91 protein-coding genes, 1 tRNA gene, 1 other RNA gene, 5 pseudogenes and 1 riboswitch (2 of these 99 cut by a window edge) are annotated in these 115,343 nt (G+C 64.9%); of the genes and pseudogenes, 39 read left to right on the forward strand and 59 right to left on the reverse strand.

All coding sequences use genetic code 11. The features are described from left to right. The 10 genes from FCN77_RS17030 to argS form a co-directional block, all read right to left on the reverse strand. A protein-coding gene (locus tag FCN77_RS17030) for a WecB/TagA/CpsF family glycosyltransferase (protein WP_137323215.1) crosses the window boundary here: on the reverse strand, positions 1-371 show its 5' end (the start). Its footprint begins 388 nt before the window's first position; only the first 371 of its 759 coding nucleotides appear in the window; its start codon is at positions 369-371; its stop codon lies beyond the left edge, outside the window. Continuing rightward, a complete protein-coding gene (locus FCN77_RS17035; RefSeq protein ID WP_137323216.1) occupies positions 368-1,204 on the reverse strand; it encodes an L-threonylcarbamoyladenylate synthase in 837 nt (278 codons plus the stop codon). Before FCN77_RS17035 ends, FCN77_RS17030 begins: the two co-directional genes overlap by 4 nt. 83 nt (positions 1,205-1,287) lie before the next feature. After that, on the reverse strand, positions 1,288-2,175 hold the full coding sequence (gene prmC, locus FCN77_RS17040) for a peptide chain release factor N(5)-glutamine methyltransferase (protein WP_137323217.1): 888 nt from the start codon (positions 2,173-2,175) through the stop codon (positions 1,288-1,290). Between the two features lie 18 nt (positions 2,176-2,193). Further along, positions 2,194-3,267 (reverse strand): peptide chain release factor 1, encoded by a 1,074-nt coding sequence (gene prfA, locus FCN77_RS17045; protein WP_137323218.1) that lies wholly within the window; start codon positions 3,265-3,267, stop codon positions 2,194-2,196. A 245-nt stretch (positions 3,268-3,512) separates the two neighbouring features. After that, the gene (gene rho, locus FCN77_RS17050) at positions 3,513-5,684 is read right to left on the reverse strand and encodes a transcription termination factor Rho (protein ID WP_137323219.1); all 2,172 of its coding nucleotides are present in this window, start codon (positions 5,682-5,684) and stop codon (positions 3,513-3,515) included. Between the two features lie 349 nt (positions 5,685-6,033). After that, positions 6,034-7,020, reverse strand: coding sequence for a homoserine kinase (thrB, locus tag FCN77_RS17055; protein ID WP_254678602.1), 987 nt, complete (start codon positions 7,018-7,020; stop codon positions 6,034-6,036). Positions 7,021-7,022: 2 nt separating this feature from the next. Further along, complete coding sequence (thrC, locus tag FCN77_RS17060) at positions 7,023-8,129, reverse strand: threonine synthase (protein WP_137323220.1); 1,107 nt, start codon at positions 8,127-8,129, stop codon at positions 7,023-7,025. Next, a complete protein-coding gene (locus tag FCN77_RS17065) occupies positions 8,130-9,446 on the reverse strand; it encodes a homoserine dehydrogenase (RefSeq protein ID WP_137323221.1) in 1,317 nt (438 codons plus the stop codon). After that, positions 9,447-10,931 (reverse strand): diaminopimelate decarboxylase, encoded by a 1,485-nt coding sequence (gene lysA / locus FCN77_RS17070; protein WP_137323222.1) that lies wholly within the window; start codon positions 10,929-10,931, stop codon positions 9,447-9,449. It abuts the gene before it with no gap. 5 nt (positions 10,932-10,936) lie between these two features. Continuing rightward, on the reverse strand, positions 10,937-12,601 hold the full coding sequence (gene argS, locus FCN77_RS17075; protein ID WP_137323223.1) for an arginine--tRNA ligase: 1,665 nt from the start codon (positions 12,599-12,601) through the stop codon (positions 10,937-10,939). Between the two features lie 235 nt (positions 12,602-12,836). On the opposite strand from argS, the gene FCN77_RS17080 reads away from it, so the two are divergent. The 6 genes and pseudogenes from FCN77_RS17080 to FCN77_RS17105 all read left to right on the forward strand — a co-directional run bounded on the left by FCN77_RS17080 (position 12,837) and on the right by FCN77_RS17105 (position 17,437). Beyond that, positions 12,837-13,313, forward strand: coding sequence for a hypothetical protein (locus FCN77_RS17080; RefSeq protein ID WP_137323224.1), 477 nt, complete (start codon positions 12,837-12,839; stop codon positions 13,311-13,313). Between the two features lie 51 nt (positions 13,314-13,364). Continuing rightward, entirely contained in the window at positions 13,365-14,237 is an 873-nt protein-coding gene (locus tag FCN77_RS17085; RefSeq protein ID WP_137323225.1) for an FAD:protein FMN transferase, read from the forward strand. Further along, positions 14,234-15,754, forward strand: coding sequence for an FAD-dependent oxidoreductase (locus tag FCN77_RS17090; protein ID WP_137323226.1), 1,521 nt, complete (start codon positions 14,234-14,236; stop codon positions 15,752-15,754). The genes FCN77_RS17085 and FCN77_RS17090 overlap by 4 nt, the downstream gene beginning before the upstream one ends. Before the next feature lie 89 nt (positions 15,755-15,843). Continuing rightward, positions 15,844-15,916, forward strand: a tRNA-Arg gene (locus FCN77_RS17095). Positions 15,917-16,029: 113 nt separating this feature from the next. After that, positions 16,030-17,072 (forward strand): annotated as a pseudogene (locus FCN77_RS17100) (M4 family metallopeptidase). 62 nt (positions 17,073-17,134) lie between these two features. After that, on the forward strand, positions 17,135-17,437 hold the full coding sequence (locus tag FCN77_RS17105) for a protealysin inhibitor emfourin (RefSeq protein ID WP_137323227.1): 303 nt from the start codon (positions 17,135-17,137) through the stop codon (positions 17,435-17,437). Between the two features lie 115 nt (positions 17,438-17,552). On the opposite strand, the gene FCN77_RS17110 is transcribed toward FCN77_RS17105, so the two are convergent. Next, a complete protein-coding gene (locus tag FCN77_RS17110) occupies positions 17,553-18,521 on the reverse strand; it encodes a helix-turn-helix domain-containing protein (RefSeq protein ID WP_137323228.1) in 969 nt (322 codons plus the stop codon). Between the two features lie 81 nt (positions 18,522-18,602). On the opposite strand from FCN77_RS17110, the gene FCN77_RS26040 reads away from it, so the two are divergent. The 3 genes from FCN77_RS26040 to hrpA all read left to right on the forward strand — a co-directional run bounded on the left by FCN77_RS26040 (position 18,603) and on the right by hrpA (position 23,958). After that, complete coding sequence (locus tag FCN77_RS26040) at positions 18,603-18,770, forward strand: hypothetical protein (protein WP_175417295.1); 168 nt, start codon at positions 18,603-18,605, stop codon at positions 18,768-18,770. Positions 18,771-18,904: 134 nt separating this feature from the next. Continuing rightward, positions 18,905-19,912 carry a YafY family protein gene (locus tag FCN77_RS17115; RefSeq protein ID WP_137323229.1) on the forward strand — a complete coding sequence of 336 codons (1,008 nt, stop codon included), beginning with the start codon at positions 18,905-18,907 and terminating at the stop codon, positions 19,910-19,912. A 35-nt stretch (positions 19,913-19,947) separates the two neighbouring features. Next, positions 19,948-23,958, forward strand: coding sequence for an ATP-dependent RNA helicase HrpA (hrpA, locus tag FCN77_RS17120; RefSeq protein ID WP_137323230.1), 4,011 nt, complete (start codon positions 19,948-19,950; stop codon positions 23,956-23,958). Between the two features lie 69 nt (positions 23,959-24,027). Here the strand turns inward: hrpA and FCN77_RS17125 are convergent, their stop codons facing one another. The 3 genes and pseudogenes from FCN77_RS17125 to FCN77_RS17135 all read right to left on the reverse strand — a co-directional run bounded on the left by FCN77_RS17125 (position 24,028) and on the right by FCN77_RS17135 (position 26,540). Further along, positions 24,028-24,456 (reverse strand): HIT family protein, encoded by a 429-nt coding sequence (locus FCN77_RS17125; protein WP_137323231.1) that lies wholly within the window; start codon positions 24,454-24,456, stop codon positions 24,028-24,030. Beyond that, positions 24,453-25,638, reverse strand: a pseudogene (locus FCN77_RS17130) (NAD(P)-dependent alcohol dehydrogenase). The gene FCN77_RS17125 and the pseudogene FCN77_RS17130 overlap by 4 nt, the downstream one beginning before the upstream one ends. A 65-nt stretch (positions 25,639-25,703) precedes the next feature. Next, positions 25,704-26,540, reverse strand: a complete 837-nt coding sequence (locus FCN77_RS17135) for a sulfurtransferase (RefSeq protein ID WP_137323233.1) — start codon at positions 26,538-26,540, stop codon at positions 25,704-25,706. 84 nt (positions 26,541-26,624) lie between these two features. Between FCN77_RS17135 and FCN77_RS17140 the strand changes: the two are divergent. Next, positions 26,625-27,718 (forward strand): annotated as a pseudogene (locus FCN77_RS17140) (PLP-dependent cysteine synthase family protein). Here the strand turns inward: FCN77_RS17140 and FCN77_RS17145 are convergent. Continuing rightward, positions 27,715-28,371, reverse strand: a complete 657-nt coding sequence (locus FCN77_RS17145; protein WP_137323234.1) for an MBL fold metallo-hydrolase — start codon at positions 28,369-28,371, stop codon at positions 27,715-27,717. The pseudogene FCN77_RS17140 and the gene FCN77_RS17145 overlap by 4 nt on opposite strands. A 111-nt stretch (positions 28,372-28,482) precedes the next feature. Here FCN77_RS17145 and FCN77_RS17150 point away from each other — a divergent pair, with 111 nt between their 5' ends. Next, entirely contained in the window at positions 28,483-28,944 is a 462-nt protein-coding gene (locus FCN77_RS17150; RefSeq protein ID WP_137324830.1) for a Fur family transcriptional regulator, read from the forward strand. Between the two features lie 57 nt (positions 28,945-29,001). On the opposite strand, the gene FCN77_RS17155 is transcribed toward FCN77_RS17150, so the two are convergent. From FCN77_RS17155 to FCN77_RS17180, 6 genes are all read right to left on the reverse strand, one after another. Next, positions 29,002-29,889 (reverse strand): metal ABC transporter permease, encoded by an 888-nt coding sequence (locus FCN77_RS17155; protein WP_137323235.1) that lies wholly within the window; start codon positions 29,887-29,889, stop codon positions 29,002-29,004. Beyond that, positions 29,890-30,693, reverse strand: a complete 804-nt coding sequence (locus FCN77_RS17160; protein WP_137324831.1) for a metal ABC transporter ATP-binding protein — start codon at positions 30,691-30,693, stop codon at positions 29,890-29,892. A gap of 95 nt (positions 30,694-30,788) precedes the next feature. Then, a complete protein-coding gene (locus tag FCN77_RS17165; RefSeq protein WP_137323236.1) occupies positions 30,789-31,763 on the reverse strand; it encodes a metal ABC transporter solute-binding protein, Zn/Mn family in 975 nt (324 codons plus the stop codon). A gap of 131 nt (positions 31,764-31,894) precedes the next feature. Beyond that, positions 31,895-32,965, reverse strand: a complete 1,071-nt coding sequence (locus FCN77_RS17170) for a hemolysin family protein (protein WP_137323237.1) — start codon at positions 32,963-32,965, stop codon at positions 31,895-31,897. Beyond that, positions 32,962-34,299, reverse strand: a complete 1,338-nt coding sequence (locus FCN77_RS17175; RefSeq protein ID WP_137323238.1) for a hemolysin family protein — start codon at positions 34,297-34,299, stop codon at positions 32,962-32,964. The genes FCN77_RS17170 and FCN77_RS17175 overlap by 4 nt, the downstream gene beginning before the upstream one ends. Positions 34,300-34,665: 366 nt before the next feature. Beyond that, a complete protein-coding gene (locus FCN77_RS17180; protein WP_137323239.1) occupies positions 34,666-36,147 on the reverse strand; it encodes a GuaB1 family IMP dehydrogenase-related protein in 1,482 nt (493 codons plus the stop codon). Positions 36,148-36,417: 270 nt separating this feature from the next. Between FCN77_RS17180 and FCN77_RS17185 the strand changes: the two genes are divergently transcribed. The 5 genes from FCN77_RS17185 (at position 36,418) to FCN77_RS17205 (ending at position 43,962) form a co-directional block, all read left to right on the forward strand. After that, positions 36,418-40,254 carry a multifunctional oxoglutarate decarboxylase/oxoglutarate dehydrogenase thiamine pyrophosphate-binding subunit/dihydrolipoyllysine-residue succinyltransferase subunit gene (locus tag FCN77_RS17185; protein WP_137323240.1) on the forward strand — a complete coding sequence of 1,279 codons (3,837 nt, stop codon included), beginning with the start codon at positions 36,418-36,420 and terminating at the stop codon, positions 40,252-40,254. A gap of 161 nt (positions 40,255-40,415) precedes the next feature. Continuing rightward, entirely contained in the window at positions 40,416-41,015 is a 600-nt protein-coding gene (locus FCN77_RS17190) for a GDSL-type esterase/lipase family protein (RefSeq protein WP_137323241.1), read from the forward strand. A 100-nt stretch (positions 41,016-41,115) separates the two neighbouring features. Next, positions 41,116-42,432, forward strand: a complete 1,317-nt coding sequence (locus tag FCN77_RS17195; protein ID WP_137323242.1) for a serine hydrolase — start codon at positions 41,116-41,118, stop codon at positions 42,430-42,432. Positions 42,433-42,510: 78 nt separating this feature from the next. Further along, positions 42,511-43,338 (forward strand): DUF4097 family beta strand repeat-containing protein, encoded by an 828-nt coding sequence (locus FCN77_RS17200; RefSeq protein ID WP_137323243.1) that lies wholly within the window; start codon positions 42,511-42,513, stop codon positions 43,336-43,338. Next, positions 43,339-43,962 (forward strand): PadR family transcriptional regulator, encoded by a 624-nt coding sequence (locus FCN77_RS17205; protein WP_137323244.1) that lies wholly within the window; start codon positions 43,339-43,341, stop codon positions 43,960-43,962. It abuts the gene before it with no gap. A 284-nt stretch (positions 43,963-44,246) separates the two neighbouring features. Here the strand turns inward: FCN77_RS17205 and rsrA are convergent, their stop codons facing one another. Next, complete coding sequence (gene rsrA, locus FCN77_RS17215; protein ID WP_028270137.1) at positions 44,247-44,507, reverse strand: mycothiol system anti-sigma-R factor; 261 nt, start codon at positions 44,505-44,507, stop codon at positions 44,247-44,249. Further along, on the reverse strand, positions 44,504-45,277 hold the full coding sequence (locus FCN77_RS17220) for a sigma-70 family RNA polymerase sigma factor (protein ID WP_254678603.1): 774 nt from the start codon (positions 45,275-45,277) through the stop codon (positions 44,504-44,506). Before FCN77_RS17220 ends, rsrA begins: the two co-directional genes overlap by 4 nt. Positions 45,278-45,668: 391 nt before the next feature. Here FCN77_RS17220 and FCN77_RS17225 point away from each other — a divergent pair, with 391 nt between their 5' ends. The 9 genes from FCN77_RS17225 (at position 45,669) to FCN77_RS27410 (ending at position 54,056) form a co-directional block, all read left to right on the forward strand. Further along, on the forward strand, positions 45,669-46,217 hold the full coding sequence (locus FCN77_RS17225) for a DoxX family protein (protein WP_137323246.1): 549 nt from the start codon (positions 45,669-45,671) through the stop codon (positions 46,215-46,217). A gap of 6 nt (positions 46,218-46,223) precedes the next feature. Further along, positions 46,224-47,756, forward strand: a complete 1,533-nt coding sequence (gene aroA / locus FCN77_RS17230; RefSeq protein ID WP_254678604.1) for a 3-phosphoshikimate 1-carboxyvinyltransferase — start codon at positions 46,224-46,226, stop codon at positions 47,754-47,756. Further along, positions 47,746-48,861 carry a ribosome small subunit-dependent GTPase A gene (locus tag FCN77_RS17235; RefSeq protein ID WP_137323247.1) on the forward strand — a complete coding sequence of 372 codons (1,116 nt, stop codon included), beginning with the start codon at positions 47,746-47,748 and terminating at the stop codon, positions 48,859-48,861. The genes aroA and FCN77_RS17235 overlap by 11 nt, the downstream gene beginning before the upstream one ends. A 90-nt stretch (positions 48,862-48,951) precedes the next feature. Continuing rightward, on the forward strand, positions 48,952-49,788 hold the full coding sequence (gene hisN / locus FCN77_RS17240) for a histidinol-phosphatase (protein ID WP_137323248.1): 837 nt from the start codon (positions 48,952-48,954) through the stop codon (positions 49,786-49,788). Positions 49,789-49,970: 182 nt separating this feature from the next. Beyond that, positions 49,971-50,084: riboswitch (SAM riboswitch) on the forward strand. A gap of 34 nt (positions 50,085-50,118) precedes the next feature. Beyond that, positions 50,119-51,546 (forward strand): aminotransferase class V-fold PLP-dependent enzyme, encoded by a 1,428-nt coding sequence (locus FCN77_RS17245; RefSeq protein ID WP_137323249.1) that lies wholly within the window; start codon positions 50,119-50,121, stop codon positions 51,544-51,546. 112 nt (positions 51,547-51,658) lie between these two features. Then, the gene (locus FCN77_RS17250) at positions 51,659-52,432 is read left to right on the forward strand and encodes a methyltransferase domain-containing protein (RefSeq protein ID WP_137323250.1); all 774 of its coding nucleotides are present in this window, start codon (positions 51,659-51,661) and stop codon (positions 52,430-52,432) included. Between the two features lie 31 nt (positions 52,433-52,463). After that, positions 52,464-53,177 (forward strand): metal-dependent transcriptional regulator, encoded by a 714-nt coding sequence (locus tag FCN77_RS17255; protein WP_137323251.1) that lies wholly within the window; start codon positions 52,464-52,466, stop codon positions 53,175-53,177. Between the two features lie 228 nt (positions 53,178-53,405). Further along, entirely contained in the window at positions 53,406-53,777 is a 372-nt protein-coding gene (locus FCN77_RS17260) for a hypothetical protein (RefSeq protein ID WP_137323252.1), read from the forward strand. A 144-nt stretch (positions 53,778-53,921) separates the two neighbouring features. Continuing rightward, positions 53,922-54,056, forward strand: a complete 135-nt coding sequence (locus tag FCN77_RS27410; RefSeq protein WP_268760395.1) for a hypothetical protein — start codon at positions 53,922-53,924, stop codon at positions 54,054-54,056. A gap of 117 nt (positions 54,057-54,173) precedes the next feature. On the opposite strand, the gene ssrA is transcribed toward FCN77_RS27410, so the two are convergent. The 13 genes from ssrA to FCN77_RS17325 form a co-directional block, all read right to left on the reverse strand. Beyond that, positions 54,174-54,542, reverse strand: a transfer-messenger RNA (tmRNA) gene (ssrA, locus tag FCN77_RS17265). Positions 54,543-54,703: 161 nt separating this feature from the next. Further along, positions 54,704-55,174 carry an SsrA-binding protein SmpB gene (smpB, locus tag FCN77_RS17270; RefSeq protein WP_137323253.1) on the reverse strand — a complete coding sequence of 157 codons (471 nt, stop codon included), beginning with the start codon at positions 55,172-55,174 and terminating at the stop codon, positions 54,704-54,706. A 115-nt stretch (positions 55,175-55,289) separates the two neighbouring features. Further along, positions 55,290-56,678 (reverse strand): M23 family metallopeptidase, encoded by a 1,389-nt coding sequence (locus tag FCN77_RS17275; protein ID WP_137323254.1) that lies wholly within the window; start codon positions 56,676-56,678, stop codon positions 55,290-55,292. 27 nt (positions 56,679-56,705) lie between these two features. Further along, positions 56,706-57,620: a permease-like cell division protein FtsX gene (gene ftsX / locus FCN77_RS17280; RefSeq protein ID WP_137323255.1), complete on the reverse strand. Its 915-nt coding sequence runs from the start codon at positions 57,618-57,620 to the stop codon at positions 56,706-56,708. Next, positions 57,617-58,414, reverse strand: coding sequence for a cell division ATP-binding protein FtsE (gene ftsE, locus FCN77_RS17285; RefSeq protein WP_137323256.1), 798 nt, complete (start codon positions 58,412-58,414; stop codon positions 57,617-57,619). The genes ftsX and ftsE overlap by 4 nt, the downstream gene beginning before the upstream one ends. 186 nt (positions 58,415-58,600) lie before the next feature. Beyond that, positions 58,601-59,716, reverse strand: a complete 1,116-nt coding sequence (gene prfB, locus FCN77_RS17290; protein WP_137323257.1) for a peptide chain release factor 2 — start codon at positions 59,714-59,716, stop codon at positions 58,601-58,603. Positions 59,717-59,813: 97 nt separating this feature from the next. After that, complete coding sequence (locus FCN77_RS17295) at positions 59,814-60,260, reverse strand: pilus assembly protein TadG-related protein (protein WP_254678605.1); 447 nt, start codon at positions 60,258-60,260, stop codon at positions 59,814-59,816. 11 nt (positions 60,261-60,271) lie between these two features. Further along, a complete protein-coding gene (locus tag FCN77_RS17300) occupies positions 60,272-60,757 on the reverse strand; it encodes a hypothetical protein (RefSeq protein ID WP_254678606.1) in 486 nt (161 codons plus the stop codon). A 37-nt stretch (positions 60,758-60,794) separates the two neighbouring features. Beyond that, positions 60,795-61,211, reverse strand: a complete 417-nt coding sequence (locus tag FCN77_RS17305; RefSeq protein WP_254678607.1) for a TadE family protein — start codon at positions 61,209-61,211, stop codon at positions 60,795-60,797. Between the two features lie 33 nt (positions 61,212-61,244). Further along, a complete protein-coding gene (locus FCN77_RS17310) occupies positions 61,245-61,499 on the reverse strand; it encodes a hypothetical protein (protein WP_137323260.1) in 255 nt (84 codons plus the stop codon). 64 nt (positions 61,500-61,563) lie between these two features. Beyond that, on the reverse strand, positions 61,564-62,505 hold the full coding sequence (locus FCN77_RS17315) for a type II secretion system F family protein (protein WP_137323261.1): 942 nt from the start codon (positions 62,503-62,505) through the stop codon (positions 61,564-61,566). Further along, the gene (locus tag FCN77_RS17320) at positions 62,502-63,356 is read right to left on the reverse strand and encodes a type II secretion system F family protein (RefSeq protein ID WP_137323262.1); all 855 of its coding nucleotides are present in this window, start codon (positions 63,354-63,356) and stop codon (positions 62,502-62,504) included. Before FCN77_RS17320 ends, FCN77_RS17315 begins: the two co-directional genes overlap by 4 nt. Further along, a complete protein-coding gene (locus tag FCN77_RS17325) occupies positions 63,356-64,579 on the reverse strand; it encodes a CpaF family protein (protein ID WP_137323263.1) in 1,224 nt (407 codons plus the stop codon). Before FCN77_RS17325 ends, FCN77_RS17320 begins: the two co-directional genes overlap by 1 nt. 294 nt (positions 64,580-64,873) lie before the next feature. On the opposite strand from FCN77_RS17325, the gene FCN77_RS17330 reads away from it, so the two are divergent. After that, positions 64,874-67,405: a lysozyme gene (locus tag FCN77_RS17330; RefSeq protein ID WP_137323264.1), complete on the forward strand. Its 2,532-nt coding sequence runs from the start codon at positions 64,874-64,876 to the stop codon at positions 67,403-67,405. A 248-nt stretch (positions 67,406-67,653) separates the two neighbouring features. Here the strand turns inward: FCN77_RS17330 and FCN77_RS17335 are convergent, their stop codons facing one another. The 6 genes from FCN77_RS17335 to FCN77_RS17360 all read right to left on the reverse strand — a co-directional run bounded on the left by FCN77_RS17335 (position 67,654) and on the right by FCN77_RS17360 (position 74,384). Then, entirely contained in the window at positions 67,654-68,919 is a 1,266-nt protein-coding gene (locus FCN77_RS17335) for a lipopolysaccharide biosynthesis protein (protein ID WP_137323265.1), read from the reverse strand. After that, complete coding sequence (locus FCN77_RS17340) at positions 68,916-70,037, reverse strand: glycosyltransferase family 4 protein (RefSeq protein WP_137323266.1); 1,122 nt, start codon at positions 70,035-70,037, stop codon at positions 68,916-68,918. Before FCN77_RS17340 ends, FCN77_RS17335 begins: the two co-directional genes overlap by 4 nt. A 19-nt stretch (positions 70,038-70,056) precedes the next feature. Beyond that, positions 70,057-71,088 (reverse strand): glycosyltransferase, encoded by a 1,032-nt coding sequence (locus FCN77_RS17345; protein WP_137323267.1) that lies wholly within the window; start codon positions 71,086-71,088, stop codon positions 70,057-70,059. A gap of 13 nt (positions 71,089-71,101) precedes the next feature. Further along, positions 71,102-72,526: a bifunctional dTDP-4-dehydrorhamnose 3,5-epimerase family protein/NAD(P)-dependent oxidoreductase gene (locus FCN77_RS17350; protein WP_137323268.1), complete on the reverse strand. Its 1,425-nt coding sequence runs from the start codon at positions 72,524-72,526 to the stop codon at positions 71,102-71,104. 3 nt (positions 72,527-72,529) lie between these two features. Then, complete coding sequence (gene rfbB, locus FCN77_RS17355) at positions 72,530-73,528, reverse strand: dTDP-glucose 4,6-dehydratase (protein WP_137323269.1); 999 nt, start codon at positions 73,526-73,528, stop codon at positions 72,530-72,532. Between the two features lie 85 nt (positions 73,529-73,613). Then, a complete protein-coding gene (locus FCN77_RS17360; protein ID WP_137323270.1) occupies positions 73,614-74,384 on the reverse strand; it encodes a glycosyltransferase in 771 nt (256 codons plus the stop codon). 204 nt (positions 74,385-74,588) lie between these two features. On the opposite strand from FCN77_RS17360, the gene FCN77_RS17365 reads away from it, so the two are divergent. The 6 genes from FCN77_RS17365 (at position 74,589) to FCN77_RS17390 (ending at position 80,871) form a co-directional block, all read left to right on the forward strand. Further along, a complete protein-coding gene (locus tag FCN77_RS17365) occupies positions 74,589-75,338 on the forward strand; it encodes a glycosyltransferase family 2 protein (RefSeq protein WP_043437974.1) in 750 nt (249 codons plus the stop codon). Between the two features lie 4 nt (positions 75,339-75,342). Continuing rightward, positions 75,343-75,786, forward strand: a complete 444-nt coding sequence (locus FCN77_RS17370; protein WP_137323271.1) for a DUF2304 domain-containing protein — start codon at positions 75,343-75,345, stop codon at positions 75,784-75,786. Between the two features lie 3 nt (positions 75,787-75,789). Continuing rightward, complete coding sequence (locus tag FCN77_RS17375; RefSeq protein WP_137323272.1) at positions 75,790-76,677, forward strand: glycosyltransferase; 888 nt, start codon at positions 75,790-75,792, stop codon at positions 76,675-76,677. 25 nt (positions 76,678-76,702) lie between these two features. Next, positions 76,703-77,797 (forward strand): NAD(P)-dependent oxidoreductase, encoded by a 1,095-nt coding sequence (locus FCN77_RS17380; RefSeq protein ID WP_137323273.1) that lies wholly within the window; start codon positions 76,703-76,705, stop codon positions 77,795-77,797. A 12-nt stretch (positions 77,798-77,809) separates the two neighbouring features. Continuing rightward, positions 77,810-78,709, forward strand: coding sequence for a glycosyltransferase (locus FCN77_RS17385; RefSeq protein ID WP_137323274.1), 900 nt, complete (start codon positions 77,810-77,812; stop codon positions 78,707-78,709). A 251-nt stretch (positions 78,710-78,960) separates the two neighbouring features. Next, the gene (locus FCN77_RS17390) at positions 78,961-80,871 is read left to right on the forward strand and encodes a hypothetical protein (protein ID WP_137323275.1); all 1,911 of its coding nucleotides are present in this window, start codon (positions 78,961-78,963) and stop codon (positions 80,869-80,871) included. Positions 80,872-80,877: 6 nt separating this feature from the next. Here FCN77_RS17390 and FCN77_RS17395 read toward each other — a convergent pair whose 3' ends face one another. Continuing rightward, positions 80,878-81,960 (reverse strand): acyltransferase, encoded by a 1,083-nt coding sequence (locus FCN77_RS17395; protein ID WP_175417298.1) that lies wholly within the window; start codon positions 81,958-81,960, stop codon positions 80,878-80,880. Positions 81,961-82,042: 82 nt separating this feature from the next. Between FCN77_RS17395 and rfbA the strand changes: the two genes are divergently transcribed. Both rfbA and FCN77_RS17405 read left to right on the forward strand, forming a co-directional pair. Next, the gene (rfbA, locus tag FCN77_RS17400; protein WP_137323277.1) at positions 82,043-82,906 is read left to right on the forward strand and encodes a glucose-1-phosphate thymidylyltransferase RfbA; all 864 of its coding nucleotides are present in this window, start codon (positions 82,043-82,045) and stop codon (positions 82,904-82,906) included. 56 nt (positions 82,907-82,962) lie between these two features. Continuing rightward, entirely contained in the window at positions 82,963-84,960 is a 1,998-nt protein-coding gene (locus FCN77_RS17405) for a DUF6541 family protein (protein WP_137323278.1), read from the forward strand. Between the two features lie 4 nt (positions 84,961-84,964). Here FCN77_RS17405 and FCN77_RS17410 read toward each other — a convergent pair whose 3' ends face one another. The 5 genes from FCN77_RS17410 to glf form a co-directional block, all read right to left on the reverse strand. After that, complete coding sequence (locus FCN77_RS17410) at positions 84,965-87,025, reverse strand: acyltransferase family protein (RefSeq protein WP_254678608.1); 2,061 nt, start codon at positions 87,023-87,025, stop codon at positions 84,965-84,967. 78 nt (positions 87,026-87,103) lie between these two features. Next, positions 87,104-87,829, reverse strand: coding sequence for an ABC transporter ATP-binding protein (locus FCN77_RS17415; RefSeq protein ID WP_137323280.1), 726 nt, complete (start codon positions 87,827-87,829; stop codon positions 87,104-87,106). Beyond that, the gene (locus FCN77_RS17420) at positions 87,830-88,711 is read right to left on the reverse strand and encodes an ABC transporter permease (RefSeq protein ID WP_137323281.1); all 882 of its coding nucleotides are present in this window, start codon (positions 88,709-88,711) and stop codon (positions 87,830-87,832) included. It abuts the gene before it with no gap. Next, entirely contained in the window at positions 88,708-90,723 is a 2,016-nt protein-coding gene (locus tag FCN77_RS17425) for a glycosyltransferase (protein WP_137323282.1), read from the reverse strand. Before FCN77_RS17425 ends, FCN77_RS17420 begins: the two co-directional genes overlap by 4 nt. Continuing rightward, positions 90,720-91,907: a UDP-galactopyranose mutase gene (glf, locus tag FCN77_RS17430; protein WP_137323283.1), complete on the reverse strand. Its 1,188-nt coding sequence runs from the start codon at positions 91,905-91,907 to the stop codon at positions 90,720-90,722. The genes FCN77_RS17425 and glf overlap by 4 nt, the downstream gene beginning before the upstream one ends. Before the next feature lie 198 nt (positions 91,908-92,105). Between glf and FCN77_RS17435 the strand changes: the two genes are divergently transcribed. Further along, positions 92,106-96,155 (forward strand): FtsK/SpoIIIE domain-containing protein, encoded by a 4,050-nt coding sequence (locus FCN77_RS17435; RefSeq protein WP_137323284.1) that lies wholly within the window; start codon positions 92,106-92,108, stop codon positions 96,153-96,155. Between the two features lie 7 nt (positions 96,156-96,162). Here the strand turns inward: FCN77_RS17435 and FCN77_RS17440 are convergent, their stop codons facing one another. Beyond that, positions 96,163-96,561 carry a hypothetical protein gene (locus FCN77_RS17440; RefSeq protein ID WP_175417450.1) on the reverse strand — a complete coding sequence of 133 codons (399 nt, stop codon included), beginning with the start codon at positions 96,559-96,561 and terminating at the stop codon, positions 96,163-96,165. A gap of 351 nt (positions 96,562-96,912) precedes the next feature. Here FCN77_RS17440 and FCN77_RS17445 point away from each other — a divergent pair, with 351 nt between their 5' ends. Further along, on the forward strand, positions 96,913-97,161 hold the full coding sequence (locus FCN77_RS17445) for a WhiB family transcriptional regulator (protein WP_003804966.1): 249 nt from the start codon (positions 96,913-96,915) through the stop codon (positions 97,159-97,161). A 96-nt stretch (positions 97,162-97,257) separates the two neighbouring features. Here the strand turns inward: FCN77_RS17445 and FCN77_RS17450 are convergent, their stop codons facing one another. The 4 genes and pseudogenes from FCN77_RS17450 to FCN77_RS17465 all read right to left on the reverse strand — a co-directional run bounded on the left by FCN77_RS17450 (position 97,258) and on the right by FCN77_RS17465 (position 105,621). Then, on the reverse strand, positions 97,258-98,727 hold the full coding sequence (locus tag FCN77_RS17450; protein ID WP_137323285.1) for a sensor histidine kinase: 1,470 nt from the start codon (positions 98,725-98,727) through the stop codon (positions 97,258-97,260). Between the two features lie 32 nt (positions 98,728-98,759). Further along, positions 98,760-103,612: pseudogene (locus tag FCN77_RS17455) on the reverse strand (NAD-glutamate dehydrogenase). Between the two features lie 57 nt (positions 103,613-103,669). After that, entirely contained in the window at positions 103,670-104,980 is a 1,311-nt protein-coding gene (locus FCN77_RS17460; RefSeq protein ID WP_137323286.1) for a chromosome partitioning protein, read from the reverse strand. After that, positions 104,977-105,621, reverse strand: a complete 645-nt coding sequence (locus FCN77_RS17465; protein WP_137323287.1) for a hypothetical protein — start codon at positions 105,619-105,621, stop codon at positions 104,977-104,979. The genes FCN77_RS17460 and FCN77_RS17465 overlap by 4 nt, the downstream gene beginning before the upstream one ends. Positions 105,622-105,777: 156 nt before the next feature. On the opposite strand from FCN77_RS17465, the gene FCN77_RS17470 reads away from it, so the two are divergent. Continuing rightward, positions 105,778-105,993: a helix-turn-helix domain-containing protein gene (locus FCN77_RS17470; protein WP_137323288.1), complete on the forward strand. Its 216-nt coding sequence runs from the start codon at positions 105,778-105,780 to the stop codon at positions 105,991-105,993. A gap of 3 nt (positions 105,994-105,996) precedes the next feature. On the opposite strand, the gene FCN77_RS17475 is transcribed toward FCN77_RS17470, so the two are convergent. Then, complete coding sequence (locus FCN77_RS17475; RefSeq protein WP_368074286.1) at positions 105,997-106,605, reverse strand: hypothetical protein; 609 nt, start codon at positions 106,603-106,605, stop codon at positions 105,997-105,999. Positions 106,606-106,761: 156 nt separating this feature from the next. On the opposite strand from FCN77_RS17475, the gene FCN77_RS17480 reads away from it, so the two are divergent. Both FCN77_RS17480 and FCN77_RS27035 read left to right on the forward strand, forming a co-directional pair. Beyond that, positions 106,762-107,568: a LysM peptidoglycan-binding domain-containing protein gene (locus FCN77_RS17480; protein WP_137323290.1), complete on the forward strand. Its 807-nt coding sequence runs from the start codon at positions 106,762-106,764 to the stop codon at positions 107,566-107,568. A 53-nt stretch (positions 107,569-107,621) separates the two neighbouring features. Further along, on the forward strand, positions 107,622-108,131 hold the full coding sequence (locus tag FCN77_RS27035; protein WP_254678609.1) for an Rv3235 family protein: 510 nt from the start codon (positions 107,622-107,624) through the stop codon (positions 108,129-108,131). A gap of 137 nt (positions 108,132-108,268) precedes the next feature. Here the strand turns inward: FCN77_RS27035 and secA are convergent, their stop codons facing one another. The 5 genes and pseudogenes from secA to FCN77_RS17510 all read right to left on the reverse strand — a co-directional run. Continuing rightward, positions 108,269-111,007 (reverse strand): preprotein translocase subunit SecA, encoded by a 2,739-nt coding sequence (gene secA / locus FCN77_RS17490; protein WP_137323291.1) that lies wholly within the window; start codon positions 111,005-111,007, stop codon positions 108,269-108,271. Between the two features lie 70 nt (positions 111,008-111,077). After that, a complete protein-coding gene (locus FCN77_RS17495) occupies positions 111,078-112,325 on the reverse strand; it encodes a winged helix-turn-helix domain-containing protein (protein ID WP_137323292.1) in 1,248 nt (415 codons plus the stop codon). A gap of 33 nt (positions 112,326-112,358) precedes the next feature. Next, positions 112,359-113,084, reverse strand: a complete 726-nt coding sequence (gene raiA, locus FCN77_RS17500; RefSeq protein ID WP_137323293.1) for a ribosome-associated translation inhibitor RaiA — start codon at positions 113,082-113,084, stop codon at positions 112,359-112,361. Positions 113,085-113,261: 177 nt separating this feature from the next. After that, positions 113,262-114,182: a ComF family protein gene (locus tag FCN77_RS17505; RefSeq protein ID WP_137323294.1), complete on the reverse strand. Its 921-nt coding sequence runs from the start codon at positions 114,180-114,182 to the stop codon at positions 113,262-113,264. A gap of 93 nt (positions 114,183-114,275) precedes the next feature. Continuing rightward, positions 114,276-115,343, reverse strand: a pseudogene (locus FCN77_RS17510) (LpqB family beta-propeller domain-containing protein); it runs 653 nt beyond the window's last position.

Below are 115,343 nucleotides of genomic sequence, written 5' to 3' on the forward strand. Positions count from 1 at the left end.
ACGGCCTTTGCGTTGGCCTCTGCCCCAGCGCCGATGACGGCGATCCGGTCGAGACCATCCACGCTGCCCAGGGCCGGGATCCAGTCTGTGGAACCCAGCCGGTAGTCCATCACCGGCGCGTCGGCGTCGCCCGACCGTCCCCACAGCCACAGGACCGGAGCTCCGTCGAGGAGCACAACGTCGCTGTTTTCGTAGAGGGCGCGGAATTCCGGGTCCGAGTGGAACAGCGTCACACTGTGCAGGTTGTGGCCCACCACGGTGCGGGTCACGCCCTCAGACACGAAGCGGTTGAGGGCCACGGTCAGTTCGGGGACAGTCAGAGGCGTTGCGTCGACGCCGAGTACCGGGACGTGCTGCCGCGTGAGGATCATTCGACGCCGGGTCCGGTCGGGCGCGCTTCGGCAGCAGTTGCCGGCTCAGCCTCGGTTGCCGGCTCCGTTTCGGGCTGCGGTTCAGCTTCGGTTGCCGGTTCCCCTTCGGGTGCTGTCTCGGCTTCGGACATCGGTTCACTGGCCGGTTCAGCCTCCGCGGCGTCGGCCGCGTTGCCGTCCACGTCCAGCAGGCCCGGAACAACCTCACGGAGCCGTTCAACGGAAATGGCGCCCTGCCGGACAACCCGCAGCGGAAGCGTTGTGGCGTCCACAATCGTCGACGGGAGCGCTTCGGCCCCTTCGGCCGGCCGGAGGCCGCCTTCGAGATAGACCTCCACCGATTCTGCAAGTTGGTCCTGCGCGTCGGCGGCGGTCCGGGCGGCGGCCTGGCCGGTCCGGTTCGCGGAGGACACCGCCAAGGGCCCGGTGAGGGTCAGCAGGTCCTGGGCGACGTCGTCGGCCGGCATCCGCAACGCGACGGTGCCCTTGGTTTCACCCAGGTCCCAGTCCAGGGACGGCTGGGCGTGGAAGATCATGGTGAGGGCGCCCGGCCAGAACGCCTCGGCCAGCTTGCGGGCCCCTGCCGGCACGTCCGTTGCCAGTCCGTCCAGGGCGTTGAGCCGCGGGATCAGGACGGGCGGGGGCATCTTCCGGCTGCGTCCCTTCGAGACGAGCAGCATGGTGACGGCCTGCGGCGAGAACGCGTCCGCGGCGATTCCGTACACCGTGTCCGTCGGGAACACCACGCATTTGTTTTGCCGGATGGCCCGCTGGGCATGCTCCAGCCCTTCGGCCCGCTGGTCGGCTGCCGTGCAGTCATAGGTTGTGGTCACTGGCCTATTCTTTCATCAGTTCGTGCACTGCGCTTCTTGCACGGCGCTTCTTGCGCTGAGCTTCATGCAAAGCACAGCGCCGTCTATCGGTCCGACGGTGCGGCGAGGACGGCGCTGGTGGCACGCTCCTTGCCGTTGAGGTCCAGGTGCGTCGTGACCTCGGACCAGCGGACGGAACTCTTCAGCATGGCGGCGATCCAGGTGGCCTGGACTTCGGCGTGTTCCATCACGAAGTAGCCGCCCGGAACCAGCAGCCGGGCAGCTGAGGCAGCTGCCGCCGTGGGGAGTTCCATCCCGTCCGCTCCCCCGCCGTAGAGCGCCTCGGGCGGGTCGTGCAGCGCCACTTCGGGTTCGTTCGGGATGGCTTCCGCTGGAATGTACGGCGGGTTGGAGACGACGACGTCGAACGTCCCGTTGTGCTCCGGCAGGGCGTCGCGCAGGTCCCCCCGGACCAGCTTTACTCCCAGGGGCGCCAGGTTCCGCGCCGCCCAGGCATGGGCGAACTCGCTGAATTCCACGGCATGGACCTCGGCGCCGGGGACCTCGTGCGCGATGGAGCCCGCAATGGCTCCGGAGCCGGTGCCAAGGTCCACAACCTTCGCATGGTGCACGCCGGTCAGCCGTTCCCGGTTGTTCAGCCAGTCAATGACCAGCTGGACCACCGACTCGGTCTCTGGCCGGGGAATGAACACCCCGGGCCCTACCGCAAGCTGCAGGTAACGGAAATGGGCCACGCCGGTGATGTGCTGCAGCGGAACGCGCCTCGCCCGCTCGGCCACAAGGTCCGCATAGCCGTCGGGTTCCGGCGAATCGCCCAGGAGCATGGCCCGCAGGCGGCCCAGCCCGACGCCCAGCAAGTGATCCGCCAGCAGCTCGGCGTCCACCCGCGGGCTGGGAACGCCTGCCTCCGCCAGCAGCTCTGTTGCTTCGCGGACGGCCTCCGCCAGGCTCAATCCTGTTCCGAGTGTCATCAATCGACCCGCCGTGGCCTACTCGCCGATGGCGTCCAGGCGCGCCTGTTCGTCCATCTCGATGGCCGACTGGATGACGGGCTCGAGATCACCGTTCATGACCTGGTCCAGGTTGTAGGCCTTGTAACCGGTGCGGTGGTCCGCGATCCGGTTTTCGGGGTAGTTGTAGGTGCGGATGCGCTCGGAACGGTCCATGGTGCGGATCTGCGACTTGCGCTGGGCCGAGTTCTCGGCGTCGATCTGCTCCTGCTGGTGCGCGAGGATGCGGGCGCGCAACACGCGCATGCCGGCTTCACGGTTCTGCAGCTGTGACTTCTCGTTCTGCATTGCCACCACAATTCCGGTGGGAAGGTGGGTGATCCGGACCGCGGAGTCAGTTGTGTTGACGGACTGTCCGCCGGGTCCCGAGGACCGGTAGACGTCGATCTTGAGATCGTTCTGGTTGATCTCGAGTTCCTCGGGCTCGTCCACTTCGGGAAGCACCAGCACACCGGCAGCCGAGGTGTGGATCCGGCCCTGGGATTCAGTCACGGGGACGCGCTGCACACGGTGCACGCCGCCTTCGAACTTCAGCCGTGCGTAAACGCCCTCGGCCGGATCGTTCGAATTGCCCTTGACGGCCATCTGGACGTCCTTGTACCCGCCAAGGTCCGATTCGGTGGCGGAAATGAGTTCGGTCTTCCAACCGCGGGACTCCGCGTACCGGGTGTACATGCGCAGCAGGTCGCCGGCGAACAGGGCAGCCTCATCGCCGCCTTCACCGCCCTTGACCTCCAGGATCACGTTGCGGGCATCGTCCGGGTCGCGAGGGATCAGCAGGCGGCGAAGATTCGCGGCTGCCTTCTCCAGTCCGGCCTCCAGCTCAGGGACCTCCGCAGCAAACTCGGGATCCTCCCCCGCCATTTCCTTGGCTGCAGCCAGGTCATCGCGGATGCTTTCCCAGCGGTGGTAGGCCTCCACAATGCCGTTCAGCTGCGCAGACCGCCGCCCCAGCTTCCGGGCCAGCCGCTGGTCAGCGTAGACAGCAGGATCCCCAAGCTGGGCCTGGATAGAGTCGTGCTCATCCAACAGGCCCTGTACGGACTCAAACATTTTCAAAACCTCTTTCGACTCTCTCAAGTCTAGTAACGCGACAGCGAAGGTGGGCAAACAGTGAAGCCGTTCGGTTTTCTGCCGCCCGGGAGTGGCATCGGGCCTGCCGGAGCCGGGAGGCCTGCGATCGAAGATCGCAAGCCTCCCGGCGTAGGGGCGGGGCGGCAAAAACCGAACGGCGAAGGCGGGGGCGGAATCCCGCACGGCTAACCGCGCGAGATTCCGGCACCCCGCCTTGTGTTCAGCTACTTGTCGTTATCGGACTTCGCACCAAGCGTCGTCTTCTGGACCTGCATGAGGAACTCGACGTTGCTCTGCGTCTCCCGGATCTTGTTGGTCAGCAGCTCAAGGCTCTGCTGCGTTTCGAGTCCGGAAAGGACGCGGCGCAGCTTCCACATGATCTTGACTTCCTCGGGGGAAAGCAGGTTCTCTTCGCGGCGGGTACCGGAGGCGTTGACGTCCACGGCCGGGAAAATGCGCTTGTCCGCCAGCTGGCGGGACAGGCGGAGCTCCATGTTGCCGGTGCCCTTGAACTCTTCGAAGATGACCTCGTCCATCTTGGACCCGGTCTCCACGAGGGCCGTTGCCAGGATGGTCAGCGAGCCGCCGTTTTCGATGTTGCGGGCTGCACCGAAGAAGCGCTTCGGCGGGTACAGCGCGGCGGAGTCCACACCACCGGACAGGATACGGCCGGAGGCCGGTGCTGCCAGGTTGTACGCGCGGCCCAGGCGGGTCATCGAGTCGAGGAGAACCACAACGTCCATGCCCATTTCCACGAGGCGCTTGGCGCGTTCGATGGAAAGCTCGGCCACGGTGGTGTGGTCGTCGGCGGGACGGTCGAAGGTGGAGGCAATGACCTCGCCCTTGACGGTGCGCTGCATGTCCGTGACTTCTTCGGGGCGTTCGTCAACGAGCACCATCATGAGGTGGACCTCAGGATTGTTGGTGGTTATGGCGTTGGCGATGGACTGCAGGATGAGCGTCTTGCCGGCCTTGGGCGGCGAAACGATCAGGCCACGCTGGCCCTTGCCGATCGGGGCAACCAGGTCGATGACACGGGGGCCGATTTTCTTCGGGTCCGTCTCAAGGCGCAGGCGCTCGGACGGGTACAGCGGCACGAGCTTCGCGAACTCGACACGGTCCTTGAGTTCTTCCGGCGTCTTGCCGTTCACCGAGGTGACACGCACCAGGGCGTTGAACTTCTGGCGGGCGGACTGCTGGCTGCGGTCCTCGCCGTCACGCGGGGCGCGGATGGCGCCGACGACGGCGTCGCCCTTGCGCAGGTTGTACTTCTTGACCTGTGCGAGGGATACGTAGACATCGTTCGGGCCCGGCAAGTAACCGGAGGTGCGGATGAAAGCGTAGTTTTCCAGGACGTCCAGGATACCTGCAACGGGCAGCAGGACGTCGTCCTCGGTGACCTCGACGTCGTCGACGTCCGGTCCCTGGGCGCGTCCGCGGCGGCGGTCGTTGCGGTCGCGGAAGCGATCGTTGCGCGAGTTGTCGCGGGTGTCCTGACCACCGGAGCGGTCGTTGCGGTCACGGCGGTTGCGGCGGTTGCGGCGGCTTCCGCCGTCTGCATCTTCACTGTCGCGGGTGTTGTCGCGGGTGTCCTCGCGGCGGGTGTCGCGGGTACCGGTGGTGTCTCCGCCATCGCGGCCGCCACGGGTGCGGGTGGTCTGGCGTTCGTTGCGCTGGCCGGCTTCGGCAGCAGCTTCGCCCTGCTCTCCACCACGCTGCTCGGTGCGCTGCTCGCCGCGCTGTTCCGTGCGCTGCTCGCCGCGCTGTTCACGCTGCTCGCCACGCTGTTCGGCGGGGGCCTCAGCCTGGGCTTCACCTTCGGTCGCCGGGGCGGAAACCTGTGCCGCCGCTTCGCCGCGGCGGCGGTTGCGGGTGCGGGGCTGGCGGCGCTCGGCGCCTTCAGCCGGGGCGGCTTCAGCCACCGCCGGCTGGCCTGTTTCGGGAGCCGACGGGGCGGAGGGTGCTTCGCTGGGGGCGGCTTCCGGGGCAGGTGCCTCGGTGGCCGCGGCGGTCACAACACCGTCGCTGCCGGCGCGGCGGCTGCGGCCACGGCGGGCACGGGTGCCTTCCTGGGCAGGAGCCTCGGCGGCTTCAGCCGCAGGTGCGGCCGCAGCCGGCGCGGTTGCCCGTGCCGAGATGTTTTCGCCGGCCTTGTCAGCGCCCTTGGCCGGGGCCTTGGTTGCCGGGGTGCCCGCACGATGAGCGGAAATGGCGGTCACGAGATCACCTTTGCGCATGCGGGATCCGCCGGAGATACCCAGCTGGCTGGCAAGTGCCTGCAGCTGGGCGAGCTTAAGGCCTGCAAGGCCGCTGCTCTTGGCGGGTGCTGCCGAAGACAACTCGGTAGCAGAAGATGATATGTCCACAGCTGGCGACAGCTCAGTGGTTTCGGTCACGAAGGATCCTTCCCCTCGACGGCGTCCAGACTGGGAGCTGGACGCGATGATTTGATCTGGGCTGCAGTTCAGATCTGCAGCCGGATTTCGGCCTTGCCGGATGGAATTCGGCCAGCAGGGCCGGATACTGATACACCTCGTACATTCCAACAAAGAGACCGGAATGGCTGACTGACGGTTCAGGGGTGCAGAGCGATTCTGCAGAATCCTGCGACAGACCAAGCAGGCGGCACCGGAGACTATTGCGCAGTTGAATGTCAGAGCAGCAGAAGATCAGACAGGCGCCTTGGCCAACATCGGGTTCTCTTGACTGCGGGTTTGGAACTTTTTTGACTGACTGCCTACGGGATTACCGCCGGTGCACTCCCACTTTAGCACCTTCGACGTCCACCGCCAGCTTCATCACACGCCACCCGACGTCCGGCGTGTTGGCTTCGGTGTAGCTGCCGATGAAGTCCACCACGGTGGCTGCCTCATCTTCCCCGTTGGCCAGCACCAGAACAGTTGGGCCAGCGCCGGACACAACGGCTGCGTACCCCGCCCGCCGCAGGGCCCGGATCAGTTCCGCGCTGGGCCGCATCGCCTCTGCGCGGTAGCTCTGGTGAAGGTACTCTTCGGTGCCCGGCAGGAGGAATTCCGGCTTGCTGGTCAGCGCATGGATGAGCAGTGCCGCCCGGCCGGAGTTCATCGCCGCGGCGTGGTGGCCGATCGACGCCGGCAGCAGTGCGCGCGCAGCCTCGGTGGAAAGCTCATAGTCCGGCACGGCCACCACGGGAATGACGGATTCCGCCACAGTGGCACACGTGCTGCTGTACTGGTCACTGTCCTGCCATGACAGCGCCAGCCCGCCGAAAATGGCCGGTGCGACGTTGTCCGGATGCCCTTCCATCTCGCTCGTGAGCTGCAGGATCCAGTCCTTGCCGCGGCGGGACTGCTCAGGAACCAGCGCGTTCGCCGCGGTGACCGCTGCGACGACGGCAGACGCCGAGGAACCCAGGCCGCGGCCGTGCGGGTTGACGTTGTCAGCAGTGATCCTGAGGCCGTCATGACGGTATCCCAGGCGATGCAGTGCCTCGGTGATGGCCTTGACCACAAGGTGGCTCGCGTCGCGGGGCAGCGTTTCCGCACCTTCGCCGCTGAGTTCGAACTCAAGCTGGCCGCCGGCCAACGTTTCCACCGTAAGTGTGTCGTGCAGCGACAGGGCCAGTCCCAGGCTGTCGTACCCGGGGCCCAGGTTGGCGCTGGTGGCCGGTACCTGTACGGTCACCAGCTGCCCGGCCGGGACTGCCGGCGTGTCGGCGGCAGACTCGGCCGGGACTGTCAGGGTGGTTTCCAAGGCTACTTTTCTTCCAGACCAAGCGCGGCAGCCACGGTGACCACATCGTTGGACACCTTGACCGGCTGCACGTCGCTGCCGTCCTCGGTGCGCAGGGCCCATTGCGGGTCCTTCAGGCCGTGTCCCGTCACCGTGATCACGATGGTCTTGCCGGCGGGAACCTCCCCGGCGGCGTGCTTCTTGATCAGGCCGGCAACGCCTGCGGCGGAACCCGGTTCGACGAAGACGCCTTCCTTGGCGGACAACCAGCGGTGTGCTGCCAGGATCTCGTCGTCCGTGACGGCGTCGATGAATCCGCCGGACTCGTCACGGGCGGCGATGGCACCGTCCCAGGAGGCCGGGTTCCCGATCCGGATTGCCGTGGCGATGGTGTCCGGTTCGGTGATGGGGTGGCCTGCGACAAACGGTGCAGCGCCGGCGGCCTGGAAGCCCCACATCTGCGGGGTCCTGGTGGACACGGCGGGCAGCGTCCCGGCAGTTTGGGACTCGAACGGCGCCGAGTACTCTTTGTAGCCCTTCCAGTACGCGGTGATGTTACCGGCGTTCCCCACCGGGAGGACGTGGATGTCGGGGGCGTCGCCGAGCGCATCCACGATTTCGAAGGCACCGGTCTTCTGGCCCTGGATACGGGCCGGGTTGACCGAGTTCACCAGGAAGACCGGGTAGGACTCGCCGAGCTTGCGGGCGATGTCCAGGCAGTTGTCGAAGTTTCCGTCGACCTGCAGGAGGGTGGCGCCGTGGGCGATCGCCTGACTGAGCTTGCCCATGGAGATCTTGCCTTCGGGCACCAGGACGGCGCACTTAAGGCCCGCTGCCGTGGCGTAGGCCGCCGCGGACGCGGACGTGTTGCCGGTGGAGGCACACACCACGGCCTTGGCGCCGGAGGCAACCGCGGCCGTCATGGCCATGGTCATGCCGCGGTCCTTGAAGGATCCCGTGGGGTTCATGCCTTCGACCTTGAGATACACGGTGGAGCCTGTCAGCTCGGAGAGCTTCTGCGCGTGGACCAGCGGGGTGCCGCCCTCACCGAGGGTGATGACCTTCGTGGTTTCCGTTACGGGCAAACGATCAGCGTATTCGCGGATGACACCGCGCCATTGGTGAGCCACTTAGACTCCTTCTACCCGCAGTACGGATGTAACGGAATTGATGACGTCCAGGCCCTTCACGGCCCGGACGGTTGCTGCCAGTGCAGCTTCGGTTGCGCGGTGGGTGACGATCCGCAGTTCGGCCGATTCAACGTTGGAATCGGCATCACGGTGGATGGTCTGGCGCATGATCTCGATGGACACGCCATGCTCCGCGAACAGCTGTGCGATCTTTGCCAGGACGCCGGGCTGGTCGGCAACGTCCAGGCCGATGTAATAGCTCGTGTTGACGGCGTCGATGGGCAGGGCGGGAACCTGGCCGTTGGTGGTCTCGGTCTGCGCCGGTCCGCCCAGGACAATCCGGCGGGCGGCTGAGACGAGGTCGCCCAGCACGGCCGAGGCCGTCGGAGTGCCGCCGGCTCCCTGGCCGTAGAACATCAGCTCGCCGGCGTTCTCGGCTTCAACGAAGACAGCGTTGAACGCGCCGTGCACGGCAGCCAGCGGGTGCTCGCGCGGCAGCAGGGTGGGGTGCACGCGGACCGAAACGCCCTCGCTTCCATCGGCAGCCGTAAGTTTCTCGGCGATGGCCAGCAGCTTGATGACGAACCCGGCGTCCTTGGCCGCGGCGATGTCTGCGGCGCTGACTCCCGTGATGCCTTCGCAGTGGACGTTCTCGAGGTCGAACCGGGTATGGAAGGACAGCGAGGCGAGGATGGTCGCCTTGGCGGCAGCGTCAAGGCCGCCGACGTCGGCTGTAGGGTCCGCTTCGGCGTAGCCGAGGCGCTGTGCCTCCGCGAGGGCATCGGCGAACTGCGCGCCGGTGGTGTCCATCTGGTCCAGGATGAAGTTGGTGGTGCCGTTCACGATACCCAGCACGCGGGTGATGCGGTCGCCGGACAGGCTGTCGCGGATGGGGCGCAGGATGGGGATGGCGCCGGCCACGGCTGCTTCGTAGGACAGCTGGACGCCCGCCTTGTCCGCCGCTTCGTAGAGGGTGGGGCCGTCCTGGGCCAGCAGGGCTTTGTTCCCGGTGACCACGCTGGCGCCGTTCTGGATGGCGGTGAGGATCAGGGAACGGGCAGGCTCGATGCCGCCCATCAGCTCGATGACGAGGTCGGCATCCTTGACCAGCGTGTCAGCGTCGGTGGTGAACAGCTCGCGGGGCAGCTCAACGTCACGGGGCGCGTCGATGGTGCGCACGGCGATTCCGGTCAGCTCCAAACGGGCGCCCGTGCGGGCCGCCAGCGCTTCGGCGTCGTCAATGAGAATCCGCGCCACCTGGGCCCCAACGTTGCCACAGCCCAGCAGGGCTACTTTCAGGGTTCGCAATTCAGTCATTCAGACTCCCATGTCGCGGTTCAGCAGATCTTGTTCGGTTTCCCCGCGGACAATCAGCCGGGCTGATCCGTCGCGAACAGCGACAACGCCCGGCCGGGCCAGATAGTTGTAGTTGCTTGACAGGGCCCAGCAGTAGGCGCCGGTCCCCGGTACAGCGAGCAGATCACCGGCTGCCACGTCCTCGGGCAGATATACATCTCTAACAACTATGTCGCCGCTCTCGCAATGTTTGCCCACTACGCGGGACAGCTGCGGAGCCGCCCCGGAGGTGCGCGACGCCAGAATGGCCGAATAATCCGCGTCGTAGAGCACCGGGCGGGCGTTGTCGCTCATGCCGCCGTCCACCGACACATAGCGGCGCGGGTGCGTAACGTTTTTGGCCGCACTTTCAGCTTCGGTGCCGGCTTCGACGGCCGGTGCGTCCACGCGCACGGTCTTGAGGGTGCCCACTTCGTAGAGGGTAAAGGTGGTGCTGCCCACGATGGCGCGTCCCGGCTCAATCGAGATCCGGGGAGAAGTGATGCCCAGTTCGGCGCAGGTGGAACGCACGACGGCGGCCATCGCCTGGGCGATTTCGGCGGGGGGCCGCGGGGTGTCCGCCGGCGTGTAGGCGATGCCGTACCCCCCGCCGAGGTCCAGCTCAGGCAGGACGATGGAGTACTTTTCCTGCATGGCGGCCAGGAAGTTGAGCAGTTTCACCGCGGCCAGCGCGAAACCGTCCGGTTCGAAGATCTGCGAGCCGATGTGGCAGTGCAGGCCGAGGAGTTCGATGCTGTCATAGCTCGTGGCGGCGGCCACGGCCTCCTCTGCCGCGGACAGGCCGGCCTGGTCCGTGGAATCCCCGGCCATGGAAAGGCCGAACTTCTGGTCCTCGTGGGCGGTGGCAATGAACTCGTGCGTGTGCGCGTGCACTCCGGGGGTGAGCCGCAGCATCACCTTGGCGGTTTCGCCGCGGGCTGAGGCGATCTTGGCGACGCGCTCCAGCTCGGCGAGGCTGTCCACCACGATCCGGCCCAGCTTCATGTCCAGGGCACGGTGGATCTCGGCGTCGGACTTGTTGTTGCCGTGCAGGGCGACGTCGGCTCCCGGGATGCCGGCGCGGCCCGCGACGGCGAGTTCCCCGCCCGAGGCTGTGTCCAGCCGCAGGCCTTCTTCCTCCACCCACCGGACGACGGCGGTGCACAGGAACGACTTTCCGGCGTAGTAGACGTCCACTCCCCCGCAGATGTCGGCGAAGGCATCGTTGAAGGCGTCGCTGAAGGCACGGGCGCGGGCGCGGAAGTCGTTCTCGCTCATCACGAAGAGCGGCGTGCCGAACTGGCGCCGGAGCTCGCTGACGGGGATGCCATCAATGGCAAGTTCGCCAGCGTCGTTCCGGGCAACGCCGGCGGCCCACATGGGTTCGTGGAGCGCGTTGAGGTCTGCCGGGACGGCAAGCCATTCGGGGGCCAGCGGGGATGCGGTGTTCAAGGGGTTTGCGGTCATTGCGGTCACATCCGTTCCGGCGCCGAAACGCCCAGCAGTTCCAGTCCGTTGGCCAGCACCTGGCTTGTGGCGTCGTTGAGCCACAGCCGCGTGCGGTTGACGTCCGTGATGGGTTCATCGCCCTGCGGCGCCACACGGCAGGCGTCGTACCAGCGGTGGTAAGCGCCGGCGATGACCTCGAGGTGGCGGGCCACGCGGTGCGGTTCACGCAGCTCGGCGGCTTTGGCCACGATGGACGGGTAGCTGCCCAGGTAGGACAGCAGTTCGTTCTCGGTGGCGTGGTCCAGCAGCGAGGCGTCGAAAACGTCTTTCCCATCAGCACGGCGTTCCACTCCGGCCGCCACGGCGTTGCGGGCTGCGCCGCGGGACCGTGCGTGGGCGTACTGGACGTAGAACACCGGGTTCTCGTTGCTGTGCTTCTTGAGGAGCTCGGGATCCAGGGTGAGCGGAGAGTCGGCTGGGAAACGCGCCAGCGAGTAGCGCACGGCGTCCTTGCCCAGCCAGGAGATGAGGTCCTTGAGCTCGATGATGTTGCCGGCCCGCTTGGACAACTTGGCGCCGTTCACTGATACGAGCTGGCCGATCAGGACCTCGATGTTGGCTTCGGGGTCGTCCCCTGCGGCAGCGGCAATGGCCTTCAGCCGGTGGATGTAGCCGTGGTGGTCCGCTCCCAGCAGGTAGATCTTCTGGTCGAAGCCGCGGTCCTTTTTGGAGAGGTAGTACGCCGCATCAGCGGCGAAGTACGTGGGCTCGCCGTTCGCGCGGATCATCACGCGGTCCTTGTCGTCGCCGAAGTCAGTGGTGCGCAGCCAGACTGCCCCGCCGTCGTCGAACACGTGGCCCTGTTCGCGGAGGCGGGCCACGGCGCTTTCGATCGCGCCGGCGTCGTGCAGTTCCTGCTCCGAGAAGTAGACATCGAAGGCAACGCCGAAGTCGGCCAGGGTGTCCTTGATGTCCTTCAACTGGGCCTTGTACGCCGCGCTGCGGATCACCGGCAGCGCCGCCACATCGGTGAGTTCGCGGATGTCCGGGTGCTCGGTGAGGACATGGTGGCCCAGGTCCGAAATGTACTGGCCCGGGTAGCCGCCTTCCGGCACGCCGCGGCCGTGCAGCCGGGACAGCACGGAACGGGCGAAGACGTTCATCTGCGACCCGGCGTCGTTGATGTAGTACTCGGCCGTGACCTCTGCGCCGGACGCCCTGAGCACACGGGCAATCGAGTCACCCAGGGCGGCCCAGCGGGTGTGGCCGATGTGCAGCGGACCGGTGGGGTTGGCGGAAACAAATTCCATGTTGACCACGTGCCCGGCGAGCGCCGAATTGGTGCCGTACTCCGGGCCGGCTTCGACAATGATCTTGGCGAGCGCGCCGGCGGCAGCGGCGTCGACCGTGATGTTCAGGAAGCCGGGGCCGGCGATGTCCACGGCTGAAACACCCTCGATGTTCTTCAGCCTGGCGCTAAGGATGGTGGCGAATTCCCGCGGATTGATTCCCGCCGGCTTGGCGAGCTGCAGGGCGATGTTGGTTGCCCAGTCGCCGTGGTCCCTGTTCCTGGGCCGCTCCACGCGCACCTCGTCCGGCACGGCTGATGCCGAAAGGGCAATTTCACCGGCGTCGACGGCGTCTTTCAGGCAGGCGGATATGGCGAGGGAGAGTTCTTCGGGAGTCACCCTTCTAGCCTACCGGTGGCCCGCGAAGGCGGCGGAATCGGGGCGCAGCCGTGACGCTGTGAGGGCGCGCAGGAATAAGAGGCCTCACAGAATTGAGTCGGGTTCGTCACAGGCTGAACCGTTACGCTGAATCCAACGTTGTCAATCCTGTAACAGTCTGACGGCACCCGCCCCGGCGGCACCGCGGCCGCGTTGGCACGCCCGTCAGCCCGACCCATACGAAACGAGTCCCTGAATGAGCTTCCCGGTACGCAAAAGCGTTTTCGTCGGCATCGCCGGCCTGTCCCTGATCGGAACCGTGGCGGGCTGCGCGCCCTCTGCGCAGGCACCGGCCGCCCAGTCCAACGGGGCATCAACGGCACCGGCGACCAGCAGCGGCGCCCCGATTGCCGGAACGGGCTCTTCGTCGGCCGCGTCCGGGTACAAGGACGGCACGTACAGCGCGGACGGGAACTATGTCTCCCCCAACGGGACGGAGACCGTGGGCGTGGAGCTGACCCTTTCCGGCGGAACCGTGTCCGATGTCAGCATCACCCAGCATCCGTCCAACCCCAACACGCGGAAGTTCCAGGGCGAGTTCGCCGGCGGCATCAGGGCGCAGATCGTCGGCAGGAAGCTGGATGAACTGAATGTTTCCAAAGTGGCCGGCTCATCGCTCACCAGCGGCGGCTTCAACGGGGCCGTGGAGAAGATCAAGGCTGAAGCCAAGTAGGCACGGCGCAAGCCCGCCTATCCACCGTTCACCGCAAGAAAAGGGGGCCACGTGCCGTACCCGGGCTGGGCAGCGTTCAGTTTCGAGGGCATCGGAACCCGGTGGGAGATATCGACTCCCGGCGCCCTGGACGACGGCCAGCGCCGCCGTCTGCTGGCCGTGGTGGAGGACTACGACGCCGCGTGGTCCCGCTTCCGCCCTGACTCGATGGTGGCGGAGGTGGCCAGGGAGCCGGGCCGGTACAGCATGCCGGACGGTGCAGGCGCGCTGGGCCGCCTGTACCGGAGCCTTTACGGGCTGAGTGAAGGGGCAATGACCCCGCTCATCGGCGGCAGCCTGGAACAGCTGGGGTACGGTGCGGACTATTCGCTCCGGCCCCGCGGAACCCCGTTGCCGGCCCCGCGGTGGGACGACGTGCTGGACTGGCAGGACAACGTGCTGACCACCACCGCTGCCGTGGTGCTGGACGTCGGCGCAGCCGGCAAGGGGCAGCTGGCCGACCTGCTCGGCGAAGAACTCCGGTCCCAGGGAGTCGTTGAACACTTCATCGACGCCAGCGGGGACCTGCTGAACTCGGGGCCGTTTCCGGTGGCCGTGGGGCTGGAGCATCCGTACGACCCCGCGCGGGCCATCGGCACCATCAGCCTGGGCGCGGGCGCGATCTGCGCCTCCGCCGCCAACCGGCGGGCGTGGGGCGACGGCCTCCATCACGTGCTGGACGGCACCACGGGGGCCCCGGTCACGACCGTGGTTGCCACGTGGGCGCTGGCCGACACGGCCATGAGGGCCGATGCGCTGGCCACGGCCTTGTTCTTCGCTTCCGGCGAGGCGCTTCAGCAGGAGTTCGAGTTTTCCTGGCTTACGGTTTTCTCGGACGGAAGTGCCGCCCACTCAGCAGGTTTCAAAGGAGTGCTGTTCGAATGAGTTCCCTGATCCAGCGTCTGGACACGTCCTTGAACCGCTTCACCATGTACCGGCTGGTGCTGTGGGTGCTTGCCGCGCTGGCCCTGTACAGCATGCTGCTCAACATCCTGGGCTGGCTGACGTTCGGCATCCCGGAAATGCTGACGCACCTGGTGCTCTGCCTGGGACTGACCTATGCCTCGAACCGCGGTTTGGCGGCGCTCTTCCACGTCCGGCCGCACTCGGAGTCCTCGCTGATCACCGGGCTGCTGCTCTATTTCCTGTTCTGGCCCGGCTTCGCTCCCCTGGACGTGGCCGGCGTGGCCCTCGCCTGCGTGATGGCGTCAGCGTCGAAGTACGCCCTGGCATGGAGGGGCCGGCACATCTTCAATCCTGCTGCGGCGGGGGCGTTTGTGGCCGGCCTGACAGGGCTCAACATCGCCACCTGGTGGGCAGCCACCCCGGCCATGCTCTGGCTGGTGGTTCCCGGCATCCTGCTGGTGCTTTACCGCACGCGGAAAATGCTCATGGGAGCGGTGTTCGCCGCGGTATCCGTGTCAATCGTGGCCTCGGAACTCCTCCGTGCCGGAATGGCACTGAGCGGGGCCCTCTGGCAGCCGCTCGCGCAGCGCCCCGTGCTGTTCTTCATGGGCTTCATGCTGACCGAACCGCTCACCCTCCCGCCCCGCCGCTGGCAGCAACTGGCGCTGGCCGCCGGCGTCGGAGTGGTGTTCGCCGTGCCTTACAACCTGGGGTTCGTGGCGAACTCGCCCGAACTTGCGCTGCTGGTGGGAAACCTGATCGCCTTCCTGGCCGGACAGCGCGGCGGCATCCGCCTGAGTTTCCGGGAGGCACGGCCCCTGACACCTACGACGACGGAATTCAGCTTCCGGCCGGAACGTCCGGTCCGGTTCGCCCCCGGCCAGTACATGGAACTGCACCTGCCGCATTCCAAGTCGGACGGTAGGGGCCGACGCCGGGTCTTCAGCCTGACCAGCGCCCCGGACGCCGGCGAGCTGACATTCGGGGTGGGAACAGCGGAACCGGTGTCGGCGGCCAAACGCGCGCTCCTCGCCTTGCGGCCCGGGGATTCCGTGACGGCGACTGCCGTGGGCGGCGACTTCGTCCTCCCCCGCAGGTCCTCAGGCCCCGTCCTGCTGGTTGCGGCCGGCATCGGCATCACGCCGTACCTGGCCCAGCTCGCGGCCGGCACGGCAAAGGACCGTGACGTCGTGCTGCTTTACCTGGCCAAGTCTGCCGCGGAACTCGCCTACACGGACCAGCTGCAGCAGTCCGGCGCACGGATCATTGCCCGGCTCTCCGACGGCACCGCGCCGCCGTCGTTCATGGAAGGCACGGGCGAGGTTTCCCGGCCGCCGGAGCGGCTCGACGGCGCGGCACTCAAGGAGCTTGTACCGGACATTGCCGCGCGGGAAGTGTTTGTTTCGGGCTCGCCCGCAAGCGTCCGCTCACTGCGGACCGCTGCCCGCAGTGCCGGTGCCAAGCGCATCCGCACCGACTCGTTTGCCGGTTACTGACAGCTGTTTTTCCATCCGGTTTTCCTTTGGAGGCCACCTTCCTGCTAAGCTCTAGGACGTCCCGCCGGCAACGGCAGGAAGCCCTGACTGCCCTCGTAGCTCAGGGGATAGAGCGTCTGCCTCCGGAGCAGAAGGTCGTAGGTTCGAATCCTATCGAGGGCACAGAAAAACCCCGTCAGCCCAGCTGGCGGGGTTTCCTGCTTAAGGCGTGTCCCGCCGCAATGTCGGCACCCACTCGTAGGCTGGTTCCATCGCCGACGAGCTAGGGGAATTTCATGTACTGCTCCATCATCCCGCCCTACCTGCTGCGGCGCCTGGCCGCCCGGGACGAACCACGCTTCTCCGCAGTCGCACGGGCAGCCAAGGAGGCGCTGCTCCATGTCAGGTCCATCCAGGCCACCCGCGCGCTGCCGCGGCCGGCTGTCCCGTCCGGTGTCCGGCAGCTCACACCGGGACCACCCGTCCGGACGGTCTACGACACGCAGGGCTCCGAGTCCCTGCCGGGCCACCTGGTCCGCAAGGAAGGCGAACCCGCCACGGGAGACCCTGCCGCGGATGAGGCCTATGACGGGCTGGGACACACGCACCGTCTCTACGCCGAGGCGTTTGGCAGGAACTCGGTGGACGGCCAGGGGCTCCCGCTGGATGCCAGCGTGCACTTCGGCAAGCTTTACGACAACGCATTCTGGGACGGAAACCAGATGGTTTTCGGTGATGGCGACGGCGAAATCTTCCAGCGGTTCACCCGCTCCCTGAGCGTCATCGGGCACGAACTCGCCCACGGAGTGACGCAGTATTCCGCGGGACTCGTCTACCGCAACCAGGCCGGAGCCATCAACGAATCGCTGTCCGATGTGTTCGGCGTGCTGGTGGAACAGTACGTCGCGCAGCAGACCGCCGCGGAGGCCAGCTGGCTGGTCGGCGAAGGACTGTTCACGGGGACGGTGCAGGGCTCGGCGCTGCGGTCCATGAAAGCCCCGGCACCGCCTACGACGACGTCGTGCTGGGCAAGGATCCCCAGCCGGACTCCATGGACTCTTACGTCCGGACCGGTGCGGACAACGGCGGTGTGCACATCAATTCCGGGATACCCAACCGTGCGTTTTACCTGGTGGCCTCCGAACTCGGCGGCAATGCGTGGGAGACGCCGGGCCGGATCTGGTACGACACGCTCACCGGCGGAGACCTGCCCAAAAATGCCACGTTCACCAAGTTCGCCAAGGCCACCGCGGCATCGGCCCTGGATCTGTTTGGCTCCGAGTCCCCGGAACATGACGCCGTCCGCAAGGCGTGGGAAACTGTGAAGGTAAAGCTGTAACTGGATCGCCGCCGCAGAGACCAGCCGGCGGCCAGCAGTACCGGAAGCACAGGAACCAGGCCATGAAGATCACTGTCCAGCGCAGCGGCGGGATTGCCGGGCTGAAGCGGGAGTGGAGCGTCCAGGCGACCACCGCCACGGACAAGAGCCGCTGGGAACCCCTCGTTGAGGCCTGCCCCTGGGACGCCGTCCCGGGCGCGTCGGACTTCAGGGGCCAGCCGGACAGGTTCATGTATTCGATCAGGGCGGGCCAGCACCGCGCCACCCTCCCGGAGCAGGCGGTTACCGGCCCGTGGCGGGTCCTGGTGGACAATACGCGGGCAGCGGCCGAGGCCGCGCGGAACGGCGAGCGCCGGCCACGCTGACGCCGCGGCACAGTTCAAACGCCGGTTCAAAGGCCACAGCTCAAAACGCCACGACTCAAACGCCACAGTCCAAACGCCAGAGTCCAAACGCCGGGCCCCGCCTAGACCGCGGGGGCTAGACCGCCGGCTCCAATTGGCCGCGGAACGCCCGGCGGTAGGACTGCGGGCTGGTGGCCAGCACCTTGCCGAAATGGTGGCGGAGCAGCACGGAATGGCCGAATCCGGACTCGCGGGCAATTTCGTCGATGTTCAGCTCCGTGGACTCGAGGAGTTCCTGCGCCCGCAGCACGCGCTGGGAGTTGAGCCAGGCGGCCGGCGTGGCCCCTGTTTCAGACCGGAAGCGGCGCGCGAAGGTGCGCGGCGACATGTGGACCCGTGCCGCCAGTTCGTTGACGGTGTGGTCGTGTTCGAGATTCCGGACCATCCACTGGAGCAGCTCTTCCATGGGCTGGGAGCCGCAGGCGGGAATGGGCCGGTCGATGAACTGCGCCTGTCCGCCGTCGCGGTGGGGCGGGACCACCATGTCCCTGGCGATGCTTGCCGCCACGTTGGCTCCAAGTTCCACGCGGACCAGGTGCAGGCAGGCGTCTATGCCGGCTGCGGTGCCGGCGCTGGTGATGATCCGGCTGTCCTGGACGTACAGGACGTTCTCGTCCACGAGCACTGCGGGATACCGGCTGGCCAGTTCGCGGGAGTAGTGCCAGTGGGTGGTGCAGCGCCGGCCGTCCAGCAGGCCGGCGCGCGCCAGTGCGAAGGCGCCGGAGCAGATGGACATGACCCAGGCGCCGCGGGCATGGGCGTCCCGCAGGGCGTCCAGTACGGACTCGGGGACATCCTCATCCCTGCCATAGGGAGCCATGATCACCAGATCCGCATCGGCGGCCGCTTCGAGCCCCAGGTCGACGTGCATGGACAGCCCGGACTTAAGCCGGATGTCGCCCGGTTCAGGCGTACAGACGCGGAAGTCGAAGGCGGGGACGCCGCTTCCCCGTTCCGATCTGTCGATGCCAAACACTTCGTACGCGGTCCCGAACTCGAAGATGGAAAAGTTGGGAACAACTATGACTGCCACTGATTTGAGCATGCTTCCATTGTGGCAGAAATTATAGCTTTTTGGGCATTTCTGCCACTGTTTTGTGCGGGGCAACCGGAGAAACATAGAGGCATGGAAACCCTCGCAGTTGTACTCATCGTCCTGTTGCTCATCGTTCTGGCGGCCACGGTCTCCAGCCTCCTGAAGGACGGACGGGGCCACACTCCGCCCGAACGTTCGGAGAAAGACTGGGCCGCCCTGGATCTTCCCAGCATCAGCTACACCCTTAGGAACTACTGACAATCAACCCGCACACGGGCCCCGGCCGGCCACCGCTGCAGCGGTCCGGCCGCCGGCCCGGGATTTCCCCCATATCGGCTCCTGCGCCCCTATCCGGACAGTTATGGTCCGCATAGGGGCGTACATTCGTTCCTATGATCCAGACATCCGCCCGCCTGCTCCAGTTGCTGAGCCTGCTGCAGGTGCGCCGGGAATGGACGGGCCCGGCCCTGGCGGAACGGATGCAGGTGACGGAACGGACTGTCCGCCGCGACATCGGCAAGCTCCGCACCCTGGGGTATCCCATCCAGGCTTCCCCCGGCGTTGCCGGCGGCTACCAGCTGGGATCGGGAGCCCAGCTTCCGCCACTCCTGCTTGACGACAACGAGGCCCTGGCGGTGGCCCTGGGACTCAGTTCCGTGGCGGCCGGTCCGGTGGCCGGAATCGGCGAGGCCTCCGTACGGGCGCTGGCCAAACTCGAACAGGTGCTGCCCTCGCGGCTGCGGACCCGGTTCGCCTCGCTGAGGAACGCCGTCACAACGCTCGCCAGCGATGCCGCCCCGGTGGATCCCCTCCAGCTCACCGCGGTTTCCACTGCCATTGCCGACCGCCGGCAGCTGAGTTTCGACTACATCAAGGCCGACGGCGGCGCGGGCCGTCGCCTGGTGGAGCCCTACCGCCTGGTGGACACGGGGCGCCGCTGGTACCTGGTCGCCTGGGACTGCGAGCGGGCGGACTGGCGCACGTTCCGGGCTGACCGCATCGCCTCCATGCCGGCGGAACGGAAGAAGTATGTGCCGCGCCCACTGCCCGCACCGGACCTGGCCGCCTACGTGCAGCGTTCCGTGACGCGGTCCCCGTACAGGTACGACGTGGTGGTGCGGCTCTACGCGCCGGTGCATGACGTAGCGGCCCTGGTGGGTCCGCACGTGGCCACCCTGACGGCCGAGGGGCCGGACCGGACCATCCTGCGTGCGGGCTGGGACAGGCTCGAAGCCCCGGCCGCGCACCTTGCCGGGCTGGACATGGACTTCGAGATCCTCGCACCGGCGGAGTTCGTACAGCATGTGGGCAGGCTGGCCGAACGGCTGGCGGCGGCGGCGGGCGGCGGCAGGCCGGCGTCGGGCGTTGCTCCCTCCGGCGGGCCGGGCGGCGGATCGTAAAGCCCGTCCCGGGCCACAGTAGACTGGTTTCAGCCATGACTTTTCATATTTCGTACCCCGCCGAGCTGCCGGTTTCCGAGCGCCGCGAGGACCTGATGGCCGCCATAGCGGCCAATCAGGTGACCATCATTGCCGGCGAGACCGGCTCCGGCAAGACCACGCAGATTCCCAAAATGTGCCTGGAACTGGGGCTGGGCGACAACGGACTGATCGGCCACACCCAGCCGCGGCGGCTTGCTGCCCGGACGGTGGCTGAACGCATCGCGGAAGAACTCGGCGTGGAAATCGGCCAGGAGGTGGGCTTCCAGGTCCGCTTCACCGGCGAGGTCAGCCGGTCCACCAAGGTCAAGCTGATGACGGACGGCATCCTGCTGGCGGAGATCCAGCGCGACAAGCTCCTGCGCAGGTACAACGCCATCATCATCGATGAAGCCCACGAGCGCAGCCTCAACATCGACTTCATCCTCGGGTACCTCAAGCGGATCCTGCCGCAGCGCCCGGACCTCAAGATCATCATCACGTCCGCCACCATCGACCCCGAGCGGTTCGCCAAGCACTTCGGCACCGAGGAGGATCCCTCCCCCGTCATCGAGGTTTCCGGCCGGACGTTCCCGGTTGAAATCCGGTACCGGCCGCTGTCCCAGCCGGCGGGCGGAGCCCTGTCTTCCGGTGATGACGCAGACAACGCCTCCGACGACGAGCTCGAGGAGGACCGTGACCCGCTCGACGCCGTCTGCGACGCCGTCGACGAACTGGCCCTCGAAGCGCCGGGCGACATCCTCATCTTCTTCTCCGGCGAGCGCGAAATCCGCGACGCCGCCGAGGCCCTCAACGCGCGGATCCAATCCAACCGGCGGCTGGCCGGTACCGAGGTCCTCCCCCTCTTCGCCCGGCTGAGCCTGCAGGAACAGCACAAGGTGTTCCACCCCGGCAGCAAACGGCGGATCGTGCTCGCCACCAACGTCGCGGAAACGTCCCTCACCGTGCCCGGCATCAAATATGTCGTGGACACGGGCACTGCACGCATCTCCCGCTACTCGCACCGGACCAAAGTGCAGCGGCTGCCCATCGAACGAGTGTCCCAGGCCTCGGCCAACCAGCGCTCCGGACGCTGCGGCCGCGTCTCCGACGGCATCGCCATCCGGCTGTACTCGGAAGAGGACTACGAGTCCAGGCCGCAGTTCACCGATCCCGAGATCCTGCGCACCAACCTCGCGGCCGTCATCCTGCAGATGACCGCCATGGGCGTTGCCCGCGGGCCCAAGGACGTGGAGAACTTCCCGTTCGTGGAACCGCCGGACTCGCGCGCCATCAACGACGGCGTCACGCTCCTCCGGGAGCTCGGCGCCCTGAGTGCGGCGCGCCCGCAGGAGGAGACGGGCGACGGCGGCGGCCGCCCGGCAGGTGCTGCGGGCGGACGAAACGGCGGCGGACTGACCGCCGTCGGGCAGCAGCTTGCCCAACTGCCCGTTGACCCGAGGCTCGGCCGGATGATCGTGGAGTCCGGCAAACGCGGTTGCGTCCGTGAAGTCATGATCCTCGCCGCGGCACTGACCATCCAGGACCCCCGCGAGCGCCGCCAGGGGGACGGCTCAGGCAAGCAGCAACTCGCTGCGGAGAAGCACGCGCGGTTCCGGGATGAGAACTCGGACTTCACCGGCTTCCTGAACCTCTGGAACTACCTCCAGGAGAAGCAGCAGGAGCTTTCCTCCACGCAGTTCCGCAGGCTTTGCCGCACCGAGTTCATCAACTACCTCCGCGTCCGGGAATGGCAGGACCTGTTCGCGCAGCTCCGCCAGCTGGCCAGGCCGCTGGGCATCAGCCTCGACAACAAGCGCCTCGCCGACCCGGTGGGCAACCACGACGGCATCCACATCAGCCTGCTCTCGGGCCTGCTGAGCCACATCGGCATCCTCGACGAGCGCAAGCGCGAGTACGCCGGCGCCCGCGGCGGCCGCTTCGCGATCTTCCCCGGCTCTGCGCTGTTCAAGAAGTCCCCCACGTTCGTGATGGCCGCGGAACTGGTGGAGACCAGCCGGCTCTGGGCGAGGGTCGCGGCCAGGTTCGACCCGCTCTGGGCCGAGCAGGTGGCGCCGGACCTCGTCAAGCGCAGCTACAGCGAGCCGCACTGGTCCAAGAAGATGGGCTCGGTGATGGCCCACGAGAAGGTCACCCTCTACGGCGTGCCCATCATCCCGAGCCGGCGCATCAACTACGGCAAGGTGGATCCGGAGCTGTGCCGGGAGCTGTTCATCCGGCACGCGCTCGTCGAAGGCGACTGGCAGACGCACCACAAGTTCTTCCACCGCAACCGCGCCCTGCTCCTCGAAATCGAGGAGCTCGAAGCCCGGATGCGGCGCCGGGACATCCTGGTGGACGACGAGACGCTGTTCGAGTTTTACGACGCCCGGATCGGCAAGGAGGTGGTCTCCGAGCGGCACTTCGACAAGTGGTGGAAGGAGGCGCGCCAGCAGGATCCGGCGCTGCTCGACTTCGACCAGGCGCTGCTGATCAGCGAGGACGCTGATGCCCTCGACGATTCGGCCTACCCCAAGACCTTGCTGCACAAGGGATTCGAGCTGCCGCTCAGCTACGAGTTCCACCCCGTGGCCCCCGGCTCGCCGCCCAACCCGTCCGACGGCGTCACGGCCGAGGTTCCCGTGCTCTTCCTGAACCAGCTGGACGACGCCGCGTTCCGTTGGCTCATTCCGGGCCAGCGGGTGGAGCTCGTCACGGCGCTAATCAAGTCGCTGCCCAAGCAGGTGCGCAAGAACTTCGTACCGGCACCGGATGTCGCGCGGCAGGCCGTGGCCGCGCTGGAGGCCGACTTCGATCCCGCCACCGACGAGCTGGAGGCATCCCTCGGGCTGGTCCTGCGCCGGATCCGCGGCCAGGTCATCCCGCCGGGCTCCTGGAACTGGGATGCCGTGCCGTCCCACCTGCGGGTGAGTTTCCGCGTGGTGGATTCCAAGGGGAAGGTCCTGGACGAGGGGAAGGATCTCGCAGCGCTGCAGGAACGGCTGGCACCGGCCACCCGCCGGGCGATCGCCGAGTCGCTGGGCGCCACTCCGGTAACGACAGCCCCCAAGGGGCCGAAGGGCGGCCAGACCACGCGGTCACCGCAGAAGGCCGGCGGCTTGGCACAGTCCCCGGACGGGGCGGGAACGCCCGGCTTCGCGGAGAAAACGGGCCTGACGGACTGGACCTTCGGCACCGTGCAGCGCCGGGTCCAGGGCGTAGTCAAGGGACACACCGTCACCGGCTACCCCGCCCTGGTCGACGAGGGCTCCTCGGTTGCCCTCCGGCTGTTCCAGACCGCTTCCGAACAGGAACAGGCCATGCGCGGCGGTGTCATCCGCCTGCTGGCACTCAAAGTTCCCGCCCCGGACCGCTACGTCCTGGAGCACCTGAACAACACTGAGAAGCTGACCTTCAGCCAGAACCCGCACGGTTCCGTCTCGGCCCTGATCGCCGACTGCGCGCTGGCAGCGATCGATAAGCTCACGCCGGCAGAACTGCCATGGGACGAGGTGTCCTTTAAGGCCGTATACGAGCAGGTCCGGGCGGAGCTGATCGACACTGTCTTCACCGTCACCGCCGTCGTCGAACGGATCCTGGCCAGTACCCGCCGGATCGAAAAGCAGCTCAAGGGGACCACCAGCCTGGCCGTGATCAGCGCCCTCAATGACGTGAAAAGCCAGCTCGAACAGCTCGTCTTCCCCGGTTTCGTGGCACGCACGGGCTACGCCCAGCTAAGCCAGCTGCCGCGCTACCTCGCCGCCATAGAGAAGCGCCTCGAGAAACTGCCGGGCAACGTCCAGCGGGACGCCTTGGGCATGGCAGCGGTCCAGGGGCTGGAAGACGACTACGACGACGCCGTCTCGGCCCTGCTGCCCGGGCGCCGCGCCGGCGCCGAGTTAACCCAGGTGCGCTGGATGATCGAAGAGCTGCGGGTGAGCCTCTTCGCCGTCGAGCTCGGAACGGCCTATTCCGTCTCGGAGAAGCGGATCCGTGCGGTGCTGAACAAGGTACTTGCCCCGGCGTAGCCCCCGAATGGGGAACTGCGCCGGGGCCAGCCCGCCGCGGCGGGTGGGTGTCAGGCGGGAATCACAGTGTCAGGCCGTGGGAACGTGTTGTCCGTGGCCGGCCCGGCGGAGCCCGTCGCGCAGCTTCTCCGCGTTGGCGTCGAGCGCAGCAGGATCCGGGTTCTGGTCCGCCGAGCCGAAGTCGTAGTCCGCCATGGAGTTGGACGGCCACACATGGACGTGGAGGTGGTTGACCTCGTAGCCGGCCACGATGAGCCCGGCCCGTGCCGCATCAAAGACGTCCACCTGGACGGCGCCGATTTTCTGGGCAACTTCCATCACCCGGGCCAGCAGCGCCGGCGGCGCGTCCGTCCAGCGGTCCACCTCTTCGGTGGGAACCACCAGGGCGTGGCCGTCTGCCAGCGGGCCCATGGTCAGGAAGGCCACAACGTCGTCCTCGCGCCAGACGAACCGTCCGGGGATCTCGCCGTTGATGATCTTGGTGAAAACGGTGCTCATGCGTCTGCCTTTTCCGAAGGGTTCCCGAGGGTGCTGGTGTCCAGGACAAAACGATACTTGACGTCACCGGCCACCATGCGGTCGTAGGCCTCGTTCAGCCGGTCCGCGCCCACCACCTCGACGTCGGAAACAACGCCGTGTTCAGCGCAGAAGTCCAGCATTTCCTGCGTCTCGGCAATACCGCCGATCAGGGAGCCTGCGTAGGCGATCCGGCGCCGGATCAGGGCCCCCGGGTTGACCGGCGGCATTGCTTCGGACGGCAGGCCCAGCTGGAACAGCGCTCCGTCCAGGCGCAGGGTGCGGAAGTACGGGTTGAGGTCATGCGGTGCCGCGACCGTGTCGATGATGACGTCGATGCTTCGGTTCGCGGCGGCCATGGATTCTTCATCGCGGGACAGGATGACGTCGTCGGCGCCAAGTTCGCGGGCCGCAGCAAACTTTGATTCGGAAGTGGTGAACACCTTCACCTCGGCACCCATGGCCTTGGCAAGCTTGACGGCCATGTGGCCCAGCCCGCCCAGGCCCACCACTCCGACGACGTCGCCGGGTTCGACGTCGAAGTGCCGCAGCGGTGAGTAGGTGGTGATACCGGCGCAGAGGAGCGGCGCGACGGCGGCGGGGTCAAGGTTTCCCGGAACCCGCAGCACGTAGCGGCGGTCCACGACTATCGAGGTCGCGTAGCCACCCTGGGTGGTGGAGTCCCCGTTGCGGGCATCCACGGCGCCGTAGGTTCCGGTCATGCCGTTTTCGCAGTACTGTTCCAGTCCGTCGAGGCAGCTGTCGCATTCACGGCAGGAATCCACCATGCAGCCCACGCCCACCAGGTCGCCCGGGGCAAAGTCGTCTACGGCGGTGCCCACCCGGCTGACCCGGCCCACAATTTCGTGCCCGGGAACCAGCGGATACTTCTGCGCGCCCCACTCGCCGCGGGTTGCGTGCACGTCCGAGTGGCAGAGGCCGCAGAACTCGATGGCGATCTCGACGTCGTCTTCCTTTGGTGCCCGGCGGGCCACGGTCAGCGGAACCAGGCCGCTGTCGCTGGCCGTGGCGCCGTAGGCCGCGGCCAGCCGGGGCTTGGTACGGGTTGGTGGGAGGCGGCATCGGAGACTGCCATTCCGGGGATCGGGGTTGCGTCGGGGATCGGCTTGGCAAGGGCGGCGGTACGGGGCGTCCGGGATTCATGCTCCGACGCTACCGCCGCCCCCGCCGCTGTTCCAATCGGCCCCGTCTTACGGCCCGGGAGGCTGCTAGGGAGCCTCTCCCGTAGCAACCTCGTTCGCGGGGTCATTGGACCATTGCGAGAACGAGCCGGGATACAGCGCCGCCGGAAAGCCGGCAATTTCCAGCGCGGCGACTTGGTGCGCGGCCGTGACGCCCGAACCGCAGTAGACGGCGGTGGGCACGTCCGGCCGCACCCCCAGGGCCGTGAAGCGGTCCCGCAGCTGCTCCTCCGGCAGGAACCGGCCGTCGCTGCCGATGTTTCCGGCAGTCGGCGCACTGACGGCGCCTGGAATGTGCCCTGCCCGCGGATCCACAGGTTCAATTTCACCGCGGTAGCGCTCCCCCGCGCGCGCGTCCAGCAGAATGCCCCGTCCGGGCCATTCCGCGGCCTGGGCCGCGTCGATCACGGGCATCGCGCCGTCGGTGAGAGTGATGTCCCCCAGGGATGCCTGCTCCAGGCCGCCTTCCACGCCGAACCCCGCCGCCCGCCAGGCGGAGAGGCCGCCGTCGAGCAGGAAGACCGTCGAAACGCCGGCGTTTCGCAGCATCCACCAGAGCCTCGCGGCCGCGGTGCTGCCCGTGTCGTCATAGGCAACCACGACGTCGTGCTCCCGGATGCCCCAGCAGCGCGCCGATTCCTGGAGCTGCTGCAGCGGCGGCAGCGGGTGCCGGCCCTCCCGGGGATCAGCCGGCGCTGCCAGTTGGGTGGGCAGGTCAACGTAGACAGCGCCGGGAATATGCGCCGCCAAGTAGTGTTCCCGGCCGTGGGGATCGCCCAGCGCCCAGCGCACGTCCAGCAGAACGGTGCGCTCGCCGGAGGTCATCCGGTGGTTTAGCGCGGACACGTCCATCAGGGGGTTCATCAAATCTCCTTTGGTTCGGATGAGGGCGGCCAGCCGGTTCCAACTGTAGCCGTGGCGGCCGCCCGGCCCGGGTAGGCTGAATCGGTGAGCAGAGCAGGTAACCGTGTAAGCAGCCAGGACCGTGCCTGGGCAGATGAAGCAGTCCGCAGGATCAACGCCGAAAACAACAGGTCGGCGGACACGCACCTGTACTCCGTCCCGCTGCCGGAACACTGGGGCGTCCAGCTGTACCTGAAGGACGAATCCACGCACCGCTCCGGCAGCCTGAAGCACCGGCTGGCGCGCTCGCTGTTCCTGTTCGGCCTGGTGAACGGCTGGATCAGGGAAGACACCACCATTGTGGAGGCCTCCAGCGGCAGCACCGCCATCTCCGAGGCCTACTTTGCCCAGCTTCTTGGCCTCCCGTTCATCGCTGTGATGACCCGCACCACCAGCCCGGAGAAGATCGCCCTGATCGAGCAGTTCGGCGGGTCCTGCCTCCTGGTGGATCACGCCTCGGAGGTCTACTCCGCCGCCGAGGAAGTCGCCCGGACCGCCGGCGGACACTACATGGACCAGTTCACCTACGCCGAGCGGGCCACGGACTGGCGCGGGAACAACAACATCGCCGAATCCATCTTCCAGCAGCTGGCCCTGGAGGAGCACCCCGTTCCGCGCTGGATAGTTGTGGGCGCCGGCACTGGCGGCACCAGCGCCACCATTGGCCGGTACCTGCGTTACCACCGCCATGACACCCAACTGGCCGTGGTGGACCCCGAGAACTCGGCCTTCTACCCCGGTTGGCGGGACGGCCTGGCCGGTTTCAGCACCGGCATGCCGTCCCGGATCGAAGGAATCGGCCGTCCCAGGATGGAGCCCAGCTTCGTTCCCGCGGTGATCGACCACATGGTCCAGGTGCCCGACGCGGCGTCGGTCGCCGCGATGCGGCACCTCCACGAGCTGGCCGGCCTGCACGCGGGCCCCTCCACCGGGACCAATCTCTGGGGGTCTGGCAGCTGATCGCCGGAATGATCGCCGAAGGCCGGCGGGGCAGCGTGGTCTCGCTGATGTGCGACGCCGGCGACCGCTACGCGGGGAGCTACTACAACGCCGAGTGGCTGCGGGCCCGGCACCTCGATCCGCAGCCGCATGAGGCCACCATCAGGAACTTCTTCGACACGGGGATCTGGCAGGCCTAGACTTCCACCGAATCGCCGCTGGAGAGGTGCGCATACTCGGTGCCGTATTTGGCCCCCAGCCGCTTCACGTGTCCTTCGATGAGGCCCAGGCCGGTTTCGTTGAGCAGGGCGTCGTGGATCGGAAAGGCTTTGGCGGCACGGACCCCAATGACGAAGTCCACCACCTCACCCACTTTGTTCCACGGTGCATGCACGGGCACCAGGAGGGTCCGGACGGTGATGCCGTCCGGAATCACAAAGGAGTCTCCGGGGTGGTAGACGTTGGAGTCGATCAGGTACCCGATGTTGGCCACGACGGGAATCTGGGGGTGGATCAGCGCGTGCTGCCCGCCGAACGTCCGGACCTCGAATCCGACGGCCGTGAACGTGGAGCCAGGCTCGACGTCGTGGATCCGCGGGGCGGCAAACGGCGCCTCAGTGCGCAGCTTCGCTGCCACTCCCTCGGGGGCAAAAACCTGGAGTGACTCGTTCCCCCGCAGGGCCGACACCACGGCGGGAACGTCCACGTGATCGCCGTGCTCATGGGTGACCAGCACGGCACCGGCGGCGTCGAGGGCCTGGGCGGTCTCGGAGAACGTGCCCGGATCCAGCACCAGCACCTCGCCGTCCTTTTCGAGCCGGACACAGGCGTGGGTGTATTTAGTCAACTTCATGGGGCCAGCCTAGGGCGGCCCGCGCGGCGGTGTCCACGAGCGCCCGTGTCCACGAACGCGCGGCTGGTAATCTTGGACATTGCCAATATCCCCAGGGAAGCGAGTCCATCCATGGCCCACGGCGCCAAAGCCGCAGACACCCAGGCATCCGCACCGGCTTCCGCCGGCGGCAGGGAGCAGCGGGTCACCAAGCAGCGACTGGCAGTGGGTGCTGCGCTGGACGAGCTTGACGACTTTGTCAGCACGCAGGAGCTGTACCGGATCCTGCAGAACCAGGGCACGTCCGTTTCACTGGCCACGACGTACCGGATCCTCCAGTCGCTTGCCGACGACGGGCTGGTGGACGTCCTCCGGAACGGCGAGGGCGAGGCCGTTTACCGGCGTTGCGCTGTCACCGGCCACCACCATCACCTCCTGTGCCGCAACTGCGGAAAGGCCGTGGAAGTGGAGGCGCCTGCGGTGGAGACCTGGGCTGCGCGGACAGCCGCGGAGCACGGATTCACCGAGGTGGCCCACACCGTTGAGATTTATGGCCTGTGCCCGGACTGCACGGCGCGGAAGGCCTCAGCCTGACTCCTGCACGGAGTCCGGAGGCAGCCCTGGCCGCCCATCCCTGGGCCGCAGCAGCCTTTAGGCCGCTGGAGCCTCGGCCGGCAGCAGGCGCCCGTTCAGGCCGCGCCGGGCCCGCACGCCGCCGATGACGCGGCACACAACGTAGATCAGGAATGACAGCGTGGTCACATAGGGGCTGATGGGGATCCGTCCGCCCAGTGCGAGCATGATGCCGCCTACTGTCGCCGTCACCGCGAAGGCCACGCTGAGCGCCACCACCAGCCGGGGCGAGGAAGTCACGCGCAGTGCGGCCGCGGCCGGGGTGATCAGCAGGGCGAGCACCAGCAGGGCTCCCACCACCTGGATGGACAGCGCCACGCTGATTCCCAGCAGGAGCATGAACCCGATGCCCAGCGTCCGCACGGGCACGCCGCGCGCTTCCGCCACTTCGGGGTCCACGCTCGCGAAGGTCAGGGGACGCCAGATGGCCACGAGGGCAATCATCACAACCACGGCGGCCGTTGCCAGCACCTGGAGCTGGACCGTATCGACGGACACGATCTGCCCCGTCAGGAGCCCGAACTTGTTTGAGGCGCGCCCTTCGTACAGGGACAGGAACAGGATGCCCAGGCCGAGGCCGAACGGCATGATCACGCCGATGACGGAATTTTTGTCCCGAGCCCGGACGCCCATTACGCCCAGCAGCAGCGCCGCCACCACCGAGCCTATGAGGGACCCGAAAACGATGTTGGCCCCGATGAGCAGGGCAAAGGCGGCGCCGGCGAAGGACAGTTCGGAGATCCCGTGCACCGCGAAGGCGAGATCGCGCTTCATCACGAAGGTACCCATGAGGCCGCCGAGCAGTCCGAGGAGCGCTCCGGCCCAGATGGAGTTCTGCACCAGGGCCAGGAGCTCGCCGTAGTTCTCGAAATTGAAAATGGAACGCAGAATGCCGTCGAAATCCACCTAGCCCACTTCCTCTGCCACCGAATGAGCGTCCACATGGTGGTGCGACGCGGCGTCCGGTACCCCCACCACGATCATCCGGCCGTTGGCCTGGATCACTTCCACCCTGCTGCCGTAGAGATCCGAGAGCACTTCGGTGGTCATCACGTCGGCAGGCTTCCCCACCCGGAACCGCCCGCCGGCAAGGTAAAGGACCCGGTCCACATAATCGATGATCGGGTTGATCTCGTGGGTTACGAACACCACTGCGCTTTCCCGGCTGCGGCACTGCTCATTGATCAGCGCGCTGACTGCCTGCTGATGCTGCAGGTCCAGGGACAGCAGCGGTTCGTCGCAGAGGAGGACCTGCGGATCGGCGGCCAGCGACTGGGCCACCCTGAGCCGCTGCTGTTCGCCGCCGGAGAGCTGGCCCACCGGCACCTTGGCGTAGTCCGCGGCACCCACCAGGTCCAACAGCTCATCAATCCTGCGGTTGGCCCTGGCCGCGCCGAGCCGGAGTCCCCAGCGGTGGCCATCCACACCGAGGCCCACCAGGTCGCGTGCGCGGAGCGGCGTGTCCGGCGCGAATGACTTCTGCTGCGGAATGTAGCCGATCAGCTTGCTGCCCCGTTCCACCGGGTGGCCGCCCAGGGTAGCGGTTCCGGAATGGAGTTCCTGCAGCCCCAACAGGACCTTCAGGAACGTTGTCTTGCCGCTGCCGTTGGGGCCGAGGACTGCAAAAAACTCGCCGGGGTTGATGTCGAGGTCCAGGTCCTCCCATAATGTCCGTTTCCCGAACTTCAGGGTGGCTCCGCGGAGGCTCACTACCGGTTTCAACGTGTTTTATCCTCGATTCATGCGGGGCCATGCGCCCCCACCATCTTAGGACGGCCCACCGGAGGATGGGCTCATCCCGCGCGCTATTTGCCCAGGGCCTGGCGGATGCTGTCCACGTTTCCGCTCATCCACTGCACATAGTCTTTCCCTTCGGGAAGGGTTTCGCTGAAGTCCAGTACCGGGACGTGCGCCGCCTCGGCCGCTTTCTTGAGGGCCAGTGTCTGCGGGCCCTCCGTCTGCGTGTTGTAGGCCAGGAACCGAATGTCCTTTGAACCGGCCAGCTCCGTAGCCTCCTTGAGGACCGCGGGCGGGACGTCGGAGCCTTCCTCGATTGCAATGGTGTAGTCCGCGGGGGTCTTGTTCACCAACCCGGCGGACTCGAGCAGGTAGAGCGGCACAGGTTCAGTGACGGCCACGGGCGCCTCGCCCGCGGCGGCCTTGAGGTCGGCGGCCTGGGCCTTCAGCCCGGCAATCTCCTTCTTGAACGCGGCCGCATTGGCCTGGAAGGTCGAAGCGGAAGCCGGCTCCAGTGCCGCCAGCTTGGCCTCCACGGCATCTGCCAGCTTGGTCATGGCATCAAAGCTGTACCAGACGTGCTCGTTGAATTCGCCGTGGTTAGGGGAGTGTCCGTGCTCGTCGGCCGCCGCGGTGGATGCACTTTCAGCGTTCTGCCCGTCCTCCGGGGCCAGCCCGGACACTTCGACGGCGCTGATGATGTGGTCGTGGCCCGGCCCGCTGTCGTCGGCCAGCTTGTGGATGAAGTCGTCATAGCCGCCGCCGTTTTCAACCACCAGCTTGGCCTTGGACACCGCCAGTTTGTCCTGGGTGGTGGCCTCGTAGGAGTGCGGGTCCTGGCTTGCCTTGGTGATTAGTGCGGTGACGCTGACCTTGTCGCCGCCGATTTCCCGGACGATGTCGCCGTAGACGTTCGTGGAGGTGACCACTTCGATGGCACCGGAACCCTGCTGCTGGCCTCCCGCCGTCGTACTGCAGGCTGACAGGAGAAGGCTCAGGCCGGCAAGGGCAGTGACGGAAAGACGGGCGGCGGAACGGCGCACGGAAGGACCTCGGATCTGGCTGTCGGATTGGCTACATGAGAATCAGGAGCATTAGCAACAAAACGAGTGTAGCCCTAAATGGGAATGATTCCTATTTAGGGCTACGGCGGCCAGCGGACGTCCGCTGGCCGCTACTCGCCGTCGGGCTGACCCAGCCTCCGGATGCCCTTCGCCTGCGTCGCATCACGGATCTCACCCACCAGCTGCTCGATCACGTCTTCCAGGAACAGCACGCCCCAGGTGTTCCCGTCCGGGCCGATCACGCGCGCCAGGTGCGAACCGGTGCGCTGCATCACGGACATCGCCTTCTCGACCTCGTCATCCATGGTCAGGTTCGCCAGGGACCGGATCCGGCTCTCCGCAATCGGATGCTCGTAGTCACCTTCCGGGATGGACAGCACATCTTTGATGTGCAGGTAGCCGGAGAGCATGCCGTCCTCATCCGTCATCGGGAAGCGGGAGAACCCGGTCCTGCTGACGGCCTTTTCGAACTCAACCGGCGTCGTGGCCGCTTTCATCATGACCAGCTTGTCGAGCGGGACCATGATGTGGGATGCCGTATGTTCCGAGAATTCCAACGCTCCCGTGATCAGGCCGGCGTCATCGTCAACCAGCCCGTGCCGGGTGGATTCCTGCACGATCGACTGGACCTCCTCCAGCGTGAACGAGGAGTTGACCTCGTCCTTGGGTTCGATCCGCATCAGCCGCAGAATGTGGTTGGCGGACCAGTTGAGGGCCACGATCACCGGTTTCACGAGCCCCGCAATGAACATGAGCGGCGGCGCAAGCAACAAGGCTGCCTTATCCGCAACCGAAACCGAGATGTTCTTCGGCACCATCTCGCCGAACGTCACATGCAGGAAGGTCACCACAAGGAGAGCCACGGTGAACGCCGCGACGTCTGCGATTTCCATCGGCAGGCCCGCCGCTTCCAGGGGCACCGCCATCAGGTGGTGGATCGCGGGTTCAGCCACCTGCAGGATCAGCAGTGAACATACCGTGATGCCCAGCTGCGCACAGGCCAGCATCAGCGACACATTCTCCATGGCCTGCAGCGTGGTCTGGGCCCGCATGGACCCGGACTCCGCCAACGGCTCGATCTGGCTCCGGCGCGCGGACATCACGGCGAACTCCGCGGCCACAAAGAAGGCGTTGCCAAGCAGGAGGATGACGAGCCACAGGATTCCTACCCAGTCGCTCATGCCGTGCCTCCCTGCCCGGCAACGTGCTGTTCGCCGCGGACGGCGGCCGGCTTGAAACAGATCCGGTCGATCCGGCGCCCGTCCATGCGGGTCACGCTGAGCGTTCCGCCTTCGACTTCCACCCGGTCCCCCACCGTAGCGATCCGGCCCAGCTGGCTCATAAGGTAACCGCCGACGGTCTCATAGGTGGACTCGTCAGGGACGGTCAGCCCGGGAATCTGCTCGGAGAGCTCGTCCGGACGCAGCAGGCCCGGGAAATACCAGTCGCCTGAGGCGCTCTGGAGCAGCCCCGGCCTGACCCTGTCGTGTTCATCCGCGACCTCACCGACGATTTCCTCCACGAGATCCTCAAGCGTGGCGATGCCGGCCGTGCCGCCGTATTCATCCAGCACGACGGCGAGCTGCAGGTTTCCCTCGCGCAGCTCAGCCAGCAGCGCGTCCAGGTGGATGGTTTCCGGGACCCGCAGGACGTCCGTCATGATGGCACCGGCCTCAAGGTTGGGGCGACGATCCGAAGGGACGGCGATTGCCTTCTTGACGTGCACCAGGCCCCGAATGTCGTCAGCGGACTCGCCAATAATCGGAAAGCGTGAATATCCTGTCCGTTTGGCGGCTTCGACAATGTCCGAGACCGGCTGCTCAGCACCGATGGTCTCCACGCGGATCCTGGGCGTCATGACGTCCGCGGCCGTGCGGCCGGAGAACTTGAGCGTCCGGGCAATGAAGTTGGCCGTTCCGGCGTCGAGCGTTCCCATGGCGGCGGAGCGCCGCACCAGGGAAGCCAGTTCAGCCGGAGTCCGCGCGCCGGAGATTTCCTCCTTGGCTTCCAGCCCGAAGACGTTCAGCACCTTGTTGGAGAACCCGTTGAGCACAATGATGGCCGGCTTAAAGATGGCGGTGAACACAAGCTGCGGGCGGGCCACGGCCTTGCCGATGGGCAGGGACAATGAAATGGCCATGTTCTTCGGGACCAGTTCACCGATCAGCATCGACAGCAGCGTGGCGATGGTCATGGCCATCACCAGCGAAACCGAAGCAGCGGCGGGCGCAGGGAATCCTACGGCGGTCAGCGGGCCCTCCAGCAGTTTTCCGACGGAGGGTTCCATGACGTAGCCGGTCAGCAGTGTGGTCAGGGTGATGCCCAGCTGACAGCTCGATAGCTGGGTGGACAGGGATTTCAGGCACTTGAGCAGCGGCACGGCGGCGGAGTCGCCGCTGTCCACGGCCCGTTGGACCGTGGCCTGGTCAAGTGCGACGAGGGAAAACTCGACGGCCACGAAGAAGCCCGTGCCGAGGATGAGCAGGATGCCTGCTCCGAGAAGTAACCATTCCATTAGTGGCCAGCCTCCGGCCGTCCCGGCACAAGAATGCGGTCCCGGAGTTCAATCGCGGCTGGTGGCGGGAAGGCCGGACCGGAGTCCGTGCTGCCGGCGTGCCTGCCCGGCGGAGGATGGTCGGCCGGTGCCGACCCTGTTTCCTGGAAGGCTGCGGTGTTGTGGACTGCTGCAGAATGATGGGCGCGTGAACGGGGTTTGCCGGCTCTGTGGGTGGACTGCGGGGAGCTCGTGTTCCTGCTCCGCTGACAGCCCCCAGGCCGGCACCTAGATTTACTGTCCATAAGACTTTCAGTCTACAGGAGCAGCGGGCACCGCCTGCTGCTCCGGGTTCGCGCCGGGACGGGATACCGCCGGTCGCTCCGGTCACCAGCTTTGCGGAACCGGCCGGCCTTCCTCGTAGCCGGCAGCGGACTGGATTCCCGCAACCGCACGCCCGCGGAATTCGTCAAGGTCCGACGCACCGGCGTAGCTCATGGAACTGCGCAGCCCGGCGGTAATCATGTCCACAAGGTCCTCCACGCCGGGCCGGGCCGGGTCCAGGTACATGCGTGACGTGGAGATCCCTTCCTCGAACAGTGCCTTGCGGTCCTTTTCGAAGGCCCCTTCGCGCTGGTTCCGGTTTTGCACGGCCCTGGCCGAGGCCATGCCAAAGCTTTCCTTATATAGGCGGCCGTTCGCATCGGACTGCAGGTCCCCCGGGCTTTCGTGGGTGCCCGCGAACCAGGAGCCGATCATGACCTGGCTTGCCCCGGCCGCCAGCCCGAGCGCCACGTCGCGTGGGTACCGGACGCCGCCGTCGGCCCAGATCCGCCCGCCGGCCGCACGCGCCGCCGCGGCGCATTCCAGCACGGCGGACAGCTGCGGGCGGCCCACCGCCGTCATCATTCGGGTGGTGCACATTGCCCCCGGGCCCACTCCCACCTTGACGATGTTCGCGCCTGCGTGGATCAGCTCGCGGGTGGCATCCGCCGTCACCACATTGCCGGCAACGACGGGAACGTCCGGGTCCAGGCCGCGTACTGCCGCCAACGCATCGAACATCTTCTGCTGGTGCCCGTGTGCGGTGTCGATGACCAGGACGTCCACTCCGGCGGCCAGCAGCTCCGCCGCCCGGCCCGCCACATCCCCGTTAATGCCGACGGCGGCGGCCACTTTGAGCCTGCCCGCTCTGTCCAGGAGGGGACGGTAGATGGTGGAGCGCAGGGCACCCCTGCGAGTGAGGACGCCGGTCAGGGCACCCCCGGACTGGACCGGGGCGAAGTCGGTTCCTGCAGCGTCCATGGCTGCGAATGCGCCCCGCAGGGAACCATGGCGGGTGCCGGAACCGTTGGCACCGCCGGCGGCGGCGTCCGCACCGATTCCGGCGGCGTCAAGCACCAGGGCCTGCCGCATGACAGAGGCAAGGGAGGCAAAGCGGTCCTGACCTTCGCAGTCCGCGGCCCGGACCACACCGGCAACCTTGCCGGCGTCGTCCACCACCACCACAGCCCCGTGCGGGCGCTTACCCATCAGGTGGAGCGCGTCGATCACGGTTTCGGAGGCCAGCAGGCTAACGGGAGTTTCGAACACCGTATGGCGGGACTTGATCCAGGCCGTGACGTCGCGGAGCACCTCCAGCGGAACATCCTGCGGCAGGACCGCCAGCCCTCCCCGGCGGGCCATCGTCTCGGCCATCCGCTTGCCGGTCACGGCCGTCATGTTGGCCACCACCAGCGGAATGGAGGAACCGGTGCCGTCGTCGGCCGCGAGGTCCACATCCAGCCGTGACGTGACGTCGGAACGCGAGGGCACCAGGAAGGCGTCCGCATAGGTCAGGTCAGTGGTCGGCTCACTCAAGAAACGCACGGCTGCTCCTCATCGAAGGGGGTCTTCAGTGCGAGTCTAGGCGAGAGGGCAGCCCCCAGCGGGACGGCGCCGAGGACGGCTCCGAGCCGTATTCCCGCAATAGTTCAGCCGCTTCATGATTTGGGTCACCCTTATTGGCAGTTAACCAAGAATCGTCACTAGACTGGCAAAGGTCTGGGTTCACAGGACGCAGAAACTGGTTCGATTGTTGTGCCGCGGCACCAAAGGCGACCAGAGGGAAATCAAACTCATGGAAGAGGCGTATTTCAAGTGCCAGAGCAGCCTAGCCACCGACTACCCGAGGAATTTGGCGGAAACGAGTGGCTCGTTGACGAACTGTACGAGCGTTACCAGCAGGACAAGAACACGGTTGATGCCAAGTGGTGGCCCCTGTTCGAATCTTTCGACGCCGGTGACAGCTCTTCTTCCAACGGGACCTCGGGGGCACCGGCGCCCGCCGACCCCGCAACCAGAGAACTTCCAGTTGTAGCTCCCGCGGCGGCAGCACCGGCAACGTCGCCGGCAGCATCCGCCAAACCGGCAGCGGCTGCCCCTGCTCCTGCCCAGCCCGCTTCCGCCCAGCCTCAGGCGGCTCCGGCAGCGGCCCAGGCCAAGAAAGCGCCGGCGACGTTTGCCCGCGACGGCGCAAAGAAATCCGAGTCCGCCGGCGGCGCCCCGCCCATTCCCGCCCAGCTGCCCAAGAACATCAAGGCACCCACCGCGCCGGAGGAGGACGTTGTCTCGGTCCTCCGCGGACCGGCGAAGGCCATCGCTTCCAACATGGTCACCAGCCTGGAAGTTCCCACGGCCACCAGCGTCCGGGCCATCCCCGCAAAGCTGCTGATCGACAACCGCGTGGTCATCAACTCCAACCTCGCCCGGGCCCGCGGCGGCAAGGTCTCCTTCACGCACCTGATCGGCTACGCCGTCATCCGCGCACTGTCCCAGTTCCCGTCCATGAATGTCTACTACGACGAAGTGGACGGCAAGCCTGTTGCCGTGCAGCCCGCCCACGTGAACTTCGGCATCGCCATCGACATGCCCAAGCCGGACGGCACCCGCCTGCTCATGGTGCCGAACATCAAGAAGGCGGAGACCCTCAACTTCTCCGAGTTCTGGCACACGTACGAGGACCTGATCAAGCGCGCCCGCAACGGCAAGCTGACGGCGGATGACCACTCGGGCACCACGGTCTCCCTCACCAACCCGGGCGGCATCGGCACCGTGCACTCCGTGCCCCGCCTCTCGAAGGGCCAGGCGGCCATCATCGGAGTCGGCGCACTGGACTACCCGGCCGAATTCCAGGGTGCCAGCGAGAAGATCATCGCGCACAACGCCATCAGCAAGGTCCTCACGCTGACCTCCACCTACGACCACCGCGTCATCCAGGGTGCCGGCAGCGGCGAATTCCTGAAGCTCGTGCACCAGCTCCTGCTGGGCGCCCAGAACTTCTACGACGAAATCTTCGAGTCCCTCCGCATCCCGTACGAGCCCGTGCGCTGGAGCCCGGACCTGCAGGTGGACCCCGCCGACCAGATCAACAAGGTCGCCCGGATCCAGCAGCTGATCCACTCCTACCGCGTGCGCGGACACCTCATGGCCGACACGGACCCGCTGGAATACGTTCAGCGCAAGCACCCCGACCTTGACGTGCTCACCTACGGCCTGACCCTCTGGGACCTCGACCGCGAATGGCCCACCGGCGGCTTCGGCGGCAAGCCGATGCTCGCGTTCCGCGACATCCTCGGCGTGCTCCGTGACGCCTACTGCCGCACCACCGGCATTGAATACATGCACATCCAGGACCCTGCCGAACGCAAGTGGTTCCAGGACCAGCTGGAGCACCCCTACTCCAAGCCGAGCCGCGAAGAGCAGCTGCGCATTGTGTCCAAACTGAATGCGGCGGAAGCCTTCGAAACCTTCCTGCAGACCAAGTTTGTGGGTCAGAAGCGCTTCTCGCTCGAGGGCGGCGAATCTCTGATCCCGCTGCTGGACGCCATCATTTCCGACGCTGCCGACGACAACCTCGACGAAGTGGCAATCGGCATGGCCCACCGCGGCCGCCTGAATGTGCTCACCAACATCGCCGGCAAGACCTACGCCCAGGTGTTCCGCGAATTCGAAGGCACCCAGGACCCGCGCTCCGTGCAGGGCTCCGGCGACGTCAAGTACCACCTCGGCACCGAGGGTACCTTCACGTCGGACAACGGCAAGGAGACCAAGGTCTACCTCGCAGCCAACCCCTCGCACCTTGAGGCCGTGGACTCCGTCCTGGAAGGCATCGTCCGCGCCAAGCAGGACCGCCTGGACCAGGGCGAAGCCTTCCCCGTGCTCCCGATCATGGTCCACGGCGATGCCGCCTTCGCAGGCCAGGGCGTGGTGGCGGAAACGCTCAACCTCTCCCAGCTGCGCGGCTACCGCACCGGCGGAACCATCCACGTCGTGGTCAACAACCAGGTCGGCTTCACCACGGCGCCGTCGTCGTCCCGCTCCTCCACCTACTCCACGGACGTCGCCAAGATGATCCAGGCGCCGGTGTTCCACGTGAACGGCGACGACCCCGAGGCAGTGGTCCGCATCGGCCAGCTCGCCTACGAATTCCGCCAGCGTTTCCACAAGGACGTTGTCATCGACATGGTCTGCTACCGCCGCCGCGGCCACAACGAGGGCGACGACCCCTCGATGACCCAGCCGCTGATGTACAACCTGATCGAAGCCAAGCGTTCGGTCCGCAAGCTGTACACCGAATCCCTGATCGGCCGCGGCGACATCACCGAGGAAGAGGCCGAACAGCTGCTCCGCGACTACCAGGAGCGGCTGGAACGCGTCTTCGCCGAGACCCACGCGGCGCAGACCTCACCGATTCCGATCATCACGGCGGATTCCGCCGCGGTGTCCGATATCGAACGGCCCATCGCCCAGCAGTCGGATTCCGGCATCAATGCTCCGGCGTCCACGGCGATTTCCGCAGAGACCCTGGCCCGCATCGGCAAGGCCCACATCGAGATCCCCGAGGGATTCACGGTCCACGCCAAGCTCAAGCAGCTGCTCGAGAAGCGCGAACAGATGTCCCGCGAAGGCGGCATCGACTGGGGCTTTGGCGAGATCGCGGCCTTCGGCTCCCTCATCATGGAAGGCGTTCCCGTCCGGCTTGCCGGCCAGGATTCACGCCGCGGCACCTTCGTGCAGCGCCACGCCGTGTTCCACGACCGCGCCAACGGTAACGAGTGGCTGCCCCTGGGCAACCTCTCGGACAACCAGGCCAAACTGTGGATCTACGACTCCCTGCTGTCCGAATACGCCGCCATGGGCTTCGAATACGGCTACTCCGTGGAGCGTCCGGACGCCCTGGTGCTGTGGGAAGCGCAGTTCGGTGACTTCGTCAACGGTGCGCAGACCATCATCGATGAGTTCATCTCCTCGGCCGAACAGAAGTGGGGCCAGCGGTCCTCGCTGGTGCTCATGCTTCCGCACGGCTACGAGGGCCAGGGCCCGGACCACTCCTCCGCAAGGATCGAGCGTTTCCTGCAGATGTGCGCCGAAGAGAACATGATCGTGGCCAACCCCACGACGTCGGCCTCCCACTTCCACCTGCTGCGCCGCCAGGCTTACAGCCGGCCGCGGAAGCCGCTCATCATCTTCACGCCCAAGCAGCTGCTCCGCCTGAAGGCTGCGGCCTCCTCGGTGGAGGACTTCACCACGGGCACCTTCAAACCGGTCATCGGCGAGCACGAGTACCTGCAGGCGGACGCCGTCGAGCGTGTGCTCCTGGTCTCCGGCCGCCTGTACTACGATCTGCTGTCCACGCGGCAGAAGACCGGCGACAAGACCACGGCGATTGTGCGCGTCGAGCAGCTTTACCCGCTGCCTGCCGCCGAAATCGCTGCCGAACTCGCCAAGTACCCCAACGCCGAAGTGGTGTGGGCGCAGGACGAACCGGCTAACCAGGGTCCGTGGCCGTTCATGGGCCTGAACCTGCCTGAAGCGCTGGACCGCAGGGTACGGCTGGTATCCCGTCCGGCGTCGGCTTCAACGGCCGCTGGGTCCATGAAGCGGCACGCTGCGGAGCAGGATGCCCTCCTCAAGCAAGCGTTCGCACGGAAGTAGCTTGACCCGCTGCCCGGCCGGAGCTCGAAATACACGACTCCGGCCGGGCAGTGCTGCTTAATGGAAAGGGCAGCCACCGGCGGACCGGCCCCCCCAGTTGGCCGGGAGCCCGTTTCCATGGAACGCTGAATTTTGTTGCACATTGAGGTAAAGAGGTAGTCGTGGAAGACAGGAAGCTGCGGATAGCGGCCGTTGGAGATGAGCTGTTGGCCGGCCTGGGTGATCCCCGGGCTCTCGGCTGGCTGGGCCGCGTGCTGGCCCGCACTCCGCAGGACGGGATAACCGTTGAGTGCTACGCCCTCCCCTGCCCGCAGGAAGGCACCGAGGGCCTGGCCGGTCGGTGGCTCGACGAAGCCGGACGCCGCTTCGGCAACAACCACGAAAACCGCCTGGTGATCGGGCTCAGCGGACGCGACGTCGAGTTCGGACTGTCCACCGCCCGCAGCCGGCTCAACCTTGCCAACATCCTGGATTCCGCCTCGCAAAACAAGATCGAGGTCTTTGTGGTGGGCCCGCCGCCGTCGCTCGATCCGGCTCAGAACCGGCGGCTGGGTGAACTCAACACTGCCTTCGCAGACGTCACGACGCGGCGCAAGCACCTCTACGTGGACACCTTTTCCCCGCTGCTCAACCATGAACAATGGCGCCAGGACCTCGCCGCCAACAGCGGCACGCCGGGTCAGGCCGGCTACGGACTGATGGCGTGGCTGGTGCTGCACCGCGGCTGGTTCCAGTGGCTGCGCATCGCCGCTCCGGAGTGACCCGGGTTCCTGCCCGGCACCGCGCAAAAGCAGCTTGACACCCGGGCGCAGCCCGTGACCCAATGGCCCCATACCGCCGTCGACAGGAGGTTGCGGGCCCATGGCTATTTGCAGGTTTCTGAACGGCTGCCAGTCCGCGCTGGCCGTCGCGGCGGTTCTGATGGTGGCAGGCTGCGGTGCGGGCCCTGCCCCCGCGCCATCGGGCTCAGCGCCGTCAACCTCAGGGCCGTCGGTTTCAACACCCTCCGCCTCGGTGCCCTCGGGCGCACCACCCACGGCCGCGACCGGAACACCGGGATCTGCATCCAGTGATGGTGCGCTGGAGGTTTTTGACCAGGCCGCCCTGGAGGCTAAGTTCCGGGAAAAGGCCAAGGAACTTCGCGTTCCAGGCGCCGTGATGCTGCTGCGGACCCCGGGCGGTAGCTTTACCTACAGGTACGGGGTGCGGAGCATCGGCGGCACCGATCCGGTGACACCGGCCGACCACGTCCGGATCGGTTCCATCACCAAAACCTGGACAGCGACCGTGATCCTGCAGCTCGTGCAGGAAGGCAAGATCAGGCTCAGTGATCCCGTCGCGAAGTACCGTCCGGACGTGCCCAACGGCGGAAATATCACCATCGAGCAACTACTGACGATGCGCAGCGGGCTCTACAACTACACCGAGGCCCTCGAAGTGAACCAGCTCCTCGATTCGGACCCGGGCAAAGTGTGGACCACCGATGAACTCCTCGCCATCGCTTTCCGGAATCCGCCGTATTTCCCTCCCGGCCAGGACTTCCACTATTCGAATACCAACACGGTGCTGCTGGGGTTGATTGCGGAAGACCTGGACGGCAAGCCGCTGGGTGATGCCTTCCGGGACAGGCTATTCAAACCCCTCGGGCTGGAGGGGTCGGTATTTCCCGAGCAAACATCCAACGCCATTCCGTCCCCGCATCCGCAGGGGTACATGTACGGGACCAACGTGGTGACACTCAACCACCCCGCCCTCCCCGAAGACATGCAGAAGGGTGCAGCCGAGGGGACCCTCCAGCCCACCGACCAGACAGCCATGAACCCGTCGTGGGCGTGGTCTGCCGGTTCCGGAATCTCGACGGCGGATGACCTGGCTACCTGGGCGGAGGCCCTGGGCAGCGGGAAAGTACTCGGTCCCGAGCTGCAGAAACTGCGGCTGGACAGCCTGCGTCCCGTGAAGGCAGACGACCCGGCAGGGGCCCTCTACGGCCTCGGCATCGCCAAGTTCGGGCAGCTTTTCGGGCACACGGGTGAGCTGCCAGGGTTCAACAGCTTCGCCGGCTATGACCCGGAAAACAAGGTCACGCTCGTGGTCTGGACCAACCTGGCACCGACACCGGACGGTCAGGACCCTGCCACGGCCATCGCCCGCACCCTCATCGGCGGGATCTACCGCTGAAAATTTGGCTATTGCTTTTACCCAAGACGCGATATATCGTCATTTCATATTCACGATATATCGCAACTTGGAGGAACAGTGGAAGACAGTACCTGGACCGTCGCCGGTCCGCAGACCATCGATATCGACGGCGTCAGGTCCCTCAAAGTCGGCATCATCCGTGGCCGCTTTGACGTTGTCGCCCACGCCGAGGATGTCACCCGGATCGAAGTGTCGGAAATCCACGGGGACCCCCTGACGGTCACACTCGCCAACGGCCGCCTGGAGGTGCGCCACCACCTGCATGGCGCCCAGGGCTGGTTCAGGAACCTGATGGAAACAGTCAACACCAGCAGCACCAACTCCGTGGTGATCAGCATTGCCTTGCCGGCCGGAGTGGAAGTCGAAGCCGGCACGGTCAGCGGCGACGGTCTGGTGTCGGGGATCAGCGGGCACACGAAACTGAATACGGTCTCAGGCTCGGTCATGGCGGACGGCACCGCCGGCGAGCTCCACGTCAACACCGTCAGCGGCGAAGTCATCGCCCGGAACCACGACGGCGTCCTCACCGCCAAGAGCGTCTCCGGCGAAGTCACGGCCTCCGGCCGGTTCAGTAACATCCGTGCCAACACGGTCAGCGGCGACATGAGCTTCGACCTCCACGGTTTCACCCACGACTTCGGGGCGAACTCGGTGTCAGGTGACCTCACCGTCCGGCTGCCCATCGACGTCGGCGCGGACATCGTGGCCAAGTCCGCCAGCGGCGCCGTGGTCATTGATGACCAGAAGTACGTCCACCCCGGCGGCAAGGTACAAACCATCGCCGGCCCGGACACCCAGCTTATGGTGATCCGGACCAACTCCGTCTCCGGAAAAACGTCCATCATCCACAGCCAGTCACGCGCGGACGCAGAAACGGGGATCTAGGTGCCTCCCGTCTTCGCACACGGCGCACTGCGCCTCTATCTCCTCTCCCTGCTGGAGTCCGGCCCCAAACACGGCTACGAACTCATCAAAGCCCTCAGTGAACGCTTCGGGGGAACCTACTCCCCCAGTGCCGGCACCATCTACCCGCGGCTTGGCAAGCTCGAAGAGGAGGGGCTCGTGGCCACGGAGTCCGAAGGGCGCCGCACCAACTACCGCATCACGCCGGCCGGCCTGGTGGAACTAAACCGGCGCAGGGACGAACTCGCCGGCGTCGAAAACGATATCTCCGACTCCGTCCGCCGGCTGGCCGACAACCTCCGCGAGGATATCCGCGCCAACATGCGCGGCCTCCGGGCTGACCTTGCCGCCACCGCGGAAGCAGCCCGGAGCTCTGCCCGTTCCGCAGGGTTTCCTGACCGCGGCCCGCGGCGCACGCCGGAAAGCGAACGCACGCTCAAAGAGGCAGAAATGCAGCTGCAGGCCTTTAGGGACGGCATCCGGGTGGAACTCCGGGTTCAGGCAAGCACGTCCCCCATCAGCCAAGTGACACTGGAAACGATCCGCGCCGTCCTGGACCAGGCCCGGATCTCTATCCGAAACTCATTGAAGGCCGACCGTAACTGACCCCGTCCCGGTTCGCGGGCTGTCCCGTGATGTGGGAGACTTGAGGGCAGCTCTTTTGAGTACCAAGATTAAGGAGGCCAGCTATGAGCAAACGTGCACGCAAACGTCGTGACCGTAAGCGTGGCGGCGCGAACCACGGGAAGCGCCCCAACGCCTAAGCTACGGTTTGGATATCAGCTTTAAGTGAAGGACCCCGGAAACCACATGGTTTCCGGGGTCCTTCACTTTGCTGCTTGAACGGGCTGCCCTATCGGCTGGCCCGAACCCGTTCTTGATCCGCTTCTTTACGCCTCCACCGGACGGATCGAGTGGATCCGGTCCAGGATGGCGTTCTTCAGGTTTTCCGGCGCGGCTTCCGTGCAGGACCGTTTGACCACTTTGCGGATGACGCACTCAAGATCGTACTCTTCAAGGCACTCCGGGCAGCCGTCCAGGTGATCCTTGATCTCGGCGATGTCGCTGTGTGTCAACGCACCGTCCAGGTATTCATAAATACGTTGCATCCGGGCGTCGTCGCAATCGCCCAGTCCCTGGCAGTCGCTCATTTCCTGTTCTCCTGTTTAGTGCTGTCGGCCGCTGCGCCGGAATCGGCTGCGGCTTTGAAACCCCGTTCTGCGGCATAGTCCGCGAGCATGTCACGCAGCATCTTTCGGCCGCGGTGAAGCCGGGACATAACAGTTCCGATGGGGGTGTTCATGATGTCCGAGATTTCCTTGTAGGCGAACCCCTCGACGTCGGCGAAGTACACCGCGAGCCGGAATTCCTCCGGAATCGCCTGCAGGGCCCGCTTCACGTCGGAATCGGGGAGGTGGTCCAGGGCTTCCGCTTCGGCGGAGCGCAGTCCCGTTGAGGTGTGTGACTCTGCCCGTGCCAGCTGCCAGTCTTCAATCGTGTCCGAGTTCGACTGCAACGGTTCGCGTTGCCGCTTGCGGTAGAGGTTGATGTAGGTGTTCGTCAGGATCCGGTACAGCCAGGCCTTGAGGTTGGTTCCCGGCTTGTACTGGTGGAATGCGGAAAAAGCCTTGGTGTACGCCTCCTGAACGAGGTCTTCGGCGTCTGCCGGATTCCGTGCCATCCTCATTGCCGCGGAATAGAGCTGGTCGACATACTGCATCGCATCGCGCTCAAACCGCTGTCTGCGTTCCTCCGACGTCTCGGAGACCACGTCGACCTCCGCCTCTTCGGCAGCAGGCCCCGCAGTTCGGGCCCTGGCGTCTGGGCTTGATTCGGAGTCGGTCGCGGACTCGCTGATGGTCTTGCCGTCGTTTCCGGCAGCCTCATATATGGCCGCTACGGCCGGATCTATGGTGCTCATTGCCTTCAAGTCTACTGTGACGCGCGGCGACGCTCCGGGCGTGCGGCCACCGGCTTCGCTGTCGCGTCCGCCGAACTCCAGCGGTGCGAGGAGTTCCACCCTGTCCCTAACCAATGTCAAGCTCCATCTCCACTCTGTCCTTAGCTGTCCACGCCGTCTTGTCCGCTTCCGGGCTTCCGGCTTCCGGCTTCCGGCTGCCGGGCTTCCGGCTTTCACCGCGAACCCCGCCCGGCGTCCGCAGGCGCTTCGGGCCGTGGCCAAGCGCGCCCCCTGAGTCATCGGGACCTGCCTTTCACAACCATGTCCGGCGGGCAAATATTCCGCAAAAGTGCAAGACTAGAACCGGTTCTCCCGCAGAAGTACCGCGGCTCGTCCACCCAGGAGGAAATTCATGTCCTTAGTCCGTTTTCTCGCCCGGCCCATGCTGGCCTCCAGTTTCGTCCTCGCCGGCCTGGACAAGCTAAAGAATGCGGATGACACTGCGGCGCAGCTGTCCCCGGTACTGCGCCGCGCTGCGGATTCCCTCCCTTTTGCCACTAACGAGAAAGTGCTGGCCCGCGTCATCGGCGGCACGCAGGTGGGCGCCGGCGTGCTTTTCGCCCTGGGAAAGTCGGCCCGGCTGGCCGCTTCAGTGCTCGCTGTCATTTCAGCCCTGAACGCCTTCGTTGAGTGGCGCAGCGCCGACATCACCTCCAAGGAGGGCCGAAACGCCCGCCGCACCCAGCTCCTGAAAAACATCACCCTGACCGGGGGCGTCCTGCTGGCCTCCGTGGACACCGCGGGCAAGCCGAGCCTGGCCTGGCGGGCCGAACACCTGGCCGCCGACGCGCGGAAGGGTGCCAGCCACCTGGCCGCCGACGCCCGGAAAACCACCGGCAAGCAGTGGAAGAAGGCTGACAAGGCTGTCCGCAAAGCCGTGGACCACGCAGCGAAAGCATAGGCCGGAATGACAGGCTCCGCCCCCACCGCCCCGGTGCCGACAGGCTCCGCCCCCACCGCCCCGGTGCCGACAGGCTCCGCCCCCACCGCCCCGGTGCCGACAGGCTCCGCCCCCACCGCCCCGGTGCCGACAGGCTCCGCCCCCACCGCCCCGGTGCCGACAGGCTCCGCCCCCACCGCCCCGGTGCCGTCCGGCACGGTTGCGGACGGGCCGAACTGGCCCGCGCCGTTCGCCGATGCCCCGGTCAACGCGACGGTCACAGTTCCCGGCTCAAAGTCCCTCACCAACAGGTACCTGGTTCTCGCCGCCCTGGCCGACGGCCCGTCACGGTTGCGTGCGCCCCTGCATTCGCGCGACTCGGCGCTCATGATCCAGGCCCTTCGCCAGCTGGGCACGGGCATCCGGGAAATCCCGGGCGACGGCTCCTTCGGTCCCGACCTTGAGATCACTCCCCTGCGCCAGGACGCCGCGGCGTCGGGCGCCGCCATCGACTGCGGCCTCGCCGGCACCGTGATGCGCTTCGTGCCCCCGGTGGCGGCGCTCCGCAACGGTGCCACCGTGTTCGACGGCGACCCCCACGCCCGCAAGCGGCCCATGGGCACCATCATCGAGGCGCTTTCCGCCCTCGGAGTTGCGGTCCGCGCCGACGACGGTACCCGGCCCTCATCCCTTCCGTTCGCGGTGGCTGGAACCGGCGAAGTCCGCGGGGGACACCTGGTGATTGATGCCAGCGCGTCATCCCAGTTTGTGTCCGCGCTGCTTCTGGTCGGCGCACGTTTCACTGACGGCCTGCACCTCGAACACGTGGGCAAGCCCGTCCCCAGCCTGGACCACATCAACATGACCGTGGCCGTGCTGCGTGAAGTCGGGGTGACCGTGGACGATTCGGTCCCGAACCATTGGATCGTGGCGCCGGGCCACATCCGCGCTTTCGACCGCCGGATTGAACAGGATCTGTCCAACGCCGGCCCCTTCCTCGCTGCGGCCCTCGCGACCGGCGGCACTGTCCGCATACCGAACTGGCCCGCCCCCACCACCCAGGTGGGCGACCTGTGGCGCAGCATCCTCACCGACATGGGTGCCACGGTCACTCTGGACAACGGCACACTCACTGTCACCGGCGGACCCGAAATCAGGGGCGCGGACTTCTCCGACACCAGCGAGCTTGCACCCACTGTCGCAGCCCTGTGCGCATTGGCCACCGGACCGTCGCGGCTGAGCGGCATCGCACACCTCCGCGGTCATGAAACAGACCGGCTCGCCGCCCTGGTCACCGAAATCAACCGTCTTGGCGGGGACGCCGAGGAGACCGCTGACGGCCTGCTGATCCGTCCCGCGAAGCTTCATGGCGGCGTCGTGCACAGCTATGCGGACCACCGGATGGCCACAGCCGGGGCCATCCTGGGACTGGCCGTTCCGGGCATCGAGGTGGAAGATATCGGCACCACGTCGAAGACGATGCCGGACTTCCCGCAGTTGTGGGAAGCGATGCTGGCACAGCAACCTGACCGGCAGACGGAACAGCCCCGTGGGGCGTAGTACCGGTTCCTGGGACGAATCCGATATCCGGATCCGTCCCAACAAGAAGGGTTCGCGTCCCCGGACCAAGGACCGGCCCAGCTATGACGACGCCGTCACCGGCCGCATCATCACCGTGGACCGCGGACGCTACACGGCGGTCGTTGGCGAAGACACCGGACACGAACGCACTGTCATCGCCGCCCGGGCGCGCGAACTGCGCCGTTCGCCGGTGGTCGCCGGCGATTTCGTGTCCCTTGTCGGCGATGTCTCCGGGGCACCGGACACGCTGGCCCGCCTCGTCAGGATCCAGGACCGCCGCACGCTCCTGCGGCGCAGCGCCGATGACACCGACCCCATCGAGCGCGCTGTCGTCGCAAACGCCGACCAGCTGGTAGTGGTGGTGGCCGCAGCCAACCCGGAACCGCGCACCGGCTTCATCGACCGCGCCCTCGTGGCGGCCTACGACGCTGGCATCGAGCCGTTGCTGCTCGTCACCAAGGCGGACGTCAAGGATCCCACCGAGCTCCTGTCGAACTACCGGCACCTTGATTTCCCGGTGATCATCAGCAGGACAGCCGATGCCGCGGCCTCCGGAATCGACGCACGCTCCGACGACGGACTGTCCGCACGTCTCGACAGCGATGCCGTCTCGGAGCTGCGCACCCACCTCAACGGCAAGGTCACAGTCATGCTGGGCCATTCGGGTGTGGGCAAGTCCACCATGGTCAACGCCCTCACGGGCGCTGAGCGCGCCACCGGCGGCGTCAACGCCGTCACGGGGCGCGGCCGGCACACCTCGTCGTCGGCCCTAGCCCTGCGGATCAGTGACGCACCTGCCGGGAGCTGGATCATCGACACACCGGGCATCCGCTCCTTTGGCCTGGCGCACGTGGATCCGGACCGGATCCTGCGGTCCTTCCCCGATCTGGAACCCGGCACCGACGCCTGCGAACGCGGCTGCAAACACGATGCCTCAGCGATCAACTGCGGTGTGGATGCCTGGGTCGCCGAAGGACACGCCGGCCCGTCCGGCGAGGCGCGGCTGGCCTCACTCCGCCGCCTGCTGGGCACCGATCCAAGGATGGAAGCGCAGGAAGCCAAGGAGCTGGGCATCGTTTCCTAGGGCGGTTTCCTAGTGCGGTTCACCCCCGGGGAGCACGGTACAGAACGCGGCGTCCCAGCCGGCCGGCCGCATAGACGGTAGTTTGGAACCATGACCCAACCCGCTTCCAGCTACAACGATGACCTCCGCCTGGCCCATGTCCTGGCTGACTCTGTCGATTCCCAGACAATGAGCCGCTTCAAGGCACTGGATCTTCAGGTTGAAACCAAGCCGGACCTGACGCCAGTGACGGATGCGGACAAGGCCGCCGAAGAGTCCATCCGCGGGCAGCTCTCCCGTTCCCGTCCCCGCGACGCCGTCCTCGGTGAAGAGTTCGGCAGCTCCGGGCACGGTTCCCGCCGCTGGATCATTGATCCGATCGACGGCACCAAGAACTTCATCCGCGGCGTGCCCGTCTGGGCCACCCTGATCGCCCTCGTCGACGAGGGCGAACCGGTGGTCGGGCTGGTCAGCGCACCCGCACTGGGCAAGCGCTGGTGGGCCGCCAAGGGCGCCGGCGCCTACATGGGGCGGTCCCTTGCTGCTGCAACGCGCCTGAAAGTCTCCAACGTTTCCAACCTTTCGGACGCGTCGCTTTCCTACTCGAGCCTGGGCGGCTGGAAGGAACGCGGCAACCTCGACGAGTTCCTTGGCCTCACCGAGGAAGTGTGGCGGACCCGCGCCTACGGCGACTTCTGGTCCTATTGCATGGTGGCCGAAGGATCGGTGGACATCGCATGCGAGCCGGAGCTGAACCTCTACGACATGGCCGCCCTCGTCCCGATCGTCACCGAAGCCGGCGGCCGCTTCACCTCGCTGGAAGGGGTGGACGGACCCTTCGGCGGAAACGCGCTGGCCACAAACTCGATCCTGCACTCCGAAGTCCTTAAACGGCTGAATCCGGACCTTGACGACCTCCTCCAGGGAGGACCGGCTCCGGAACACTGACCTTCCGGAGGGCGCGGTGGAATCGACAGCGCGCAGAATAAACGACGGCGGGATCCCCTCTGATAGGGGATCCCGCCGTCGTTTGTTCGGCAAGTTCCCCGTTTTTCCACCGCGCGTAACAAACTGCTTAATAATGCCCGCGACTTTCCCCGGGCAACGCTGATGTCCTAGGCTTTTCAGCAGGTCACGAGTGCCAGCGCTAAACCCCGGTTTGCTGGCCGGCAACCCTCCATTCGCGGTGGGGTGCCCCGGGTGACGACCAGGCCGGTCCGGAACGGACCCGGCAAGCGCGGATCCCCGGAATGCGGGGTCCTTTACAGTAAGGTCCCCATGACTACTGCCACTTTCCCCGCAAACCACCGCACCAAGACGGGCTCTGCCCCCGGACTCCTGGACGAACGGTTTGCGGTGGCCCTGCGCCCGCTGTCGGCCGTCACCGGCGCCGAGATCCAGGCGCCACTGATCCAGGGCGGTCACGTGCGTTACGCCAACCTGGACTACGGGGCCTCCGCCCCGGCCCTGTCCGTCGTGTCGGCCTACCTGAATGAAATCCTGCCCTACTACGCCAGCGTGCACCGCGGCGCCGGCTACGCCTCACAGATCAGCACCTCGGTCTACGAAAACTCCCGGAACATCGTCCGGACCTTCGTTAGCGGCAGGCCTGACGATTCCGTGATCTTCACCAGGAACACCACGGATTCCCTGAATCTGCTGGCCGGCTGCCTGCCCGTTTCAGACGGCCGGCACACCGGCGAAGTGCTCTACCTCGACATCGAACACCACGCCAACCTTCTCCCCTGGCAAGGTGTGCCGCACCGCAGCGTCGTTGCCGCCCCCACACTCAGCGCCACCATCGAGAGCCTGCGCACCGAACTCCGCCAAGGGGACATCAGCCTGCTCGCGGTAACGGGCGCCTCCAACGTCACCGGCGAAATCCTTCCGATCCGCGAGCTGGCGGCCCTGGCCCACGAACACGGCGCCCGGATTGTTGTTGACGCGGCGCAGCTGGCCCCTCACCGCCGCATCAACATCGCAGCGGACGACGTCGACTACCTCGCCTTCTCGGGCCACAAGCTGTACGCGCCCTTCGGCTCCGGCGTACTGGTCGGCCGGCCGGACTGGCTCGACGCCGGCACCCCCCACCTTGCAGGCGGCGGCGCCGTGCGGGAGGCCAGGCTGGACTCTGTCAGCTGGACCACCGGACCGGCACGGCACGAGGGCGGCTCGCCCAACGTGCTCGGCGCCGCCACGCTGGCCCGCGCCACGCAGGTCATCGGGGCCCTCGACCAGGAACTGTGGCACGCCCACGAAACCGCCATCCGGTCCTTCCTCGTTGAGGGCTTGCGGAAGATCGACGGCGTGACTGTCCACCAGATTTTCAGCGACACGGACCAGGCCGCGGACACCATTGGTGTTGTGAACTTCTCCGTCGAGGGCTACGACGCCGGCCTCGTGGCGGCCTACCTTTCGGCCGAACACGGCGTGGGCCTTCGCGACGGCCGCTTCTGCGCCCACCCGCTGCTCAAGCGCCTTGGCCTGCCTTCCGGCTCGCTGCGGGCAAGCTTCGGCGTCGGGTCCAGGCTGGAAGATGCACAGCGCCTGCTTGCCGGCATCGAAGAACTCCGCCGGACCGGACTTGGCTGGGATTATGTGGTGGACTCGGGCCGCTGGGTTCCGGCCAACGACACCCGCACCTACCCGGACTGGGCACCGAACACGCCCGGCACCGCCGGCGCGGCGCCCTGCACCGAGGACTAAACGCGGTTCGGAGCTTTCCCCGGCTCCCCGGCGGTGAAGGGGACCGGAACGGGGAGCTACTTGCGGTAAATTCGAGGGGTAAGAAATCACGCCTGCCCGAAGGAGACTGCACGTGGCACGGGGAGGCCCCAAACTGCATCACACACGCCGTCACGAGCTCGGCCGGAGCTTCCAGGGCGGCGGCGAGCACTATGACCGGGTGCGCCCCGGCTACCCTGCGGACTCCGCAGACTGGCTTGTAGGCAGCATCGGCAGGACAGCCGGGGTTGCCGACGCCGCGGACATCGGGGCGGGGACCGGAAAATTCACCGCCCTGCTTGTTGAACGCGGACTGGCTGTCTCAGCCGTGGACCCGTCAACGGACATGCTCACCCAACTGCGGTTCTCCCTTCCGGGAGTTCCCGCGACGGAGGGCACCGCAGAGGACACCGGACTCCCGGACCGTGCGTTCGACGTCGTCAGCGTTGCCCAGGCGTGGCACTGGTGCGACCCCATTCGGGCCAGTACGGAGCTTGCCCGCATCCTCCGCCCCGGCGGTGTGCTGGGGCTGGTCTGGAACCAGCTGGACACGTCGGTGCCCTGGGTGCACCGGCTCTCCCGGATCATGCATGCCGGGGATGTCCACAAACCGGACTTCCGGCCGGCAGTGGGGCCTGAATTTACCGGGCTGGAGAGCCATCTGACCCGCTGGGAGGATCCGGTGACCACCGAAGACATCGTGGAACTGGCCAAGTCGCGCAGCTACTACCTCGCTGCCGGTGAGCTCACCCGGGCGAAGGTCCGTGCCAACCTGGACTGGTACCTCCACGACCACCTGGCCCACTCCCGCGGGGAAGCCATCGGACTCCCCTACCTGACCCAGACGTGGCGGGCTTTCAAGGCATGAGTCCCGTAACCAACGCGGTAGGCTTGGACTCGTGAAGACCAGCGCGCCCTCCTCCTCCATCGAGGACTACGTCAAGGTCATCTATTCCTTCACGGAGTGGCAGGACAAGCCAATCACGTCCTCACAGCTGGCCCAGCGGCTGGGCGTGGCCAACTCCTCGGTCTCGGAAATGGTCCGCAAGCTCAAGGACCAGGGGCTGGTTGACCACAAGCCCTACAGTGCCATCACGCTCACGGCCGACGGCATCCGCCTGGCGCTGTCCATGGTCCGGCGGCACCGCCTCATCGAGACTTACCTTGTCCAGGAGCTCGGCTACAGCTGGGACGAGGTCCATGATGAGGCCGAGTTGCTGGAACATGCCGTATCAGACACTTTCATTGAGCGGATGGCCGGCAAGCTGGGCAACCCGCTCCGCGACCCGCATGGCGATCCCATCCCCGCGGCGGACGGAACCGTCCAGGTGCCCCATGCCCATCGCATGAGCGAACTCGACGAGGGCCACCACGGCAGGATCACCAGGATCAGCGACGAAAATCCCGCGCTCCTGCGCTACCTTGCCGCCCAGGAGATCGACCTCGACGCCGACATCGAAGTTGTCGGCCGCAAGCCCTTCGGCGGAGCGCTCGTGGTCCGGATCGGCTCGGGCGGCACCGGCCGCGAATTCGACCTCGCCGATGAGGTCACATCGGCGCTGTGGGTGCATAGCGACACAGCTCATGCCGGGTGCCGGCTGGCCGATGCCTGATTGAGGGCCCCCGGATGAGTCCGGCCGCGGGTCCGGGCTGGTTTGGCGTGGCAGGGGGGCCCTGCCCAGGTTTTCCATCGACGCGTGATTCGCCCACCACGGCGGAACGCGGCGGCACTGGCCTTGGGCCGCCGGTGACCTGACCACGTTCGGTTCCTGGCCCACGGGCACGGCGTCCCGACGACAGCACGGATTCGAAGCGGCGCCGGATCCCGTATCGTTTAACGAATGGTTACGCGACGTGAAGCAGCTCAGATCCTTGATATTCCGCTGGAGATGGCGCACCGTCACGGCATCCCGTCCAGGCTCTCGGAGGCCGAACTCTCCGAGCTCCTGGACAATCCCCCTGCATGGCTGGTCCAGTCCAAAGCCAACCGGACGGGCAAGCGGCCAGTGTGGGTCCAGCTGACCTGCGCCGTCTGCGGCTTCTCGGAAGCCGCAAGGCCCAAGAAGTGGTGGCCAACATTTACGTATGTCTGCTGCGCCCACCACGCGCCGGACGATATGCCTCCGGTCATACCGGGCCTGATCCGCAGCGAATACGAGGGAATCGGCAGCCGGTTCGTCGGCATTGCCGACGTCGAGGTCCCCGGTTCCTGACGGCCCGGACAGTCTGGCGGTTGTACCGACTCCCGGACGGGTTGCACCCCGAAGCCGGCCATGATGCCAGTTTCATTCACGACAAAACAGGCGTACCTTACAAGCACGGGGCCTATTCCAGGCTCCGACGTTAGGGAGGGCGACATGCCTGACAAATCGCCGCACCGGCAGGTCACCAAGAAATCGGACAAGTCCATCAAGCAAAAGAGGGCCGAGAAGAAGTCCAAGCATGAACTGGACACCCACGTGGACCCTGTAGCGCACATCAAGAAGCGCTGACGCCGCGCGGCCGTTGAGGGCCGCGGGCGGATGCGGGCACGGTGCCGAAACAAAAAGGCCGGAAGCTTTCGCTTCCGGCCTTTTGCACGGGGTGGAACCGCGTTGCCGCCGTTCCGATGGTGGAGATGGGGGGAATTGAACCCCCGTCCGATGTTGTGTTAACAGGGCTTCTCCGGGCGCAGTTTGCGTCGGATTTTCTCGGCCCCAGCCCTCCTGCAAACAGGTGGCTGATCCGGGCCCAGTCATCTAAGAGTCCCGTTTGCCCCGATGACGGAGGCAAACAGCAGTGGCTATCTAAATGACGCCAGGATCCGGGGCAATAGCGACCTCGGGCTGACGGACTGTCTTACTGCTTAGGCAGCGAGAGCGAAGTCAGTGCGGTTTGATTTGGCACTTATTGGTTTGCAGACAGCGTTTACGAGATAATTCTGCATCCTCGGCCCGCTTCACCTGTCGCGACTAACATCGTCGAAACCGATCATCCCCGTATTTTGTTACCAAACCGGTCAGGACTGCTGAAGTACCGCGTTGCGGAAACCGCATCAATCCCTCCCGGACTACCAATCATAACGCACTGCCGGCCGGAATCATTCCCGCCGGGGGCCGCGTGTTCCGGCGGCCTCCGGCCGCACGGGGCAGCAGCACGGTCAGCCGCGGTTCCTTTCGCGCATGATCCGCAGCGACTCGCGCTTGTCCTGCTGTTCACGGAGGGTCTGCCGTTTGTCGTATTCCTTTTTACCGCGTGCGACGCCGATCTCGACCTTCGCCCGTCCGTCAAGGAAATACAGCTGGAGCGGAACAATCGTGAAGCCGGATTCACGGATCTTGTGTGAGATCTTGGTCAGCTCTTCGCGGTGCAGCAGCAGTTTGCGGCGCCGCCGGGCGGAGTGGTTCGTCCAGCTCCCCTGGTTGTATTCGGGAATGTGGATACCCTCCATCCACAGCTCGTCGTTGTAGAACGTGCAGAAGCCGTCAACCATGGAGGCGTGCCCCTCGCGGAGGGACTTGACCTCCGTCCCCATCAGGGCAATCCCGGCTTCGTACGTGTCCAGGACATGGTAGTCATGCCGGGCCTTCCGGTTGGTGGCCACTACCTTACGGCCACTTTCTTTCGGCACGGTGGAACTCCTCAGCTCTTGGGTTGGACGGATGCCCCGGCCAGTCCGGCGCGAAGCTATTTAATTCTACGGCAGTCAGGGCCCGCTGTTCGTGCCGGCCGGCCTGGACAGGCGATCAGAGCAGGAGCATCGGATCAACGGCCTTGCCGTTGAGCCACGTCTCGAAGTGCGAATGGCAGCCTGTCGAGTTGCCGGTCGTTCCGGAGTAGGCAATCAACTGGCCCTGGCTTACCTGCTGGCCGACCGAGACCACCACGCTGCTGTTGTGGTAGTAAATGGTGGTCAACGAGTTGCCCTGGACTACGCCGTGTGAGATTTTGACGTTGTTGCCGCCGCCGTCGTTGGCCCAACCGGCCGAGAAGACGGTACCTGCCGCCGGGGCGTAAACAGGGGTGCCGCAGCTGGCGCCGAAGTCGATTCCGGTGTGCATGTACCCGCCGGAACCATAGAAGTCGACGGTGCCCGGCGGCGTCGCACGCCAGCCGAAACCTGAGGTGATGGGAATGTCTGCTGCGAAGGGGTGCCGAAGGCCGAAGGCCGACGGCGGCCCCATCTGCGGGACGTACGGCTGGGCTGCCTGGCCTGCGGCCCTTGCCGCGGCGGCTGCAGCTTCGGCGATGCGGCGCTGCTCGGCTTCCCATGCTTCGCGCAGCTTCCGGTCGCGTTCAACGATTTCGGCAGCTACGGAATCCTGTGCGGCCTGAACCTTGGACAGCTGACTCTGGATGCCCGGCTTGGCTGCCTGAAGTTCGTTGTTGAGCCGGGTGGTGTCTGCGATGAGCTTGTCCACCTGCTCCTTCTTGGCCGCCGCTTCGTCCCGGGCTGCCTTTTCCTTCGCCAGAGCGGCATCGGCCTTAGCCTTGAGGTCCTTGATTTCGGCTTCAACGGCCTGCAGGCGCGCCTGCGAATTGACGTTGGTGGCGTTCTGCTGGGACAGCTTGTCCATTGCGGAGTTCTGGCTGCGCATTGCCTGGTCCGCGAGGTCCATGGTGTCTGTCAGGCTTCCGCCAGCTTTCGATCCAAAGAAGAGAGTCAGGTTCGAGGGAACGCCGCCGGACTTGTAGGCCTGCGTGGCGATCTGGCCGATGAGTTTCTTCGTGTCGGCGATCTTCTGCTTGTCCGTCTCGAGTTGCTGCGTGATCTTGGCCTTGTTCTGCTGGGCCAGGTCCACCCGGGCCGCCAGCGCCTCGACTTCCTTCACCGCACTCGCGACCCTTCCCTGCGCTTCAAGCAGGGCCTGCTGGGCGGCGGGAAGCTGGCCCTGGTAGATCACCAGGTCCCCTGCGGCTTTGGCAATCTTCGCGTCCACGAATTCAAGCGACTGCTGCACCCTGGCTGCCTCGGCTTCGAGCGCCGCCTGTTTGTCTTTCAGGTCGTCCGCGAATGCGACGGGAGTGGAGGCGCCCAGGCTCGCGGCCAGGATCAGCGCCAGTGCGGCACTGACAACGCGGCTGCCCCGTGCCGCGTTCCGGAACCGGCGGGCCCTGCGGTCCATTGCTGTCATCATCATTCCTTCGTTCGTATGCACAGCCTAGACCCGCAAATATCTACGTAAGGTCAAGAGAGACGAAATTCCTGCCAAGGATGCGCCAAGGCCGAGGAGTGCCGGAGCGAGGAGGAGCGTCTGGGCCGGGGAGATAAACGCTGTGTCCGGATACTGCTTTGACATGTACTCGCCGAGGAAGAAGTGGGCCACGGCCCAGAGCGTTCCGGAAGCCAGCGCCGCGCCTATCACCGCTGCAATGACGCCTTCAAGAATGAACGGCAGCTGAATGACGGTCTTGGACGCGCCAACCAGGCGCATGATTCCCGTCTCCCGGCGCCTGCTGAACGCGGACAGGCGGATGGTGGTGGCGATTAGCAGGATAGCGCAGACAGTCATGACGCCGGCGATGCTCACAGCCACCAGCGAGGCGGCATTCATCACCGAGAACAGGCGCTCCAGCACTTGGCGCTGGTCGATCACCGTTTCAACGCCCGGCTGTGACGAGAATGTCTCACTGATGATCTGGTACTTCTCCGGGTCCTTCATGTTGATACGGAAGGAGGCGGGCAGTTGGTCCGGGGTTACCGAGTCCACGATCGGGGAGTTCGAGAACTGCTCCTTGAAGTGCTTGTAGGCGTCGTCCTTGGACTCAAATTGGAAGTCGTTGATGTATTGGGACACGGCGGGTGATTCCAGCAGCGTCCGCAGGTTTTCCTGCTGCTCCGGCGTGGCCGTCCCGGAGGCGCATCCGGCCGCCGTCGAACCGTCACCGCAGAGGAAGATGGCCACCTGGACTTTGTCGTACCAGTAGCCTTTCATCTGGTTGATCTGCAGCTGGAGCATGCCTGCCGCCCCGACGAACGTCAGCGACACGAAGGTCACCAGGATCACCGAAACAACCATGGACAGGTTGCGCCTGAGCCCGCTCCCGATCTCGCTGAGGATGAAGGCGAGCCTCACAGCGCCTCCCCTGCGTTTGATGAAGCCGATCCGCCGTCCGGATCCGCGCCGGGACCGTCCTCGCGTCCGCTGGCATCCTTGAGGCGGCGGGACTGCCCCACCACAGGAATCATGGACGTGTACAGGGCGCGGGCCTCGTCACGGATGACCACGCCGTTCCGGAGCTCCACCACACGTTTGCGCATCTCGTTGACGATGTCGTCGTCGTGCGTTGCCATGACAACGGTGGTGCCGTTCTGGTTGATCTTGTCCAGGACGCCCATGATGCCCATCGATGTAGTCGGGTCAAGGTTTCCGGTGGGCTCGTCCGCGAGCAGGATGCCGGGGCGGTTGACTACGGCGCGGGCGATCGCGACACGCTGCTGCTCACCGCCGGAGAGTTCGTGCGGCATCCGGTGCTCCTTGCCCTCCAGGCCGACGGTCTTGAGCACCTCGGGAACGGTGTCCCGGATGATGCTTCGGCTCTTGCCGATGACCTGCATGGCGAAGGCGACGTTCGCGAAGACGTTTTTCTGCGGGAGTAGCCGGAAATCCTGGAAGACGACGCCGATTCCGCGGCGCAACCGCGGCACCCGCCAGCTTGAAATGTTTGCCACATTCTGGCCGGCAACGTAGACAGCACCGGAGGTGGCCCGGTCCTCCTTGAGTACCAGGCGGAGGAACGTTGACTTGCCGGAACCGGAAGCGCCCACAAGGAAGGCGAACTCACCACGGTCAATTTCAAGATTGACGGAGTCCAGGGCCGGCCGGGCCTTCTGGTCGTAGATCTTGGTGACATTTTCGAAATGGATCATTGCCCTATGAACCCTGCAGGACACGGCTGATGGAGCCCCGTTCTGCAGCCGGTGCACGGGCTTTCTTTTGGGGGAAGTAGAGCTCCGGCTCCTCGACTATACGCAGGGGCACCTGCAGAAAAGCTGGAGTTCCATGGCGTGTCGCCGGATTCGGCCGCCGCGGCGTGCAGGGGCCAGTGCAGGTGCCTAGTTGGCGGCGTTCCGGTTGTCAGTTCGCCAGCGGATGCCGGCGTCAATGAAATCGTCGATTTCGCCGTCGAACACCGCCGAGGTGTTTCCGACCTCGTGCTCGGTCCGAAGGTCCTTGACCATCTGGTACGGGTTCAGCACGTAGGAGCGCATCTGGTCGCCCCATGAAGCCTTCACATCGCCGGCGAACGCCTTCTTCTCGGCGTCTTCCTGCTCCTTTTTGAGCAGCAGCAGCCGCGACTGCAGAACACGCAGGGCGGCAGCCCGGTTCTGTAGCTGGGACTTTTCGTTCTGCATGGAAACGACGGTGCCGGTGGGAATGTGGGTGAGGCGCACGGCGGAGTCGGTGGTGTTGACGGACTGCCCGCCGGGTCCGGAGGACCGGAAGACGTCCACGCGTATTTCGTTGTCCGGGATGTCGATGGAGTCCGTTTGCTCGATCAGCGGAATCACTTCCACGGCAGCGAAGGACGTCTGGCGCCGGCCCTGGTTGTCGAACGGGCTGATCCGGACCAGGCGGTGGGTGCCGGCTTCGACGCTCAGCGTGCCGTAGGCATACGGGGCGTTGACTTCGAAGGTGGCGGACTTCAGCCCGGCTTCTTCGGCGTAGGACGTGTCCATGATGGTGGTCGGATACCCGTGGCGTTCGGCCCAGCGCAGGTACATCCGGAGCAGCATTTCGGCGAAGTCTGCGGCGTCCACGCCGCCGGCACCTGAGCGGATGGTGACTACGGCTTCACGTTCGTCGAACTCACCGGAGAGCAGCGTCACCACCTCGAGGTCCTTCAGCGACTTGCGGATGGATTCGAGTTCCGCGGCAGCCTCGCCCATGGAATCGGCGTCGTCCTCGTCCTGGCCCAACTCCACCAGGACCTCAAGGTCGTCGATCCGGGAAACCAGGGTGTTGAGCCGTTCGAGTTCGCTCTGCCGGTGCGAGAGCCTGGAAGTGATCTTCTGCCCAGCCGCCGGGTCGTCCCAGAGGTTCGGCTCACCGGCCCGTTCACTCAGCTCGGCGATGTCTTCCTTCAGCTCCTCGACATTCGAGACGTTTTCGATGGAGGAGTACGTGGCGCGCAGGGCGCGGATTTCTGCGGAAAAATCTATTTGAGCCATGGTTGTTAAAGCCTACGCCATCCGTCCAAGCCGACGGGCACGGGTGGTGCCGGGCGTCATGCCGGACCGGCGCGGTGCGGCAGGGTGAGTTTTGGGGCTACCGGGTGAGCCTGGAACGCGCCGTTGACTTCGCCTCAATCCGGATTCCGTCCGGGATGATGAAGTTCACGATCGGAGGATGGACTTCTGCGCTCAGCACGACGACGGCGGTGGAACCGTCCGGACTTCCTGTGGCCGGCGCTACGGCGAGGCCGCTGAACCTGGCGTAGGCGCCGTTGCGGGCCAGGAAGTCGGCCGCGGCGTTGCGGACGCGGCCGCCGTTCAGCACCGCGGTGGGGCTCCCGCCCTGGGTTTCCACCTGCCCCAGTGTGTAACTGTCCGCCGCCGCAACCGACGCACCGTCGGCCATGGACAGCAATTTCTTATGCTCAAGGTACAGCGAAGACGCTGCCATGACTGCCGTGGCGACCAGGAGCGCCAGGAGAACATAGCCGATGATGAGGACCATCATTTGCCCGTCTTCCGCGTCGTGTTCAAAGGCCATACTTCTCCTCATTACCTGAAGCGCCCCACAACCTGAGTGGCGGAGGCATCGAGTTGGCTCACATTGAGCCGAAACGAATCATTGAAGGGCACGAAAGGCAGCGGGACCGTGAGATGGACCGTGACGGTGACGGCTGAGCCCGGCGCGAAGCACTCCGAGGGATCGCAGCTTGTTTCCATCCGCGCGTTCTCTGCCGGATGGCCGTAGTCCGCCAAGGCCACCAAGACAGCCTGCTCGGCTGCCGTGCGGCCCGCTTCCGCGTCGGCCTGGGCAACGTACACCTTCGCGGCCTGGTCCGCGGCACCGACGACGGCGAAGGCACCGCCCTGGATCTGCCCCACCGTGATGATGAAATAGACGAGCGGGACCATCAGGAGAAGTGCCAGGAAGGTGAACTCGACGGCGGCACTCCCCCGCTCCTCCGGAGCTGTCCGTCCCGCCGGGTCCTGTGCGCGTTCAGGCGCGGAAACGCCGTCGGCACCGGCGATTGTTCCCATGGCTTCACCAAATCGGCGCTTGATCGTGGCCCGAATCCTACGGCTGGATTGCGGCATGCCCCTTCACCTCCAGTGCGTCCCGGGGACCGATCAGTCCGATCACCGGTAGCGGGGCCCTGACGGTGACTTCCAACGTGCGGATGCCCTGGAACGTCACTTCGGTGGTTGTCACGTCCCTGGCGAATTCCGGATTGAGAGCCACGCCGATCAGCTCGCCCGTGCGGTCACGGGCGTCAGCGGCATTCCGGTCTGCAAGGGTGCCGTGCCTGGCGCCGGATGCTGCAGCGTCGATCAGCGTGTTGCGGACGTGGAGGACCAGCGTGAGCTGAATGATCGCCAGGAAGAAGATCGTGAGCAGCGCTCCGACCAGCACAAAGTCCACGACAGCGGAGCCACGTTCGCGCGGGCCGGTGCTGCCGTCATCACGCGGCTGTTCCGTCGTCGCTTGGTTCAACCGAGCAGTCTCCCCGACAGCCGCGGGCATGCGCTAGTTTCCCACCTTGTCCATGGCCTGGTTGAAAAGCCCCTCAAGGGCAGGTCCGGCCAGGGCCAACAGCGCTGCGACCAGGACTGCTGACATCAACGTGATCATCACCCAGCCGGGCACATCCCCTCGTTCGGGATGGTCGGCACCCCGGGACTCGCCCGTGCCGGCGCCCGGGCCGGAGACTTGCGCGGGGGTCCCGAAACGCAGGGCAATCGTGTGGAACAGGACCAAACCGCGGATTCCGAGCTGTTTCATTGCGCTTCCATTCTGTGGTTTCGGCTGGAGTGCTTTTCCCGGCGGTCCGGGCGATTTTGACCGGTCATAGTCCGAGGCTGATGGCGGCGAGGCCGGGGAACACGGCGAAGATGACCGTCAGGGGAAGGACGCCAAAGACCAACGGGACCATCATGGCGATTTCCTTCTTTCCCGCCGACTCCATCAGTTCACGTTTCGCTGTGTCCCGGACATCCTGGGCCTGCGCCCGGAGGACATCGGCAAGCGGCGTTCCCCGTTCCACCGCCACGATGATTCCGTCCACGAACCGTACGAGAGGGCCCAGGTCGGTCCGCGACGAGAACTGCTGCAGCGCTTCGACCAGCGGCTTTCCGGCCCGGGTCTCACCCAGCACCAGGTCGAACTCCTTGGCGAGTTCCCCGTGGGCGCTGCGGCACACCCGGTCCAGCGCACCCGTGGCGCTTTCGCCGGCACTGACCGCCAGAGCCATTAGCTCGGCGAGGCTCGGAAATTCAGTCATCATGCGCTTTTCGCGCCCCTTGATTTGCGCTCCCAGCCAGTAGTCCCTGAAGAGGAATCCGCCAAGGGCGCTGCCGAGGACAGCCACGGCGGCAAGGAACGGGTCGAACTGGCCGGTGGCGGCGCCGAAAAGCACCATGCCTGTGGCCGCGGTGAATCCAATGACAGCCCACAGCAACTGTTCGGCCCGAAAATCGATGGCTGGCTTGTGGATCCCTGCCTGGGCCAGCCTCCGGTTGAGCGCCGAGGACCCCAGGTTGAACCGGCTCAGGAAAGACAGTCCGTCCTTCAGGACTGGACGCAGTATTCTCCCCAGCGGTCCAAAGGGCGTGAGCGTGTCGGTCGGGGCCGTCAGGAGCCTGGACTCGATGTTTTGCGCCTTCAGTTGCGGCTCGATGCGCTCCGTGAAACTGGTGGCCCGCATGAACGGCAGGCGGACAACCACAAGCCAAAGTCCGGCGCCCAGGAGGATTCCACAAGCCACGGCCATAGCCGCGGGTGACGTCATCTGAGCACCCTCTCTTCCTCCGGCAGCGCCCCGATCCGCAGCATGATTGAGTAGCAAACGGCGGAAACGGCCAGGCCGCCAAGCAGGACGGCAGCGCCCATCGGAGTGTTGTAGGCAGCCACGGCTTCGGGGCGGGTGGCCAGCAGCACCATGACGATCCATGGCGCGGCCACTGCGAGCCGGGCAGCGTTCACTGTCCAGGACTGACGGGCTTCAAGTTCACTCCTGGTTCTGGCACTTTCACGCAGGAATTCGCCCAGTGTTCCCAACAGCCGGCCAAGGTCTGAACCGCCCACTTCACGGGTCAGTCTGAGGGCTTCGACGATCCTGTCTGCAACGGGGTCTGCGAGCCGTTCCTTCAGCCTGTTGAGGGCGGGATCGAACTGTCCGCCGGAGCGGTAGTCGGCACCGAAGTCACGAAACACGTGCCGCAGTTCTTCGGGGCCCTTTTCGCTCAGCTGGATAAGCGCTTCCGGCAATGACAGCCCAGCTCTAATCGCGGAGCGAAGGTGGTCGACAACGTCCGGCCATAACTGGCGCAGTGTCGCGGTGCGTTTGCGGGCGCGCCATCTGACGACCGCCATGGGGAGCCATCCTCCGAACAGGCCAAAGCACCCCGAGATGGGCCAGGACCTCGTCACGCCAAAGAAGACCAGGCTGACGAAGGCTGCGAGGCCGAGGCACGTGGAGACAAGGCCAAGGGCCGAGACATTTTCAATTCCTGCTGAACGGAGCAAATCAACGAGCCGGCTTGACCGGGGCCGGCGTTTGATGGCTCCCGGCTGGTCCCAGAAAGACCACCAGATAAGGAACAGTCCGGTGCCGAAAAGCACCCCCAGCACGGGCGCCATCAACGCGGTTCCAGCAGGGCTGCGACGTCGAATCCTGCAGCGCCAAATTTCTCGGCGGCAGGCATGGAGTTGGCCTTGGGCTGCAACTGCCCGTCCGCCATGGCGAACACCATCGACGACTCGATGATGCCGTTTTCCACCCTCTTGCCGAGGGAAAGTATCTCCGTCACTTGGCGTCGTCCGTTGGCCTGCCGGCTGCAGTGGACCACAAGATCGATGCACGAGGCAACGGTGGGAACGACGAACGCACTTGAGATGTTGTCCCCGGCCAGTAGCGGGAGTGTGCACAGCTTCGTCACAGCGTCGTGTGCGGAGTTCGCATGGACGGTGCACATCCCTGGAAGCCCGGAATTCAGCGCGATCAACATGTCAAGGCTTTCCGCCTCCCGGACCTCGCCCACCACCAGGCGGTCCGGCCGCATCCTGAGGGCTTCCTTGACAAGCCGTCGCAGCGGGATCTCGCCTTCACCCTCAAGGTTTGGCTGCCGGCACTGCAGGCCGACAACGTCGCGCAAGGGAAATTGGAGTTCGAAGATCTCCTCAACTGTGATCACGCGCTCCCGTGCGCCTATGCTCGCTGCCAGACAATTCAGCATGGTGGTCTTGCCGGCCTGCGTCGCGCCCGACACAAGAATGTTGAGTCCGCTGGCAACTGCGGCTCCCAGGAACCGCGCGGACTGTGGAGTCAGCGTGCCCAGCTCCACCAGATGCTCAAGCCGGCTCGTCTTTACAACGAACTTACGGATATTGATCGCCCAGTGGCGTCTTGTCACATCCGGGATAACCACATGAAGGCGCGATCCGTCCGGAAGTGCCGCATCCACAAAGGGCGAGGACATGTCGAGTCGGCGACCCGAACTCTTGAGCATCCGTTCCACCAGGTCCCGAACCTGCTGATCGGACAGGCTGAGGGAGGTCAGCTCGGACTCGCCGTTTCGTGCCACATAGATCTCGCTGGGTGCGTTGAGCCAAATTTCCTCGATGGTGGGGTCATCCAGCAGTGGCTGCAGCGCACCAAAACCGGCGACGGCGTCGTAGACATAACGGCGGGCTGTCTCCAGCGGGCCGATCGGCGGAAGCGGCCCCATCAACGCGCGTTCGTCGTAGTCGCTGACCGCGGCCTCAACCAGCCTGCGAACTTCGCTCGCCTGCCGGAGGGGGTCAAGGCCGCGGCGCCGGATCAGCTCGCGGACCTCGTCTTCCACAATTCGAACAGCGTCCATGAGTTCCCCAATACGACTGCCGCCCCGACTGAGGCAGTACAACTGCGTTAAAGCTAAGGGTGTATGCACGTGTAAGCCAAGTCACATCTTTGGAGTTGTGGATAACCAGGGAAATCGGGTTAATTCCGATTCACATTGGTAACACCAGAATCACTAGTCTCACTGTGCACACCGGTGTTATGGTAGGCGCGTTAAGTCAGACATTTCTCACAGTTCGGTTATTCCTGCGGAATGCAGCTGGAGATGCGACCTAGTGGCCTGTCTTTTGGGCACGTCATTATTCCGGAGCGAAATATGAAGCGGAACCCAGAGCCACACCGTCCCAGCCCACGCAACCGGTTCGGGTCGCTGTTCCTGGCTATGGCCCTGCTTGCCGTTCCGGGGCTCGCTCTCCCCGCCGGCGCCGCTGAACCGGAACCCGCCGCCACGGCGGCAGCTCCCTCCGGGTCCGCTTCTCCCTCGACTTCCGCCGCGACCGAAACGGCGGCTCCGCAGCCGTCGGATCCGCCCCCGGCACCCGCGGATGCACCGGCAGCAGTGACGCCGACGGCGGTCTCGGCTGCCGCTGCCACCGAGTCGGGCACCACCACTGGACCAACGGCTGCCGCTGCTGCGGCCGTTCCGGATCCGGCCTCCGACGCCGACCGTGCTGCGATGGCGACGGCCGTCGGTCCCGGCGGGGCCGAGATGGGGCAGCGGTCCGCACGCGTGACAACCTCCGCCAAACTGTTGCAGGGAACCAAGTCCTTCACGACGCAGTCACTCGAAACGCAGGGCACCTGGTCCCCCACATTCGGCGTCAAGGGACTAGACGTCAGTGCCTACCAGTCCACCGTGGACTGGCAGCAGCAGTGGAACATGGGCGCCAGGTTCGCCTACGTCAAAGCATCCGAAGGCAACTACTACACCAACCCGTCCTTCAGTACCCAATACGATGGCTCGCGGAACGTCGGAATGATCCGCGGCGCCTACCATTTCGCCATCCCGAACTGGTCCTCCGGAGCAGACCAGGCACGCTACTTCGTGCAGAACGGCGGCGGCTGGACTCCCGACGGCTACACCCTCCCGCCCGTCCTGGATTTCGAGTTCAACCCCTACGAAGGCCGGACGATTAATGGGTTCTACTTCGGCAACACGTGCTATGGAATGTCGCCCGCCCAGCTGACCAACTGGGTGCGTGACTTCGGAAATACCATGCTCGCCATGACCGGGCGCCTCCCCATGATCTACACCAATACCTCGTGGTGGAAACAGTGCACCGCCGATGCTGCCGGCTTCGGCGATTACCCCCTCTGGGTAGCCGCCTACCCGGGCTCCGCCACGAATGATGCCGGCCCGGTTCCGTCCAGCTGGGACACGTACAGCATGTGGCAGTACAGCAGCACGGGGCCTTTCGCCGGCGATTCGAATATCTGGAACGGCGACTATGCTTCTTTGTCGCTGTTTACGGGCACACGGCCCCAAGGCTCGTTCGACACTGCGAGCATCGAACGCACCGGCACCACCACCGCACTGAAGATACGGGGCTGGGCCCTGGACCGGGGTCTGCCCGGTGCCACCACGGAGGTCCATGCCTACGTGACGGCGCCAAACGGGACGAAGACCCTGTACAAGTTCCCGGCGACAACCTACCGGCCCGACGTCAATAAGGTCCTGGGGCTGGGCGACTACCACGGCTTCGACAATCAAATTCCGATCAACGTTTCCGGAAAATACACCATCTGCGTCTACGCCATCGGCAAGTTCATCAACCCGGGCCTCGGGTGCAAGTCGCTCACAGTGGACGGTGCCGAACCGCCGATCGGCAGCCTCGACGAAGTTTCGGAACAGCGGTCCCCGGACAAGGAATCGATAAAGGTACGGGGCTGGGCCGTCGACATGAGCCGACCCTCAGTCACTTCCGAGGTCCACGCCTATCTCTACGGCCCGGACGGCAGCAGCACCCTCTACAAGATCCCGGCAAACACTTCCCGGCCGGATGTGGACCGCATATATTCCGTCGGCGCCAACCATGGCTTCGAAACCAACATCGACATCACCAAGGCAGGCAACTACAAGCTCTGCGCCTATTCCATCGGGCTGTATCTTCACTCGGAACTTGGCTGCCGGTCCATCAGCGTGGCTCCCGGGACGACGCCGATAGGCAGCTTGGACGCGGTCCTCATCAAGAAGACCAGCACCCAGGCTTCGCTGGGCGTTCGTGGATGGGCGATCGACTACGGAAATACTTCCGCGCAGCTCACGGTGCATGCCTACGTTCTGGCACCCAACGGCGCCACCACCGTTCACGTATTGACCGCGTCAAAGACCCGTCCGGACGTGAATAGAGTACTTGGCGTGCCGGGCGACCATGGCTATGACAATGACATTCCGATCAGCCAGCCCGGTAAGTACCGGGTATGTACCTACGCCATTGCCCTTAGCCCGGTCTCCCCCGGCAACCCTCTTCTGGGCTGCAGCTACATCGACGCCGGTTTCAGCGCCAGCCCGATCGGCTACCTCGACTCCGTGAAGATCGAATCCACCAACGGCGTTGCCTCCGTCGTCGCCAACGGATGGACCGTGGACCAGGATGTGCCGAGCGAATCCCTGAGCGTGCACACGTATGTCACGGCGCCGGACGGCACTGTCACCAACTTCGCTGTCATGGCTAACCAGCCCCGGCCCGACGTCAATCAGATGCTAAAGATCAGCGGTGACCACGGCTATACGTCAAAGAAAGCCATCTCCCAGCGCGGACTTTACAAGGTTTGCACATACGGAATTGCGATATCACCGTTCACAGCAGGAAACTCACTACTGGGGTGCCAGACTGTGGCGTACTGACTCATCCGGGCACGGGACGGTAGGTACCCAGTTCTCAGTGGCCGAAGTTCCCGCATCACGAGCCTCTTGTCCAGTATCGGATTCAATACGTGCAATGTCGTGGCGGCGCGTCCGAAGGAACGGGCTCCCAAGGAAAGCTGACTACCCCTGTCGCGATTCCGGTTCAGGATGCTGGGCGTCCAAACAAGCACATGCCGGAATCCCATCCCCACGAACCTTGACGAAACCCCGACAGCCCCCTGTTCCGCCTATTTGCGCTTGTCCTTATTTCGTAAGGAAACGAGGTGCCCGAGGGCTGCCGGGGAAATAATAATCAACAGTGCCACTTCGCTCAGCATGAATCCAGCAGCAACGCCGTCAGGGCCAGCAGCCTGTCCCAGCACATACATGGAGATGACGCCTGTTATCGCCCCAAGAGCAGTACCAGCAAGAACAAACCGGGTCTTCAGAGCTGGGACCAGTAGGTTCCTAATCAGCGGAGTGGAACAGGAAACGGCGAGAAAGGCGCCCCCATAAAACCACATTGATGATGCCGTCGCCTTGACGTCCGGGCCGAAAAGCAGCGCAGTTGCGAACTCGCCCAAAATGCCGAGGGCAATCATGCCAACTACACCCAGCACGGTATGAGCAATGATTGCGCTTATGTGGCGTCTCGTTGCGTTTGGTGCAGCTGGATCAAGTGTCCATGCCTGGAGTGTGTTTCCGAGCGTTGTTACCGTGATCAGTCCGAATCGATAAAGTTTGTCGGCAGAAGCTATGATTCCAGCCTCTGCGGCGGTCCCGGTAGCACCAGCCAATGGGACCGGGGCTGAAATGTAAACCCCACCAAGTCCGTCAACCAGTGCCACTCCGAGCCTTCTTCTGAGCCCGGCCAGTGTCCCACGCAAGGTGGATCCCCGGAAAATTCTCGGATGTCCAAGGCTGCGCTGAACGGCAACGAGCCCCACTACCGTCGCAATGATCCACAATATGGGATAGGACCATAGGGACTGCGTCAAATAAATGACCAGCGCGGTAACCAGCGTGGCAACGAGTCTTGGCAACATGTCGAACCACGCAATGCTCTTCGGGTCGCCCGCACCGACAAAAAACCAGGTCGGAGTCAGCCCGCCAAGGCTGAACGCGACAGCCATGGCCATCGTGAAAGTTTCGAAGCCTGGACCGGCTAGGTAGCCTGAAATTACAGCGCATATGGGAATAACAACGGCCGCCAGCAAAAGGCGTTCTCGCAGGGACTCACCCCATAGATAACGCCGATCCGCACCGGACTCTGCCGTGGCTACGAGCGCGGGTCCGAGGACGTTCCACCCGTAACTAATGACAATGCTGCCGAAAGTTCCTACTGCCTGCCCCACAGACAGGCTGTACCATCCGTCAACTCCGCCTACCCGAGCTGCTACCGGCAGCAGGAATAGTGGCGCCACCGTTCCCACCAGCGGTATGACTGTGAATCCGGCCAGCCGCTTCAAGAGCGGGGACCGCTGCATTTCCCTGTTTCGCAACTTGAGGGTCACGATCGGCGCAATATGGCAGATTCAAAGCGCGAGGCTGCCTTGGATGGTGTGTTTTCACGCATTGCTGACATACCCTGGATGGCCAAAGAATCGCACAATTCAACGTCTTCCATTAGCCGTTCGACATTGAGTTGAAGGGCTTCCGCGTCCCCCACAGCCGAGAAGAGGGCCGTTCCGTCAGCATAAGCCCTGACGCCCCCTATGTCAGTTGACACCACGGCGCAGCCGCTGGACATCGCTTCGGCCGGCGGAAGATGCCAGCCTTCTGCGTCGCTCGCACAAAGGTAAATCTTCGAGGATTGATAGGAATCCCGAATTTCTGATTTAGAGGGATTTTTAACATGTGTGACGTGCGCACCTAGTAATTCAGGCCGATCACAGGTTCCGAAAGTTACTGCGCGAAAATTTGGGTACTTTTCACCCAAAGAATTGAGTACTTTCACGATGAGATCCGCCCTCTTCCAAGGCACATCCGACACCATGGCGCAAACATCGTTAACGCGGACGTTAGTCTTGGGGCCGGGTGGGAATTCAACAGGGTCAATGCCATTGGGAATAAGTTCGCAGTCCTGGCCAAGTTGATGCATGTGGCTTTCTAGCCATGGTGCGATAACTATCTTTTTAAGCGGAAGTTTCCAAGTTGCATCTATAAAATCGGGGGTCGCCGACCAGTCTTCGTAGTGCTGGATAAAATACGAACCAGGAATCTTAGTTTTCTCGGCAACGGAGGCGACCAACGTTGCCGTCTGCACCTCCGTTGCGACTATGTAGTCCGAACGAGGAACGAGACTCGGCGTAAGGATCGGCAAAGTTATGCATTCAATGCGTTCATCGAGCGCAAACCAATCAGGTTGTTTATGCGGCCGCAGGCCTGACAGGATTGAAGCGATCGGTCGGCGGAAGTCCTTGACCTTATGCCGCGCACCTTTCAGGAGCAACGCATGCAAGAGAACGACATCATGACCCTGCTCGGCCAAGAAATTTGCGTACGAATAAACAACCTTGTACCCGCCAATTGGATACTTACTGAACCCAGGCAGAACGATGGTGATTCTCGACCGTTGATCATGACTGACCTCAGACATGGCCGATTTTGAATCCTGCTTTTTGCTGAACACATTACTCCCGAAAAAATAATTAAGAGACTGGGCTTGACCGGTTATTGGAGGACCCTTTATGACTCGTTCCGCCGCGTGAGAAGAGTTCAACCGGAACGCCGGCGATAAATTCCACGAAACACGGCAAAGCAATGTCGCCGCTGCGCAGCCCTGTCACCAGCGCACGGGAGGTGGGTATCCAGCCGTGGCCTGTTTCAAACGCGGCCACCCCGCCGTCCAGGCCGGGAGTGCCCGCTGCTACACGTGTCCGTAGGGCATCCGCCATGACGCGGCGCCAGCCGAAGCTCAGGTCATTGGCAGTCCTGAGCATGGCGAGCGGACTGCTGCTGCCCTGGAATTTCCGGGACAGGGCGGTCACGTGCTCAAAAGACTTCGCGAGGCTCTTCCTGCCCCCGACCTCGCCGAGGACGTTGCCGCCGTGCTGCACGTAGTCCTGGACGATGTCGTCGACCACGAGGGCACCGCCGGTGGCTTTGGCGCAGACAGCCAGCCAGTGGTCATGCACCTGCGAGATGGTGTTCAGCCGCGGGAAGGGAAGAGCCAGGTCCAGCAGTTCACGCCTGAAAACGCACAAACTCCCGGTCACCTGGTTCTGGGCCAGCAAGGCATCCAACGGAACGTTCTTCCGCTGCGTCGATGCCGTCACCACCTCGTTGCCGGGAAGCCTGACGACACGCGCCTGCGCCGCCACCAGGCTGACGTCCGCCAGGTGGGGCACAAGCGTTTCAAGCTTCGACGGGTACCAGGAGTCATCCTGGTCCGACAGTGCCACCCACTTCGCATCGGCGGGAACATGCTCAAGGACGCGTTCGAAGTTGCCGTAGAACCCCAGCCTCTCCTCAAACCCGATCACGCGGAACCGTTCGTCGCCGCCAAGTTCCCTGGTCACGAAGTCGCGGACGTCGGCGAAACCGCCATCGGCCGAGATGAGGCACTGGAAATGCGCGTGCGTCTGGTTCTGGATTGATCTCAGCTGGGCCCGGAAGAGCTCCCAGTTCGGTTGGTACGCCGCCAGGGCCACCACGCCGAACGTACTGGAGTCGTACTGCATGGGTCGGTCCGCCCTATTCCGCTGCCGTCCGCTGTCCGAGATACGCTTCCAGCACGTCCCGGGCCGGCCGCGGTTTGAAGCCCGAGTTCTTGACCTTGCCCAGGTCCAGAACGCTGTTCAACGGCCGCGGCGCGGCAGCCTTGCCCTTGAAGTACTCTTCGGTGCTCACACCGGTGACGGCGGACCTCGGCCGGCCCGAAAGCTCGTACACGTCCGCGGCGATGTCCGCCCAGGACTGCGGCTCGCCGTCGTTGCTGAGGTTATAGGTGCCGTACTCCGCGCCGGATTCCAGCAGGTGCTGGATTCCTGCCGCGATGTCCTCGGTGAAGCTGAGCCGGCCGATCTGGTCATTGACGACAGCTGGCTCGATGCCGCGGCCGGCGAGGGATGCCATGGTGCGGACGAAGTTGTTGCCTTCTCCGATGACCCAGCTGGTCCGGACGATGTAGTGGCGGGGAACGACGCTGACGACGGCGTCGCCGGCTGCTTTAGTCTGACCGTACACACCCAGCGGCGTGAACGGTTCACCCTCATCGTGGCTCTCGCGGACGCCGTCGAAGACGTAGTCCGAGGAAACCTGCACCAGTGTGAGGTCATGCTCGACGGCGGTCCGGGCCAGCCGGGACACCGCGGCAACGTTGACCGCCCAGGCGGCTGCGCGGCCCTCCGCTGTTTCCGCAGTGTCGACGGCCGTGTACGCGGCGGCGTTGATGATCGTCGAGTAGTTCTTCCAGTTCCGCTCCGCGAAGGAGGCTTCGCTGGCCAGGTCGAACCCGGCACGGCCGGCGAACTCGACGGCCGCGTCGCCGTCGTACAATTCCCGCAGTGCCTTGCCCAACTGTCCGTCGGCACCGACCACGAGGATCTTCTTCGACGGCATCGGCACAACGTCCGCGATACGCGGGTGGGCCTTGTCCTTGTCGGAAAGCTCTGCCTCCTCGAGCGGGACAGGCCACGAAATTCCGGCCGTTTCGTCCGCGAGGTTCAGGAAGGTGTACTGACCCTGTGCATCTGCCGACCAGTGGTCGTTGACGAGGTAGGTGTAGGCCGTGTTGTCTTCCAACGTCTGGAAGGCGTTGCCCACGCCGCGGGGAATGAAGATTGCCTGGCTCGGATCGAGTTCGGCGGTGAAGACAGCGCCGAAGGAAGGGCCTTCGCGCAGGTCCACCCAGGCGCCGAAGATCTTGCCTGTGGCGATCGAGATGAACTTGTCCCACGGTTCAGCATGGATCCCGCGGGTGGTGCCCGCCTTCTCGTTGAACGAGATGTTGTTCTGCACGGGGCGGAAATCCGGCAGCCCCAGGGCCACCATCTTTTCCCGCTGCCAGTTTTCCTTGAACCAGCCACGGTTGTCACCGTGGACCGGAAGGTCGTAGAGGACGACGCCGGGGATCGGGGTTTCGTGCGCGGTCAGCTTCTTGGAGAACTCGATCGACATCGTCTACTGGCCCTGTTCCTTGTACTTGGCTTCGGTCTGGGCCTTCTGCGGCCGCCACCAGTTTTCGTTGTCGCGGTACCAGGCGATGGTGTCCTCGATGCCGGCGTCGAAGTTGGAGAACTTCGGTTCCCAGCCGAGCTCGTCGCGAAGCTTGGCGGAGTCGATGGCGTAACGCAGGTCGTGGCCGGGGCGGTCCACCACGTGGTCGTACGCGTCCGGGGACTGGCCCATGTGCTTGAGGATCAGCTCGACGACGTCCTTGTTGTTCTTCTCGCCGTCGGCGCCGATCAGGTAGGTCTCGCCGATCTTTCCCTTGGCGATGATGGCCAGCACGGCCGAGGAGTGGTCGTTGGCGTGGATCCAGTCGCGGACGTTCTCGCCCTTGCCGTAGAGCTTGGGCCGGATCCCGTCGATCACGTTGGTGATCTGGCGCGGAATGAATTTCTCCACGTGCTGGTACGGGCCGTAGTTGTTCGAGCAGTTGCTGATGGTGGCCTGCAGCCCGAAGGAACGCACCCAGGCGCGGACCAGCAGGTCCGAGCCGGCCTTCGTGGAGGAATACGGGCTGGACGGGTTGTACGGGGTGGACTCGCTGAACCGCTCCGGGTCATCGAGTTCCAGGTCGCCGTAGACCTCATCGGTGGAGATGTGGTGGAAACGCCTGTCGTGCTTCCGGGCAGCCTCGATCAGCGTGTACGTGCCGATGATGTTCGTGTCCAGGAACGGGCGGGAATCATGCAGGGAGTTGTCATTGTGCGATTCCGCGGCGTAATGCACCACCACGTCGGCGTCGGCCACGAGCGTGTCGACCAGTGCGGCGTCGCAGATATCACCCTGCACGAACCGGAAACGCTCCTCCGGGAGCCCGCTCAGGGATTCCAGGTTGCCTGCGTACGTCAGCTTGTCCAGGACAGTGACGTGGTCCTCGGTGTTCTCGAGGACGTAGTGGACAAAATTGGAACCGATGAAGCCGGCGCCGCCGGTGACAAGGAGTTTCTGCATTCAGCCAGCTTACCGGTTGAGGCACGCCGTTCTAATTTGAGCCATCCCGGTTCCCATGAGGAGGGCCTTGTTCAGAAGGCCGTGGTCAGGAAGGCCGCCGAAGACGTCGCCATGCCTGTGCTATGCAGCGGAGCAGCATGATGCGGGCACGGAGGATCACGGACAATGAACGCCAGCTCCTCGGCGTCGCGTTGTCATCGTGGATCCTGCGCATTAGTGTTGACTCGTCCAGGTGCCGCATGGAGCCCGCCAGGTTCCCGCAAATGGCGAGCCACAGATCGTGGGACTCGTCCAGGTAGCGGGGAACGGGCGTGAATACGGGCAGCATGTCGCGCCGGAAGCCCATGCCGCAGCCGTAATAAGCCCGGTATCCCACGAGGATGCCGAGGATGTTTGCGGCATGCCGCCGGCTGTCCTTGTCCCGGAGCCGCGGGATGTTCGGACGGGGGCCGCCTCCAAGCACGTCGAAGTTGGTGGCCACCACCCTTGATGCCTGCAGGGCACCAATCATCAGCTCAAGCCGGCCCGGCACCCAGACATCATCCTGGTCGGCGAGCAGAATGTACTCTCCCTTTGCGGCAAGGGCGGCCTGTTCGAATGACCTTACGTACCCCTGGTTCACAGCCGCCTCTATCAGCCGGATCCGTCCGTCTTGGAAGGTCCTGATCTGCTCGACAGTGTTGTCCGGTGAGGCGTCGTCTACGATCACCAGCTCATCGTCCGGGCCCAGCTGGGTGAGGATGGACTCGAGCTGTTCCTTTATATAGCGCCCGCCGCGGTAGCTGGCGAGGCAGACACTGGCCCTGGTTTCCCTGCCGCCTGTGGGGCCCGGAGCGCCCGTGGGATCGGTTTTCAATCTGGTCCTTCCGCCTGCGCGAGATAGTTCCGGGGCTCGCCGGCTGACGTCCGGAGGGCCCGTCCCATCTTAGGCTGTCCGCCCTGGCCAACCGCCCCGCGGCGACGCTCAGCGCCGACCGCACCGAACCTCGCGGTGCCCCTCCGCGCCGCGCGGCTGCGTCGCCGCCGACCCGAATCATGGAATTGATATAGTTTGGACACCATGGAATCCACCCCCAATCCGCGCGTTCTGGTGATCATGCCTGCCTGGAATGAATCGGAAGCCGTCGGTAATACCGTGCGGGAAGTACTGAACACAGACTCCCGGTACGACGTCCTCGTCGTCAACGACGGGTCCACCGACAACACTGCCGCCGTTGCCGCCGAGGCTGGGGCAACAGTGCTGAATCTGCCCTTTAACCTTGGCGTGGGCGGCGCTATGCGGGCGGGCTTCAAGTACGCACGCCGCTGCGGCTACCGCCAGGTGATCCAGGTGGATTCCGACGGCCAGCACGATCCGCGGAGCATAGACGAAGTCCTCGCAGGACTTGCCCATGCCGACATCTCAATCGGCGCGCGCTTCGCGGACCGCGGGGACTACAAGGTCACGGGCCCGCGGAAATGGGCCATGCAGCTGCTGGCAAAGGTTATTTCCGGGTTGGCCAAAACCCGCCTTACCGACGTGACCAGCGGGTTCCGCGCCGCCAACGTGCGCGCCGTGGACCAATACCTTGACCACTATCCGGCCGAATACCTGGGTGACACCATCGACTCCCTCGTGGTGGCCATCCGCTCCGGGTGCACTGTTACGCAGGTGCCCGTCGAAATGCGTGCCCGGCAGGGCGGAAAGCCCAGCCACAATCCGGCCAAAGCCGCCATATACCTCGGAAGATCGGTGTTTGCCCTGTTGTTTGCCCTGACCCGGAAACGGTCCCACCTGGCCGTACCAGCTCCGCAAGCATCAGGAGCCTAAAAGCATGGGAAACGTTGCTGCCTTCCTGCTCGCCCTAGCCATCGTTGGCCTGGTTGTCGAAATGCTCCGCCGGAAGAAACTCCGGGAAAAGTACGCCGCCCTCTGGCTGATCGTCGGCGTCGCCACGCTTGTCTTGGCTGCCTTCCCCCGGCTGCTCAACATCGTGGCGGAGTTCGTCGGCGTCCAACTGCCCTCCAACCTGCTCTTCGCCATGAGCATCCTCATGCTGCTTGGCGTGTGCCTCCACCTCTCATGGGAAATCTCCGTCGTCGAAGACGAGACACGTACCCTCGCCGAGGAAGTGGCAATCCTGCGGGTCCAGGTTGAGGCTCTCAGCGCCCCGCCCGGCAACGACTCACCGTCGCCGGCCGGCTCGCTGGCAACGACCCCCGACACCGCCGGACCCCATGCGGCGAAGCCCGACACACAACACAAAGGTTCGGATTAACACATGCCGCTGGATATTTTCATTCCCTACTGGGGCGATCCGGACTACATGAAGGAAACAGTCAACAGTGTCCTGGCCCAGGACAGCGATGACTGGCTCCTCACCGTCGTCGACGACGCCTACCCGGGCCAGGAGATCAACGACTTCATGGCCGGGATCAGGGATCCGCGCATCAAGTACGTCCGTAAGGAACAGAACGCGGGAATCACCGAGAACTACCGGACCTGCGTGGCCATGGCCACCGAGGAAGTCCTGGTGATCCTCGGCTGCGATGACGTCCTGCTGCCGAATTACGTCTCCACCATCCTTGATGCCCACAAGCGGTACCCCGGCGCTGCCTTGATCCAGCCCGGGGTCCAGGTCATCGACGAGGCCGGCCAGGTGGTGGTCACCCTGGTGGACACCGTCAAGCAGAAGCTGATCAAGCCCCGGGGCGGCGGACGCCAGCTGGTCTCCGGCGAGGCGATCGCCTCCAACCTGATGCACGGAGACTGGCTCTACTGGCCGTCGCTGGCCTTCCGGACTGACAAGATCCGCCAGGTGGACTTCCGGGACGGGTTCCCCATCATCCAGGACCTCGCCCTGATCATGGACATGATCTACAACGGTGACCAGCTCCTGATCGAGCCAGCCGTCTGCTTCCAGTACCGCAGGCACTCCAACAGCGCCTCGTCCACCAAGCTCGTCGACGGCTCCCGATTCGCCGGAGAACGCGAGTACTTCGCCGTTGCCGCCGCACAGGCAGAGGACCTGGGATGGAGCAGGGCCGCCCGGTCAGCACGGCTGAGGTTCACGTCGCGTGCACACGCGGCATCCCTGCTGCCCAAGGCAATGCTCAGCAAGAACTCCTCTGCCGTCAAGGCCCTGGTCCGCCACACCTTCGGCAAGTAACGCCGTTCGCTACGAAAGGTCCCAAGTGACTTCCTCTTCAACTTCCGCCCGTCCCGGAGGCACCGTCCTGGTCACGGGCGGCGCCGGCTTCATCGGCTGTGCCATCTCCGACGCACTGGTCAGCGAGTTCGACCGCGTGGTTGTCGTCGATAATCTCCACCCGCAGATCCATGCCACCGGAGAGCGTCCCGAGCAGCTGAACCCCGCTGCCGAATTGGTTGTTGCGGACGTGACTGAAGCGAAGACGTGGGACACCGTCCTCCAGGACGTCACCCCCGACGTCGTCATCCACCTGGCCGCCGAAACCGGAACCGGCCAGTCCCTGGAAGAGTCCACCCGGCACGCGCACGTCAACGTCGTCGGAACCTCCCAGCTCCTGGACGGCCTCAACCGGCACGGCAAGCTGCCCCGCCGGATTGTCTTGTCCTCAAGCCGCGCGGTGTACGGCGAAGGCGCCTGGAAAAACGCCGACGGACGGGTCTTCTACCCGGGCCAGCGGACGAGCGAAACCCTCGACAAGGCCCAGTGGGATTTCCCCGGCGCCTCGCCGGTGGCCATGAAGGCATCCGAGACGTTCCCGGCGCCGGTGAGCGTCTACGGTGCCACGAAGCTCGCCCAGGAACACGTCCTGCAGGCATGGGCCAAGTCCTACGGCGTGGAGACTGTGATCCTCCGCCTGCAGAACGTGTACGGTCCGGGCCAGTCCCTGATCAACCCGTACACGGGCATCATGAGCCTCTTCTGCCGGATGGCCATGGGCGGCAAGTCCATCCCGCTGTACGAGGACGGCGAAGTGCGCCGCGATTTCATCCTGATTGACGACGTGGCGTCTGCCATCGTTGCCGGCGCTGTTTCCCCCACGGTCCAGGGCGAACCGATGGATATCGGATCGGGTGAGTTCCAGACCATCGGCACGGCCGCAAAGCTGATTGCTGAGCACTATAACGCCCCGGAATCGCACGTGACCGGCCAGTACAGGCAGGGCGATGTGCGGCACGCATGGGCTGACATCACGGAGGCCGAAAAGGTGCTGGGCTGGACGCCACAGTACAACCTCGCCCAGGGAATCGACCGGCTGGCCACGTGGATTGACGCGCAGCCAGACGTCAAGCCTGCCTGATCCGACGAGCGAATGACGTCCAACGCAACCACTGCGGTTGTCAGCCTGTTCAATGCCGACGAGCACGTCCTGGCCAACGCCGCTGTGCTGCTGGCCCAGGTCAGCCGCGTGGTGGTTGTCGACGACGGCAGTCCCCAGGACCCCGGGCCGGTACTGCGCCAACTCCAGGACCTGGGCTGCACCGTCGAGCGGCTCCCGGAGAACTCGGGGATCGCTGCCGCGCTCAACGCCGGGATAGCGGTGGCGCTGGCGTCCGGGAACCGGCCCTCCTTTATCCTCACCATGGATCAGGACAGCCTGCTCGACGGCGGCTACATCGCCGCGCTGGAGGAAGCGGCACTGGCCGCTGAACAGGCCGGAGTCAGGGTCGGCATGGTCGCGCCGGCCTCCATCAGGGGGCTTCCGACGCGGCGGGCCGGCGTCGTGAACGGCGTGCAACTGGGGGGCGAGCCGATCCAGTCGGGACTGCTTCTACCCGTTGCCGTCATTGAGGAACTGGGGACACTCCAAAGCGATCTGTTCATCGACGGAGTCGATACCGAGTATTTCCTGCGTTGCCAGTCAGCCGGGTTCAAGACCGTCATCGCGCCGAAGGCGGCTCTGGACCACTCCCTGGGAAGTATGACGCCGGCGCGCATCTTCGGCGCGGACCTGGCGTTCCTGGGCAGGCAGGTAAAGGTGCGGACCGCAGCGTCCTGGCGCTACTACTACCTGTTCAGGAACCGGATTCTCCTTGCCAGGAAATACGGACGCCTCCACCGGTGGTGGGCTGTCAAGGGCTTCCTGGCCGACTACCGGCACCTGGCCATTGTGACGTTGCTGGCCCCGCACCGGTTCGAACGCCTGGCCTCCGCCGCCGCCGGGATTGCCGACGGCCTCGCAGGACGGGCCGGCAAGCGCCGCATCAGCTAAATTTAGCGGGAGCGCTCAAGCGGGAGTGTTGAATTGGGAGCTCGACTGGTTGCCGTCCGGCTCGGTCGTTCGCTGCATTTGGTGGTACGGGGAACCGCGGCAGAAATACGATTGGGGACAGGTCAGTGAGCACAGAGTTGAAGCAGGTTTCGCCTTCTCCACGTCGCTCTGCCCGAGCATACGGGAAGAGCGCATTCGCTAAGCGGGGCAAGACCCTCCGGTCGCTACGCGGACCCGCTGCGTTTATCGCAATGACATCGTTGGTCGTCGTCCTCCGCTTGAACGGCGTGCTGGACGGAATCCTGGGCCTGTGTTTTGCCGCCGGACTGGTGCTGCTCCTTCCAACAGCGCGGTACCTCTCTTTGCGGCTGCTCCTGAACGGCCTGCTGGCGATGGGATTCGCGCCGCTGACCTGGTGGGTACCGGAGCGAATCCTCGGGACCGACCACGGCACGCTGCTTATGGCCCTGTCCGCCGGAATTCTTTCGTGGTGGGTTCTCTCGGCCAGGCCTGGAGTGCCCAGGCTCCGGCGCCTGATGCCGAAGGCGGAATGGATCGACGCGGTCCCGTTCCTGGCCGGAGGACTCGCCGCCAGCTCACTCGGGACAATGCTGGCGGTGAGGTCGCCCCTGGATGCCTTGTCGCTCATGACAGGCAAGTGGGATTACCAGTCGCACTTCAACATCTATTTCATGATCCGCAGTCACGGCGGGGTCATACCGACCACGGCCCTCCCCTCCTCCGGCGGCACCTGGGGATTCTCCGAGTATCCCCAGGGGTTCCATGCCCTGCTTGCAACGCTTGCGGACCTGATCCGACCGGATCACACCGCGTTGGACGCCGAGTTGGTCTCCTACGTCAACCTCCAGGCAGTTGTTTGTGTCCTGACGGTTGTGCTGGTCACTGCCGGGCTCTGTGCCCTGCCCGCGGTCCGTCGGCGGCCGACGGCGATGGCTCCGGTCATCGCCGTGGCCGCAAGCGCCTGGATCTTCGGTCCGGGTTCGCTGCCCGTATACGACGGCTTTGCCAACTTCTACTTAGCATGTGGCCTGGCGACTGCCACCGTGCTGGCGCTTCTGAACTTTGGCCGCCGGATCCCGCTCTGGGGACTGGCTGGCGTGGGCGCTGGACTCGTCGGTATCGCCAATAACTGGGTCCTGCTGATCAGCCTCGTTGCCGTGGTCTGCATAGGAAGGTTCTGGCATGTTCTTCGGCGACCTGGAGGCTATGCCCCGGCCTGGTGGAGGACGGCGGCCGTCGTCGCGGCATTCACCGCCGCCGGGGTGCTGCTGCCGGTAATCCAACTGTCCCCGCTGGTCCAACAGAGTCAGCAGATCCTCGGTCTCACCGGAGGGATTGAACTTCCCGACTTCGGGATTGCCCTCGCCGTCATCGCCCTTGTGGTAGCCCTCGGCTTCGCCAACACCGCGGTGCCCGCGGCCAACGCCTCACTCGGAGCCGAGCGGCGCGGAACTGCATTGGCATCGTTTGGGCTCTTCGTTCCCATCGGACTCTGCCTCTGGCTCGCTGTCTCGCAAAGCGCCAGCAACGGCGCCGTTTCCTACTACTTCTACAAGTACTTGATTGCGGTGGTGCTCTTCTCGTGGCCAGTCGCCGTGGCCGCCGTAGCCTCGATCCTGCCACCGCGTTCTGCAAGCAGGGTCATTGCAGGAAACGGCAGGGGCCTGACCGTGGCCCTTTGCGTCCTCGCTTTGGCAGCAACCCAGTTCTTCGGTTTCTCGGTGACAGGCCTGGCCGACGCCGGCCTTCCGCCAACAGCCCGGGCAGTCACCGAAATGGAAAAGCAAGCGGCCCGGCTGAAAGCAGCGCCGGAGTACGTTGCGCGGCTCCTGGCCGCTGCACGTCAGCCGCAACCTGAAGACTCCGTCTACATCGTGGCCCAGGGCACGATGGACAGAGTACTCGCCGCCCGGTGGCACTGGACCATGCGCGGACGCTCCACGTCGAAGACCACAGCCCTGAGCCCGGCCATCGGCGAAATCTACAAGAATTACAGCCGCGCCCCCGAAATCATTGCCCGCCTCCTTGCGGAGGATCCGGCTCTCACCGTGATCGTCGACCCGGAACTCTACGAACCGGTCCGGCAGCGGCTGGCGGAACAGGGACTCGAAGGACGGCTCCTACGCCTCGGCGCGGCCTAGGAAGCGTTAGACACTCTTCTTCGCCCGCCGCATTACGGGCCGTTCAATGAACAGCCAGCTGGCGGCCGCCAGCGGAATGGTGCACAGGGTCGCAATGATGGTGAACCACCAGACTCCCCAGTGGTAGGCGCCGAAGACCGCCAGAAGCTGCTGGACGGGAAACGCGTAAATGTACGCTCCGTAGGAGATGTCATTCTTTGCGACAAGGCCAGGCTGCGGCAGCCAGGTGGAAATCCACAGCAGCCCGTAGGCAATGAACGGCGCCGCGAGTTGGCCTCCGAACCCGGGAACCCACAGGATCAGCGCGGCGGCGATGGCGACAGCCACCGGCCCGGCCACCCTATGGATGCCAAGACGTGAGCTGAGCACCTGAACCACAGCGCCGCCCAGGAAATACGGGATCAGCCGGACCGCCAGTTCAAAGTCCAGGTTGGACTGCATGTACGGCTTGAGGAATCCAACGTTCGCCCACAGGACAACGCTGACTGCAAACGCGGCAATGACCGGCCACGGAGTCTTCTTGACGATCGGCAGGAAACCAAGGAAGGCCACCAGCAGGTAGCACATGAACTCGAAATACAGCGTCCATAGGGAACCGTTCCAGGCGCCCGGATACGGTACCCCTGCAGGCGTGCCCGCGATGTCGTAGCTGACAATCCGAAGGGACAGGTTCGCGAAAACCGAGTTCAGCGGCGTGGTTGGCGTGGACATGAACCCCAGCAGGTTGCCGCGCTGAACAAAATAGGCGATCGGAGCGAACACAAACGCCATCACGGCAAGGCACACGATAAAGGCCGGGAAGATCCTGGCAACCCGGTGAACGAGATAGGGGCCGATCCGGTTACTGAACCTGCTGGCCGTGATCAGGTAGCCACTGATGCCGAAGAACCCTGCGACGGCCCACCCTCCCAGGTTCTCGCCCTTGAAGGTCGGTCCATTACCGGCACCGACGATGTGCCAGCTGTGCGCGAACAGCACCGCGAACGCGAGAACCAGCCGGATAAGGTTGAGGCTGTTTCCCCTGGGGTCGAGCGCCCGCCCCAGCTGGGGCGCCGGTACGGCCTTGGGTTTCAGAGTGAGAGTGCTCAAACCTTTGCTTCCTTTGGGTGTCGGCAGACGGTCCATTCTACAGCGTTTGGTGTCTCAGCCTTCGGTACGGGAGGATGGGGGCATGCGTGGAATTATTTTGGCCGGCGGAACTGGGTCCCGGCTGCACCCGATTACTCTTGGCATCAGCAAGCAGCTCGTCCCTGTTTACGACAAGCCGATGATCTACTATCCGCTCTCCACGCTCATTCTCGCTGGCATTCGCGACATTCTCATCATCACCACTCCCCACGACGCAGATCAGTTCAAACGGCTGCTCGGCGACGGGTCGCAGTTCGGCATCAACCTCACATACGTGCAGCAGCCTTCTCCGGACGGCCTGGCGCAGGCGTTTATCCTCGGCGCGGACCACATCGGCGACGAAACGGTGGCCCTGGTCCTTGGCGACAACATCTTCTACGGCCAGGGTATGGGCACCCAACTCCGTCGCCATGCGGACATCAAGGGTGGTGCTGTCTTCGGTTACTGGGTGAATGATCCGAAGGCCTACGGTGTGGTTGAGTTCGACGACGACGGCAAAGCCCTCTCGCTCGAGGAGAAGCCTGAAAAGCCGCGTAGCCACTACGCCGTGCCCGGGCTGTATTTCTATGACAACGACGTCATCGACATTGCCCGGAACCTCAAGCCCTCCCCGCGCGGGGAGCTCGAGATCACCGATGTGAACCGCGCCTACCTGCAGCGCGGGGATCTCCAGGTGGAGATCCTCCCCCGCGGCACCGCGTGGCTGGACACCGGAACGTTCAACGACCTCAGCGACGCCTCGAACTTCATCCGTACGGTGGAAAACCGCCAGGGGTTGAAGATCGGGGCCCCCGAAGAAATCGCCTGGCGCCAGGGTTTCCTGTCCGACAACGAACTCCGCGAACGTGCAGAACCTCTGGTCAAGAGCGGCTACGGAAGCTACCTTCTGGGTCTCTTGGAGAACTAGGGCATCTCCGGCCAGCTGGCGGGACTACCGCCGTCGTATTTTCGAGTGGAGTCTCAATGAGTTGGTTTTCTACCGCGCCCGTCGTTCTGGCGTGCCTGGTTCTGCTGTTCGCCCCGGGCACTCTGCTCCTTGCCGCGCTCGGTCTGCGGCGGTGGTCGTACCTGGCTGTCGCCCCGGTCCTCACCGTCAGCCTCGTAGCAGTCACGGCCATCGCGGCGCCGTATCTGGGTATCCGCTGGTCCCCCCTTCCGGTTCTGGCATCCACCCTCCTGACGGCTGGCCTGCTGTTTGGCGTGCGACTGCTCCGGCAGCGCCGCGCCGGCTCGGGCGCTTCGCCCCGGGCGCGGTGGGCCCTTCGCAAGCCGGCGAAGGCGGACGTGGTGGCTGCGGTGGGCTTCCTCGCAGGTTCCATGGCCATCGCCTTGCAGCTCCACCAGGCGTTCGGCAGGCCGGAGAACATCTCCCAGACGTTCGATAACGTTTTTCACCTCAATGCCGTCCGGTACATCCTGGACTCCGGCAACGCGTCATCGCTGACCCTGTCCACCATGACCAGCGGAGACAGCCCGCCCTACTTCTACCCTGCCGCGTGGCACGGACTGGCGTCCCTCCTGGTGCAGGTGACCGGCGCCCAGATCAGCGTTGCCGTGAACATTCTGAACATCTGCATTGCGGCCGCTGTCTGGACCGCCGGATGCATGTTCCTGGCCCGGACGGTTATCGGACCGAACGCCTACGCCGTGGCCGCCGCGGGAGTCCTGGCTGCCGGCTTTGGGTCCTTCCCGCTGCTGCTGCTGGACTTTGGCGTGCTGTACCCGAACTTTCTTTCCGTCAGCCTGATCCCGGCTTCCCTGGCATGTGTCAGCATGTTCTTTGGCGTCAGCGACGCACCGGGACCAATGGGCATGGCCCGCTTCATTCTGGCTCCGGTGGCCGCAATTGGCGTTGCGATTGCCCATCCGAACGGGCTCATGTCCCTCCTGGCGCTCTCGATTCCCATCCTGGTGGTCTCCTTCGTCGGGTTCTCGCTGGCCAGGTACAGGAACGGCCGCGGCCACAAAGGTACCCTCCTCATGGGCACCGGTTTGCTGGGCATTCTCGGCGTTGTTGCGGTGATGTGGAAGTACATTCGTCCGCCCGCAGAGGCGGCAACCTGGCTGCCTTTCCAGACTCCAGGCCAGGCTGTCGGTGAGATCATTACCAACTCCGCCATGCATCGTCCCCCGGCCTGGGCGGTTAGCATCCTGCTGATTGCCGGTGTGGTGGTCCTGTGCCGCCGCCACAAGCGTATTTGGCTGCTCGGCTCTTTCACCGTCATCGCGGCCCTGTTCATTGTGGTCTCCGCCGGACCGAACGGCTGGCTGCGCAATACGCTGACAGGTGTCTGGTACAACGACAGTTACCGCCTGGCGGCGCTTCTGCCTGTCGCCGCCGTCCCCCTGGCAGCTGCAGGTACCGGCTGGCTTGTCGGTAAAATCCAGCGTGTCTGGGTGACGCACCGTGGCTCGGTGAGGTTCCTCCCGGAGGGGCTCCGGAAATCACGCGTCATGGTGCCCGCTGTTGTTCCGCTGGTGATCCTCGCCGCGATCCTGGTAGCCCAGACAATGCCCCTGTCCGCTTCCATCCAGTCTGCGAAGGTCAACTATTCGACCACTCCAGACTCCGCTCTGGTCAGTTCCGACGAGATGGCCCTGATCGAGGAGCTGGACAGTCTTGTCCCGGCTGATGCCACCATCGCCGTAAACCCCTGGACCGGAGGGGCAATGGCCTTCGCCATTGCCGACCGCAACACGACGTCCAAGCACACGCTCACGACGTACACGAAGGCCACGGAGCTACTGAACGACAAATTCCGGGAGGCCAGCACGGATCCTTCTGTCTGCCCCGCCGCACGTGCCGACAACGTCCGTTATGTACTCGACTTTGGAACGCGGGAAGTGCACGGCGGAAACCACGGCTTTGTTGGATTGCAGATCCCTGATGCCACGCCGGGCTTTGAACTGCTCGCCCGCCACGGGGACGCCAAGCTGTTTGAAGTGACCGCCTGCCGCTGACTCCTTAGAGGCGGAGCATCCTGGCCAGCGGCGAGGCGAGTGTCCGGGCGAAACTGTTGGTCATGTGGTTGTCCCGATAGACCAGCACATTGCCAACGACCGACGGGCAGGCCCCATGGGCGCAGAAGTAGGGGTAGAGGTCGATGACCTCCACGCCGGGCACCCTTGCGGCAGCTGCGGCCAACGGATCCTCCGGACGGTCCTCGGAGCGCTGCTGCACCGTGCAGGCCTCCGAAGCCGGACCGTTCGACTGGACGCAGTCCGGTGCCGAAAAGTCGGGATAGGGAATATCCATCACGACGGCGACCCTGATGCCGGCGTCCCGAAGCGGCTTGAGCATGGCCACATACCCGGACACGAGCGACTCCGGATCCTTCCACCCCCACTGCAGGGCGCGCCGGTATCCTGAAGGCGTCATTCCGGACACCACCACAAGATCAGGCTTTCGGTGCAGGATCCGCTCCAGCGATACCCGGTTCTGGTTGGGGCAGTTGTGGAAGACCGTGTCCGCGGATTCGGGCGGTGCGGCTGAAAAAGGGCAGCCGTTCCGGACCATGGCCTGTACGTTCCAGCCGGCCTGCTCCCCCACCAGCAGCAGTGGGTCGACCAGCTGGGCCGCATGCGAGTCTCCCACAACCATCATGGTCCGCTCCGCATCCGGGCGGCCGTAGCGGCACGCCTCATCGCCCATGGTCGACGGATCGAACGCGCCGCACTCGTTGCCGCCCGTCAGTGGCACATCCTTCATCGCCACTGCCGGGTCCGGCCGCAGCGCGAGCCCGGAGGGCACGGCCGCCGGCCGGTCCCGGTCGAGCGCCATCGCGCCCGGGTACTGGCGAATATTAAGGGCACCGTCCAGCTCCTGGGATTTGGCTTCAACGATTCCCCATGGCGCCGCCGCGGCCAGGAAGGTTGCAGCCACCAGTCCGGATGCCAGGACAAACGCGCCGCGGTGGCGGGACCGGCCGCTGGGGCCGTCTGCGGGGCGCCCGGACGGATGCCGGAATCTTTGTTCGACGAGGTAGTAGGAGGCAATCGCCGCGGCCAGGCTGATGAGTGCTATCACGGACCCATGAAGGAAGCTGGGCGCCCTGCCCAGGCGGAAGACGTAGAAGACGACCACAGGCCAGTGCCACAGGTAAAGGGAGTACGAGATGTCCCCGAGGTACTTGACCGGGCCGATAGCGAGCATCGACGACGCGCTGAAGCGCCCGGCGTCGTGCGTCTTTTTCGGTTCGGTGCCCGCCGCCAGCACCAGGACTGTTGCCGTGACGGGAATCAGCGCCACATAGCCAGGAAAATCCATGGACGTGGAGAAGGTGAAGGCGCACCAGAAGACCGCCGCCAGCCCGGCCCACCCCAGGAGCCGGCCCGTCCGCTCCCCGGGCTGCAACCGTGGCGCGGTAAGTGCCAGGATGCCGCCGAGGCCGAGTTCCCAGACGCGTGTGGTTGTGGCGAAGTACGCGACGTCATGGTCGGCTGCCGAGAAGGCGATGCTGTGCACGAATGACACGGCTGACAGTGCAGTGATCAGGTAGAGACAGGCCGTCTTCCTGGGCAGGCCGGACTTTCGGGCCCAGGCGGCCGCGGCCAGCAGGCACAGCGGCACCACAAGGTAGAACTGCTCCTCGACGGCCAGCGACCAATAGTGCTGGACAGGCGATACGAGGGCGGTGGCTCCTTCGTAGCTGCCGGAGCCGAAGGCCTGGTTCCAGTTTTGGACCTGCAGGGCCGCCATGACCACGTCGAAGGAGACTGACTGCCACCGGCCTTGCGGGAGCAGGAGGACCATCGCCGTAAGGGTTGCCAGCAGGACCAGGCTGGCCGCCGGGAGCAGCCGCCTGATCCGTTTTGCATAAAAGGTCCGTACGGAGATCCGCCCAGTGGCCTCGACTTCGCGGACGAGCGATCCGACGATCAGGAAACCCGAGATGACAAAGAAAACGTCCACGCCGATAAAGCCGCCCGGCAGTACTTGCGGCCAGATGTGGTAAATGATGACCAGCCCCACGGCCACCGTCCGGAGGCCTTGGATGTCGCGCCGAGGCGCAGGCAAAGATGACACAACTACCTTCCGGTCGAGAGCGATAGTTGTCCGCTCCGTTGCTGGACGTTCTCTCCCGCAGGACCGGGAGGTATGCCGCTAGGACCGCAGCATCGCCACTGCGTCGTGAATCGGCCCGTCGAACAACACATTTCCGTGTTCCAGCAGGATTCCCCGTGCACAGATGCGCGACACGAGGTCAAGGTCATGGCTGACCACCACGAGCGTCTTGCCGTTCCGCGCCAGTTCCTGGATCTTGTCGATGCATTTCCGCTGGAACGGCTCGTCTCCGACGGCGAGAATCTCGTCAATCAGGAACACTTCAGGATCCGTGTGGACGGCAACGGAGAAGGCCAGCCTCAGGTACATGCCCGAGGAGTAAAACTTCACCTCGGTGTCGATGAACTGGCCGATCTCAGAAAACTCCACGATGTCGTCGAAGCGGTCGTTGACCTGTTGTTCGGTCATGCCCAGGATGGCGCCGTTGAGGAACACGTTGTCGCGGCCGGAAAGATCCGGGTGGAAACCCGCACCCACTTCGATCAGCCCCGCGACTCGGCCCCGTGTCCGCACCGTGCCGGAGTCCGGCAGCATCACACCTGAAATGTGCTTCAGCAGCGTGGATTTGCCGGATCCGTTCAGTCCCAGGAGGGCAACAGTTTCACCTGTCTCCACCTCCACCGAGACATTCTTCAAGGCGTGGAATTTCTCCGACAGGTCACCCTTCCGGCCCTTGGCGAGCCAGACCACGGCCTCCTTGATGGACCTGGTATGACGCAGCACGAACTGCTTGCTGATGTCAGAAACTTCGATTGCGTTGACCACTCACAGCTCCTGCGCGAAGCGGCCCTCGAGCCGCCGAAAGGTGAATTGGCCCAGGACCAGGACCAACAGGGCAATAGCCAGCCCCACCGGTGTCCAGAGGCTGAACAGATTCGGAGGCACGGCCGCGGATCCGTCCGTAGTCGGGAACCAGAAGGCATAGTGGAAGAGTTCGACGCCGATAGTCACCGGGTTTGCCTGGTAGACGGCGAAGGTCGCCGCCCCAAGCTTCTGTTCAACCATGGTCCACGCGTACATAACCGGCGAAGCCCAGGTGGCCACCATCAACAGCATGTCCACCAGGTTTTCGGAGTCCCGGAAGTAGACGTTGGCAGCGCCGAAGAGCAGCCCCAGCCCGGTTGCCAGCAAGCCGACAATCACGAACCCGGCGACGGCGGCAAGAAGCTGGAAGAGGTCCGGATGCCATCCCGCGAAAAGGCAGCCGGCCACCAGCACCACCAGTTGCGGGAAGAAATGGACAGCGGAAACCCACACGGACGCTACCGGGAACAGTTCGCGGGGAAGGTAGATCTTTTTGATCAGGTTGCCGTTGTTGACTATCGACCTGGCCGCGTTGCCCAACGCCTCGGAGAAGAAATTGATCAGGACGATGCCCGAAAACAGGTAAACGGCGTAGTTGGACAGGCCGTCGGGGTTCCTCGGACTGCGCTCCAGTCCGAGGAACACACCAAGTGCCACATAGAAGACAATGAACTGCACACCGGGCTTCACGTAGGACCACAGGAGTCCAAGAACGGAACCACGGTAGCGGACCTTGAGTTCCTTCCGCACCAACAGTTTCAGCAGAAAGCTTGACTGTCGAAGATCGCGCAGGCCGCCGCCCAATCCGGGCGTGGTTAGTTCCCCGGGACTGATCCCGCTCACTTGACCTCGTTCTGAGTGTGCTGCTCGAACGTCTTCCTCCAGGACTCAATCGACGTGAGGTCGTTCATTGCAGCCTTGTACTTCCGGCTGAGTTCCGGCCAGCCCTTAAGGAGCTCTGCGTGCAGGCGTGCGCTTTCGGCCAGCATCTTCCGGAGCTGCTTCGGATCGCGCCGGTACCAGGAGGCGCCCGTACCCTCTGCGTTGGACACCACGGCACTGTCGTACTGGGCCATCCGCCACCAGCGGTTGTCCTGGTGGGCCACGGTCGCCTGCGGCCGCTCGGCGCTCGATCCGCTGACCGGGGACGCAAGCTGCCGGAGCACGGTCTTGGCTGCCCAGGGAAGGAGCGAAATCTTGGACGGCTGTGCGATCCCGTGCCCCCGGCGCGGAGGCTTGTCCATTTTCGGGGCAGGGAACTCGTCCGGATCGGGGCGAAACACGGAATCCGAGTATCCGGACATCATTTCCCGGATCTGGGGCAGCTTGGACGGGAGCAGGTCCCGCAACGCCTCCGGACCCTTCAGGATGTCCTCAAGTGCCCATCCGCGGCCGTGCGCAGTGGCGTACTGCATCGACACCAGGTGCTTGACGTCGATGTACTGGGATTCGCGGACAACGCGGCCGCCGTGTTCGTACGGGCTGTGCAGGAGGGCCGCAACCACCCGGTTACGGGCGTGGAAGTAAGCCTGCCAGCCGACAAGGTCGTCCTTGTCGATCCAGGAGACGTGCCAGACAGCAGAACCCGGCAGGGAGACCGTGGGGAAGCCGTGGGCCTTGGCCCGCAGTCCGTATTCGGAATCGTCCCACTTGATGAACAGTGGAAGGGAGAGCCCGATTTCGCGAATCACCTTCGTCGGGATCAGGCACATCCACCAGCCGTTGTAGTCCACATCGCAGCGGCGGTGCAACCAGGACGTCTGGCGGAGGTTCGAGGACATGAAGTCATGTCCGAGGATCATCTCTTCGCTTGGCAGCGCCGGCTGGAACCGGTAGGGGTTCACGATTTCGCCGAACGTGTGCAGGACGGTCCGGTTGTACAGATCGAACATGTGTCCGCCCACAATGGACGGAGTCTTGCAGCGGTCGGCGAAGGTCAGCAGCCGGATAATGCTTTCAGGCTCGACGACGACGTCGTCATCCATCAGCAGGACGTAATCGCTGCCATTCTCCACAGCCTCGAACATCCCCCGGGCAAACCCTCCGGAGCCGCCAAGGTTGGACTGGTTGATAATCCGCAGTTTCCCCTGCAGGGAATCCCGGACCTCCTCGAAGCCTTCCGCATCCGCAACCTTCTGGGATCCCTGGTCAACGATCAGGACTTCCTGGACGTGCTCCAGCGCCTCGCCGTTCTCAGCCAGGAGCCGCAGGTTGTTGAGGCAGAAGTCGGTCTTGTTCAGGGTAGTGATCTGGAGCGTCACCGAACCGGGCTGGCTCTCGGCCGCCAGCCCCTGCCATTCCGCGTCCAGCATGACGAGCGGTTCAGAGCCTGCCACGAGATCGAACCAGTACCAGCCGCCGTCGCCGAACGGTGCCAGGGACAGTTCGAAGAAGTTCTCCGAAATTCCCTCCACCCTGCGGGTGTCCACGCGCTGCAGCGAGCCGCGCGCATTCGACTTGTAGACGATGACCGATCCGGTTCCCTGCGTGCGCACATGCAGGCGGACGTTCTCAACGGTGGTCCACCGGCGCCAGTAGCTGGCCGGAAAAGCGTTGAAGTAGCTGCCGAAGGAGACGCGCTCCCCGGACCGGACCGACGTCGAGAAACGGGACAGGAAGTCCTCAACGTGGGCTTCCTTCGTCGGGCTGCTGAAGGCCTGCGGCTTGCTGGCCTTTCCGTCGCGGTCGCCGACGGTGGGGAGCTGGATGCCGGTGGCGGTTCCCATGTCCATGTACAGCGGCACCGTGTCCATTTGGCTGGCGCTCGGCAGGATGACGCGCTGGAGCGTGTCCCAGCGCTGTTCGCTGGAGTTCAGGCTGTCGGTGCCCTTCGGGCTTTCGGTTGAGACACTCATGCGTCTACACCTCCGCTTTCAAGCTTTGCTCCACCCTCAAAATGCGGCCGGATTTGGTTGTCAAACATGGTGAGGGCAGAGCCGATCGCCATGTGCATGTCGAGGTACTTGTACGTTCCCAGCCGTCCGCCGAAGAGGACGTCGCTCTCGGCGGCTGCCAGGTCGCGGTACTTGAGCAGGCGTTCCCGGTCGGCCGCCGTGTTGATCGGGTAGTAGGGTTCGTCGCCCTTCACCGCAGCACGGGAGAACTCCCGCATGATGACGGTCTTCTCGGTCTGGTACTCCCGCTCCGGGTGGAAATGGCGCGGTTCGATGATGCGCGTGTAGGGGACTTCGTCGTCGTTGTAGTTGACCACTGACGTTCCCTGGAAGTCGCCGACGTCGAGGACTTCCTCCTCGAAGTCGATGGTCCGCCAGGACAGATCGCCTTCCGAGAAGTCGAAATAACGGTCCACAGGGCCGGTGTAGATCACCGGGATGTTTCCGACGACTTTTTCCTTGCTGTATTCGTGCGACTCATCGAAGAAGTCCGAGTTGAGCCGGACCTCGATGTTCGGGTGCTCCGCCATCTTTTCGATCCACGCGGTGTAGCCGTTGGTCGGCAGTCCCTCGTACTTGTCGTTGAAGTAGCGGTTGTCGTAGTTGTAGCGCACCGGGAGCCGGGAAATGATGCTTGCCGGCAGGTCCTTCGGATCCGTCTGCCACTGCTTGCCGGTGTAGTGCTTGATAAAGGCCTCGTAGAGAGGGCGCCCAATGAGCTGGATGCCCTTGTCGTTGAGGTTCTGGGGATCGGTGCCCGCGAGCTCGCCGGCCTGCTCCTGGATGAGGGCCTGCGCCTGTCCCGGGGTCAGGTTGGCGCGGAAGAACTGGTTGATCGTGGCCAGGTTGATCGGCAGGGAGTACACCTCGCCCTTGTGGACGCCGTAGACCTTGTGCACATAGTTCGTGAACGTCGTGAACCGGTTGACGTACTCCCAGACGCGTTCGTTGGACGTGTGGAACAGGTGGGCACCGTAGCGGTGCACTTCGATGCCGGTTTGCTCTTCCTTTTCGCTGTAGGCATTGCCGCCGATATGGTGGCGGCGGTCGAGGACAACGACCTTCAAGCCCAGCTCGGTGGCGGCCTGTTCTGCGATTGTCAGGCCGAAAAAGCCCGACCCTACGATGACGAGGTCAGCGGTCACAAAATCTCCTGATTCGAATGCGGGCAGGCCAATGTTGTGCAATGGCTGCTGCTCTAGCCTACCCGAGACAATGGCGGCACCAGTGAATCCGGGGCGCGGCCCGGGGTTATCCACATAGCCGGGTAAGGGCGGTGCAGCGCCCTCGCCCCGCGGCGTAGCTTGGGCAGAAACCGCCGTCGTCCGAACGGACTCCACCTAATGAAGATCCACTGCACCCTGGTCCGGGGGCCACATGCGGGCAGGCCCGGACCCCCGCTCGAACTCACCATCGAGGCGGCTCCCGGCTGCCCCGGAGGCGAAGTGCAGCAGGCGCTGGCCGGTGAATACGGCGCGGACGAACTCACCGTACGCGGCACTCCCCTGTGCCGGCTGGCTGCCGGCGTCCCCCCGCTCGTCACCGGGGCAGTCATCGTGGACGGGGAGGGGGAGCCCCCGCCGGGCGCCGCGGACCGCCCACCGTCGCTGCTGCTCGCAATTCAAAGCGGTCCAGCGGCAGGGACCGTGCTTCCCTTGCGGCGCGGCAGGTACCGGATCGGCCGCAGCGGGACCGAAATTGCCATTCCGGACGCCGCGCTCTCCCGTGAGCATGCCTGGCTGGACGTTACGGATACCGCCATCACCATCGCCGATCTTGGCAGCGCCAACGGAACCGTCGTAGACGGCAAGAAGGTGAGCCGCGCCGCCGTGTCAACGGACTCGCTGATCAGTTGCGGGAATTCAACGATGTCCATCGTCTTCGGGCCGCCTTCGGCCGGACGGGCCCAGGAGTGGGGGACTGCCGGATCGAGCGTTGCGGAGCCGTTGAAGATCCCGCGGAGGGCAGAAAGCGGCAACCGTGCCGTCCTCCTCGTCACTGCGGGGCTCCCGCTGCTCATCGGTGTGGGACTCGCCCTCGTCACCGGAATGTGGATGTTCCTGGCCTTCACGGCGGTTTCGGCCGTCTCCGTCCTCGTCCCTGTGGTGACAGGCCGCCGCCAGAGGCGCCGCCTAAAGGCGGCAGTCGCTGCCGCCGTTGACGGAGACCGGGAACGACGCCGCCGGTCCGCGCCGTCCGCTGCCGACATAGTCCTCAGAGGCCGCGCCGGGGTCGCCGTGCCCACGGCGCGGCAGGGAGGACCAGCTGCGCCGGAAGAGGTCTGGCTCCGGCTGGGCCTCACTGAACAGCCGGCCAACATCAGCCTGGAGCCAGCCGATCCCGACTTCGAGGCACCGCCGCTGGGCCAGGTCCCCTTCGTCCTGCCGCCTGCGGACCTGACGGTGATCCGTGGTCCGCTGCAGCCTGTCCTCGGCCTCGTCAGGTTCATCATCATGCAGCTCACGAGCTACCCGTCAGCCGCGCGGACGCGGATCCTGGTGCATGGGTCGCCCTCGTCCCTGCCCCTTCCTGCCCGGTACTTCGGGTCCGTGTCCCTTTCCTCAAATCCCCTGACCACGCTGGAGCTCCTGCAACGAGGCATCGACCGTAACGCTGAGCGGGGAATCATGATAATGATCGACGGCGTTGACGCCTCCTCCGGCCTTTCCGGCTCCGCGATCAGCCGGGGGTGGCATGTCATTGAGTGCACCCGAAGCGGCGGCGCGGCACCTGGGCCGGTCATCGACCTGGGCGGCAAGGCTGCCCGGCTGTCGGCACCGGATTCCGCGGCGGATTTCCTTCCCGACCTTGTGCCGGAGCGGGTATTCGATGGCTATTGCAGGGATGCGGCGTCGGCGCTCGACTGCGGCCCGGACCGCCAGCCGGCTGTGCCGCCCAGTTGCTCCCTGGCCGATGTCTTTCCGGGGCCGCTGGCGGAGGCTTCGGTCCGCTGGCTGCGCGGACGCCGCGGTCCCGGCCTGCCTGTTCCGATCGGGATGGCAGCGGCAGGTCCGCGCATCCTGGACCTTGAATCGGACGGTCCGCACCTGCTGGTGGCCGGAACAACCGGTTCCGGGAAGTCCGAACTCCTCCGAAGCCTCACCGCGGCACTGGCGCTCTGCTATCCGCCGGACCGGATCAACTTTCTCTTTATCGACTTCAAAGGCGGTTCCGGTCTTGGCCCGTTGACCGGCCTTCCGCACTGCGTGGGTATGCTCACGGACCTCAACCGCCATGAACTGGACCGCTCGCTGGTTTCGCTGCGTGCCGAAGTCCGGCGCAGAGAGGAACTGCTTGCCGCCGTCCAGGTTCCGGATCTGGCCGGCTACCGCACGGCACCGGGTAGCAGGGGAGCTCCGCTCCCCGACCTGGTCCTGATCATTGACGAGTTCCGGATGCTTGTCGAGGACGCTCCTGAAGCCCTGTCGGAGCTAATGCGCATCGCTGCCATCGGCCGGTCCCTGGGAATCCATCTCATCATGGCCACACAACGCCCCCAAGGCGCCCTCACCGCCGACATCCGAGCCAACGTCACCACGAGCATTGCGTTGCGCGTCCAGTCCGAGACGGAATCGGCGGACATCATCAACTCACGGGCTGCTGCCAGCATCGGGGTGGCCAACCCTGGACGCGCCTTCCTCGCCCGCGGCACTGAAGAACCGGTGGAGTTCCAGGCCTCGTCCCTGGCCGGCGTCACCGACGCACTGACCGCTCCCGGCGTCGGCATTTGCCTCGCGGAGGACGTCGTGCGGAATCCGCCGGCAGGGACCGGCGGGCATCCAGGTTCCGGCCCGTCACTGTCGCCGGCGCAGGCCGCGGCGCCCATTGTCCACTCCCTGTTAAAACTGTGGGCCAGCATGGGAGGTGCTGACCCGCACCGCCCGGTCGCAATGCCACTGCCCTCAGCCATCAGCTACCCTGATACGCCACGGCTGGCCGAGGGTGAACCGCCGGTTGCCGACGCGGCCAATCCAGGGGAGCCCTGCACCGGTGACGGCCTTTCCGCCGGCACGTGGTCTGTTCGGCTCGGCTGGGTTGACCAGCCGGATCAGCAGCGTATTTCCGCCCTGGCCTGGGAGCCATCCGGCCACGGTCATCTGGCCCTTGTCGGGGGAACAGACAGCGGAACGGACGAGGCCGTGGCCCTGGCTGTGCGGCAACTGATGGAACACGACGTGGAATCGCACCTTTACATCCTTGATGCCGGCGCTACATTCAGCGCGGCCTCGGCCCAGCCGCGGGTGGGCGCGGTGGCCGGGCTCCACGAACTCCGTCGGGCTGTTCGGATCCTGGAAAGAGTCTCCCTCGAACTGTCGCGCCGGCTCGGTCCTGCTGCTGCACAATTGCCGCCTCCGATGGTGCTGGTGATCACCGGCTGGGGTTCGTGGAGTTCTGCCTTCCGGGCCGGGCCTCTGATCTGGGCCGAGGACCTGGTCCAGGACATCATCCGCGACGGAGCCCGGGCACAGATCTCCGTGCTCATTTCGGGTGACCGGGAAGTCGTCACAGCACGGTTCTTCGCAGCCATCCCCAGCCGCGCCTACTTTCCCACCGGCTCAACCGAGGAGAGCCGTCTGGCATGGCCACGGATTCCCGACGTTGCCAGGGCCCCGGGGCGGGCTGTTGTTTTCGGCGCATTGGCGGCGCGTGACGGGTCAGTGGCCCAGTTCTACGCGCATCCTGAAACCGCGGTGACGGGACCGGCCGGAGTGAGGGAAGCAGCAGCCAGGCCGTTCAGGGTCGAGTCCCTGCCTGTGCGCGTCAGCGTGTCCGACGTCCTCGCGCGGGCCCTTCGTCCACCCGACGCAGCAGCGCGACCCGGCACCGCCGGGAACGGCGCCAAGCACCGCCAAATCGTGGTCGGCCTCGGCGGGGACGAGCTCGTCCCGGCAGCCGTTCGGCTGGCACCAGGAAGCGTCCTGCCGATCCTCGGCGGACCCGCCTCCGGCAAAAGCTCATTGATTGCGGCCGTTCCAGGACTCAACCCCGAAGTGTCCGGGTGGCTCAGTCCGGGACCCGACGAAGCTGCCGGCAGCTTTTGGGCAGGCACCCTGGCGGCCGCCGGGACCGGCCGGCTCCACAAGGATGCAGTGCTGCTGGTTGACGACGCCGATTTGCTGTCGCCGGAAGCCAACCGGTGCCTTATGGACCTGCACGGTCTGGGATGGACGGTGATCATGACCGCCGCGTTCAGTCCATCACTCCTCCAGCGGGCCCCTTTGGCGGCGGCGGCCCGGGGCCACGGCATCGGGATCCTGATCGGACCGCGGACCGCTATGGACGGTGATTTCTTCGGCATTCGGTTCGAGGTCGAGGCCAACCCGCCGCCTGGCAGGGCAGTCCTCATTTCCGGCGGGCGGGCGGCGCCCATCCAGCTAGCGGCCGCGCCATGACCCGGGATCACAGAGCGGGAGGAGCCCCGCCCGCGCGCGATGCGTAGCTGATGACGCTCTTGCGGAACAGCAGGACAACGGCGACAGCGGCCGGAAGGAGCATGGCCAGACCTGCGGCCGCATATCCCCCGGTAAGCGTTGGAAATCCGATGGTGAGCACAAAAACCTGGGCCACCAACGCCCCGGCCCTCGGCCAGCGGAATCCCCGGTGGAGAAAGTATGCAACGGCGAAAAGCCATGCCGAAAATGCCAGCAGGAGAACCAGCGTAAACACAGCACCCCAGAACGAGAGCACCGGTGCTCCCGTGGTCAGTTGGACGGCATACCAGCCGGCCGCCACAAGAAGTGCGCCGGCTTCGGCGGCGACAATCAGCGACAGGATGACAATTGCCAGCGGCCGGACCACCGGCCCTTCCGAGGAAACATGGCCGGCAGGATCGGCCCCCGCACCTTCAGCGGGGCCGTGTCCGGCGGGCTCGTGGCTGGGGTCAGGGGGGTTCACGGGGGGTCTTGACACACTGGCACCCTACCGGACATAGTCGACTTGCGGGGAGGGCGCTGGCGACCTATGTGACGTATCGCTCACGCCTAAGAGGCACTTCTTAGACGATTACCCCTTGTTTACACAGCGTTAACATGACACGCTTAATTCAGATGACCAAGGGGACCCGGCAGGGTCCCTTTCTTATGTAGCCTCTAGTGAATATTTTCACAAGAGGCCCTCAACGAGTTCCCAGGAATGGAGTGACTGATCAGCATGGATTGGCGTAACCGCGCGGCCTGCCTCGACAAGGACCCGGAGCTGTTTTTCCCCGTAGGAAACACCGGGCCTGCTCTCCTGCAGATTGAGGAAGCCAAAAGTGTGTGCCGCCGCTGCCCCGTGGTGGACACCTGTCTGCAGTGGGCCCTCGAGTCCGGACAGGATGCCGGTGTCTGGGGCGGCATGAGCGAAGACGAGCGTCGCGCCCTCAAACGGCGCGCAGCACGCGCCAGGCGTGCCTCCTAAGGGTCCCTCCTGACAGGACGGACACCGGCCTAACAGACCAAAGGAAGCGGCCGCGGACTCTACAGTCCGCGGCCGTCTCCTATTTAAACGTCCTGCCTACCGCGGCTGCAGGTTCAGGACAATCTGCACGGCGGTTCCGCCACCCTCCCGGGGCTTCCACTGAATGCTGCCGCCGAGTTCACTCGTCACGAGGGTCCGGACGATCTGCAGTCCCAGGCCCTCCACATGGGGGATCTCCGGGAGTCCGACGCCATCATCGGCCACGGTCACAGTGAGGAGCTCGTCGCCGTCGTCGCCCTCCGAGCGGTCGGCCAGAAGCCAGACCGTTCCTGTCCTGCCTTCCAGCCCGTGCTCGACGGCGTTCGTCACGAGTTCGTTGATCACAAGCGCGAGGGGTGTGGCGAAATCGCTGGGCAGTTCCCCGAAAAGTCCGGACCTGGCCGTCTTGACCTGCTGGGATGGCGAGGCCACTTCGGCGGACAGACGGAACTGGCGTCCGATCAATTCATCGAAGTCGACGCTCTGAGTCAGGCCTTGGGACAAGGTCTCATGGACCAGGGCAATCGTCGCGACCCTGCGCATGGCCTGCTCGAGGCCCTGCTTGGCCTCATCACTGACCATCCGGCGCGACTGCATCCTCAGCAGGGCGGCCACGGTCTGCAGGTTGTTCTTGACCCGATGGTGGATCTCCCGGATGGTGGCGTCTTTGGTCACCAGTTCCATCTCGCGGCGCCGCAGCTCCGAAACGTCGCGGCAGAGAACCAGCGCGCCGAACCGTTGTTGCTCGTCGCGCAGGGGAATCGCCCGAAGGGACAGACTGACACCCCGGGACTCTATTTCGCTGCGCCACGGCATCCGGCCGGTCACCACAAGCGGCAGTGTTTCGTCCACCATTCGCCGGTCCCGAAGCAGTCCGGCCGTGACTTCGGCAAGCGACCTGCCTTCCAGCGACTCGCCGTCGCCCAGTCGCCGGAACGCTGAAACTCCGTTGGGGCTGGCGTACTGGACGATGCCGTCGGCATCGAGCCGGATGAGACCGTCACCCACACGCGGAGCACCGCGGCGGGATCCGGTGGGCGACGCAAAATCAGGCCACAGGCCCAGCGTTCCCATCCTGAGCAGGTCATAGGCGCACTGCCGGTATGTCAGTTCGAGCCTGGACGGCATCCGCGAACTGGACAGGTCCATGTGCGTAGTCACAACTGCCAGGGTCCGGCCGTTCCTGACCATGGGCACCGCTTCAACGCGGAGCGCCATGTCGCTGCTCCAGTTGGTTTCACTGGAACGCTCTATGGTGCGGCTCGCCCACGCCTTGTCGACCAGCGGCTGCAGATCCGACCTGATCCCCTCCCCCACGAAGTCGGCATGGAACACCGTGTGCGTGGTGGAGGGGCGGACGTGGGCGAGGGCCACGTAGCCTAACTCAGGATGCGGAAACCACAAGGCAAGGTCAGCGAAGGCGAGGTCGGCGACCATCTGCCAGTCGCCCACGAGGAGGTGGAGCCATTCGGCATCCCCCGGCCCGAAATCAGCATGTTCCCTGATGGGGTCCGTAAAGATTGCCACTACACCTCCATATTCGACGCCGCGGGGGTTCCCTAGCGTCGGACGATTGACCTCAAGAGCCTCAATGCTACCGACAGTGATGCCATATCGTCCGCTTCGAGCGCGTTGACCTCGTCAAACATGCTCTTGGCCCGGCCAAGCTGCTCGGCATTCTGCCCCTCCCAGGCCCGGAGCCTGTCCTCCGCGGACATATCGGACGGCGTCGTCTCAAGGACCGCAGTGGTCATGTCCGAAATCGTCGAATACAGATCGTCCCGCAGCGCCGCCCGGGCAAGTGCCTGCCAGCGGTCACGGCGCGGAAGTTTGGTGATCCGTTCGAGGAGGGAATCCGCATGGAACCGGTCAAATACCGTGTAGTACACGTGGGCGATGCCTTCCACGGGCTCCGGATTCACACGGGCGATTTTCGCGATGTCCAGCAGCACGAAGCTTTCGAACAGCTCGGCCCAGCGGTGGGCAAGATCCTCCGGAAGTTCCCAGCTACGGGCCTTCTCGAGCCATGCTGCCACGCGGGCACGGTCGTCTCCGCGCAGGTAGTCAAGGAGGCGGGCACGCATCGGGTCCATCAGCGGCTTGAATTCGCCCACAATCTCGGCGATGGGCCGGGAGCCACTGCCTTGGCTAAGAACCCAGCGGACAGCACGGTCCAGGAGCCGTCGGATGTCCAGGTGGACTGTGCTCCAGTGCTCCGTGGGGAAGGACGCAGGCAGTTCGTTGAGCTCGCCCACCATGACGTCAAGCTCGTAGATTTCGCGGAGGGCAACGAAGGCCTTGGCCACCGCGGCTTCGTTGGCTGAGGTCTCTTCGATGGTGCGGAACGCGAACGTGATGCCGCCCAGGTTGATCATGTCGTTCGCCACAACGGTAGCGATGATCTCGCGCCGCAGCGGATGTGTGTCCAGCTCGGCATCGAACTTCTCCCGAAGCTGCTTGGGAAAGTAGGACCGGAGCGTTTGCCTGAACCACGGGTCCTCGGCGAGGTCGCTCTCGCGCAGTGCTGTTGCGAGTTCGATCTTCGCGTAGGCCGCCAGCACAGAGAGCTCCGGCGAGGTCAGCCCCTGTCCCTGTTCCAACCTCTCGCGGAGGGTCGCCGTCGTCGGCAGTGCCTCCAGGTCGCGCTTGAGATCGGCAGATTTCTCCAGCCAGTCCATGAGCCGTTCGTAGCTGGGGCTCCACTCCGCAACGCGGATTCGGTCGTTGAGGAGCAGGATGTTCTGGTCAATGTTGTCTTCCAGCACGAGCCGCCCGACTTCATCCGTCATGGATGCCAGGAAGTCTGCCCGTTCGGCGGACTCGAGCTTGCCGGCAGAGACCATCCGGTCAACAAAGATCTTGATGTTGACTTCATGGTCCGAGCAGTCGACACCGGCGGAATTGTCGATGGCGTCCGTGTTCAGGATGACTCCCTGCAGTGCGGCCTCGATGCGTCCGCGCTGGGTCATGCCAAGGTTTCCGCCTTCTCCGACCACCTTGACGCGAAGGTCGCGGCCGTCAACGCGGATTGCGTCGTTGGCCTTATCCCCTACTTCTGCGTGCGTTTCGGTGCTTGCCTTGACGTAGGTACCGATGCCGCCGTTGTAGAGCAGGTCCGCGGGCGCCAACAGAATCGCACGCAGGAGCTCGGGCGGGCTCAGTTCGGAAGTGCCGTCCGGCAGTCCAAGCGCAGTCCGCACCTGGTCAGAGACAGGAATGGACTTTGCCTGCCGCCCGAAGACGCCGCCGCCCTCGCTGATGAGGGACTTGTCGTAGTCATCCCAAGAGGACCGCGGCAGGTCGAAGAGCCGTTGACGCTCTGCGTAGGACAGAGCCTCGTCCGGATTCGGATCCAGGAAAATGTGGCGGTGGTCAAACGCCGCGAGCAGCCGGATGTGCTTGGAAAGCAGCATGCCGTTGCCGAAAACGTCGCCGGACATGTCGCCGACGCCCACCACGGTGAACGGCTCCGACTGCGTATCGAGATCCAGTTCGCTGAAGTGGCGCTTGACCGACTCCCACGCGCCGCGGGCCGTGATGCCCATGGCCTTGTGGTCGTAGCCCACCGAGCCTCCCGAGGCAAAGGCATCGCCCAGCCAGAAGCCGTATTCATCCGACAGCCCGTTGGCAATGTCCGAGAACGTCGCCGTTCCCTTGTCTGCCGCAACAACCAGGTAGGAGTCGTTGTCGTCGTGGCGGACGACGTCGGCTGGCGGCACCACCGCTTCCCCGTCAGGGGTTGTGATCAGGTTGTCCGTAACGTCGAGCAGGCCGCGGATGAACGTCTTGTAGCTTTCCACGCCCTCCGCCATCCATGCCGCCCGGTCAGCGGCGGGGTCCGGGAGCTGCTTGGCGAAGAATCCGCCCTTGGCGCCCGTGGGCACAATGACGGCATTCTTGACTGTCTGTGCCTTAACAAGGCCGAGGATTTCCGTTCGGAAGTCCTCACGCCGGTCGGACCAGCGCAGCCCGCCGCGGGCTACCTTGCCGAAGCGCAGGTGCACGCCTTCCACCCGGGGCGAGTACACCCAGATTTCAAACATGGGACGAGGGAACGGCAGGCCCTCAATGGCGGACGGATTCAGTTTGAAGCTCAGGTACGGCTTCTGCTGGTAGAAGTTGGTCCGCAACGTGGCCTCGATGAGGTTCGCGAACGTCCGGAGCACCCGGTCGGCATCGAGGGTGGCCACCTGTTCAATGGCCGCCGCCAGCCCGGCACGGACTGGCACCTGCCGCTCCGCCCGGACATCGTCCCCGAGGGCGGGGTCAAAGCGCGCCTCGAACAGGGCACTGAGCGCACGTGCCACGTCGGGATTGGCCAGCAGCGTGTCCGCAATGAAGCCGAACGAATTCGTGTTGCCCATCTGGCGCATGTATTTGGCATAGGCGCGCAGGACCACGATCTGGCTCCAGTGCATGCCCTCGCGCAGGACGAGCCGGTCAAAGCTGTCAGATTCCACGGCACCGGAAACGGCGGCGCCAAAGGCTTCCGCAAGCAGCTGGCCCGTTGCTAGAGGGCCACACCGGCGGGGTACTTCAGGCCCAGGTCGTAGAGGAAGAAGTCCCGCTTGTCCGAAGTCTCGATTTCGAAGGGCCGTTCATCGAGCACTTCCAGGCCCAGGTTGTGGAAGTACGGCAGGATCTGGCTCAGGCTCTTGGGCTCCAGCATGTAGAGCTTGACACGGGCGTCCTCTTCAAGGGTGGCTCCGGCCCCTTCGGGAAGGTAGACGTGGACGCCGGGCCGCTCTGGCCGGCCCTTTTCGGCCAGCTCAGCAGCCGATCCGTACTTCTCGAAGCGGGCAATGTCCGTCAGGGCATCCTCCACCTCGTAGTCCACGCGGTAGCTGGCCGGAAAGGCTTCGGCCCAGGCGGCGGCCTTTCCCTTGTTGTCGTCGTCGGCGGAGCTGGCACGGAGAACTTCCGTGATGCCCTCGCTCCACGAACGCGCAGCCCTGACGAGCCTCTTCTCCAGCTCTTCGGCGTTGATGTCACTCACGTCCGCGTCCTTCGGCAGGCGGATGCGGAAGAAAAGCCTGGCCAGTGCGGATTCGGTCATCCGGGCTTCGTAGTCAATGGAGACGGCGTGGAAGGTTTCGCGCAGTTCCTGCTCGATGCGGAGGCGAACGTTTGTTGTGTAGCGGTCACGGGGAAGATACACGAGGGCGGACATGAAGCGGCCATAAATGTCCGGCCTCAGGAAGAGGCGGGTCCGGCGCCGTTCCTGCAGCCTCTGAATTCCCGTCGCAGTCGCCGCCAGGTCGGAAACCTCGATCTGGAACAGCTCATCACGCGGGTAGGTTTCGAGGATGCCCAGGAGGTCCTTCCCTGAGTGGGAGTGGGGCGGGAAGCCGGCTTTGCGCAGGACAGCTTCAACCTTCTCGCGGACAATCGGAATATTCCGGACGGAGCCGGCGTATGCGCTGGTGGCAAAAAGGCCAATGAACCGCTGCTCGCCGCTGACGTTCCCGGCGGCATCGAAGCTCTTGACCCCGATGTAGTCGAGGTAGGCGGGGCGGTGGACCGTGGAACGGGAATTTGCCTTGGTGATGACCAGGGCGCGCTTTTCACGTGCCTTCTTCCGGCCGGCAACGGTGAGGTGCTGGACATGGTGGCCGTCTGCGCCGCTGCGGAGCAGGCCGAGGCCACTTTCTTCCCGCAGCTCCAGGACGTCCTCGCCGGACTCATTGACAAGGTCGTATTCCCGGTAGCCGAGGAACGTGAAGTTGCCGTCGTCCAGCCAGCGGAGCAGATCCTGGGCCTGGCGCAGTTCCTCGATCTGCGAGGGATTGGCTACCTTGTCCAGGTCCTGTGCGATCTGGATCGCCTTGTTGCGCATTTTCGGCCAGTCTTCGACGGCCGCCCGGACGTCGCCGAGCACACGTTCAATGCCTTCGAGCAGACGTTCACGCATTTCTTCGCCGGCAAGGTCAATTTCGACGGCGATCCAGGACTCCATGTGGGAGGCATTGTCGCCCTGCGCGATCAGGTGTGAGAGGCTCGGCATGGCGGCGGTGTCACCGCTGGAAATGCCAACGCTGGAGGGGACCCTGTCCACCTTTGTCAGCCGGCCGGTTTCCCGGTTGCGCGTCACCACGAAGAGCGGGTGGAGGACCAGGTGAATGGCAGAATTCTGGCGGACAAGCTCCGCGTTGACGGAATCCACCAGAAATGGCATGTCGTCCGTCACGATGTAAACGACGCTCTTGTCAGCTTCGCCCACGATCCTGATGTTGGCAGTGCCCGGCGCCCGCATGCCGGCGACCTCCCGGTGGGTTTCAGCGCGGGCTGCAAGAATCTCCGGCGAGTAGGCCCGGAAATCTTCCTCCGCAAGGTGCTCGTAGTAGTCTCCGAAGTACCCTTCTCGTGCTCCGAGCAAAACGGACTGATCCTCCACGCTGGACCCAGACGACATCGACAAACGCCTCCATCACAAGTTCATTGCTGCCTCTTTGCAGCCCTTATGGCGAGCCTAACTCTTTAGCCGACGCTTCGCTGTGGAAGAAAAGACAGATGATCTGCGTTTTTGCTGGACAGGTGCACAAACTAATTGTGCGATGGCCAGGCGCAGTCCCGATTCCGGCGCTGTCTCCAGCAGGAGGGATCCGGACAACAGGGCGGAGTCAGTCGCTGCACCATCCGAGGGGAGGAACGCGCTGACGGCTTCGGCGGGGCCATACCGCTCCCAGGCCTCTCTGAGCTGGCGCTCCGGGGATCTGCCCACGGCCGCTGACCGCACTTTGTTGAGGATCACCTTTGGCGCGGCGTGCGGCACTGCCGCCTGCAGTTCGGCGAGGCCACGGACAAGGCGGGGCACTCCGATGGAGTCGGCGGCACCAACGGCATAGATAGTGTCGGCCAGTTCAAGGCTCCGCAGGGTCGCTGCGTTCCTCCGCGGGGCGACGGTGTCAAAACTGAGTTCCTCGTCCGCCTCGAGACAGAAGCCCGTGTCCACGACTACGTAGTCCGCGACGTCCCGGGCTTTTTCAAACACCACTCCGAGCGCGGAAGCGCGCAGTTCCGTCCAGCGGTCCGCCCTGGTGATCCCTGTTAGGACCCTGAGGGATCCGGACTTCAGCGCAACGGGTGTTGCCACCTTCAACAGGCCTCCAGCGTCCAGCTGGCCCAGGTCAGCCAGCCTGCAGGCCTGGGCCAGCCCCGCGGATTCGTCCAGCAGGCCGAGCAGGCCGGCGATGCTCGCGCCGTAACTGTCAGCATCGATCAGAAGCACTGAACTGCCGGCCGAGGCCAGTTCCCCTGCCATGTTGGCCGCCACCAGCGTCCGGCCGGGAGCCCCGGCGGGCCCCCAGACAGCAATGATCTGTCCGGCACCGGACGGCTCCGGCGCGGAGGCATCATCGGCGCCCGGCAGGGTCCGGATGGCAGCGCCGGTGTCCGCGAAACCGCTGTCCGCGGCCGGTCCCGGCCCGGGGCGCGACCACAGGGCCACCGCGTCCGAAATCCGGCCGGCCAGCGCAGCCGAATCCACCCCCGTCAGCGCAGCCGTGACGCCGATCGCCTTCAGTCTGGCGGTTTCCTCGGCACTGTCGGTCAAAGCAATGATCACGACGCCGACAGCTCCGAGCCGGTCCACGAGCGAGGACGTCAGTTCCTCACTCCCTTCGGCCACGACGGCTGCCCGCGCGAGCCCGCTCTGGCAGGCGGCCAGCAGTTCGGCAAGCTCCGCGCATCGCCTGACGACAGTGACCGGTCCATGCAGTCGTTCCAGGCCGCCGACGAGGTCCTCCCTGGACTGGCCGACGGTCACCACCGAAATGCTCACCGGGTTCCACCGCCCGGGTTCCAGACAACGGAAATCCTGGCCTTGTTCGCCTGGGCTCCCAGCAGCTTGGGCATCTGTTCATCAGTAACAAGAACAAGCACCACAGTGGACCGGGAGGAACCGAGCGTGGTTGACCCCGGCGTGACCTCAGCAATCTCGGCACCGGGCAGGAGCAGCTTCGGCTCACTGAACCCGTTGCGGGCATCGGGCAGCGCAACCCAGGCGTCCACGCGGGAACCGGCGGCGGCCTGCTCCGGCAGGGCCTCGTCAATGGTGATGGCCACCGGCTTACGGTTGAGGGCGTCGGCCTTACCGAGGCTTTCCTTCGGCACAAGCTGGTCGGGCCCGATGCGCTGCAAGGCGACCAGCCCTTCCGGGAGACCCGATTCAGCCGTGAGATAGTGGGACTCCAGGTCGCCCAGCCTGACCTTCACGCGGTTGACGTTGCCTGCCGTGACTTTCTCCCCGACAGCGATCGGCTCTTTCGCCGCATAGATTTCGGCGGTCCGGTCCGCCGCTCCGAGCAATGACACAACGCCGGCTACGGAGGCGAGCACCAATAGTAGTCCCAGCAGGAGCCGGGGGTCCTTCCAGGACGGCTTCTTCAGCCTGACCGCCGCAGCCGTCGTATTTGCACTCATGCGTTTTGCTCCCCCCATTGGCGCCGCCCGGGCTGCTTCTTGCGCCGGACTCCCTCATTGTTACGGCAAACCCGCCGGATCGAAAGTCACAGTGCCAAACAGCACCAAACTGTGGATAACCACATCAGATGGCATCACTGGTGGCAAAATAGAGTTATGCCCCGATTCCTGACCCTCGCAGACGTAGCGGAACAGCTGCAGATCAATTCCCCGGCAGCCTATGCCCTCGTGCGCAGCGGCGAACTCAAAGCCATCCAGGTGGGCGGCCGGGGACAGTGGCGCGTGGAAGAAAAGATGCTCGAGCAGTACATCGAAGAGCGCTATGCGGAGGCAGACCGCATGATCCAGGAATCCAGGTCGAAGTCCGTCTGACTCTCATAGCCCAGCGCCGCGCATGGACCTGAGTGCCCCCAACGACGAAAAGGGCACCGAAGCTACCTGGCTTACATTGGCCGCGCGTCGGGGCTCCCCGGGCCTGGTTACGGCCAAATCAAAATAGTCGCGCCCCACGCGGTCAATGACACCGCTAAGCCCCGCCCCCTCGAACGGCCCTCCGGTCAGGTACACAGTGAGGGCCGCCCGGTCGCGCGCCAGGCCGCGGAGGGCGCTGGCCAGTCCGAGTTTGCGCCTCACCGCTGACGGCTCCGACAGGGAATGCCTTCCCAGGCCTTCATACCGCGACACCGCCGCGTAGGGAATCAGCACCTGATACTGCCGATCATTGAGCACAAGGCTCTCTCCTCCGACATGGCCCAAGGCTCCGCTGAAGACCGGACCCGGCCTCAGGTGGACCACGACGCGGAGGCCGAGGGATCCCCTTAGCCTGTCCTCCAACTCCACGCCCGCCACGTCGGTCCGGGACCGTTCGGTAATTTCCGACTCGAGCTGCAGCCGGTCGCCGGCTGACAGCTGAGCTTCCATGTCGTCAAACAGTGCATCCCATCGCATTGCGCCAATGTAGGCCCCGCCCGGTTCGGAGGTCAATTCCGCCCATCGAGCGAAGAATAGGAACTGACAATAAAAGACAAACGACTAGACAAAAGTCGAATGATGGGTTCAAACTATCTTTAGCTACATCAAACTGCATCAAACAGCATCAATGACTGATTGGGGATGTGCGTTATGGAGGCTTCGCGGACGATGCGCACCAGCACAGACGCAGCACTGGCTGCGGTGATTCTGCTGCTGGGCATCTTTCTCGCGGCCACGGGGAGCTGGTTGCTGGAGCACTGGCAGCTATCATCCGCGCGGGGCCAGTCACTCGCTTTCGAGGACCTGCTGGGGCTGGTCGCCAACACTTCGGGCCTCATCGTGGTGGCCTGGTGGTTGCTTTCACTGCTGATAGCTTTTGCCTCGGCCGCCTTGGCGCGAGCCGGCAACGAGCGGGCCGCGGACATCACTGGAAGATTCAGCCCGGCCTTTATGCGCCGGCTGGCCCTGGCCGCCGTCGGTTTGCAGCTGCTGGGGGCACCGCTGGCCCAGGCGGCAGCCGATCCCGCGGATCCGGCGTGGAGTCCAACCTCCAGTTCCGTGGTGTCGATGTCAATGGCACCGTCCGATAAGGACGTCACGGCGGCAGAGAGTGCGGTAAAAAATCAAGCATCTGGTCCCCTGGCCCCAGCCGGTAAACCGAAAGCCCCGCCAGCTGGCGAGGACACGGACCCGCGGTGGAAACCGAACGCCCCCGTCGTCGATCCCGGGCCGCTGGCGGCACAACCCGTCAGGTCTGCCCGCCAGCAGCCCGCCACAGAAGCCGGACACGTGACAGTCAGAGCCGGGGAGTCGCTGTGGAGCATCGCCGCCCGGGAACTGGGCGGCTCCGCCGCATCGGACGTGGACGTCGCCTTGGAGTGGCCGCGTTGGTACCAGGCCAACAGGACGGTCATTGGGGACAACCCGGATCTCCTGCTTCCAGGCCAGGTCCTGCGGCCTCCCGTGAAGCCTTAGGCACCTAATCAACGAGCAGTTTCAGATATCCGCCATCAAACAGAGGAAACGCCATGAGCGCACTGCATCTGGTCCCGGCTGCCCCGCAGTCAGTTCGCCCCGGTTCAGGGGTCACACCCGCCCGCAGACTGACCGCGGTTCCCGAGACACCCGGCAGTCCCCCGGCTGGCCCCACCCAACCGGACGCGCACGAGAAGCCACTGAGGGCGGTGGGTGAGAAGGGCGAGGTCTGCGCGATCACCCGCGGTACGGTGCAGGCCGCCATCGAGGTGCTGGCCGGAACCCGCCCGATCCACCAACTGGCCCGGCGGCTCGATCAACGGTGCCTGGCCTCGCTGCAGCACCGCGCTGCCCTGACACGCCGGCTCGCCTCCGGATCGTCGCCAACGGCCGGGCGCCTGCACCGCAGTCCAGCGGTCCGGTCGGTGCGCGCCTGTGAAGTCGCGGCAGGGATCTATGAAGCAAGCGCGGTGGTGGTCGATGAGTTGAGGGTCCGCGCGGTCGCGGTGAGGCTCGAGCGCAGCAACCAGGTCTGGCGGGTCACAGCGCTGGAGATCGGCTGACGCAGCTTGGGTCGACGCAGCCTACAAGACCCGGAAACCGTGACCGGGCGGATACGGGTGAGGACCGGAACAGCTGTTCCGGTCCTCACTACTGTTTTGTGGGCCTGCTGCCGAGGCAGCTGGCCCCCAGACAGTACCTAGCGCTTCTTCTTTTTGGCTGCCGTCTTCCGGGCGCCCTCCTGGGCAGCCTTCGCCGGATTTCCCGACCGTCCCGCCGACTTGCCTTCCACCCGCGTCTGGCTGGCGCCATCCTCGCCCGGTGCGGTGTACTGCAGCTGGGCGGGCTTCTCCGGAGCTTCCAGGCCGGCCGCGCGGATCTGCGGTTCATGGTGCTCCAGGTGTTCCCCGGCCCCGTCGGCGACTACGACGTCCTCTGCGGGGGTCACCTCGACCTCAAGGTTGAACAGGAAGCCCACGCTTTCTTCCCTGATGGCCTCCATCATGGCCTGGAACATGATGAACCCCTCGCGCTGGTATTCCACGAGCGGATCGCGCTGGGCCATGGCACGGAGGCCGATGCCTTCCTTCAAATAATCCATCTCGTAGAGATGTTCCTGCCACTTCCGGCCGATTACGGAGAGCACAACACGGCGTTCCAGTTCACGCATGCTCTCCGCCCCGATGGCCTCTTCGCGGGCCTGGTAAACCAGGCGGGCATCGGAGAGAATCTCCTCTTTGAGGAAATCGACTGTGATGCGCGACTTGCCGCCGGCCTCATCAATGACGTCATGCGAAGTGATGCTGACGGGGTAGAGCGTCTTGAGGTTCGTCCAGAGCTGGTTGAAATCCCAGTCGTCCCCGGTACCTTCGGCGGTTGCTTCGTCGATGAGGGCGGTAATGGTGTCTTCGAGGAAGTACTGCACCTTCTCGTGCAGGTCATCACCCTCGAGAATGCGGCGGCGGTCGCCGTAGATGGCTTCACGTTGCCGGTTGAGGACGTCGTCGTATTTCAGAACATTCTTGCGCTGCTCGGCGTTGCGGCCTTCAACCTGGCCCTGCGCGGAGGCAATCGCCCGGGACACCAGCTTTGATTCCAGTGCCACGTCGTCCGGAACGGAGCTGTTCATCAGCCGCTCGGCCGCTCCAGAATTAAACAGACGCATCAGGTCATCTGTCAGGGACAGGTAGAACCGCGATTCGCCGGGGTCGCCCTGTCGTCCGGAACGGCCGCGGAGCTGGTTGTCGATGCGGCGGGACTCGTGGCGTTCCGTGCCAAGCACGTACAGTCCGCCGAGGTTCAGCACTTCCTCGTGTTCGTCCTTAACAGCCTGCTTGGCTGCTTCGAGCGCGGCAGGCCAGGCGGCCTCGTACTCTTCCGAGTTCTCCTCCGGGTCCAGCCCCTTGGCGGCCAACTCGGCGACGGCCGTGAACTCGGCGTTTCCGCCCAGCATGATGTCGGTGCCGCGGCCGGCCATGTTGGTGGCAACGGTCACTGCGCCCTTGCGGCCAGCCTGCGCCACAATGGCAGCTTCACGGGCGTGGTTCTTGGCATTCAGGACCTCGTGCCGGATACCCTCCTTTGCCAGCAACCGGGAGAGGTATTCGCTCTTCTCGACGCTGGTGGTACCCACCAGCACGGGCTGGCCCTTTTCGTGCCGCTCGGCGATGTCCTTGACGACGGCGTCGAACTTGACTGCCTCGTTCTTGTAAACGAGGTCCGACTGGTCGAGGCGCTGCATATCGCGGTTGGTGGGGATGGCCACCACTCCGAGCTTGTACGTGCTCATGAACTCCGCGGCTTCGGTCTCGGCGGTGCCGGTCATGCCTGAAAGCTTTTCGTACATGCGGAAGTAGTTCTGCAGCGTGACGGTCGCCAGGGTCTGGTTCTCCGCCTTGATTTCGACGCCTTCCTTGGCCTCGATCGCCTGGTGCATTCCCTCGTTGTAACGCCGGCCGGCCAGGATGCGGCCGGTGTGCTCATCGACAATCAGCACCTCGCCGTCGAGAATGACGTAGTCCTTGTCCCGCTTGAAGAGTTCCTTGGCCTTGATGGCGTTATTCAGGAAACCGATCAGCGGCGTGTTGGCGGACTCGTAAAGATTGTGGATGCCGAGGTAGTCCTCGACCTTTTCAATACCGGCTTCCAGGACACCGACGGTCCGCTTCTTCTCATCGACTTCGTAGTCGTGGTCGGGCTGGAGGCGGAGGACCACCTTGGCGAACTCGCTGTACCAGCGGTTGGTGTCGCCCTGGGCGGGACCCGAAATGATCAACGGCGTACGGGCCTCGTCGATCAGGATCGAGTCAACCTCATCAACGACTGCGAAGTGGTGGCCGCGCTGGACCAGCTCGGACTTGTCCCATGCCATGTTGTCGCGCAGGTAGTCGAAGCCGAATTCATTGTTCGTGCCGTACGTGATGTCCGCGGCGTACTGCTCGCGGCGGACGGCGGGGTCCTGGTTGGACAGGATGCAGCCGCTGCTCAGGCCGAGGAAGCGGTAGACGCGGCCCATAAGGTCGGACTGGTATTCCGCGAGGTAGTCGTTCACGGTGATCACATGGACACCGTTGCCTGCGAGGGCATTGAGGTAGGCCGGAGCGGTGGCCACGAGAGTCTTGCCTTCACCGGTCTTCATTTCGGCGATGTTGCCCAGGTGCAGGGCGGCGCCGCCCATCATCTGAACGTCGAAGTGGCGCATTCCGAGGGTCCGTGAGGAGGCTTCACGCACGGCGGCAAAGGCCTCCGGCAGGAGGTCATCCAGCTTCTCGCCGTCCTGGTGGCGTTCCCGGAGCCGGTCGGTTTCTTCGCGCAGTTCGGCGTCCGTGAAGGTCTTGAAAGAGCTCTCCAGGGCATTGATGGAATCGGCATAGTTCCTCAACTGCCTCAGGGTTTTTTTGTCACCCGTACGGAGAAGTTTTTCGATAAGTGATGCCACGTGAAGTTGCTCCCAGTCTCAAGCTGCCGAATTCTGGCGTGTTCAGTCTACGGGAGAGACGCATGGCACGTTACGCCTGTTCCCTAAGAGCGGATACACCTGTTCCGGCGGCCGAGACGGCCTCGGCGAGTGCCGGCGCCAGGTCCCCCACCGGCGAGACGACCACTCCGTCAAGGTCCAGCCAGTCGGCCATGAGGCGAAGCTCCGCGGCGAGTTCGATGGCGGTATCCGCCGGCGCACCGGGCTCGGCATGCGCTGCCCGTGCCAGGAGTTGCCCGCCTGCCCGGTCGGCCTTCAGATCGATTCTCGCCACGATTCCGTCCCGCAGCAGGAACGGAAGGACGTAGTAGCCGAAACGCCGTTTGGCTTCCGGCGTGTAGATCTCAAGCCTGAAGTGGAAGCCGAAAAGCTCCTCCAGCCGCCGTCGTTCGAACACCAACGAGTCAAAGGGGCTTAGCAGCGCCCGCCCGGTGGCCGAACGCGGCAGCCTGGCATCGACATGCCGGAAGAGCGGCCTGTCCCAGCCCCGCACGGTGACCGGCTCAAGCGTGCCGCGGTCCACAAGGTGCTGAACGGCAACGGCGGCGGCACGCAGCGGCGTCCTGAAGTAGTCGGCGAAGCAGCGGACCGTGCCGATGCCATGTGCACTCGCGGCGGCTTCGATAAGCCTGTCCATCGCAGCAGCAGGGTCGGAGTTCTCCCCTCCCCCGGCGTCAACCGTGGAAAGAATTCTGGCAGTAAGCGTGTAGCGGCGTTCGAACTGTTCGGTCCTCGAAGACGCGGACACCAGCCCTTCCTCAAAAAGGTGCTCCAGGACCCGTTTGACTGCATTCCAGTTCCAGCCCCAGTTGTCCGTCCGCCGGTCCTCAACGTGGCCGATCCTGACCGTGAGTTCGGCCGCGGTCAGGGGCCTGCCCTTCGCAAGCTCCTCGAGGACCTTAGCGGCCACGCCGCTGCGCAGTTCAGGGTCCATAGCGGATGCGCCGACCCATTTCCGGTTTTGCCACAGCACCAGGTCGGGGAAGTGATCGGGCTTGATGAAGCTGGCTTCATGGGCCCAGTACTCCATCATCCTGCGGGGGTGGCTGGCGGCCATCCGGTTCAAAATGGCACGGTCGTAGTTTCCGAGCCTGGAGAAGAACGGCAGATAGTGGCTGCGCGAGAGAACGTTGACGGAGTCGATCTGGACCAGGTGCAGCCGGGCAAAGGTACGGCCCACCGCCCGTGCAGTTACGGGGCCGGCGGGCCGTCCTTTGTCCAATCCCTGGGCTGCCAGGGCGATCCGCCGGGCCTGGTTAAGGCTCAGCGATGCGCTCATGGGCAGTCCTTTCGTTGGCGGTTCAACACCAGCTTAGGCGCGGGCGGGTTCATCCTCCGAACGGTATGCCAGGATCTTCTCTTCCAGAGGCGCCTCACCCGGTTCACAGGTCTGATCGAGGCTGATGACGCCGTAGGTCCAGCCGTCGCGGCGGTACACCACGGACGGCGCTTTGGTCTCCTTGTCCACAAACAGGTAGAACGAGTGCCCCACGAGCTCCATGTTATCGACGGCGTCGTCGAGCGTGAGGGATGCCGCCGGGAAGACCTTGCGGCGGATCAGGACTGGCGAATCGCCTGCGGGGATGTCGTTGTCGACGTCGTAAGGCGACTTTTCCACTGGCGCCGCCTGCGGCTCCTGGTGGTTGCTGGCCTCGACGTACAAAGGCTCGGTAGCACTTGCCGGTTCGAGGCTGGCTGTCGCCTCGCGGACGGCCTTCGGGGTGTGCCGCCCGTGATGGACCTTTTTGCGGTCCTTAGCCCGGCGCAGGCGCTCAAGAAGCTTGTTGTAAGCAAGATCGAACGCGGCGAACTTGTCGGCAGCACTGGCCTCCGCACGGATGACGGGGCCTCGGCCCAAGACAGTCAGCTCAACCGTGAGCAAATCCGCGGTCTGGCGGGCTTTGGTCTCCTTGGACACCTTCGCGTCCACCCTCTGGACCTTGTCTCCCAGCGAGGCGATCTTTGAGATCTTCTCGTCGGCGTATTCGCGGAAGCGGTCCGAAACCGTCAAATTCCGTCCGCTGATCATGAACTCCATGGTGCCCTCCAAATGACTTCGGTGACACGACGGCGGCACTTCCCGGGGCCGATCTGACTGACAGTCGAGCCCCTTTCCGAGCCGCTATCGACAGGTACAACTGATCTTGGTACCCACAACCGACGTTAGTTCATCGCTACCCGTTATTCACCTTTTCTTCGTTTATTTTTTTCCGAGTCAGGCGTCCATCCGCGCCGCGGCGCCTCCGGCGCCAGGAGGATCCGCGGCGGCGGGCGGGCGTGTCGCAGCCAGTACCACGGCACCCACCACGATTCCTCCCGCGTGACGGATTGCCCGCGCGGCTTCCGCGAGCGTGGCCCCGGTGGTGAGCACGTCATCCACGATGATGCAGGGGTGCCCGCGGATGTCCGGCGCAAGGATCGACGATGTTGCCCGCATCGAGCCGTGGACCCGTTTTGCGCGGTCTCCGCGCCCCAGCCCCTTTTGCCCGCCCGGCCCCATTGAACCGCTCTTCAGTGCACGGAGCTGGTCCGGGACGGCATGGACAGCGAGTGTCCCCGCTGCGACCGCTCCGCTCTTGCGAAGGACATCGGCAACCCGGCCGGCTCCGAGCCGTCCACCGCGCCCAAGGTTCCTCAGCATGAGATGCACCGGGCTGAAGCCGCGCTTCCTAAACGCGCTGTTGGTGGTGGGAACCGGGACCAGGAAGAATCCCGGGATGTTCCCTGCCGCGGCCTGGATGGCCCGTCCCAGGCCCCGGGACAGGACCGATTCGAGCTGGCCCTGGCCGTGTTTCTTGAACGACAGCAAGGCCTGCGCGAGTTCCTCCCGGTAAACACCGGCGGCCACCACTGGCAGGATGACCGAACCGTCAACGTCCATTAGCGCGGGAGCTTCGCCTTCGGCCCTGAAAGGTTCCATGGTCAGGACACGCACCGCCCGCTCGCACGCACCGCACAGGGAGAAATCCTCCGTCCCGCAACAGACGCACTCCACCGGGCAGGCCAGCGCCAGTAACTCGCGCCCCGCGCCCACTGAACGGTCTGCTGCCCTGGGCCACCACTGTGCGTAGTCGCTGCGATGCTTTGCCGGAGTCGGGGCGGGCGGCTTAAGGTCCGGGTCGGGGAGTTTGATCACGCTCTAAGGCTGGAGCTCCGGAATCACTGGCAAAAGGGGGTGCCGGGCCTATGTGGACTGCCGGCCCTTGTGGATATTGTGTGTTCCTTGCCGTCAGCCGGGGAACGACGGATCGACGGGTCCCTTGAGCTGCGGGGACCAACCGTTTCCGAGGCGCTGGAAAATGCCGTCTGCCGATTGCCCGAAGATTTCCTCCGGGCCGTTTCCGGCGCTTATGGCGGTGAGGCCCGGCCACGCGGGGAGCTGCTGCGGCTGTGAGGCTGTCAGGGATAGAAGTTCCGGGGTGACGTTGTCGGTCGCGGATCCGTCCATGACGGCGACGGTTGTGTCGTTCACCCAAACACCCTGGTCCGGCTGGCGGTCCGTCAGGAGGGTGGTCGGCGGCGTGAGGTCCCTGGGCGTGCCGTCTGCGTTGCGGACGATTCCCGTCACTTGGACCCGGGTCTTCCCGTTTTGCTCCGAAATCACCAGCGCACGTACGCCCTCACGCGATACACGGAATTCCTTGATGGTCCGCCCGGCCAGCCATGCAGGGGCCAGGGTGACCGTGGGCACGCCAGCACCTTCAGCGACGCCGGCAGGCCGGTAGGCCAGCACTTCCGTGGCCCCGTTGGCGCCGGGTCCCGCCGTCCAGACCCAGTCCTGCAGGCCGAACGACGGGTGGGTGAGGGTGGCCCGTGTGGTCAGGGCCCGGGCTGGCTGGCCCGGAACGATCGAGTACAGGGTGGTCCTGCTGCCGTTGAGGAACGCCACCGACTGCGATGCCGGTGATTCGGCGGGCGAGTCCGGCCCAAGGCCTCCCACGGACTGGATGTCAGGCAGCGGGGAAACCCGGTTGTTCTCGTACCGGACAAGCTGGCCGTCATTGACGGCGATCTGGCGGGCCGGGACATTCTTGTCCCGGACAGGCGGCAGTACGGAACCGTTATCCTCGACCCGGACCAGGTCCTGGTTGGCCCGCAGTTCGACGTTGACGACGTCCGGCTGGCCACGGAACGTGAGGGCCAGCTGGGTTTGCATCCTCAGCCTGTCCTCGCTGGAGGCGTCCACCAATTCTTTTGCCGAGAGGTCCACCTGGGCAGCACCGGAGACGACCGGAACAGACTCGCGCGTTAGCTTCATCCCGGAAGGGAAGGCGCTGACTACCGCCCCTTGAGATAC

Origin of the sequence: Arthrobacter sp. 24S4-2 (assembly GCF_005280255.1) — a bacterium.
Classification (GTDB): Bacteria; Actinomycetota; Actinomycetes; order Actinomycetales; family Micrococcaceae; genus Arthrobacter.

Coding starts and splice junctions, on each gene's coding strand:
- prmC (WP_137323217.1), bottom strand. CDS start 2,175: ATGACACTCGGAACAGGATTGAGCCTGGCGGAGGCCGTCCGCGAAGCA.
- FCN77_RS17220 (WP_254678603.1), bottom strand. CDS start 45,277: ATGAGCACCATAGATCCGGCCGTAGCGGCCATATATGAGGCTGCCGGA.
- FCN77_RS17435 (WP_137323284.1), top strand. CDS start 92,106: ATGAAGATCCACTGCACCCTGGTCCGGGGGCCACATGCGGGCAGGCCC.
- FCN77_RS17295 (WP_254678605.1), bottom strand. CDS start 60,260: ATGGCCTTTGAACACGACGCGGAAGACGGGCAAATGATGGTCCTCATC.
- FCN77_RS17425 (WP_137323282.1), bottom strand. CDS start 90,723: ATGAGTGTCTCAACCGAAAGCCCGAAGGGCACCGACAGCCTGAACTCC.
- FCN77_RS17390 (WP_137323275.1), top strand. CDS start 78,961: ATGACATCGTTGGTCGTCGTCCTCCGCTTGAACGGCGTGCTGGACGGA.
- FCN77_RS17345 (WP_137323267.1), bottom strand. CDS start 71,088: ATGCAGTACGACTCCAGTACGTTCGGCGTGGTGGCCCTGGCGGCGTAC.
- FCN77_RS17150 (WP_137324830.1), top strand. CDS start 28,483: ATGGCCCACGGCGCCAAAGCCGCAGACACCCAGGCATCCGCACCGGCT.
- hisN (WP_137323248.1), top strand. CDS start 48,952: ATGACCCAACCCGCTTCCAGCTACAACGATGACCTCCGCCTGGCCCAT.
- FCN77_RS17195 (WP_137323242.1), top strand. CDS start 41,116: ATGGCTATTTGCAGGTTTCTGAACGGCTGCCAGTCCGCGCTGGCCGTC.
- FCN77_RS26040 (WP_175417295.1), top strand. CDS start 18,603: ATGGAAACCCTCGCAGTTGTACTCATCGTCCTGTTGCTCATCGTTCTG.
- FCN77_RS17365 (WP_043437974.1), top strand. CDS start 74,589: ATGGAATCCACCCCCAATCCGCGCGTTCTGGTGATCATGCCTGCCTGG.
- aroA (WP_254678604.1), top strand. CDS start 46,224: ATGACAGGCTCCGCCCCCACCGCCCCGGTGCCGACAGGCTCCGCCCCC.
- FCN77_RS17110 (WP_137323228.1), bottom strand. CDS start 18,521: ATGCTCAAATCAGTGGCAGTCATAGTTGTTCCCAACTTTTCCATCTTC.
- FCN77_RS17225 (WP_137323246.1), top strand. CDS start 45,669: ATGTCCTTAGTCCGTTTTCTCGCCCGGCCCATGCTGGCCTCCAGTTTC.
- FCN77_RS17375 (WP_137323272.1), top strand. CDS start 75,790: ATGCCGCTGGATATTTTCATTCCCTACTGGGGCGATCCGGACTACATG.
- lysA (WP_137323222.1), bottom strand. CDS start 10,931: ATGACCGCAAACCCCTTGAACACCGCATCCCCGCTGGCCCCCGAATGG.
- FCN77_RS17385 (WP_137323274.1), top strand. CDS start 77,810: ATGACGTCCAACGCAACCACTGCGGTTGTCAGCCTGTTCAATGCCGAC.
- FCN77_RS17465 (WP_137323287.1), bottom strand. CDS start 105,621: ATGAGTGCAAATACGACGGCTGCGGCGGTCAGGCTGAAGAAGCCGTCC.
- FCN77_RS17300 (WP_254678606.1), bottom strand. CDS start 60,757: ATGGGAACAATCGCCGGTGCCGACGGCGTTTCCGCGCCTGAACGCGCA.
- FCN77_RS27410 (WP_268760395.1), top strand. CDS start 53,922: ATGCCTGACAAATCGCCGCACCGGCAGGTCACCAAGAAATCGGACAAG.
- FCN77_RS17135 (WP_137323233.1), bottom strand. CDS start 26,540: ATGAACCCCCTGATGGACGTGTCCGCGCTAAACCACCGGATGACCTCC.
- FCN77_RS17310 (WP_137323260.1), bottom strand. CDS start 61,499: ATGAAACAGCTCGGAATCCGCGGTTTGGTCCTGTTCCACACGATTGCC.
- FCN77_RS17470 (WP_137323288.1), top strand. CDS start 105,778: ATGCCCCGATTCCTGACCCTCGCAGACGTAGCGGAACAGCTGCAGATC.
- rsrA (WP_028270137.1), bottom strand. CDS start 44,507: ATGAGCGACTGCCAGGGACTGGGCGATTGCGACGACGCCCGGATGCAA.
- FCN77_RS17080 (WP_137323224.1), top strand. CDS start 12,837: ATGAGCTTCCCGGTACGCAAAAGCGTTTTCGTCGGCATCGCCGGCCTG.
- rfbA (WP_137323277.1), top strand. CDS start 82,043: ATGCGTGGAATTATTTTGGCCGGCGGAACTGGGTCCCGGCTGCACCCG.
- FCN77_RS17330 (WP_137323264.1), top strand. CDS start 64,874: ATGAAGCGGAACCCAGAGCCACACCGTCCCAGCCCACGCAACCGGTTC.
- FCN77_RS17115 (WP_137323229.1), top strand. CDS start 18,905: ATGATCCAGACATCCGCCCGCCTGCTCCAGTTGCTGAGCCTGCTGCAG.
- FCN77_RS17480 (WP_137323290.1), top strand. CDS start 106,762: ATGCGCACCAGCACAGACGCAGCACTGGCTGCGGTGATTCTGCTGCTG.
- FCN77_RS17125 (WP_137323231.1), bottom strand. CDS start 24,456: ATGAGCACCGTTTTCACCAAGATCATCAACGGCGAGATCCCCGGACGG.
- FCN77_RS17325 (WP_137323263.1), bottom strand. CDS start 64,579: ATGGACGCTGTTCGAATTGTGGAAGACGAGGTCCGCGAGCTGATCCGG.
- FCN77_RS17350 (WP_137323268.1), bottom strand. CDS start 72,526: ATGTCGATCGAGTTCTCCAAGAAGCTGACCGCGCACGAAACCCCGATC.
- FCN77_RS17315 (WP_137323261.1), bottom strand. CDS start 62,505: ATGACGTCACCCGCGGCTATGGCCGTGGCTTGTGGAATCCTCCTGGGC.
- FCN77_RS17320 (WP_137323262.1), bottom strand. CDS start 63,356: ATGGCGCCCGTGCTGGGGGTGCTTTTCGGCACCGGACTGTTCCTTATC.
- hrpA (WP_137323230.1), top strand. CDS start 19,948: ATGACTTTTCATATTTCGTACCCCGCCGAGCTGCCGGTTTCCGAGCGC.
- FCN77_RS17275 (WP_137323254.1), bottom strand. CDS start 56,678: ATGACAGCAATGGACCGCAGGGCCCGCCGGTTCCGGAACGCGGCACGG.
- FCN77_RS17260 (WP_137323252.1), top strand. CDS start 53,406: ATGGTTACGCGACGTGAAGCAGCTCAGATCCTTGATATTCCGCTGGAG.
- FCN77_RS17170 (WP_137323237.1), bottom strand. CDS start 32,965: ATGAGCGACTGGGTAGGAATCCTGTGGCTCGTCATCCTCCTGCTTGGC.
- FCN77_RS17445 (WP_003804966.1), top strand. CDS start 96,913: ATGGATTGGCGTAACCGCGCGGCCTGCCTCGACAAGGACCCGGAGCTG.
- FCN77_RS27035 (WP_254678609.1), top strand. CDS start 107,622: ATGAGCGCACTGCATCTGGTCCCGGCTGCCCCGCAGTCAGTTCGCCCC.
- FCN77_RS17175 (WP_137323238.1), bottom strand. CDS start 34,299: ATGGAATGGTTACTTCTCGGAGCAGGCATCCTGCTCATCCTCGGCACG.
- FCN77_RS17105 (WP_137323227.1), top strand. CDS start 17,135: ATGAAGATCACTGTCCAGCGCAGCGGCGGGATTGCCGGGCTGAAGCGG.
- FCN77_RS17370 (WP_137323271.1), top strand. CDS start 75,343: ATGGGAAACGTTGCTGCCTTCCTGCTCGCCCTAGCCATCGTTGGCCTG.
- FCN77_RS17245 (WP_137323249.1), top strand. CDS start 50,119: ATGACTACTGCCACTTTCCCCGCAAACCACCGCACCAAGACGGGCTCT.
- raiA (WP_137323293.1), bottom strand. CDS start 113,084: ATGGAGTTCATGATCAGCGGACGGAATTTGACGGTTTCGGACCGCTTC.
- FCN77_RS17145 (WP_137323234.1), bottom strand. CDS start 28,371: ATGAAGTTGACTAAATACACCCACGCCTGTGTCCGGCTCGAAAAGGAC.
- prfB (WP_137323257.1), bottom strand. CDS start 59,716: ATGGCTCAAATAGATTTTTCCGCAGAAATCCGCGCCCTGCGCGCCACG.
- prfA (WP_137323218.1), bottom strand. CDS start 3,267: ATGTTTGAGTCCGTACAGGGCCTGTTGGATGAGCACGACTCTATCCAG.
- FCN77_RS17065 (WP_137323221.1), bottom strand. CDS start 9,446: ATGACTGAATTGCGAACCCTGAAAGTAGCCCTGCTGGGCTGTGGCAAC.
- FCN77_RS17090 (WP_137323226.1), top strand. CDS start 14,234: ATGAGTTCCCTGATCCAGCGTCTGGACACGTCCTTGAACCGCTTCACC.
- rfbB (WP_137323269.1), bottom strand. CDS start 73,528: ATGCAGAAACTCCTTGTCACCGGCGGCGCCGGCTTCATCGGTTCCAAT.
- ftsE (WP_137323256.1), bottom strand. CDS start 58,414: ATGATCCATTTCGAAAATGTCACCAAGATCTACGACCAGAAGGCCCGG.
- FCN77_RS17405 (WP_137323278.1), top strand. CDS start 82,963: ATGAGTTGGTTTTCTACCGCGCCCGTCGTTCTGGCGTGCCTGGTTCTG.
- FCN77_RS17495 (WP_137323292.1), bottom strand. CDS start 112,325: ATGAGCGCATCGCTGAGCCTTAACCAGGCCCGGCGGATCGCCCTGGCA.